General features: G+C 41.5%; 116 protein-coding genes (1 of these 116 running past the window's edge). 55 read left to right on the top strand and 61 right to left on the bottom strand.

Annotated features, from left to right (window positions below; all coding sequences use genetic code 11):
* Both CQ839_RS06750 and CQ839_RS06745 read right to left on the bottom strand, forming a co-directional pair.
* Window positions 1-1,247 carry the 5' portion of a TldD/PmbA family protein gene (locus CQ839_RS06750; RefSeq protein WP_103667512.1) on the bottom strand. It extends 121 nt beyond the left edge of the window, so the window shows 1,247 of its 1,368 coding nt (coding positions 1-1,247); it begins with the start codon at window positions 1,245-1,247; its stop codon lies off the left edge, out of view.
* Window positions 1,248-1,292: 45 nt separating this feature from the next.
* Window positions 1,293-2,087: a DevA family ABC transporter ATP-binding protein gene (locus tag CQ839_RS06745; RefSeq protein WP_103667511.1), complete on the bottom strand. Its 795-nt coding sequence runs from the start codon at window positions 2,085-2,087 to the stop codon at window positions 1,293-1,295.
* Between the two features lie 149 nt (window positions 2,088-2,236).
* On the opposite strand from CQ839_RS06745, the gene CQ839_RS06740 reads away from it, so the two are divergent.
* The 7 genes from CQ839_RS06740 (at window position 2,237) to CQ839_RS06710 (ending at window position 8,853) form a co-directional block, all read left to right on the top strand.
* Window positions 2,237-2,782, top strand: a complete 546-nt coding sequence (locus CQ839_RS06740) for a hypothetical protein (RefSeq protein ID WP_103667510.1) — start codon at window positions 2,237-2,239, stop codon at window positions 2,780-2,782.
* A 57-nt stretch (window positions 2,783-2,839) separates the two neighbouring features.
* Window positions 2,840-4,147 carry an ABC transporter ATP-binding protein gene (locus CQ839_RS06735; protein WP_103667509.1) on the top strand — a complete coding sequence of 436 codons (1,308 nt, stop codon included), beginning with the start codon at window positions 2,840-2,842 and terminating at the stop codon, window positions 4,145-4,147.
* A gap of 254 nt (window positions 4,148-4,401) precedes the next feature.
* Entirely contained in the window at window positions 4,402-4,995 is a 594-nt protein-coding gene (locus tag CQ839_RS06730; RefSeq protein WP_103667508.1) for a hypothetical protein, read from the top strand.
* Between the two features lie 19 nt (window positions 4,996-5,014).
* Complete coding sequence (locus CQ839_RS06725) at window positions 5,015-5,983, top strand: hemolytic protein HlpA-like protein (RefSeq protein WP_103667507.1); 969 nt, start codon at window positions 5,015-5,017, stop codon at window positions 5,981-5,983.
* 2 nt (window positions 5,984-5,985) lie between these two features.
* On the top strand, window positions 5,986-6,759 hold the full coding sequence (locus CQ839_RS06720; protein ID WP_258040645.1) for a TylF/MycF family methyltransferase: 774 nt from the start codon (window positions 5,986-5,988) through the stop codon (window positions 6,757-6,759).
* 31 nt (window positions 6,760-6,790) lie between these two features.
* Window positions 6,791-7,639: a methyltransferase domain-containing protein gene (locus CQ839_RS06715; protein WP_103667505.1), complete on the top strand. Its 849-nt coding sequence runs from the start codon at window positions 6,791-6,793 to the stop codon at window positions 7,637-7,639.
* Window positions 7,636-8,853, top strand: coding sequence for a glycosyltransferase family 4 protein (locus CQ839_RS06710; RefSeq protein ID WP_103667504.1), 1,218 nt, complete (start codon window positions 7,636-7,638; stop codon window positions 8,851-8,853). Before CQ839_RS06715 ends, CQ839_RS06710 begins: the two co-directional genes overlap by 4 nt.
* Window positions 8,854-8,897: 44 nt before the next feature.
* Here CQ839_RS06710 and CQ839_RS06705 read toward each other — a convergent pair whose 3' ends face one another.
* The 8 genes from CQ839_RS06705 to CQ839_RS06670 form a co-directional block, all read right to left on the bottom strand.
* Window positions 8,898-10,412, bottom strand: coding sequence for an NADH-quinone oxidoreductase subunit M (locus CQ839_RS06705; RefSeq protein WP_103667503.1), 1,515 nt, complete (start codon window positions 10,410-10,412; stop codon window positions 8,898-8,900).
* 170 nt (window positions 10,413-10,582) lie between these two features.
* The gene (locus tag CQ839_RS06700; RefSeq protein ID WP_103667502.1) at window positions 10,583-12,454 is read right to left on the bottom strand and encodes an NAD(P)H-quinone oxidoreductase subunit F; all 1,872 of its coding nucleotides are present in this window, start codon (window positions 12,452-12,454) and stop codon (window positions 10,583-10,585) included.
* A 148-nt stretch (window positions 12,455-12,602) separates the two neighbouring features.
* Window positions 12,603-12,950, bottom strand: a complete 348-nt coding sequence (patD, locus tag CQ839_RS06695; RefSeq protein ID WP_103667501.1) for a heterocyst frequency control protein PatD — start codon at window positions 12,948-12,950, stop codon at window positions 12,603-12,605.
* A 96-nt stretch (window positions 12,951-13,046) separates the two neighbouring features.
* A complete protein-coding gene (locus CQ839_RS24765; RefSeq protein ID WP_146048705.1) occupies window positions 13,047-13,442 on the bottom strand; it encodes a hypothetical protein in 396 nt (131 codons plus the stop codon).
* Window positions 13,443-13,885: 443 nt separating this feature from the next.
* Window positions 13,886-14,602 carry an actin-binding WH2 domain-containing protein gene (locus CQ839_RS06685; protein ID WP_103667611.1) on the bottom strand — a complete coding sequence of 239 codons (717 nt, stop codon included), beginning with the start codon at window positions 14,600-14,602 and terminating at the stop codon, window positions 13,886-13,888.
* A 119-nt stretch (window positions 14,603-14,721) separates the two neighbouring features.
* Window positions 14,722-17,760 (bottom strand): alpha-mannosidase, encoded by a 3,039-nt coding sequence (locus tag CQ839_RS06680; protein ID WP_103667499.1) that lies wholly within the window; start codon window positions 17,758-17,760, stop codon window positions 14,722-14,724.
* A 178-nt stretch (window positions 17,761-17,938) separates the two neighbouring features.
* Window positions 17,939-18,364 carry a putative toxin-antitoxin system toxin component, PIN family gene (locus tag CQ839_RS06675; RefSeq protein WP_181016129.1) on the bottom strand — a complete coding sequence of 142 codons (426 nt, stop codon included), beginning with the start codon at window positions 18,362-18,364 and terminating at the stop codon, window positions 17,939-17,941.
* Window positions 18,354-18,605 carry a type II toxin-antitoxin system Phd/YefM family antitoxin gene (locus CQ839_RS06670; RefSeq protein ID WP_103667498.1) on the bottom strand — a complete coding sequence of 84 codons (252 nt, stop codon included), beginning with the start codon at window positions 18,603-18,605 and terminating at the stop codon, window positions 18,354-18,356. Before CQ839_RS06670 ends, CQ839_RS06675 begins: the two co-directional genes overlap by 11 nt.
* Window positions 18,606-18,761: 156 nt before the next feature.
* Here CQ839_RS06670 and CQ839_RS06665 point away from each other — a divergent pair, with 156 nt between their 5' ends.
* The 10 genes from CQ839_RS06665 (at window position 18,762) to CQ839_RS25070 (ending at window position 24,114) form a co-directional block, all read left to right on the top strand.
* Entirely contained in the window at window positions 18,762-19,028 is a 267-nt protein-coding gene (locus CQ839_RS06665; protein ID WP_103667497.1) for a type II toxin-antitoxin system ParD family antitoxin, read from the top strand.
* Complete coding sequence (locus CQ839_RS06660) at window positions 19,025-19,333, top strand: type II toxin-antitoxin system RelE/ParE family toxin (RefSeq protein ID WP_103667496.1); 309 nt, start codon at window positions 19,025-19,027, stop codon at window positions 19,331-19,333. The genes CQ839_RS06665 and CQ839_RS06660 overlap by 4 nt, the downstream gene beginning before the upstream one ends.
* Window positions 19,334-19,541: 208 nt before the next feature.
* Window positions 19,542-20,456, top strand: a complete 915-nt coding sequence (locus CQ839_RS06655; protein WP_103667495.1) for an ABC-three component system protein — start codon at window positions 19,542-19,544, stop codon at window positions 20,454-20,456.
* Complete coding sequence (locus CQ839_RS25970; protein ID WP_103667494.1) at window positions 20,453-20,677, top strand: ABC-three component system middle component 6; 225 nt, start codon at window positions 20,453-20,455, stop codon at window positions 20,675-20,677. Before CQ839_RS06655 ends, CQ839_RS25970 begins: the two co-directional genes overlap by 4 nt.
* 65 nt (window positions 20,678-20,742) lie before the next feature.
* A complete protein-coding gene (locus tag CQ839_RS06645) occupies window positions 20,743-22,425 on the top strand; it encodes a DUF2326 domain-containing protein (RefSeq protein WP_181016128.1) in 1,683 nt (560 codons plus the stop codon).
* Between the two features lie 222 nt (window positions 22,426-22,647).
* Window positions 22,648-22,833, top strand: coding sequence for a hypothetical protein (locus CQ839_RS06640; protein WP_103667492.1), 186 nt, complete (start codon window positions 22,648-22,650; stop codon window positions 22,831-22,833).
* Window positions 22,834-22,974: 141 nt separating this feature from the next.
* Complete coding sequence (locus tag CQ839_RS06635; RefSeq protein ID WP_103667491.1) at window positions 22,975-23,202, top strand: DUF433 domain-containing protein; 228 nt, start codon at window positions 22,975-22,977, stop codon at window positions 23,200-23,202.
* Window positions 23,199-23,552 carry a DUF5615 family PIN-like protein gene (locus CQ839_RS06630; protein ID WP_103667490.1) on the top strand — a complete coding sequence of 118 codons (354 nt, stop codon included), beginning with the start codon at window positions 23,199-23,201 and terminating at the stop codon, window positions 23,550-23,552. The genes CQ839_RS06635 and CQ839_RS06630 overlap by 4 nt, the downstream gene beginning before the upstream one ends.
* A 37-nt stretch (window positions 23,553-23,589) precedes the next feature.
* Window positions 23,590-23,811 (top strand): hypothetical protein, encoded by a 222-nt coding sequence (locus CQ839_RS06625; RefSeq protein ID WP_103667489.1) that lies wholly within the window; start codon window positions 23,590-23,592, stop codon window positions 23,809-23,811.
* Between the two features lie 108 nt (window positions 23,812-23,919).
* A complete protein-coding gene (locus CQ839_RS25070; protein WP_181016127.1) occupies window positions 23,920-24,114 on the top strand; it encodes a hypothetical protein in 195 nt (64 codons plus the stop codon).
* A 197-nt stretch (window positions 24,115-24,311) separates the two neighbouring features.
* Here the strand turns inward: CQ839_RS25070 and CQ839_RS06620 are convergent, their stop codons facing one another.
* Both CQ839_RS06620 and CQ839_RS06615 read right to left on the bottom strand, forming a co-directional pair.
* The gene (locus CQ839_RS06620; RefSeq protein WP_103667488.1) at window positions 24,312-25,580 is read right to left on the bottom strand and encodes an NAD(P)/FAD-dependent oxidoreductase; all 1,269 of its coding nucleotides are present in this window, start codon (window positions 25,578-25,580) and stop codon (window positions 24,312-24,314) included.
* 101 nt (window positions 25,581-25,681) lie between these two features.
* Window positions 25,682-25,990, bottom strand: a complete 309-nt coding sequence (locus tag CQ839_RS06615) for a hypothetical protein (RefSeq protein WP_103667487.1) — start codon at window positions 25,988-25,990, stop codon at window positions 25,682-25,684.
* Window positions 25,991-26,523: 533 nt separating this feature from the next.
* Between CQ839_RS06615 and CQ839_RS06610 the strand changes: the two genes are divergently transcribed.
* Together CQ839_RS06610 and CQ839_RS06605 are read left to right on the top strand one after the other, a co-directional pair.
* Complete coding sequence (locus CQ839_RS06610) at window positions 26,524-27,606, top strand: cell wall metabolism sensor histidine kinase WalK (protein ID WP_103667486.1); 1,083 nt, start codon at window positions 26,524-26,526, stop codon at window positions 27,604-27,606.
* Entirely contained in the window at window positions 27,603-28,166 is a 564-nt protein-coding gene (locus tag CQ839_RS06605) for a hypothetical protein (protein WP_103667485.1), read from the top strand. Before CQ839_RS06610 ends, CQ839_RS06605 begins: the two co-directional genes overlap by 4 nt.
* 145 nt (window positions 28,167-28,311) lie before the next feature.
* Here the strand turns inward: CQ839_RS06605 and CQ839_RS06600 are convergent, their stop codons facing one another.
* Together CQ839_RS06600 and CQ839_RS06595 are read right to left on the bottom strand one after the other, a co-directional pair.
* Window positions 28,312-29,397, bottom strand: coding sequence for a PotD/PotF family extracellular solute-binding protein (locus tag CQ839_RS06600; RefSeq protein ID WP_103667484.1), 1,086 nt, complete (start codon window positions 29,395-29,397; stop codon window positions 28,312-28,314).
* 114 nt (window positions 29,398-29,511) lie between these two features.
* Entirely contained in the window at window positions 29,512-30,282 is a 771-nt protein-coding gene (locus tag CQ839_RS06595) for a hypothetical protein (protein ID WP_103667483.1), read from the bottom strand.
* Between the two features lie 85 nt (window positions 30,283-30,367).
* Between CQ839_RS06595 and CQ839_RS06590 the strand changes: the two genes are divergently transcribed.
* From CQ839_RS06590 to CQ839_RS06540, 12 genes are all read left to right on the top strand, one after another.
* Window positions 30,368-31,048, top strand: a complete 681-nt coding sequence (locus CQ839_RS06590; protein ID WP_103667482.1) for a glutathione S-transferase family protein — start codon at window positions 30,368-30,370, stop codon at window positions 31,046-31,048.
* Complete coding sequence (locus CQ839_RS24760) at window positions 31,008-31,220, top strand: hypothetical protein (RefSeq protein WP_146048704.1); 213 nt, start codon at window positions 31,008-31,010, stop codon at window positions 31,218-31,220. The genes CQ839_RS06590 and CQ839_RS24760 overlap by 41 nt, the downstream gene beginning before the upstream one ends.
* 33 nt (window positions 31,221-31,253) lie before the next feature.
* Entirely contained in the window at window positions 31,254-31,547 is a 294-nt protein-coding gene (locus tag CQ839_RS06585) for a nucleotidyltransferase family protein (RefSeq protein ID WP_103667481.1), read from the top strand.
* Complete coding sequence (locus tag CQ839_RS06580; protein ID WP_103667480.1) at window positions 31,547-31,903, top strand: DUF86 domain-containing protein; 357 nt, start codon at window positions 31,547-31,549, stop codon at window positions 31,901-31,903. Before CQ839_RS06585 ends, CQ839_RS06580 begins: the two co-directional genes overlap by 1 nt.
* A 68-nt stretch (window positions 31,904-31,971) precedes the next feature.
* Window positions 31,972-32,289 (top strand): nucleotidyltransferase family protein, encoded by a 318-nt coding sequence (locus CQ839_RS06575; protein ID WP_103667479.1) that lies wholly within the window; start codon window positions 31,972-31,974, stop codon window positions 32,287-32,289.
* A gap of 102 nt (window positions 32,290-32,391) precedes the next feature.
* Window positions 32,392-33,771: a restriction endonuclease subunit S gene (locus CQ839_RS06570; RefSeq protein WP_103667478.1), complete on the top strand. Its 1,380-nt coding sequence runs from the start codon at window positions 32,392-32,394 to the stop codon at window positions 33,769-33,771.
* Between the two features lie 295 nt (window positions 33,772-34,066).
* Window positions 34,067-34,306 carry a hypothetical protein gene (locus CQ839_RS06565; protein ID WP_103667477.1) on the top strand — a complete coding sequence of 80 codons (240 nt, stop codon included), beginning with the start codon at window positions 34,067-34,069 and terminating at the stop codon, window positions 34,304-34,306.
* Complete coding sequence (locus tag CQ839_RS06560; protein WP_103667476.1) at window positions 34,293-34,754, top strand: HNH endonuclease signature motif containing protein; 462 nt, start codon at window positions 34,293-34,295, stop codon at window positions 34,752-34,754. Before CQ839_RS06565 ends, CQ839_RS06560 begins: the two co-directional genes overlap by 14 nt.
* A gap of 30 nt (window positions 34,755-34,784) precedes the next feature.
* On the top strand, window positions 34,785-35,435 hold the full coding sequence (locus CQ839_RS06555; RefSeq protein ID WP_103667475.1) for a Uma2 family endonuclease: 651 nt from the start codon (window positions 34,785-34,787) through the stop codon (window positions 35,433-35,435).
* 89 nt (window positions 35,436-35,524) lie between these two features.
* A complete protein-coding gene (locus CQ839_RS06550) occupies window positions 35,525-35,725 on the top strand; it encodes a DUF433 domain-containing protein (protein WP_103667609.1) in 201 nt (66 codons plus the stop codon).
* A 22-nt stretch (window positions 35,726-35,747) separates the two neighbouring features.
* Window positions 35,748-38,930 (top strand): type I restriction-modification system endonuclease, encoded by a 3,183-nt coding sequence (gene hsdR, locus CQ839_RS06545; RefSeq protein WP_103667474.1) that lies wholly within the window; start codon window positions 35,748-35,750, stop codon window positions 38,928-38,930.
* A complete protein-coding gene (locus tag CQ839_RS06540; RefSeq protein ID WP_103667473.1) occupies window positions 38,912-40,441 on the top strand; it encodes an N-6 DNA methylase in 1,530 nt (509 codons plus the stop codon). Before hsdR ends, CQ839_RS06540 begins: the two co-directional genes overlap by 19 nt.
* Before the next feature lie 77 nt (window positions 40,442-40,518).
* Here CQ839_RS06540 and CQ839_RS06535 read toward each other — a convergent pair whose 3' ends face one another.
* Together CQ839_RS06535 and CQ839_RS25965 are read right to left on the bottom strand one after the other, a co-directional pair.
* Window positions 40,519-41,520: a tetratricopeptide repeat protein gene (locus tag CQ839_RS06535; RefSeq protein ID WP_103667472.1), complete on the bottom strand. Its 1,002-nt coding sequence runs from the start codon at window positions 41,518-41,520 to the stop codon at window positions 40,519-40,521.
* A gap of 113 nt (window positions 41,521-41,633) precedes the next feature.
* A complete protein-coding gene (locus CQ839_RS25965; RefSeq protein ID WP_374937737.1) occupies window positions 41,634-41,714 on the bottom strand; it encodes a hypothetical protein in 81 nt (26 codons plus the stop codon).
* 106 nt (window positions 41,715-41,820) lie between these two features.
* Between CQ839_RS25965 and CQ839_RS06530 the strand changes: the two genes are divergently transcribed.
* Complete coding sequence (locus CQ839_RS06530) at window positions 41,821-42,390, top strand: Uma2 family endonuclease (RefSeq protein ID WP_103667471.1); 570 nt, start codon at window positions 41,821-41,823, stop codon at window positions 42,388-42,390.
* A gap of 48 nt (window positions 42,391-42,438) precedes the next feature.
* On the opposite strand, the gene mnmG is transcribed toward CQ839_RS06530, so the two are convergent.
* The gene (mnmG, locus tag CQ839_RS06525) at window positions 42,439-44,385 is read right to left on the bottom strand and encodes a tRNA uridine-5-carboxymethylaminomethyl(34) synthesis enzyme MnmG (protein WP_103667470.1); all 1,947 of its coding nucleotides are present in this window, start codon (window positions 44,383-44,385) and stop codon (window positions 42,439-42,441) included.
* Between the two features lie 445 nt (window positions 44,386-44,830).
* The gene (locus tag CQ839_RS06520) at window positions 44,831-46,450 is read right to left on the bottom strand and encodes a peptide chain release factor 3 (protein ID WP_103667469.1); all 1,620 of its coding nucleotides are present in this window, start codon (window positions 46,448-46,450) and stop codon (window positions 44,831-44,833) included.
* A gap of 361 nt (window positions 46,451-46,811) precedes the next feature.
* On the opposite strand from CQ839_RS06520, the gene CQ839_RS06515 reads away from it, so the two are divergent.
* The 5 genes from CQ839_RS06515 to CQ839_RS06495 all read left to right on the top strand — a co-directional run bounded on the left by CQ839_RS06515 (window position 46,812) and on the right by CQ839_RS06495 (window position 53,641).
* Complete coding sequence (locus tag CQ839_RS06515; protein ID WP_181016132.1) at window positions 46,812-47,039, top strand: RNA-binding S4 domain-containing protein; 228 nt, start codon at window positions 46,812-46,814, stop codon at window positions 47,037-47,039.
* Window positions 47,040-47,318: 279 nt separating this feature from the next.
* Window positions 47,319-48,866 carry an adenylate/guanylate cyclase domain-containing protein gene (locus CQ839_RS06510; RefSeq protein WP_219817734.1) on the top strand — a complete coding sequence of 516 codons (1,548 nt, stop codon included), beginning with the start codon at window positions 47,319-47,321 and terminating at the stop codon, window positions 48,864-48,866.
* Between the two features lie 209 nt (window positions 48,867-49,075).
* The gene (gene purT / locus CQ839_RS06505) at window positions 49,076-50,257 is read left to right on the top strand and encodes a formate-dependent phosphoribosylglycinamide formyltransferase (protein ID WP_103667467.1); all 1,182 of its coding nucleotides are present in this window, start codon (window positions 49,076-49,078) and stop codon (window positions 50,255-50,257) included.
* A gap of 370 nt (window positions 50,258-50,627) precedes the next feature.
* Entirely contained in the window at window positions 50,628-50,840 is a 213-nt protein-coding gene (locus CQ839_RS25960; protein WP_374937736.1) for an adenylate/guanylate cyclase domain-containing protein, read from the top strand.
* A gap of 140 nt (window positions 50,841-50,980) precedes the next feature.
* On the top strand, window positions 50,981-53,641 hold the full coding sequence (locus CQ839_RS06495) for an adenylate/guanylate cyclase domain-containing protein (RefSeq protein WP_103667466.1): 2,661 nt from the start codon (window positions 50,981-50,983) through the stop codon (window positions 53,639-53,641).
* Window positions 53,642-53,676: 35 nt separating this feature from the next.
* Here CQ839_RS06495 and CQ839_RS06490 read toward each other — a convergent pair whose 3' ends face one another.
* The 6 genes from CQ839_RS06490 to CQ839_RS06465 all read right to left on the bottom strand — a co-directional run bounded on the left by CQ839_RS06490 (window position 53,677) and on the right by CQ839_RS06465 (window position 59,523).
* Window positions 53,677-54,234, bottom strand: coding sequence for an NUDIX hydrolase (locus tag CQ839_RS06490; RefSeq protein ID WP_103667465.1), 558 nt, complete (start codon window positions 54,232-54,234; stop codon window positions 53,677-53,679).
* A gap of 308 nt (window positions 54,235-54,542) precedes the next feature.
* On the bottom strand, window positions 54,543-55,625 hold the full coding sequence (psbA, locus tag CQ839_RS06485) for a photosystem II q(b) protein (protein WP_103667464.1): 1,083 nt from the start codon (window positions 55,623-55,625) through the stop codon (window positions 54,543-54,545).
* Between the two features lie 171 nt (window positions 55,626-55,796).
* On the bottom strand, window positions 55,797-56,246 hold the full coding sequence (gene ndk, locus CQ839_RS06480; RefSeq protein WP_103667463.1) for a nucleoside-diphosphate kinase: 450 nt from the start codon (window positions 56,244-56,246) through the stop codon (window positions 55,797-55,799).
* A gap of 298 nt (window positions 56,247-56,544) precedes the next feature.
* Entirely contained in the window at window positions 56,545-57,807 is a 1,263-nt protein-coding gene (locus CQ839_RS06475) for an acyltransferase (protein WP_181016126.1), read from the bottom strand.
* 216 nt (window positions 57,808-58,023) lie between these two features.
* Window positions 58,024-58,671 (bottom strand): riboflavin synthase, encoded by a 648-nt coding sequence (gene ribE, locus CQ839_RS06470; protein ID WP_103667461.1) that lies wholly within the window; start codon window positions 58,669-58,671, stop codon window positions 58,024-58,026.
* A gap of 114 nt (window positions 58,672-58,785) precedes the next feature.
* Entirely contained in the window at window positions 58,786-59,523 is a 738-nt protein-coding gene (locus tag CQ839_RS06465; RefSeq protein WP_103667460.1) for an HAD family hydrolase, read from the bottom strand.
* A 159-nt stretch (window positions 59,524-59,682) separates the two neighbouring features.
* Here CQ839_RS06465 and CQ839_RS06460 point away from each other — a divergent pair, with 159 nt between their 5' ends.
* The 4 genes from CQ839_RS06460 (at window position 59,683) to ppk2 (ending at window position 64,713) form a co-directional block, all read left to right on the top strand.
* Complete coding sequence (locus tag CQ839_RS06460) at window positions 59,683-61,185, top strand: polysaccharide biosynthesis/export family protein (RefSeq protein ID WP_103667459.1); 1,503 nt, start codon at window positions 59,683-59,685, stop codon at window positions 61,183-61,185.
* Between the two features lie 2 nt (window positions 61,186-61,187).
* Window positions 61,188-62,129, top strand: coding sequence for a UDP-glucuronic acid decarboxylase family protein (locus tag CQ839_RS06455; RefSeq protein ID WP_103667458.1), 942 nt, complete (start codon window positions 61,188-61,190; stop codon window positions 62,127-62,129).
* 81 nt (window positions 62,130-62,210) lie between these two features.
* A complete protein-coding gene (locus tag CQ839_RS06450; RefSeq protein ID WP_103667457.1) occupies window positions 62,211-63,557 on the top strand; it encodes a UDP-glucose/GDP-mannose dehydrogenase family protein in 1,347 nt (448 codons plus the stop codon).
* Window positions 63,558-63,708: 151 nt separating this feature from the next.
* Window positions 63,709-64,713, top strand: a complete 1,005-nt coding sequence (ppk2, locus tag CQ839_RS06445) for a polyphosphate kinase 2 (RefSeq protein WP_103667607.1) — start codon at window positions 63,709-63,711, stop codon at window positions 64,711-64,713.
* A 68-nt stretch (window positions 64,714-64,781) separates the two neighbouring features.
* Here ppk2 and CQ839_RS06440 read toward each other — a convergent pair whose 3' ends face one another.
* Window positions 64,782-65,021 carry a hypothetical protein gene (locus CQ839_RS06440; RefSeq protein WP_103667456.1) on the bottom strand — a complete coding sequence of 80 codons (240 nt, stop codon included), beginning with the start codon at window positions 65,019-65,021 and terminating at the stop codon, window positions 64,782-64,784.
* 386 nt (window positions 65,022-65,407) lie between these two features.
* Between CQ839_RS06440 and CQ839_RS06435 the strand changes: the two genes are divergently transcribed.
* Window positions 65,408-66,643, top strand: coding sequence for a murein hydrolase activator EnvC (locus CQ839_RS06435; protein ID WP_103667455.1), 1,236 nt, complete (start codon window positions 65,408-65,410; stop codon window positions 66,641-66,643).
* Window positions 66,644-66,788: 145 nt separating this feature from the next.
* Here the strand turns inward: CQ839_RS06435 and CQ839_RS06430 are convergent, their stop codons facing one another.
* From CQ839_RS06430 to yidD, 3 genes are all read right to left on the bottom strand, one after another.
* Window positions 66,789-67,649, bottom strand: coding sequence for a pentapeptide repeat-containing protein (locus CQ839_RS06430; RefSeq protein ID WP_103667454.1), 861 nt, complete (start codon window positions 67,647-67,649; stop codon window positions 66,789-66,791).
* Between the two features lie 112 nt (window positions 67,650-67,761).
* On the bottom strand, window positions 67,762-69,513 hold the full coding sequence (locus CQ839_RS06425) for a succinate dehydrogenase/fumarate reductase flavoprotein subunit (RefSeq protein WP_103667453.1): 1,752 nt from the start codon (window positions 69,511-69,513) through the stop codon (window positions 67,762-67,764).
* Between the two features lie 35 nt (window positions 69,514-69,548).
* The gene (gene yidD / locus CQ839_RS06420) at window positions 69,549-70,280 is read right to left on the bottom strand and encodes a membrane protein insertion efficiency factor YidD (protein WP_103667452.1); all 732 of its coding nucleotides are present in this window, start codon (window positions 70,278-70,280) and stop codon (window positions 69,549-69,551) included.
* Window positions 70,281-70,586: 306 nt separating this feature from the next.
* On the opposite strand from yidD, the gene CQ839_RS06415 reads away from it, so the two are divergent.
* Both CQ839_RS06415 and CQ839_RS06410 read left to right on the top strand, forming a co-directional pair.
* Window positions 70,587-72,869 carry a DUF533 domain-containing protein gene (locus CQ839_RS06415; protein WP_103667451.1) on the top strand — a complete coding sequence of 761 codons (2,283 nt, stop codon included), beginning with the start codon at window positions 70,587-70,589 and terminating at the stop codon, window positions 72,867-72,869.
* A gap of 213 nt (window positions 72,870-73,082) precedes the next feature.
* Window positions 73,083-73,715 (top strand): DUF3318 domain-containing protein, encoded by a 633-nt coding sequence (locus CQ839_RS06410; protein ID WP_103667450.1) that lies wholly within the window; start codon window positions 73,083-73,085, stop codon window positions 73,713-73,715.
* Window positions 73,716-73,796: 81 nt separating this feature from the next.
* On the opposite strand, the gene CQ839_RS06405 is transcribed toward CQ839_RS06410, so the two are convergent.
* The 4 genes from CQ839_RS06405 to CQ839_RS06390 form a co-directional block, all read right to left on the bottom strand.
* Window positions 73,797-74,321 carry a heme-binding protein gene (locus CQ839_RS06405; RefSeq protein ID WP_103667449.1) on the bottom strand — a complete coding sequence of 175 codons (525 nt, stop codon included), beginning with the start codon at window positions 74,319-74,321 and terminating at the stop codon, window positions 73,797-73,799.
* Window positions 74,322-74,588: 267 nt separating this feature from the next.
* Window positions 74,589-76,814 carry a DNA helicase RecQ gene (gene recQ, locus CQ839_RS06400; protein WP_103667448.1) on the bottom strand — a complete coding sequence of 742 codons (2,226 nt, stop codon included), beginning with the start codon at window positions 76,812-76,814 and terminating at the stop codon, window positions 74,589-74,591.
* A 152-nt stretch (window positions 76,815-76,966) separates the two neighbouring features.
* Complete coding sequence (locus CQ839_RS06395; protein WP_181016125.1) at window positions 76,967-78,031, bottom strand: hypothetical protein; 1,065 nt, start codon at window positions 78,029-78,031, stop codon at window positions 76,967-76,969.
* A gap of 163 nt (window positions 78,032-78,194) precedes the next feature.
* On the bottom strand, window positions 78,195-79,184 hold the full coding sequence (locus CQ839_RS06390; RefSeq protein ID WP_103667447.1) for a permease: 990 nt from the start codon (window positions 79,182-79,184) through the stop codon (window positions 78,195-78,197).
* 372 nt (window positions 79,185-79,556) lie between these two features.
* Here CQ839_RS06390 and CQ839_RS06385 point away from each other — a divergent pair, with 372 nt between their 5' ends.
* Window positions 79,557-80,738: a HEAT repeat domain-containing protein gene (locus CQ839_RS06385; RefSeq protein ID WP_103667446.1), complete on the top strand. Its 1,182-nt coding sequence runs from the start codon at window positions 79,557-79,559 to the stop codon at window positions 80,736-80,738.
* 315 nt (window positions 80,739-81,053) lie between these two features.
* Here CQ839_RS06385 and CQ839_RS06380 read toward each other — a convergent pair whose 3' ends face one another.
* The gene (locus CQ839_RS06380; RefSeq protein WP_103667445.1) at window positions 81,054-82,700 is read right to left on the bottom strand and encodes a GspE/PulE family protein; all 1,647 of its coding nucleotides are present in this window, start codon (window positions 82,698-82,700) and stop codon (window positions 81,054-81,056) included.
* A 142-nt stretch (window positions 82,701-82,842) separates the two neighbouring features.
* On the opposite strand from CQ839_RS06380, the gene CQ839_RS06375 reads away from it, so the two are divergent.
* The 8 genes from CQ839_RS06375 to CQ839_RS06340 all read left to right on the top strand — a co-directional run bounded on the left by CQ839_RS06375 (window position 82,843) and on the right by CQ839_RS06340 (window position 91,762).
* Window positions 82,843-83,577: a pentapeptide repeat-containing protein gene (locus CQ839_RS06375; protein ID WP_103667444.1), complete on the top strand. Its 735-nt coding sequence runs from the start codon at window positions 82,843-82,845 to the stop codon at window positions 83,575-83,577.
* A 1,013-nt stretch (window positions 83,578-84,590) separates the two neighbouring features.
* Window positions 84,591-85,169 (top strand): hypothetical protein, encoded by a 579-nt coding sequence (locus CQ839_RS06370; RefSeq protein ID WP_103667443.1) that lies wholly within the window; start codon window positions 84,591-84,593, stop codon window positions 85,167-85,169.
* 308 nt (window positions 85,170-85,477) lie between these two features.
* A complete protein-coding gene (locus tag CQ839_RS06365; RefSeq protein ID WP_103667442.1) occupies window positions 85,478-86,266 on the top strand; it encodes a YoaK family protein in 789 nt (262 codons plus the stop codon).
* Window positions 86,267-86,328: 62 nt separating this feature from the next.
* Entirely contained in the window at window positions 86,329-86,997 is a 669-nt protein-coding gene (locus CQ839_RS06360) for a hypothetical protein (RefSeq protein ID WP_103667441.1), read from the top strand.
* A gap of 2 nt (window positions 86,998-86,999) precedes the next feature.
* Window positions 87,000-87,233, top strand: coding sequence for a hypothetical protein (locus CQ839_RS06355; RefSeq protein ID WP_103667440.1), 234 nt, complete (start codon window positions 87,000-87,002; stop codon window positions 87,231-87,233).
* A gap of 127 nt (window positions 87,234-87,360) precedes the next feature.
* Window positions 87,361-88,800 (top strand): uracil-xanthine permease family protein, encoded by a 1,440-nt coding sequence (locus CQ839_RS06350; RefSeq protein ID WP_103667439.1) that lies wholly within the window; start codon window positions 87,361-87,363, stop codon window positions 88,798-88,800.
* Between the two features lie 380 nt (window positions 88,801-89,180).
* A complete protein-coding gene (gene dnaG, locus CQ839_RS06345; protein ID WP_103667438.1) occupies window positions 89,181-91,139 on the top strand; it encodes a DNA primase in 1,959 nt (652 codons plus the stop codon).
* Window positions 91,140-91,177: 38 nt separating this feature from the next.
* A complete protein-coding gene (locus CQ839_RS06340; RefSeq protein ID WP_103667437.1) occupies window positions 91,178-91,762 on the top strand; it encodes a Uma2 family endonuclease in 585 nt (194 codons plus the stop codon).
* On the opposite strand, the gene CQ839_RS06335 is transcribed toward CQ839_RS06340, so the two are convergent.
* Window positions 91,763-92,467 (bottom strand): Uma2 family endonuclease, encoded by a 705-nt coding sequence (locus tag CQ839_RS06335; protein WP_103667436.1) that lies wholly within the window; start codon window positions 92,465-92,467, stop codon window positions 91,763-91,765.
* 145 nt (window positions 92,468-92,612) lie between these two features.
* The gene (locus CQ839_RS06330; protein ID WP_103667435.1) at window positions 92,613-93,857 is read right to left on the bottom strand and encodes a chromate transporter; all 1,245 of its coding nucleotides are present in this window, start codon (window positions 93,855-93,857) and stop codon (window positions 92,613-92,615) included.
* Between the two features lie 162 nt (window positions 93,858-94,019).
* On the opposite strand from CQ839_RS06330, the gene CQ839_RS06325 reads away from it, so the two are divergent.
* Window positions 94,020-94,595, top strand: a complete 576-nt coding sequence (locus tag CQ839_RS06325) for a gamma-glutamylcyclotransferase (RefSeq protein WP_103667434.1) — start codon at window positions 94,020-94,022, stop codon at window positions 94,593-94,595.
* A 124-nt stretch (window positions 94,596-94,719) separates the two neighbouring features.
* Here CQ839_RS06325 and infA read toward each other — a convergent pair whose 3' ends face one another.
* The 21 genes from infA to rplC form a co-directional block, all read right to left on the bottom strand.
* The gene (infA, locus tag CQ839_RS06320; RefSeq protein WP_094530993.1) at window positions 94,720-94,959 is read right to left on the bottom strand and encodes a translation initiation factor IF-1; all 240 of its coding nucleotides are present in this window, start codon (window positions 94,957-94,959) and stop codon (window positions 94,720-94,722) included.
* A gap of 114 nt (window positions 94,960-95,073) precedes the next feature.
* Window positions 95,074-95,631: an adenylate kinase gene (locus tag CQ839_RS06315; protein WP_103667433.1), complete on the bottom strand. Its 558-nt coding sequence runs from the start codon at window positions 95,629-95,631 to the stop codon at window positions 95,074-95,076.
* Window positions 95,631-96,971 (bottom strand): preprotein translocase subunit SecY, encoded by a 1,341-nt coding sequence (gene secY / locus CQ839_RS06310; protein WP_103667432.1) that lies wholly within the window; start codon window positions 96,969-96,971, stop codon window positions 95,631-95,633. The genes CQ839_RS06315 and secY overlap by 1 nt, the downstream gene beginning before the upstream one ends.
* Window positions 96,972-97,145: 174 nt before the next feature.
* Entirely contained in the window at window positions 97,146-97,589 is a 444-nt protein-coding gene (gene rplO / locus CQ839_RS06305) for a 50S ribosomal protein L15 (RefSeq protein ID WP_103667431.1), read from the bottom strand.
* A gap of 57 nt (window positions 97,590-97,646) precedes the next feature.
* Window positions 97,647-98,264, bottom strand: a complete 618-nt coding sequence (rpsE, locus tag CQ839_RS06300; protein ID WP_103667430.1) for a 30S ribosomal protein S5 — start codon at window positions 98,262-98,264, stop codon at window positions 97,647-97,649.
* 43 nt (window positions 98,265-98,307) lie between these two features.
* Complete coding sequence (rplR, locus tag CQ839_RS06295; protein WP_103667429.1) at window positions 98,308-98,673, bottom strand: 50S ribosomal protein L18; 366 nt, start codon at window positions 98,671-98,673, stop codon at window positions 98,308-98,310.
* A 65-nt stretch (window positions 98,674-98,738) separates the two neighbouring features.
* Window positions 98,739-99,302 carry a 50S ribosomal protein L6 gene (rplF, locus tag CQ839_RS06290; RefSeq protein ID WP_103667428.1) on the bottom strand — a complete coding sequence of 188 codons (564 nt, stop codon included), beginning with the start codon at window positions 99,300-99,302 and terminating at the stop codon, window positions 98,739-98,741.
* 85 nt (window positions 99,303-99,387) lie between these two features.
* A complete protein-coding gene (rpsH, locus tag CQ839_RS06285; protein WP_103667427.1) occupies window positions 99,388-99,789 on the bottom strand; it encodes a 30S ribosomal protein S8 in 402 nt (133 codons plus the stop codon).
* Window positions 99,790-99,812: 23 nt separating this feature from the next.
* Window positions 99,813-100,358 (bottom strand): 50S ribosomal protein L5, encoded by a 546-nt coding sequence (rplE, locus tag CQ839_RS06280; protein WP_103667426.1) that lies wholly within the window; start codon window positions 100,356-100,358, stop codon window positions 99,813-99,815.
* Window positions 100,359-100,406: 48 nt separating this feature from the next.
* Entirely contained in the window at window positions 100,407-100,790 is a 384-nt protein-coding gene (gene rplX, locus CQ839_RS06275; protein ID WP_103667425.1) for a 50S ribosomal protein L24, read from the bottom strand.
* Window positions 100,790-101,158, bottom strand: a complete 369-nt coding sequence (gene rplN, locus CQ839_RS06270) for a 50S ribosomal protein L14 (RefSeq protein ID WP_094530971.1) — start codon at window positions 101,156-101,158, stop codon at window positions 100,790-100,792. The genes rplX and rplN overlap by 1 nt, the downstream gene beginning before the upstream one ends.
* Window positions 101,159-101,161: 3 nt before the next feature.
* On the bottom strand, window positions 101,162-101,413 hold the full coding sequence (gene rpsQ, locus CQ839_RS06265; protein WP_094530969.1) for a 30S ribosomal protein S17: 252 nt from the start codon (window positions 101,411-101,413) through the stop codon (window positions 101,162-101,164).
* A gap of 33 nt (window positions 101,414-101,446) precedes the next feature.
* A complete protein-coding gene (gene rpmC / locus CQ839_RS06260; protein WP_103667424.1) occupies window positions 101,447-101,650 on the bottom strand; it encodes a 50S ribosomal protein L29 in 204 nt (67 codons plus the stop codon).
* Between the two features lie 5 nt (window positions 101,651-101,655).
* Window positions 101,656-102,069 carry a 50S ribosomal protein L16 gene (rplP, locus tag CQ839_RS06255; protein ID WP_103667423.1) on the bottom strand — a complete coding sequence of 138 codons (414 nt, stop codon included), beginning with the start codon at window positions 102,067-102,069 and terminating at the stop codon, window positions 101,656-101,658.
* A 26-nt stretch (window positions 102,070-102,095) separates the two neighbouring features.
* Window positions 102,096-102,842 carry a 30S ribosomal protein S3 gene (gene rpsC, locus CQ839_RS06250; protein WP_103667422.1) on the bottom strand — a complete coding sequence of 249 codons (747 nt, stop codon included), beginning with the start codon at window positions 102,840-102,842 and terminating at the stop codon, window positions 102,096-102,098.
* Window positions 102,843-102,844: 2 nt separating this feature from the next.
* Entirely contained in the window at window positions 102,845-103,201 is a 357-nt protein-coding gene (gene rplV, locus CQ839_RS06245) for a 50S ribosomal protein L22 (protein ID WP_009625485.1), read from the bottom strand.
* 18 nt (window positions 103,202-103,219) lie between these two features.
* Window positions 103,220-103,498 carry a 30S ribosomal protein S19 gene (gene rpsS / locus CQ839_RS06240; protein WP_094530961.1) on the bottom strand — a complete coding sequence of 93 codons (279 nt, stop codon included), beginning with the start codon at window positions 103,496-103,498 and terminating at the stop codon, window positions 103,220-103,222.
* Between the two features lie 62 nt (window positions 103,499-103,560).
* On the bottom strand, window positions 103,561-104,427 hold the full coding sequence (gene rplB / locus CQ839_RS06235; protein WP_103667421.1) for a 50S ribosomal protein L2: 867 nt from the start codon (window positions 104,425-104,427) through the stop codon (window positions 103,561-103,563).
* A gap of 62 nt (window positions 104,428-104,489) precedes the next feature.
* Entirely contained in the window at window positions 104,490-104,804 is a 315-nt protein-coding gene (locus CQ839_RS06230) for a 50S ribosomal protein L23 (RefSeq protein WP_094530955.1), read from the bottom strand.
* 28 nt (window positions 104,805-104,832) lie between these two features.
* Window positions 104,833-105,507 carry a 50S ribosomal protein L4 gene (gene rplD / locus CQ839_RS06225; protein ID WP_103667420.1) on the bottom strand — a complete coding sequence of 225 codons (675 nt, stop codon included), beginning with the start codon at window positions 105,505-105,507 and terminating at the stop codon, window positions 104,833-104,835.
* A 41-nt stretch (window positions 105,508-105,548) separates the two neighbouring features.
* Window positions 105,549-106,190: a 50S ribosomal protein L3 gene (gene rplC, locus CQ839_RS06220; RefSeq protein WP_103667419.1), complete on the bottom strand. Its 642-nt coding sequence runs from the start codon at window positions 106,188-106,190 to the stop codon at window positions 105,549-105,551.
* Between the two features lie 643 nt (window positions 106,191-106,833).
* Here rplC and CQ839_RS06215 point away from each other — a divergent pair.
* The gene (locus CQ839_RS06215; RefSeq protein WP_103667418.1) at window positions 106,834-109,602 is read left to right on the top strand and encodes an ATP-binding protein; all 2,769 of its coding nucleotides are present in this window, start codon (window positions 106,834-106,836) and stop codon (window positions 109,600-109,602) included.
* Here CQ839_RS06215 and CQ839_RS06210 read toward each other — a convergent pair.
* The 5 genes from CQ839_RS06210 to CQ839_RS06190 all read right to left on the bottom strand — a co-directional run bounded on the left by CQ839_RS06210 (window position 109,576) and on the right by CQ839_RS06190 (window position 115,083).
* Window positions 109,576-110,637, bottom strand: a complete 1,062-nt coding sequence (locus tag CQ839_RS06210) for an acyltransferase (protein ID WP_103667417.1) — start codon at window positions 110,635-110,637, stop codon at window positions 109,576-109,578. The two genes, CQ839_RS06215 and CQ839_RS06210, sit on opposite strands and share 27 nt — an antisense overlap.
* 26 nt (window positions 110,638-110,663) lie before the next feature.
* Window positions 110,664-111,059, bottom strand: a complete 396-nt coding sequence (locus CQ839_RS06205) for a DUF309 domain-containing protein (RefSeq protein ID WP_103667416.1) — start codon at window positions 111,057-111,059, stop codon at window positions 110,664-110,666.
* A complete protein-coding gene (locus CQ839_RS06200) occupies window positions 111,052-111,540 on the bottom strand; it encodes a hypothetical protein (RefSeq protein WP_103667415.1) in 489 nt (162 codons plus the stop codon). Before CQ839_RS06200 ends, CQ839_RS06205 begins: the two co-directional genes overlap by 8 nt.
* Window positions 111,541-111,633: 93 nt before the next feature.
* Window positions 111,634-112,290, bottom strand: a complete 657-nt coding sequence (locus CQ839_RS06195; RefSeq protein WP_103667414.1) for a hypothetical protein — start codon at window positions 112,288-112,290, stop codon at window positions 111,634-111,636.
* A 636-nt stretch (window positions 112,291-112,926) separates the two neighbouring features.
* Complete coding sequence (locus CQ839_RS06190) at window positions 112,927-115,083, bottom strand: Tex family protein (RefSeq protein WP_103667413.1); 2,157 nt, start codon at window positions 115,081-115,083, stop codon at window positions 112,927-112,929.
* Window positions 115,084-115,343: the final 260 nt, after the last annotated feature.

Genomic DNA, 115,343 nt, shown 5'->3' with positions numbered 1-115,343 from the left:
TTTTCGCCAAGAAAGTCATAGATACTATCATCAAAACGTAGATTCTCAATGGGAGCGATAAACTCACCATTCTCAACCCAGAAGCAAGCATAGCGAGTCATCCCAGTAATTCTACCGCCACTGCGATCGCTCCAATTGAGATAATGCAAATTTGATAGATAGAGTCCCGTATCTAACTGTTTGAGAATGTCGGACTCGGCTAAATTTCCAGCGGTAACTTCAGGCGATCGCATCGACTCACCTTCATCAGCACCATTGGCGACCTTGCCATATTCCTTCGCACTGCGTGAACTCACCAATGTGTTAACCAGCTTCCCTTCAGCAATAATAGATAAATATTCTGGAGCAACTTCTCCTAAATCGTTAAAACGAGGCACATTTCCATAGGTGAAGTTTTCACTAATGGACAGCAATGGTGATAGAGTTCTTTCTTGATTTTTCAATTTTAAAAGAGCACTACTACTTTGCTGCAAACCTGACTCCCCCGCACTCCAAGTCAAAAAGCCCAATAGCTCCGATGAAGCCGCAGGTGCAAAGTAAGTACGGTACTGACCACGCTCTAACGTTTTACTTGGCTTTTGCAAGGCTACTAATTGTTGCTGAGAGCGATTAATCTGTAAGTTATAAGCCTCTGCTTCCCAATCTTTGCCAGCATAAATACCCTTAACCGCTTTTTCGCCAGAATCCGTCTGGACAAACATCGAATAATCAACAAAAAAAGAATCCGTCGCAAACCAATGTCTTTGACCTGCGGAGTTAGCATTAGCCCGAATTATCGAACCTGAAGCATAGAAGCCTGTAAAGTCAACATTATTCACTGGCGCGAGAATTGTAGCGATCGCATCTTCTGGATTTAACAAATTACCTTGATAAACCTCACGACTTGAGCCTTGGTTCTCAGGAAGGACTAGATAAGGATTTTCGGGGATCTGAGCAACTTCTTGCCTGAGATATTCAAGATTAGCGATCGCATAAGCCATATCAATTTCGCGATCGCCTGTAAACGGAAACTTAGCAAAAGCTTCACGCTGATTATAAATTAGCAAAATAGTCACATTCCCATCGGCGACCACTCCTGACTGTCGGACTTTAGCATGGTTAAATCTAGTGAATTGACTACGCTCACTCTCTAAGTTAATCGTTAAATGTTCACCATGATGCAGACTATCAATCAAGCGATCGGCAAGTTGATAAAATGACGCTTCTAGTACATGTTCTACAGCTTGTTCTTCTAGATGTCTGCCCATCAAAAATTAACTCCTAATAAATACATCGACATAATTAAACCCTAGCTACAACATAAATGTACGCGAATCAACACCTGAAGCATCGCGATTCGCCAGAAAATCATTCATCACATTGTCAGATTCTAAATTGCCGTCCACCAAGTTAATAATGCGATCGGCAACATCAAGGATACGGTTATCATGGGTCACCATCAAAATAGTGATGTTTTCCTCCTTTGCCATTTTTTGCATCAGCGTCACCACATCACGCCCAGATTTTTTATCTAGCGCCGCCGTTGGCTCATCGGCAAGGATTAAATTCGGACGATTGACCAAAGCCCTTGCGATCGCGACCCGTTGTTTTTGCCCACCCGACAAAGCATGGGGCTTATAGTCAATCCTCTCACCCAATCCAAGCTGAGTCAAAATTTCAGCAGCCTGATTAGCCGCCATTGCATTGCCACCCTCATGGGCAAATAGATCCGTAGACATCATGACATTTTGTCTTGCTGACAAGGAATAAAAAAGATTATGCGCTTGAAAGATAAACCCAATATTTTTGCGAACTTGTACCAGCTTTTTAGGATTTAGCCCTTTCAGCTCCTGACCCAAAACTTGGAGACTGCCATCTTGGATCGTTCGTAAAGCACCGATTAAAGTAAGAAGTGTAGTCTTGCCTGAGCCAGATGGGCCAGTGAGGATCACAATCTGACCAGGGTAGATCTCTAGATTGATATCAAATAAAACCTGCTTAAATAGATCCCCTTCGCCGTAGTGGAAATTTAAATTACGGATTTGTACCGATGGCTCGACGCTTGGAGGCAGGGACTGTGTTGTAGGATCGGAAAAAGTGCCGAGCATATTCTAAAGACCTATGATCAAAATAAATGACAAATTATAAGATTTATTCAGACTATCAATGAAGCTCTCAGACTATATTAATTATGGCAGGTGCATTTATGCTCTGTGTAATCAAATCTTTTTAATCATTCATCAAAGGTTCTAAACTCATGGCATCCCGAACCTTAGTCAAAAACTATGTCGCACAATGGATGCAGATGGGCAAAACCGTCAGCCTATCAGCCCAAGGTAAGCAAGTTCACATTTACAAGATTTTACAAGGGGAAAAATATTCATCTTCATTCAATAAGCTCTGGGATGAAATTAGTACCTCTAAAGCCCAAGAAGCATATTTAAGCGGGACTGATCAAACTATTAGCGACTTGCTAGACAACAAATGGGAAATTATTGCTTGCGCCCGTTGTAATTTGCTTGTGCCGTCCGTCGATATAGGCCCAAGGACACCAGTTTGCTGCCCATGTGATGACTTACCAAACCACCCTAACCTTGACTTGGTTGCCCCCCATGTACCAGTCATTTTAGCATCGCAACTTGATGACCTATGCGATCGCCTCGCGTTGAAGTCAGAAGATCAAGCCCAAGAATCTCTCGAAGAATCTGACGATACCTATACATCTGACGAAGAGGATACCCAAGCTGTCCACAATCTCAGAACCTCAATCTTAAAACTTGTCAAATCTGGGCAATCAGAATAATTTTCAGATCGATGCTATTATTAGCACCTCTTACCGATACCATTTAAGAACTTAAAAATGTCTGATGTCGTAATTCGGGTCGAAAATTTAAGTAAAAAGTACATTATTGGTCACCAAAAGCAAGAAAGTTATACGTCTTTCCGCGATGTGCTCTCTAATGGGGCAAAGTCTCTTTGGCATGGATTGACAAGCGTTTGCACAGCAAACCTTGACGATCGCAGTGAAGAGTTCTGGGCACTCAAAGATGTGTCCTTTGAAATTAAGCAAGGCGATCGCGTTGGCATCATCGGACGTAACGGCGCAGGCAAATCCACCCTCCTCAAAATCCTCAGTCGCATCACCGAACCCACCTCTGGCAAAATCTCCATCAAAGGTAGAGTTGCCAGTCTTTTAGAGGTTGGTACAGGTTTCCATCCAGAATTAACTGGTCGCGAAAATATTTATCTTAACGGCGCAATTTTGGGAATGGATAGATCAGAGATCAAGAAAAAATTTGACGAAATAGTTGCCTTTGCGGAAGTGGAAAAATTTTTAGATACACCAGTAAAGCGTTATTCCTCAGGAATGTATGTACGCTTGGCTTTTGCAGTAGCAGCACATCTAGAGCCAGAGATTTTAATTGTTGATGAAGTATTAGCAGTAGGAGATGCTCAGTTTCAAAAGAAGTGTTTAGGAAAGATGGAAGATGTCGCCGAAAAAGAAGGACGAACTGTTTTATTTGTGAGTCATCAAATGGCATCAATTCAAAAGCTTTGCCAAAGGTCTATTTGGCTAGATCAAGGACAGGTAGTCAGTGATGATACAACGCAACTAGTTATTAACAATTACCTCAACAACTCTTCAGGTTTATCAAAAATCTCTCTAAGAGATAGAAAAGATAGAAAAGGAGATGGTAAAATTAGATTTACATCAGTGCATTTTCAAAATCAAATGGGAGAAAATACAACCTGTTTTTATAGTGGTCAAAATGTAAGGATATTACTTTTTTTCACAAACAACACTCAAAAAAGGTTAAATAATTTAAATATTGCATTAGCTATTGACAACCAAACTGGAGAAAGAATCACTCATCTTAGTACAGATGTAATATGCTCAGATTTGTCTAATTTTGGCGGTGATACAGATTGTATTGCTGTAGAAATAAATAAACTGCCTTTGACATCTGGAAGCTACGGATTTACTCTCTTCAGCACAGTCAACGGGGTAATTGCTGATTGGATTTTAAATGCTGGTTTGTTTGAGGTAGAACAAGGGGATTTCTATGGGACAGGGAAATTGCCTCCGCTAATGCAGGGAAATTTTTTAGTTGATTATCAATTCAAAACTTTGCTGGTAAATTTAAGTCAAATTAATGTCTCAGCTTAAAATTGAATTGACGATTTGTTGACTTCTTTAGATGTTGCACTTTACTTTTTTTTTTTGCAAGATATTAATTTAATATATTAGAACTAAGTACAGGGCAAAAAATCAAAAAAGGAACGACAAAATTGCCTAAAACTATTGCCCAGTATAAATTCAAACATTTCAGTTAAAAGGCTTACTAGGAAAGCATTTCAAGATTTTCGTCCTGTACTAAGATATTAGAGATAACTTCATAATCCACATAAAAAGCAAAAAATATGATCCTAGACTTTTTAACAAGCTTAATTCGAAAAGCTAAAAGACGCTACATTTTATCAGTTTCCAAGAAAATTGTTATTGGCTCTGCCTATATTCCCGTGTCGGGATGGTTGCTAACTGATAAGGACACTCTTGACATAACTAAAAGAGATAGTTTTGCTAAATACTGGAGACCGAACACGCGGTCAATATTTCTAGCAGAACATGTCTGGGAGCATCTTACAATAGAAGAATCAGCACAAGCGATGAGAAATTGCTTTGAGTTTCTTCGTAGGGGGGGGAGATTAAGAATTGCAGTTCCTGATGGATTTCATCCAAATCCAGATTATATAGAATATGTTCGCCCCGGTGGGACAGGTGTTGGTTCAGATGACCACAGAATATTGTACAATTATTTGTCAATTTCGTTAGAGTTAGAAAAAGCTGGATTCCAAATCAAATTGCTTGAATATTGGAATGAAAAGGGAGAATTTAATTTTCAAGACTGGTCGTCTGAAGATGGTCATATTGTTCGATCTAAACGCTATGATAAGCGAAATCAAGGAGGGAAATTAGCCTATACTTCTTTAATCGTAGATGGGATCAAGCGGTAGTTGATGGATCTAAGTTCTTATGGCAAATCTAAATACTCCAGTAGTTTTTATAATCTTCAATCGCCCAGATTTGTCTCAAATAGTATTCGAATCTATTCGACTAGCACAACCTAAACAACTATTTGTAATTGCTGATGGTGCTAGGTTTCCAGAAGAATTTGAAAAATGTAAACAAACTAGAGAAATTATTAAACAAGTAGATTGGGATTGTCAGGTTCTAACCAATTATTCTGACATCAATTTAGGATGCCGCCAAAGAGTATCAAGTGGAATCAACTGGGTATTTGAACATGTCGAAGAAGCAATTATTTTAGAAGATGATTGCTTGCCACATCCTTCTTTTTTTAGATATTGTCAAGAGTTACTAGAGCATTATCGCGAAGATGAACGGATCTGGTGCATTAGTGGCGATAATTTTCAAGATGGACAATGGCGTGGCAATGGGAGCTATTATTTCTCTAACTATAACCACTGCTGGGGCTGGGCAAGTTGGCGACGAGCTTGGCAACACTACGACCATGATTTATCGAACTGGCAAACAGTTAGAGATAGTCATTATCTAAGAAGTATTTTAGATAGTGAATTAGAGATAAAATATTGGTGTGATATCTTTGATAAATTAGATAAGTTTGGTCAGCCTAACTCTTGGGCTTATCCTTGGACTTTTACTTGCTGGCAAAATAGTGGGCTAACGATATTGCCAAATGTTAACTTAGTTTCAAATATTGGCTTTCGTAGTGATGGGACTCATATTACAGGAGATTCAAAGCTTGCTAATTTACCAGTTAAAGATATTGGTAAAATTTATCATCCATCTTTTTTAGTACGCGATCGCACTGCTGATGAATATACTTTTGATCATGTTTTTGGCGGTATAACTATGAAAGAATTGGCTCTGAAAAATAATACTTTTAAAGGCAAATTGATAAATAAATTACGGGCTTTAAAAAGCAACCTAAAATCATTAAAAAAACATATAAAGCAATGAAGATGCTAAAATCTATTGTCAAAAAAATATTAAACTTTAGTGGATATGATTTAGTTAAAAAAAGTAGAAACAACCAAGATTTTTTGCTTCCAAATCAATTTCCTGATTTTAGCCAATCAGATCTAGAAATTATTAAACTCATTAAACCTTTTACGATGACTAGTCCTGAGCGACTTTATGCTTTAATAAAGGCAATTGAATATATTAGCAATAATAATATCAGAGGAGATATTGTTGAATGTGGTGTCTGGAAAGGAGGCAGTATGATGGCTATCGCTCATACACTTCTCAGAATGAACGATATAAATCGCAATCTTTATCTATTTGATACTTTTGAGGGGATGACACCTCCGAGTCAAGAAGATCTGTCATTTACAAATGATAATGCTCTACAACTTCTACAAGATAGTAATAAAGAAGATCAAACATCTATTTGGTGTTATGCGTCTTTAGAAGAAGTTATGACCAATTTACATTCAACTGGGTATGCTTCAGACAAGATTTATTTTATTAAAGGAGAAGTCGAAAAGACAATTCCTGAAAAAGCACCCGATCAAATTGCGGTACTTCGGCTAGACACAGATTGGTATGAATCAACTCGTCATGAGCTGGAAAATTTATTTCCCCGTTTAGTTCCAGGAGGAGTAATCATAATTGATGACTATGGATATTGGAAAGGATGTCGGAAAGCTACTGATGAATATATTTCAAATAATAAAGTACAGATTCTATTAAATCGGATAGACTTTACTGGAAGAATTGGGATAAAACTTTGAAATAATTATTGCAGTTAATAAGAAAGATTTAATGAAGTATCTTAACCTTGGTTGCGGTCATCGTTTTCATCCATCTTGGACAAATATTAATTTTATATCCACAGATCAGAGTGTTATTGCTCACGATTTAAAAAAGGGAATTCCCTTTCCAGAACAATCATTTGATATAGTCTATCACTCTCATATGTTGGAGCATCTTTCTAAAGCGGATGCAAAAATATTTATGGAAGAGTGCTATCGAGTGCTACGTCCTCAAGGAATCTTAAGAGTAGTAGTTCCAGATCTTGAGCAAATAGCCAGAATGTATCTGCATTGCCTAGAAAACGCTTGTATTGGTTCTGAAGAATGGGAACAAAACTATCAGTGGATACTATTAGAAATGTATGACCAAACAGTGAGACGTAAATTTGGCGGAGAAATGGTCGATTTTCTGTCCCAACAAGATATTGCTAATCGAGAATTTGTGATCAAACGCTGCGGGGTTGAAATTGAGAAAATTATAAATAATTCTCAAAAACAATCTTTTCTTAAAACTACGCCTGAGAATAATTTCAAAAAGTTTCTTAAGCATATTTATCGACTATTGCGATATTCTAATTACCGCCGTCAGGCAGTTCTCAAGCTTATCCTTAGTCCAACAGAGCTAGATGCGCTAGAAATAGGGCAGTTTAGACAAAGTGGAGAGGTTCATCAGTGGATGTACGATCATTACTCTTTATCTAGTTTGTTAAAAAAGTGTGGATTACAAGAAATCACAAAACGAACTGCTCATGAAAGCTATATCCCTGAATGGACTAGCTTTAATTTAGATACAGAGCCTGATGGTTCTGTTTATAAGCCAGATTCTCTGTATATGGAATCTATAAAACCTGTCTTATGAAAATTTTACATGTCAATCAATCTGATACCTCGGGTGGTGCTGCGATCGCAGGATATCGTCTTCATCAAGGATTATTAGAACAAGGGATTGATTCTAAGATGTTGGTGGGAAATGTTAAGACTGACAGCGATCGCATAGTGGCTGTTCCTCGTAAACCCCGTACTGAAAATCTACTCAATCGTTTTACGAGGTATTCTGGGCTTAACTACATCAATCTTCTTAGCAGTTTTGATATTCCTAATCACAAATTTTATCAAGATGCAGATATTCTAAACTTTCATAATTTACATGCAGGCTACTTTAACTATTTAGCTGTTTCAAAATTAACTAAAACAAAACCTGCAATCTTTACTCTCCACGATATGTGGAGCTTTACTGGACATTGTGCTTATAGCTATGACTGCGATCGCTGGAAAATTGGCTGTGGGAAATGTCCTTATCCTGACACCTATCCTGCCATTTGTCACGATAGTACTCTCATTGAGTGGAAACTCAAAAATTGGATTTACGGTAAATCAAATCTAACTATCGTCACTCTCAGCCATTGGCTAACTGAACAAGCTAAAGCAAGTATGCTCAATCGCTTTCCTATCTACCACATTCCTAATGGTATTGATACAGATACTTATCAACCATTAGATCGGCATTTATGTAAGGCTGTTTTAGGTATTCCTCAAGATAAAAGAGTACTTCTATTCGGTGCAGAAAGTCTTAAAGATAAACGCAAAGGTGGGGATTTATTATTAAATGCTTTGCGGCAATTACCGATATCTCTTAAAGCAGAGATACTACTCCTGACCTTTGGGAATGGAAGTGAGGCGATTACTGCTGAATTGGGAATACCAACTATTGGCTTGGGATATATTAGTAGCGATCGCTTAAAGTCTATTGCTTATTCGGCGGCTGACCTGTTTATTTTCCCTACCCGTGCTGATAATTTACCTTTAGTATTACAAGAAAGCATGGCTTGTGGAACGCCAATGGTTTCCTTTGATATTGGCGGTGTTCCAGACCTAGTAAGACCGATGGTCACGGGTTATTTAGCAAAACCTGAAGATGCCAAGGATTTTTGTAATGGTATTGTGACGTTACTAGAAGATGATCAATTGCGACAAAATATGAGTGTCAATTGTCGTGCGATCGCCATTGCGGAATATTCTTTAGAATTGCAAGCAGAGCGCTATATCAAACTTTACAAAGAGATTTTGCTTTAAATCACAAAAGTAAGAGGCGGTGTTTTGCACCGCCTCTTACTGAACTATTCTACCAAAGCAATATGACTTGGCTTAGTGTGATTTGGCGCAATCGCATCGGCGGAACTCTCGATCATTTTGGTGGCAAAGTTGGGGATTAGTCCAAAGAAAACGATGATCAGAGCGAGAACGATCGCGGGAGATTTTTCTTGCCATTTTGCAAAGGGAAAATTGCTAATCGGTGGCTGATTGGCAATTTTTTCGACGGCAAGACGGCCAAAAAATACGCGATCGATCATGATGAGGAAATAGACCGCAGTTAATCCAGTTCCAATCATACAGAGAAGAGTTTGGATTGGGAAAACTGCAAAACTGCTACGAAAAATCACAAATTCAGCAATAAACCCAATCATTCCTGGTGTACCTGCGCTTGCCATTGCTGCCAAAATCATCAGCGAACCTGTAATTGGTAAACCACGTTCAGGATTGAGCAAACCATTGAGGGAGTTGATATCTCTGGTTCCCGTTTTCTTATAAACAATACCCACCAAAATAAATAGCAGCGCCGAGATAAGACCATGACTAACCATCTGAAAAGTAGCCCCTACTAGTGACAATGGGCTAGCAGCGGCTAAGGCTAGAAGGATATACCCCATATGTCCTACAGAACTATAGGCAACCATTTTTTTCATGTCAGTTTGGGTGATTGCGGTAAGACATCCATAAATGACGCTGACCACAGCCCAACCTGCCAAAAATGGAGCGATCGCTTGCCATGCTTCGGGCAGTAAACCCAGTCCAAACCTTAATAGACCGTATGTTCCAAGTTTTAGTAGAACCCCTGCGAGCAATGTGGAAACTGGGGTTGAGGCTTCAACGTGGGCATCAGGTAACCATGTATGCAACGGCACGATTGGAATTTTAATGCCAAAGCCAAGGAGTAGCAGAATTAGCAAAATTCCTTTGGTCGTTGTCGATACGCCTTCAAGATTTAAGTCTTGATAGTTAAAGGTAAAGGCAGTATCGCTACTACCAAAAAATGCCATGCCGAAAAAGGCCGCTAAGATCAGCACGCCTGAAATGGCGGTATAAATTAAAAACTTGGTTGCAGCGTAGCCGCGTTTTTCTCCGCCCCAAATCGCGATTAGTAAATAGAGGGGAACTAATTCAACTTCAAAGAAAAGAAAGAAAAGGAGTAAGTTTTGAGCAAGAAATGCTCCATTGACACCACCCCCAAGCACTAATAGCAAGGGGAAATAGAGGCGAGGACGTTGAATATCATTGCTTATGTAGATAGCGATAATCAGCAATAATCCATTCATTAGAACTAGTGGGAAGGATAGACCATCAACACCTAGCCGATAGGTAAGTCCGATGGGATCTAGCCAAGCCAAGGATTCACTTAATTGGATGGAGGATAGACTAATATCGAATTTGGTGATTAAGAAGATCGCCCATCCAAATGTAGCGATCGCAATGCCTAATGATATTCGGCGTAACTGTTGGGTGTCGAGGGCTGCGCCCACTAAAACGATAAGAAGTGCACCTGCGATCGGTGCCCAAACTAATGTGCTAAGCATATTTGATTAAAAAATAATAATTAAAACAATTAAGGTGATTTCTCATTTAAAATTTACCCCACCCTAACCCTCCCCTTGCAAATGGGAGGGAACAAGATTTCTAGTTTTCCCCCTTTGCAAGGGGGAATTAAAGGGGGTAAAGCCACGACTGATATCTAGTAGCTGAACTTTTAATGAAGACCATAAAAAGCGGCAAATCCGATCAGAATTAAACCGATCATGATCGTCAGCACGTACTGCTGTAACCTTCCTGTCACCGTATATTTCAAGCTTTCGCCACTGAAGATTGAGGCAAAGCCAACAAAGTTAACTGAACCATCGACTAAATAGCGATCAATCCAAGCTAAAAATTTGGAGCCCCCGCCCACAATCAAGACCACGGTGTATTTATAGATGGCTTGTACATAGAGGTCATAGGCTAGTAAATCCTGTACAGCTTTCCATACCTGACGAGTAGCCTTTGGCAACATCGGCACTGAGCTACCAGTTTCGTAGGGTTTGATGTAGATATATGCACCTAAGCCAAAGCCAAGAAGCCCTGAAGCGGAAAGTACGACAGTACCCCAGATATCCACTGTATCTAAGTCAATATCAACAAATTCCCATGATGGTAACAAGATGGGCACAAGTAAAGTAATGATTGTCAGAGAGACTAATGGAAGTGCCACTGGCCAAGCAACTTCGGGCGCACGGCGGGTTTTGGGCTGGGTTGGGCCAAGAAATACGAGTGCAAACAATCGCATTAGTCCGAAGGCAGTAATGCTATTGACCAATAAGGCGATCGCAATTAACCAAGGTTCGCTATTCCAAAAGGTTTCTTCCCATCGTAGAAGAGTCCAAAATCCGCCAAATGGAACCAGCGCCACTAATCCCAGTGAGCCGACAATGAAGGCGATGAGACTGGCAGGCATTCGTGTTTTGATGCCGCCCATTTCCGTGAGATCTTGCGTCATCGTGGTCATCATTACTGCGCCAGAACTGAGGAATAACAATGATTTGCTAATGCCATGACTAAAGAGTAAGCCCAAAGCTAGGTCTGGCTGTTGCATACCCACGGCGATAAAAACTAGACCAAGATAGGCACTTGTTGAGTGGGATAGAGCGCGTTTCATGTCGATTTGGGCGATCGCCACTAATGATGCGCCGATCGCTGTAATTGAACCAATCACCACCGAAACTTCAGCCGCCACGGGAAACAGAGATAAAATAGGCTGAAACTTAATCAGCACATAGGCTCCAGCACCTACAACTACGGAATTTCGCAAAATCGAAGCAGGGTTTGGCCCCTCCATCGCTTCATCGAGCCATAGGTGCAGTGGGAATTGAGCGCATTTACCCAATGGGCCTGCAATTAGAGCTAGCCCTAATAACGTGCCAAATTGTTGATGTTCGGCAAAATAGGCGATCGTTTGCGGCGCATCAGCCCATGTTTTGAGATCGGAAAAATTCAAACTATCCGTAAGATTGGACAATGTAACTACAGCCATTAACAAAAATAAGTCGCCGACTCTCTTTGTCCAAAATGCGTCTCTAGCGGCAGTTACTACTAGGGGCTGTGCATACCAAAACCCGACTAGTAAATAAGTTGATAGGGTGAGCATCTCCAGCAGGGCATAGCTGAAAAATAGTGAGTCACTAAAGGCAATCCCTGTGATCGCTGCTTCAAAGAAGCCAATTAGGGCGCAAAATCTGGCGATCGCCCAATCAGTTTCGAGAGAGCCTAGCCCATAGACTTGTGAGATCAAACTCATCACGGCAATCATCACTGATGCGCCGACACTAATCGTGGAGATATCAAATGAGCAAGCAAGATTTAGATCAAAAGCTTGAAACCAAATAAATTCAAATTGTTGAGCAGGTTGTCCCCAAATTGATGTCAGCAGCCAACAGCTATGAACTAGTGCTAGTACAGTCATCAATATATTTAGGTAAGCCGCAGGACGCGGGCCTGATCGACGAACTATCCTTAATGACCATGGGAGTGTCAGCACTGCGCCCAGCAAACCATAGCAAGGCAATAACCAAGCTGTTTCTAGGATCATTGATTTTACTATAGAGTTTTTACTATGTTTATCTTAAAATCTATCGATTATTTTATAAGCTTACAATAAAATGTTTCGCGTCAAAATTTTATGGATATCGCCATAATGCATTAAAAAAGGATGCAAAGTATCCCTTCTTTTAATACGTTTAATAATGCATTCGTAAATACCGATCTAATAGAACAAAGCGATCGCAGGCTTGTTGATGCCTTTTTTGCCATGTGGCGGGACTACGCGCAGTTTGCAACATTGTTAAATCTACGCCAAGCATTTTTAATTGTTTATCAATTTCCACTTGCAAAGATAAATTTTGCGGTGTTATCTCTAGATCTGTGTTTATAAGATTTGACTGAAAAAATGTTTGAATTTCGCGATGCGATCGCAGCCAGTCTTTGGCGATCGTGGGTGCAGGTTCTTTTTGGGAGGCGATCGCTGTTTGCAATATTTCTAACTGATTTTGCAAATCATGAACTAAAGCTAAATAATCTTGTGCCAAGGTTTTGATAATGAAATTTGCACGATACTACAACAATAAAGACCCAATTTTTTGTGAGCAGCTTCGCCGCCCATAAAAAATTGGGTTGCAGAACCTTTAGATGATTTTATATGTTTGCAAGTTCAGCATTTCTCTTTGGACATTGATGCCAATGACTAATGCATCACTCAGCATAGAACTATACTGATCGGCTTGATTCTTGACTTCTAAAGACTCTAACGCAATTAGATTTTGCTCAATATTGTCGAAAAGCTGGCGATGACTACTTAAAAAATTCCGATGCTCTCGGAGTATTTTTTCAGTCGTTAAACCACAAATTAGACTATCTCTAGTTAGCTCAAGAGCTTTCAGTATATCTTCGCGATGATCGATATTTGCTGATTGATTGCCAACTTGATTGCCAATAGACTTGAGGCGATCGCAAATATCGACAGCAAATATCACTTGATTATATTTATCAACTTCATCGAGAAGATGTGATAAACAAGCCATTTTCTTAGCTCTCGTCCAAGCAAAAAGGTTCCACCCAGCGAACAAAATTATGGCAAATGAGAATACAAAAATAGCGAATCCAACTTGATCTTGACGGTTATCTATGGGTCTACCGAGAAATTGAAAGATCAAAATGCTAATTGGCAAACTGAAAATTGAAATTAAGAATAGAGTGACAACCTCACTCAGCAAAAAAGGAACCAAGCATTTTTTCTTTTTGAGTATAGAAATCCTATAAGCACTTCCAATAAACAAAGGGCTAATCTCTTTTCCTGTTACTCTCTCTAGATCTTGTTCAGTGATCTGTAAATGCCTAATATCAGTTTGCATGGTTGTTAGGTAAGAGTTCTACGATTTAATAGAGAACTAATTTTTGGTGGCGCGGCAAAGCCGCGCCACCAAAAATTAGTTCTCTATTTTACTGTTAATTCCTAAACTCAGGTTTATGAGATAAAGAATTGCTTAAGAGCATTCCAGACTGCCATATAAAAATTCCCTTCGCGAGGACGAAAAAGGTCGAACTTAGAGCCAAAGGAGCCAAAAAATGGTCTGAGCGTCCAAGCCATCTGACTACCAACAAAAGCATAAAGCCCTAACCAAAACTTCAAAATTGATATCCGAACTTTGCGGTTTTTGTCAATCGCTGTATCTTCTATCATTAAGCCTTGATCTGAGACAATAGTTTCTACTTTTGGCAGTAAAACTTGATAGAGAAAGTAAACTCCAATAATTCCTGTTAACGTAAATATGGCAACGTTTAACAGCAGAAAAAAGGAATAGCTATCTGTCGTAATCAAGAAGAATAAGGTGACTGGCGCAAAGCCAAATAATAAAGTACTCGTAATAGTCACAGCACAAAGTAAAATCGCCGTATATTGACTCAGGCGAGTTTTTGCACCGAAGTAAACATTAAAGAAATAGAGCGCAGGCAAGCAAATCGCTAGGGTAATAAGAAACAAAAATGGCAACTTGGCTGCCGAGGATAAAACCTGCATCCAAGAACTAACCGCACCGATCAATCCGCCATAAATCGCTAAAAATATGGAGCTACAAACTAACAAGCCAAATATTTTGGTATTGATTTTGATGCCGTCATAGATTTCTTGAATGAACCGATCGCGATCGCTAAGTAAGTCAATAAGAACTGAAAAAAATGGCATAAATTTTTGAAGGCAGAAGTTAAACTTGATAACTCTGGACATTTTTTGAACAGTAAATGTTCCTTAAGTTATAGCCCCAAGAAATGAATAGCGGCTTCGCGCCGCTATTCATTTCTTTTTTATTTGTGTAGCCAGAAAAAAGTTTTAATTTCATAGGGCTTAAATATAACTTGTAAGTGATTGGAAGCACCTTTAACTATGGTTAGTAGAATATTCTTGTTTTCCATCAAATCGCATTCCCAAATATTCTCTGCTTGTAATAAATCGAGTGAAATTTCAATTTCTGTCTCAGTTGTTTGCCCATGCGCCTCATAAAAACGCATAATCCAGCCTGATTGATCCTGCGATCGCTTAAAAGCTGAGAGAATAATATTGGGGGCAGAAACTTGTAAAAAACTTTGTTGCTTGTTTGGAATTGATAAATTTGGAATTGGAGAATGTTGTAAAACAAGAGGATTGTTTAACTCTTGAGCAAGTTGGACAATGTTTGCTTCTCGCCAATCACCTTGATGGGGAACTAAGCGATAGGTAAATTCATGATGACCGCGATCGCTATTTGGGCTGGGCCAGTTAGGACTACGCAGCAAAGTTAAACGTAAACAGTCAGGCTTTGCGTCATAGCCATACTTACTATCATTGAGAACACTCAAACCAACCCCAGTGTTTGCTCCCGCCTGCGGCGGGAGCAAACTCTCTGGGATTGGAGAAACCGCAATATCTGCCCAATATTGAGCAGGGACTTCCCATTTGGCTTTTGATTCGGGTGTTTCGTCAAGTGTACTACGCTGAATCGTTCCCATTGGGATTTCGTAAGTAGCATAGGGCGATCGCCAGTTTACAGGAAAGGCTACCTTGACTAAGGTGTATTCCTCTTGCCAATCAACCCAATTCTTAACAGTAATAAATGGCTCAAAGGCTGATAGTTGAACCTCTTGGATGACGGTTGAATCACGAAACTTTTGGACAGTGCGGACTGATACTTGGAGGCTGCTATTGCTAGAAATCTCAATTGATTCGAGCGTTGTCGATTCTAATTTTTTACTTTCATAATTTGGATCAATATTCCATGCATCCCAATATTGTCCCTTGTCTTCAAAGAACTGGAGGGTACTAGGTGATTGCAAGATCGCTTTTTGCGATCGCTTGTCAAATATTTGCGCGATCGCACCCGTTTTAAGCTCAACCTCGACTTTAAGATATCTATTCTCTAGATAGAACTTTTCACTATCCGAAATAATACTTAAAGGCTCATTTGTCTCGAAAACTTCTACAGATTCCATCTCTGCAAATCCAAAGCTAGGAATATTCGCTAGCCAACAAAATGAACCGTCTGGCTTTTTGATTAATTGCGATCGCTGCCAGTTGAGAAAATTCCATGCTTGCAAATTAGTATTTTCTTGGATGTCAATAGGAAGAAGGCGATCGCAAATTTCTCTTACCTCAGTCCAAGTGCGATCGGCATCGTCAAAAACATCACTTATCGATGTCCCAGGCAAAATATCATGAAATTGATTGAGTAATAATCCTTGCCAAGCATTCTCTAATTGAGTTTGAGGATAGGCAATATTTGTAATTAAAGCTGCGATCGCGCTATATTTCTCAGCATTACCGATTAGGACTTCAACCTGTCGATTTTGGCGTTTTTGTTCGGCTTTGGAGGTAAATGTGCCGCGATGAAATTCTAAATAGAGTTCATCTTGCCAAACTGGTAAATCTGTGGGTAATTTCTCTTTGAGATTTAATAGAAAATCCTCTAATGTGCTGGGCTGTATCTCAAAGAATAAAGGTGAATCTGCCCACTTGCGTCCCATGTCGAGCATATCCGCAGTTGGGCCACCACCATGATCGCCAACACCATAAAGCCATGCCGTCTCAGGGATATCGTGTTTTTCTTCTTGAGTAGCAAGATATTTTGCGATCGCGACTGGCTCTAGTCCCAGCCCAATCTCATTACTAAAATAAGTAAAGATACGACTTCCATCCACACCTTCCCACCAAAAAATTTGATGCGGGAATTTGTTAGTGTCATTCCACATTAGTTTTTGCGTGACAAATGCTTCAAAGCCACTTTTTAAAAGGATCTGCGGCATTTGCCAATGAAACCCAAAGGTGTCTGGCAACCATGCGATTTTGACCTCTTTATTAAATTTCTCCCGAAAATATTCTTGACCATAGAGAATTTGTCTAATCAAAGACTCTCCGCTCGGCAAGTTCCCATCTGGCTCCACCCACATGCCGCCGATCAGTTCCCATTTACCCTCTGCCACGGCAGATTGAATACGGGCAAATAATTCAGGATATTCGCGTTCCATCCATTGGTAAGAGACAGCCGTACTTTGATTAAAGATTAATTCTGGGTAACGCTCTTGAAGGTTTAAAGCCGATGTGAATGTGCGTTGCATTGCATTTTTGGTTTCTGCGATCGCCCATAACCAAGCCACATCAATATGCGAATTTCCCAACATATAAATCTGACGCTGTTTGAGAAATCCACTATATTGCAGAAGCGGTTTGCGGATTTCTGCTAGTTGCTCGAAAAAGCTTTCACTTGTAATCGATGCAGACATTGCAAATAGATTAAGTAATCTATTCGCGGCAGTTTCAAGAGGTTGTAAATCAACTTGATGCCTAGTAAAAATTGGAATATAAGTCTGGAGAATTTCTAATTCGATCGCTAACTGATCAGGATCGCATGGTTGACACAAATATTCAAAGATTAATTCTGAAAGTTGTAATGCACCTATATCGTGTTTAGGACTATTCAGCTTGATTTCTAGAATAAATTCATCGAGAGGTTCCGCATGATTAGTTAATAAAATCCGACATTTCTGATCAAATAAATCCCCTTCTTGGGCTTTATTGCCATTAATCCACACCTCACAAATATCCACCCACCATATTAAATTTAGCCGAATGGTGGAGCCGATGATCGATAATCCTGCGTAGCTCTCTGGTACTTGCCAAACTTGCTTTAGATGAATGTTTTGCTCGAATTGCAAGAAGGCTACCATCGGCTTATTTTGCTTAGAGCTTACCGTTGGCAGAGTCTCCCAAGTACCTTGTTCATTTTCTCTTTGCCAATTGCTGAGTATAGATAAACGCGATCGCATTTTTAATTGATCGATAACCTCAGTCAGATTTTTTACTAAATCAACCATTCAGTCTATGTCTCCAAATTCGAGTTAGATGTTACTTAAACCAGTTTACTCATTTAGATACCACCAATTAAGCCCCTTGAGATCTATTTCATTGTCATGAGTTTTGATGCGATCGCCTATTCCTTATCGACTAAAACAGCGATCGCGATATCAGGTGATCGTTCGAGAGATTATACTTTTAAAGTTTGAGGATCTCATCCAAGAAAGTACGTGGATCGATGACTGAAGTATTTTCAATTGGGTTCAATACAAGTAAATCACTGTCTCCAGTAATCAGATGAGAAGCATCGCCATTTAGCGCTAAGTCGATAAATTTATCGTCTTTTGGATCTCGACATAATTGGACTTGATTTAAAATCTCGACAAATAACCATGTAGTTTTAATGCGGATAGATAATCCATCAATATCGGCGGGATCAATATATTTAGAAAATTTTGAGCGTCCTAAAACAGATAAAACTTCGGTGAGAGTGGCAGTGGAGTATAAAATAACGCCATTGTCTTCTCCCCAATTTAGAATTTTAGCTGAAATAGATACTGGGGATAAAATGGCGCTGACTAAGACATTTGTATCGAGAACTAAACGCATAGAACTATTGATCATCACTTAATAGTTCATTTAACTTGTCTTCTGTTAAGCCACGTTTTTGCGCCTTTTTTCCAATGCTATCTCTAAATTTTTGAAATTCTTGAATGTTGGTACGAGTAATGCGTTGATAGTCTTCAATAGACATAATCACTGCGACATCACGATTCTGTTTACGGATCATCACAGGTTCGCGTTGGGCTTTATCGATGACTGCGCCAAAAGATTGTTTGGCTTCTGTTGCTGAAACAATTTGCATAGCTTTAGCTCTTTTTCTTATATATTATATAGACAAAATAGACAATTTGTCCATAATTGTGATAGCGATCGCGCTTATCAGGTGATTGGTTAAGTATTTCCATCTTTAAAGTTTTTGGTATAATTACTGATAATTAGATGGCTTAGGATGTAAATCATGAGTATTGCCTTAAAAGCTGAGCAAGAGCAGTTTATTCAAAAGAAGCTCAATAGTGGTAAGTATGGATCTGCTGATGAGGTGATTTTTGAAGCATTTCGGTTGCTTGAGGAGAGAGACAAGCATTACGAGCAATGGCTGCAAGATACTCGGAATAAGGTGGCTGATGGGTTAGCTCAACTAGATCGGGGTGAAGGATTGGACAGTGAAAGTGTGATGGCGAGATTGAAAGAACGGATTCGTAATGCTCGCGAGAATCATCAATGACAAGCTACATTATTTCTCCATTAGCAAGTCGAGATTTGGATGATATCTTTGACTATTTTGCTGAGTTTAGTGTTGATGCTGGCGAAAGATTTGTTGATGACTTCAATAAGAAATGTCGTAATTTAGCAGTTTTTCCTCATATTGGTCGCGCCTACACTGAGATAGAGTCTTCTTTGCGTGGTATTCCTTTGAGTGGTTATGTCATCTTCTATCGAGTTAATGAGAATTCCATAGAGATTGTCAGAGTGGTAAGTGGGTATAGAGATTTAGATTCTTTATTTAGTGAAAATAATGATACAAATTAGCGATCGCCACATCAGAAGCTCGCTTAACTACATCTGCTTTTAAAGCCTTATGCTTAAAATATAAGTTTTTAAGTTTTAAAGGCTACTTATATGATAAAAAAAATTATAGAAGGCAAGAAATATGCGAAAATTCAGTACTACTAAAATATTTCTTTCTATAGATACACATAAAATCACATTAAAATTTCAATACTTGGGAATCTAAATAATGAGTTGTGAAGACAAAAATCTAAGAGTTCATGAAATGATTTTTCGATTAAAATGCCTTGAGAAAAAAGGTTCTGAATTTCAGTCGTTTTTTGAAAAAATCATGTTCAAACTCGATACCAGTTTTATATCAATTAAACCTTCAGGGAAAGAAGGGGATTGGAAATGTGACGGTTTTTCTAAAAAAACAGGCACAGTTTATCAATGCTATGCCCCAGAGAATTTACAAAAAAGCACTACAGTAGCAAAGGCAGTTTTAAAAGTAAAAGAAGATTTTCAGGGAGCGAAAGAACATTGGGCAGAAGAAATGAAATGCTGGATATTCGTTTGGAGTGCTCATAGTCAACTCCCTCCTCAAGTTCTTAAAACTCTATCTAAAATAAAAAATGAGAATACAGAAATTATTATTGATGATTGGAGTCAAGAATCACTTTGGGTTAGAATATCAAAACTCTCTACGATTGAGAGAGAAAGTATTTTAGATTTTTCTTTGGAGGTAAAATCTGCATCAGAAACAACAGCAGCAGAAGTGGAATCTCTCCTCTCCTATTTAACACGACAAAAAGTAGAACCTATTGGAGCAGACTTAGAGCTAACAGAGCTTCAAGAAAAGCTAGACAAAAATAATTTAAGTGGAAGTATACAAGTACTAGTTAAAAATGCAATACCTATAACAAAGATTGTGGAAGATTATACTAAAAATCATTATGATATCGAATATTCTGGAATAGTCGCAAAAGTATTGTCAGATAAGTATTGTACACTTACAAAGGAAGATATAAAAGAAGCTGACGCGATATTCTTTTCGTTAATTGAGTTTGTGTCTTCTAAAAAGATGAATGAACCTAAGCTCTTTTGGGCTTCTATTGGCATTGTTTCACATTATTTTCAATTGTGCGATATATTTGAAAGATGATCCTACCTACAAAGCATATAGAAACAAAAAGATCTCTCATTTGGTTAGGCGGCTTAGTTTTACAGCAATTAAACAAGCCGAGGACTGTTACATTTTTATGGGAAAAAATACGAAGCTATCCAGAGGTAGGGACGTTTGAAAGGTTTTCTCTTGCTCTTGACTTTCTCTACACTGTTGGAGCGATTGAATTTCAGGATAATCTCTTGAAGAGGTGTGGATAATGTTGTACTCTGTGCGTTCCGATCTCATTACATTTAAGCATGTTACGTTTCATAGTGGATTTAATGTGATTGTTGCTGAGAGATCCGAAAGCTCTACACATAAGCAATCTCGGAATGGTAGCGGGAAAAGTTCATTAATTGAAATTATTCACTTTTGTCTAGGAGCTAAAGCTGTTAAGAAAAAAGGTCTCATGGTAGATGCTCTACAAGATCATACTTTTTCAATTGATATTGATCTTGGAGGTAAGCGATTTACTATAAGCCGTAAAACTAAAGAACCAAGCTATGTAGTTATAGATGGTGATTGGTCAGATTGGGTTATCAAACCAATAGTAGACAAAAAGACAAAAGAGCCAAGGATATCCATACCTCAATGGTGTTTAGTTCTTAATTGGCTTATGTTTGGCTTATCTCCAGAAATTAGCGAACAGAAACATTCACCAAGCTTTCGCAGCTTAATTTCGTACTTTGTGAGAAGAGGAAGAGATGCTTTTAGTAATCCTTTTACACACTTTCCTAAACAAACCGAATGGCAAAAGCAAGTAGATCATACGTTTTTGATTGGGTTATGTTGGGAACATGCCCAAAAATGGCACGATCTAAAGGAAAGAATGGAAAGCTTAGCACAATATAAGAAGGCTGCAAATTCTGGGCTGATCAGTGGATTTTCAGGAAGTGTAGGTGAACTTGAGGTAACTAAAGTTCAACTTGAAGAACAGGTGATTAGAGAACAAGAACAGTTAAGTAATTTTAGAATTCATGAACAATATAGGGATATAGAAGTACGTGTAAACTCATTACATGAGAGGATTCGTCATTTTCAAAACCAAAATGTTAGTTCACGAAAGATGCTTGAATACTACGAAAGTGTCTATCAAGAGGAACAACCTGCGGGTGAAAACGCAATCGCAAAAATGTATGAAGAAGCTGGCATATTATTGCCCGAAAGTGTAACTAGAAAAATCCATGAGGTTCAGGAGTTTCACCAGAAAGTCACAATAAATCGCAAGAATTTTTTGAAGTCAGAAATCGAGAGATTAAGAAATGAAGTGCGACAAGTGGAAGCAGAAATTATTAAGTTTAGACAGGAGTATGCTTCTCTAATGTCTATTTTACAGACTCACGGCGCTTTAGACGAGTACAGCAAACTCCAACAACATAATATGTTAGTAGTTACAAAGCTTGAGGAAATTAAGACTCGGATTGATAATCTTAAAAAATTTGAGCAGGGAACCATATCTTTACGAATAGAACAAGATAGACTAGCCCTTGATGCACATGCTGATTACCAAGAAAGAAGTTCTGTTCGACAAAAAGCTGTATCTCTCTTTAATTCTAATTCTGAAGCTATTCATGAAGCTCCTGGCAGTCTAATTATGAATGTTGATAAAAATGGCTTTAGATTTCATGTTGAAATTGATAAATCTCAGAGCCAAGGAGTTAATCAAATGGGGATATTTTGCTACGACCTAACTCTTGCTCAAATTTGGGCTTCAAAAGAACATAGTCCGAGTATGCTTATCCATGACAGCACTATTTTTGATGGGGTAGATGAGCGTCAAATTGCTCAAGCTCTTCAGTTAGCTGCTAGAGAATCACAAAAACTTAATTTTCAATATATTTGTTGTCTCAATTCTGACTCTATACCTTCACAAGAATTTGGAGATAATTTTGATATTCAACCTTATAAGGTACTTGAATTGTCTGATAGTGGAGAAGATGGAGGATTGTTTGGAATTAGATTTTAGCTCAATCATGAAAGTGTTTAAAATTAAGTCTGACAAATAATTTCACTTTAAGCTTATCGATTAGAACTTGAGGAGAGGAAAGAACAGCAAGAAGGCGATCGGCTACTTTCTCTGATCTCTGCCCAAAAACAAGAATTTGAAAAATCTCTCACAGTCTAGCTTTAACCCATCATCTCTAAGATTACATATAATTGACACACCCCCAATAATTAGGAGTTACCAATGCAAACAATTAGCGAACAATACATTGTTGATGCTCAAGGTCAACGCCTGAGCGTGGTTGTAGAATTTGACTATTATCAAAAACTACTTGCACGGCTAGAAGAACTAGAAGAAATTTATGCCTTTGACCTAGCCGAAGAATCTCAAGACGAAGCTATCCCATTTGCCCAAGCGATCATCGGTTAGAACTTGAGGAGAGGAAATAACGGTCAGAAGGCGATCGCCTGCGTTCTCTAAATCTCTAGCAAAAAACAAGAATTTGAAAAATCTCTTTCAATTTAATCAGAGTAAAATCGTCTTAATCCATTCAACAAGGAATATCTAAATATGCTGTTACAACGTATCACAATAGACTGGAATATCTGTCATGGTAAACCCTGCATCAGAGGTTTGCGCTATCCAGTCGAGATGATCTTAGAACTTCTCAGTTCAGGCATGACCACCGAAGAAATCCTCGAAGACTATGACGATCTAGAGCGAGATGATATTTTTGCAGTCCTAGCCTATGCCACAAAACTGAGCCAAATAAAAAGCATCCACAAGGTTCTTGTATGAAATTTCTTGTTGATGCTCAATTACCCGTGCGTTTATCCCATCTTTTAAAATCAATGGGACATGATGCAATCCATACCAAAGAATTAGCCCTCAAAAATGCAACACCAGACACGGAAATTAATACACTCTCAATTCGCGAACAGAGAATTGTAATTACCAAAGATTCTGATTTTTGGGACTCCTTTTATATCAGCCAAGAGCCTTACAAGCTTTTGCTAGTAACAACAGGCAACATCAGCAACAAAGAACTGGAATCATTATTCGTTAAAAATCTAGGTCAGGTAGTGCATTTGCTAGAGCAACATTCTTTGATTGAAATGTCACGAGATTCAGTCATAGTCCATCAATAAACAGAAAATAAGCATAAATTTAAGGTAATAAACAACCATGCTGAAAAGCTATGAAGCAACCTATGAAAACGGACAAATCAAATGGATTTCCGAACAACCAGAAATTACCTCAGCAAGAATTATTGTGACCGTCCTAGAAGAAACCAAACCACAAATAAAACGGCATTTTCCTATACCTGACATGGCTGGCAAAGTGAAAATATTAGGTGATATCGTAAGCCCCATTGTTGATGAAGAGGACTGGGAATGTCTGAAATAATTTATTTTCTAAATATCCTGAGCTAGAAAATTATTTGATGTAAATTAGGAAAACAACGGGAAAATTGCGATCGCTTAAGATTATCAATATCTAGCAAAAAACAAGAATTTGAAAATACTCTCAAATCCTAACAAGACCATGATCAAACAAATTACCCTAGAAGTCGAATCCCCTATTGCTGACGCTTATCAAAATGCAACCCCAGAACATCGTCAAGCATTACAGGCGATCGTTAGCTTATATCTGAAATCTATATCTATTCCACTTCAAAAAAGCCCCTATACCCGATCAAGAAATCCATAACAAAAAGCCCAAACGCACAACACCTGCCCACCTGATTGGCAAAGGTAAAACATTAGGCGATATTGTTAGCCCAATCGTAGACGAAGAGGACTGGGAATGTCTGAAATGATAATTCTCGATGCTCACATTTGGTTTTGGCTTATAAAGGAAACAACATGAATAAGGCAATCCGCTGAAAAAATTAAGCTTGAAAAAATTTAAGCTTGTAAAATGCCCTGCGCAGCAATCCAAGACGTAGTCCATGCACTCTGGAAATTAAAACCACCTGTTACACCATCTATATCCAAAACCTCACCCGCAAAAAATAAACCTTGGCAAATCTTACTTTCCATCGTCTGAAAATTCACATCTTGTAAACGAATTCCGCCACAAGTTACAAACTCTTCTTTAAACACACCCTTACCCGCGATCGCATATTCACTCGCGCTTAATACATTCACAATTTGCTGAATTGCCTTATTAGAAATATCTGCCCAGCGTTTCTCTAGTTCCACTTCAGCTTTATCGAGCAGATATTCCCATAGACGCAACGAGATATCGACAGGACAATAGTTTGATATAAATTTCTTGGGTTGCTCAGTCTTCGCACTTAGCAAAATCTGCTTAATTGCTTCTACCTTAAGTGAAGGAATCCAATTAACCGCTAATTTAGCTTGATAGTTGCAATCATGCAATTCTCGTGCCGCCCATGCTGACAACTTTAAAACGGCGGGGCCACTCAATCCCCAATGGGTAATTAATAGAGCGCCCGATTGTTCTAATTGATTACGAGTAGATTTTTTCTTTTCAGGATTAGAATTTGATATTAACAGCTTAACTGTGGCAGGGTTAACGCTGACTCCAGCCAGTTCATGTAGCTTAGAATCTTTAATATTAAATGTAAAAAGTGAAGGGACGGGAGGTTCCAGCTCATGTCCTAGCGATCGCGCGATCGCATAACCAGATGGGCTGCTACCTGTGGCAAGTAATAGGCGATCGCAAATTATATTCTCGTCATTTTTGAGAATCACATCAAATTTGCTATCCCCTTTGTCATCCTCTAAACGCTCAATCTTTTGAACTAAAACATTATTGCGAAGAACCACACCAGCTTTTTTCGCCGCAAACATCAGTGCTTCCACAATCGTTTCCGAATCATCGGTGATAGGAAACATTCTGCCATCCGCTTCCGTTTTTAGCTTCACTCCCTCTGCATTAAACCAGCGCACTACATCTAAAGCCTGAAACCGAGAGAAAGCACCTCGTAAAGCTTTGCCGCCTCTAGGATAGTTCAGAACTAATTGCGAAGGTTCAAAACAGTGATGGGTAACATTACAGCGTCCACCGCCCGAAATTCGCACCTTGGCAAGTGGCTGTCTTCCTGCCTCTAATAAAGTTACTCGCGTATGAGGTGCTTGCGCCGCATGAATTGCGCCAAAAAATCCTGCTGCCCCGCCACCAATTACTACAACCTCTGTGCTTGCCATGTTTAATTCCTAATAAGGTAGGCGGCGCTTCGCGCTGCCTACCTTAGATTTTACCATTGCTTAATTCCTAATAAATTCCGCAAAGCGCCGCGCCACCTATTTTATATTTTGCCATTTCGGCAAGATTGAAAAATATTGATTACATCTTGAGGTACTTGCTTTGTTTCTCTGGCGGCTGTGTCGATCTTTAAGAACTCCGCAAAGGTGTATTGCGATCGCAATTTATCTAAACTACAAACACAAAATTCTTTACTATTAGTAAAACCACATCCTTTCAGAAAGGTCTTGGTTACTTCTTGTGGATATTCGTTCTTCTCTTGATTCGCAGGTTTGTTCTCTTCTGCCCATGCCGTAGAGATTCCAGTGATAGCTAAAACAAATGCGGTGACCGCGATTAGATAATGGCGCATATTACTTTGTTGATAAGTAGGAAGGCTTAGTCGCTAAATGGATGTGTTAGTGCAACGTAACGCATCCATTTGGCAAAAAATATAGGTTGCGAGACGCTAATTTATCCTACATTTAATTCCACCAAGTTATACCAATTCACAAAAGTGTCGGCACACTTCTGTGAATTAAAAACCAAACCCAGCAAGGGTTTTCAAAACAAAAAATGGCGTAGCCATTTTTTGTTTTGGTATTATACCAATTCACAAAAGTGTGACAACACTTCTGTGAATTAAAAGCCAAACCCAGCAAGGGTTTTCAAAACAAAAAATGGCTACGCCATTTTTTGTTTTGGTATTACTTAATTTTTCTGGATGCGGGATGATTATTAGCAAATAGAAGCAGCACTTTGTAATGCTCATAGACCAAAATATATCGTGTCGCGAAGCGAAGTAATACCTTTTGGTTTGTGCAATTTCTATCATCGGGATGACTGCATAGATTACGGTTTCATGACAACATCTATATAGTCAACCAGTATTGATTGAGCGTTTGAATGAAATCTCCTGACCGTTTATTAGTTGTTGATGATGTACCAGATAATCTTTTCTTAGTGCGCGCCATACTCGAAGAAGAAGGGTATGAAATCGTAACATCATCAAATGGTCATGATGCTCTCAAAATTGTTGAGTCGGAGCCGCCCGACTTAGTTTTGCTGGATGTAATGATGCCGAAAATGGATGGCTACGAGGTAACTCGCCGCATGAGGGCGATGAAAGACTTGCCATTTATTCCGATTTTATTAATTACGGCTTACGATCGCGCCAATGCAGTTAAAGGCTTAGACCTCGGCGCAGATGAATTTATTCGTAAGCCGATCGAGGCTGATGAGTTATTAGCAAGAGTGCGATCACTGTTGCGTTTGAAACATAGTATTGCAGAGCGCGATCGCATTGATCGTCAAAGACAGGATTTTGTCTCACGGTTAACTCATGACTTGCGGACACCATTAGTTGCCGCAGATCGGATGTTGGGATTGCTCCAAGATGGCGTATTAGGCGAAATATCACCACAAATTTGTGAAGCCCTTACAATCATGGGACGCAGCAATCATAATTTGCTGGAAATGGTGAATAAGCTCTTAGATGTTTATCGCTATGAATCTGGAAGTAAAACTATTAATTTGCAGCCATTGGATTTGAAAGAACTGATCGATCAAGTTGTGCAGGAACTTAAGCCGATCGCTATTTCTAAAAATCTTGAACTAATCGCCGATCTTGAAGATATTTGCCCCGTTAAAGTTGATCGCCTAGAAATATTGCGTGTATTTAATAATCTGATCGGTAATGCGCTCAAATTCACCGAATCAGGCAGCGTTCATGTTAGCCTAAAATCAAATCAATCCGAGGCAATTATTGCGATCGCAGACACAGGTGCAGGGGTTCCTTTAGAAGAGCAGCCGTTCTTGTTCGAAAGATTTAGTCAAGGCAATCACCAAAAACAAGGTAGTGGCTTAGGGCTATACCTATCACACTATATTGTCAATGCCCATAATGGCAAAATCTTCGTAAAGTCACCCAACCTAGACTCCGAAACAGGTTCTACATTCTTCGTGCATTTGCCCATTATTACGCCATGAGTAATCTTCAACTTCAGTACGACTCGCTCCTCAGTCATTACAGCAATCCTCTCGAAGCGATCGCCCTTTTGCGCGAATATCGCCCATATTTTGAGCTGATTCCCAGTCTGCGTCGCCCCATTGACAGCTTAATTTCTATTCCATTGCCAGTAGTCCAGTTTACTAGTCCTAACTTGACTCAAAGCCACGTTCAAATGCAATGCGATCTTGCCTTGATCATGTGCGATCCTGACTGGAAAGTAAAAACTGGTCAAGAAATTTTTGTGTTTATCCATCGTCCAAACGAGGACTATTCCGCATTATTGCAACGCTGGCGACAAGTAGAAGTAGCCCTTGGCGAAGAATACTATTGGCTCTTACCTTGGAAACATCGCAGCATTATTAGCGATCGCGGTGAATATCACTATCCTCTGTTTGTCACCTTAGACTATTCCCCAGCAAGAATTACTAAAGGTTTAGAGGGTGCATCATTGCCTCATGTCAAGGTTGCTAGTCCTGAGATCGAATCACCAGACATCGAAGAAAATCAAGAAGATCCTGTTTGTGATTCGACTCAATAGATAAACCAAGAACTCAAGTTCTTGGCTAAAAGCTCAAGTCCACTTTAGTGGACTAAAGAATACTGCCAAAATAAACCCGTTTCAACGGATTTGAGCTTTTAGCCCGCACTTGAGTGCAGGGCTTACTCCTGACAGTTGGGATTACTCAAAGTGTTCCCGATCGCAGCTTAGTCCAGAGATCCTTATACTGCGTAAGCGTCGATGGTGACAAAGGTGCAATTAATTCACTCTTTGCAAAAATATCTTGTGAGAAAAACTTGACTGGATCAGCTTTAACACTGGCAGGAACTTGCTCTAACTCACTTGATGTACTAACGGCATCAGTTAACGATGTTATCTGAGCAGCAATCTCTGGTGTTAGATAAAAATTCATCCATTCCATCGCCGCGCTCACAACTTCGCCCTTAGGCATTACCCAAATATCGCTCCAAAGTGCTGTGCCATCTTGAGGAATTACCACTTTGAGATTAGGGTTTGTCCTTTGGGCTTTGAACATATCATTAGTCCATCCCACTGCCGCCAGCGTATCGTCAGCCAATAGAGACTGCATATAATTATCGGAAGAGTAGGTTAAGACCTGAGAGTTAATGCTCTTAAGCTCTTGGGTAAGTTTTGCAAAAACGTCAGGACGAGCAACTAAGTCCTCTGTTTGATAGGATTGCCCCATCTTTTTTAAGACCAGACCGATCACTTCACGGGCATCGTCTGGCAGGGTTAGTTTTAGTTTTAATTCTGGTCGCCAGAGGTCAGCCCATTGAGTAATCTCAAATTTCAGCTTGTCACTGCGATACGCGATCGCGGTTGCTCCCCATCGATAAGGAATGCCCCATACTTGATTATTGCGTGTAACGCTTTGTTGCCAAAAAGGCGAAAGTTTTTGCCATTTTGGAATTTTTTCTAATAGATTGGGCGTGATTGGTTGGATTAAAGATTGGGCGATCGCCTGATCCAACCAACTATCACTGATGCTCATTAATTGAGGCGCTTTATCTGTAGAGATGCTGGGATAATTTTGCAGTTCTTGCCAAAGTTTTGAGGGTAGATTCTCTGCTTTAAATTCGATCTTTTTTTTAGAAGCTGATTCAAACTGACTAATGACTTTACTGGGTGTGGCTCCTAGTAAACCCACAATGCGGATGCGCTCACGTTGATCAAAAGGATTTGACCATTGACATCCCCCAATTGATGCGATCACCGCACCGCTTAAAACTAGAAACTTACGTCTATCCATGACTTAATTTTATGCACATCGCCCATTAAAAAGTAAAGGCGGCGCAAAACGCCGCTTTTACTAAATATTAAAGACGACGCAAAGCGTCGTCTTTAATATTTGAATATTTGAATTTTATTTTACAAATGGACGCATCAGCAAATAGCCTGCACCGAATGAAGTCAGCACGATCGCGACAATTGTGGCAGTCAGTACCCAACCACTTAAACCAGATGTTTCGCGGGAGTCTTCTATAGACTCAGTGCGGAGAGGACGAGAAGATATTTCTTCACGAATTTCTAGCTTAGGCAATACTTTTGTTTTTGGAGTCGGCGTAGGATCAGTGGCTTCAAATGCCGCAAAAGAACTATCGTAATATAAGGCTTCACTCACCATTGGTTCATTATCATTATGAGTTGCCGAATCACTGGCGAGTTGTCTTGCTCTAGAAATTGCTTCTTGGATCGCATTGTTTTTCTGCTGTGCAGCCACTTTACGCGGACTAACCTGTGTTGCAGGTTTATCAGCAGGACGAGGCCTAGCCGCAGGAGGGCGACCTTGGGGCTGCGGATTGCTTCTTGATGGCGCAGGATTAACTTGCGAAGATGCACGAATACCTGCTAAAACGTCAGTTAGCTTTGAATCAGGTAAATTAGACTGGCTGAGAATTGTTTGTACTCGATCTGTCGATTGGGCGATCGCTTCAAACTCTTGCAATAGCATTTGATTTTGCTTAGTTAGTTGCTCATTTTGCAACTGAAAAAAAGATAACTTTGCTTGAGTAGATTGCAGCTCCGCAGCCAGTTCTCGATAGACAGTCACAGGTACTGAAGCCTGATAACCAGATTGAGAGGTCTGATAACCAGAATGAGAGGTTGTAGGTTTAAAGACTGGATTGGCTTGCATAGGCGACAGCACCGTGGACTGTGAAAAATTTAGTCGAGACTATACCATATGATTTGCTGCTTTTAGCTAATTTAAAATAGGATTTATGCTTTTATTACAGTTCAGTACTTCTCACTATTGCCGAAAAGCTAGGCTAGCTCTTGGTTATAAGCAAATTCCCTATCAAGTCGAAAATCTCACTCCAGGACTACATATTTTACGAGTTAAACCCCTTTCAGGTGCATATACTGTGCCAGTGCTATTACCGCAGCAAAAAAATTGTCCCGCCGTAGTCGGTGATTCCACAGAAATTATTCGGTTTCTTGAAGCCTATCAACCTGATCCACCACTTTATTTAGAAGATGCTATCCAACAAAAAGAAGCATTACGACTAGAAGATCATTTTGATGAATTTGTAGGGACAGCGGCAAGATTTGTTTACTATCAGTTTCGGGCTAACGAGGGCAAAAAAATTGATCCTTCATTAATGAGTCAAGCAGTGATTACAATCGTCCGATTGCAATATGGTATTAATGCCGAGTCGGCAAAGAGCGCTGCCCAGAAAATAGCGGATGCGATCGCGATGCTCAGCGAATTTTGGCAAGACGGTCATTGGGTGGGCGATCGCTTTAGTGTTGCCGACTTGACTGCGGCAGCCTTGCTGTCACCACTGGAGTTAATTCCCACCTATCGTCGTAATTATCCTTGGCTATTTGATCGTATTACGGAAATTCATCAGATTTGTAATGAGCCACTGCCCAAAAATTGGCAAGCTGGACTTGATTGATATGTACCTCTGCATAACTTCTCCCTCTCCACCCAGCCTCCTCACCCTCTGGGAGAGGAGGAGTAAAATCTGCTTCCCCTTGCCCTCTGGAAGAGGGGCTAGGGGAGAGGGTTATTATCTCAACGCGATCGCATCTTCTGCTGATTATCTAATTTCGGGCGATCGCTTATGATGTTTAAATGTAAGGCGCGGAGGTTGAAATTAAATGAAAACTAAGGACGAGGTTGTAAAGGTTTTACGCGATCGCAAGGCGTTGTTATTACAGAATTATCAAATTTCTGGCTTAGGTTTGTTTGGTTCCTATGCAAGAGGTTCGCAAACTGAGTCTAGTGATGTGGATGTGTTGGTGGATTATGAGAAAGCGCCTAGTTTGTTTAAGTTATTGGAGTTGCGTGATTATTTGAGCGATCTGTTGGGGATGAAGGTGGATATTGTGACTCGTAATGGATTGAAGCCTAGGATTAGGGAGAGGGTTTTGGCTGAGGTGATTTATTTGTAATGAAACGTAGTCTTTTAGATTTTTTGCAAGATATTTTAGATGCAACTGCCGAGATTGAAGGTTTTATTGCAGGAATTGACTTTGAGGCTTTTGATGCGAATCGCGAGAAAACTTTGGCTGTGGTGAAACTATTTGAAGTTATTGGTGAGGCTGTGAAGCAAATTCCCCAAGATCGAAGAAGTCTTTATTCGGAAATCCCTTGGAAGTCTATTGCAGGTATGAAGGATGTTTTTGTGCATGAGTATTGGGGAATTGATACTGCGGTGGTTTGGTCTACGGTGCAGGAGTCTTTGCCTTTGCTGAAAGTGGTAATCTTGGATATGTTGTCTAGTTTGAGTGATGAGGTTGGGTTATAAGTGATGATTTTCCTTTATTAAGGGGCGATCGCTTATGATGTTTAAATGTAGGGCGCGGAGGCAGCAATATGAGTAATGAATTACTAATAGATAAAGAATCTGTAATCAATTGTTTGCGGCAAAATTTGGAATATTTACGTCAGAATTTTTATATTAAGAGATTGGCGCTGTTTGGATCGTTTGCGCGTGGGGATGCGGATTTGGCTAGTGATGTGGACTTGGTGGTTGAGTTTGACCGCCCGATTGGTTTGCGGTTTATGGAGTTGTGTAATTATCTTGAGGAGTGTTTGGGGCGTAGGGTGGATGTGCTGACTTTGACTGGTGTACAGCATATTCGTAATCCTAATGTGTCGCGTAGTATCCTTGAGAGCTTGGTCTATGTCTAAGCGCCCAGATCGTGAACTTCTATCTGATATGTTGAAGTCTATTGATAGTTTGCCTGATGTGTTTTTACAGATTGAATATATTTTGAATAATGAGCTTGGGTTATGAGTGATGATTTGCCGATGGGGTGGGTATGCACAAATTTTGTAGAAATAGCAGAAAATACGCCTAATGCACTTAAAGCTGGTCCTTTTGGTTCAGCTTTAAAAAAAAGCTTTTATGTTCCATCTGGATATAAGATTTATGGACAGGAACAGGTAATTAAAGAAGATCCATTTTATGGAGATTACTATATTGATGAAGAGAAATATAATAGCCTTAGATCCTGTTCTGTAAAGCCAAAAGATATTCTAATAAGCCTTGTAGGTACTATTGGTAAGGTTTTAATTCTTCCAGAAGGAATTAGTGAAGGTATTATTAATCCACGTCTTGTCAAACTTAGTTTACATAAAAGTTTGACTTTAGCTGAATTTATAAAAGCTTATCTGGAATCTCCTAGCGTACGGGACTATTTTTCAAAATTGTCTCATGGTGGGACTATGGATATTCTGAACTTAACTACACTAAAATCACTTCCAATTCTTCTTCCGCCACTTAATGAACAACGGCGGATTGTGGATAAGTTGGATCGGATAGGCGATCGCAACCGCACAGCGCGTAATGAGCTAAGCCACATCCCAAAACTAATTGTGCGTTACAAACAAGCTGTTTTAGTTGCTGCTTTTAGCGGCGATTTAACAGCAGATTGGAGAGAGACTAATCAACTTCAACATTTACAAATCAAAAACTGGAAAACTACTGATCTAGGTGATTTAATCATTGATAGCCCTAAAAATGGCTTGTATAAACCTCGATCTTCATATGGAAGTGGAACACGTATATTAAGGATTGATGGTTTCTATAATGGTGAAGTTACGTCATGGGAATCATTGAAGAGATTAGAAATTAACGAACAAGAGAGAACTGATTATGCGTTAGAAGTTAATGATTTGGTAATCAATAGGGTCAACAGTCCAGAATATGTTGGTAAGTCGGCAATAGTTCGATATTTACCTGAACCTTGTGTTTTTGAAAGTAATATTATGAGATTTAAAGTCAATACAGCTCAAATATTGCCAGAATACTGCGTACATTTTCTTTGCTCTCCGATAGGTTTACAACAACTCCGTAAAAATGTTAAGCACGCAGTTAATCAATCTAGTATCAATCAGACTGATGTTAAAGCCGTGAGAGTTAATGTTCCGCCACTTGAAGAACAAAAAGAAATTGTTCGGCGGGTTGAGAAGATGTTTGAGAAGATCGACATGGTGGAGCAGGAATATCAAAAAGCGGCGAAACTTTGCGATAGATTGGAACAGGCGACATTAGCAAAAGCATTTCGGGGTGAACTTGTGCCGCAAGACCCTGACGGTGAGCCAGCATCAGTTCTGTTAGAACAAGTAAAAAGTCAAAGGTCAAAAGGAAAAATTAAAACTAAGAAATAGGTTTGCACGGTAGGGGTTTAGCATTTGCGTCACAATTTCCAAACACACCACAGAAAAACTAAATTCGCAAATGCTGAACCCTCTTTGCTTATAACCGACAAATTATTCCAGCGGTTTGGGATTTTGGGTAAAATTGCGAAGCTTGGGCATAGCATTCCCAAATGGAGAGGATCGAAGGAATTAAAGATTGTCGCGGGAATGCCATGCCCCTACAACGATATCGTGTATTGCAACCCTAATTTTCGAGCTATAATCATAAAATCTTTGGTTAAAGTTCAAGTTTTAAACTACTACCATGAACACATTACTCAAACCATCAACCCTAATCCCCAAAGGGTTACAATATCGCAAAATCGGCAACCTTACCCTATTCAAATTTACCGACGAATTAGGCGATCGCCTACAGACATTACTAGATCGCAAAAAAGCAGACACCCTAACTAACCAAGAAAACCTTGAGTTAGAAGCGATCGGCGAACTTGATGAAATTTTTAGTTACATTAATGCAGCGATCGCCGCCAATGTCCATTCCTAAACCCATCTATGAATTTATACGACAACGAGCAAAATTTCGATGTGAATATTGCCATTACCCAGAACTGCTTAGTTCTGCCCCTCTTTCCGTAGATCATATTCAGCCTAAATCCCTTGGTGGCGATGACGAACCAAACAACCTTGCGCTAGCGTGCCGTCGTTGCAATGAGAGACGTTATAACTTTATTACTGGAATCGATCCCAAAACAGAAACTGAAGCGAGATTGTTTAATCCGCGCCAAGAACAGTGGGCAAATCATTTTGTCTGGTCAACCGATAGCTTAAAAATATTGGGTACAACTCCCACAGGTCGAGCAACCTGTAATCGTCTTGATTTGAACGATGAGCGTCGAGAAGAACCATTCATTCAAAATTCCAGAGAGCTATGGAGAACAGCCAAACTTCATCCTCCTGATGACGACCCACAACAGTTCGGTACAATCAATTAATTTAGTTGGTTTTCCTATAAAACTATTCCCATGAACACATTACTCAAACCATCAACAACCCAACTCGACATATGGATCAGCGCCCCTTGGACAGAATTTGTAGCGATCGCTGATGCACCAGATAGCGCCAAACGCAAAAGCTACTACTACAACCGCCAGATGAGATTTGAGGATATGTCCACAGGTTCCGATCACGCCAACGATCACGCATTAATTCTATTTGCTCTCTCCTTCTATGCCGCCACAAAGCAAATACCCATGACTGCTAAAGATGGCTGCTCATACCGCCAAATCGGAAAAACTGAGTTTCAGCCCGATGCCTCCTATTACATTGGTGACAATGCCGATGCGATCGCATGGGGAACCCGCATCATCGACCTCGATCAATATCCCTTACCCGATCTTGTTATCGAAATATCTGACACCACCTTTAACGATGACCTCGGTACAAAACGCCTCCAATACGAAGAACTAGGCATCAAAGAATATTGGATCGTCAATGTCCAAACCATGAGAATCTATGCCTTTGCGATCGCCCCAGATGGCAGCAGCCATCATATTCGGCAATCCATAGTTCTATCTGGACTAAAGCTCGAAATATTAGAACAATCACTCCAACGCAGCCGCCAAGAAAATCAATCCACCGTCACGGCATGGCTCATGCAACAGTTCCAAAACTAAGCAACGTAAAAAGCGCTATAATTCAGATTTAATACTGTAAAAATTGTGAGTATATTCATAGTTTAGGCAATAATAAATATATGCAAAATATGCCAAGAACATTTGATAGAATCACCTTCAATCCACAGATTATGGGAGGTAGAGCTTGTCTTAGGGGAATGAGAATTACAGTTTCCCTTGTACTAAGCCTGATTGCTAATGGCTTAACAACAATGGAAATTCTTGACGAATATCCTGATCTTGAACCTGAAGATATTAAGGCAAGCCTTTTATATAGCGCTACAGATTGAGAAGTTTACCAATTTAAAAAGAATGGAAATACAATCAGCTAACTTTGAATTTTTGCGCCAGCATGACCCCCAAATCATCCAACTCGCCGCCCTAGCTGAGCAGTTTTTTCATATCGATAGTAACACCTGCATCTTCAAACTGCGCCAATATGCTGAACGCCTCGCTAAACTGATTGCCGCCAACACGGGGCTGTACCAATCCTCAGAAGAAGCCCAAGTTGAACTATTACGCAGATTAAAATTAGAAAACGTCATCTCTAACGAAGTTGCCGACCTCTTCCATTTGATTAGAAAAGCAGGCAATAAAGCCGCCCACAACAGAGGCGATACCAACAGCACCGACGCTCTAACCCTCTTACAAACATCCCACCAATTAGGAATATGGTTTCATCGCACCTTTAGCGATCGCAACTTCAAGAGCAAAGCATTTATCCCACCCACCGACACCACAGCCCAGCAAAACGCCGAACTAAAGGCAAAAATAGAAGCATTAGAAAAAATAATCACCGATACCCAAATTGCCAATCAACACCCCACCACCAAACAAACTGCGGCAATCATTGAACGTGGTGAAGCTGCATCCAAAACTATAGATCTCAATGAAGCCCAAACCAGAGCGCTAATCGATCAACAATTACGCGATCGCGGTTGGGAAGTGGACAGCCAAAACCTACGCTACAGCCAAGGCTTTCGCCCCACCAAAGGCAAAAACATGGCAATTTCTGAATATCCCACTAACGATGGTATTGCCGACTATGCCCTATTTATCGGGTTGCAATGTGTCGCCATGATCGAAGCCAAACGGCGGCGTAAAAATGTAATGGATGCGATCGGGCAAGCAGAACGGTATGCGAAGGGGTATAGCACAGAAGTTCCCTTTGTCTTCTCCACCAACGGACGCGGCTATCTCAAACAATTGGAAACCGAAAGCGGAATCTGGTTCCGTGATACTCGCAAATCCACCAATCACAGTCGAGCGCTGATCGACTTCTACACTCCCGATGGTTTAGAAGCATTGTTAACAATGGATCGGGAAGTTGCCCATGAGAAGTTAAAAAATACTGGTTTTAACTTTGGATTCGATCTCTATCCGCATCAACGCGCCGCCATTGAGAAGATCGAAGAATATCTCGAAAAAGATCAGCGATCGATGCTGGTGGCAATGGCAACAGGCACAGGCAAAACAAAACTAGCGATCGCTTTGTTATACCGTTTACTATCCACCAAACGCTTTCGCCGTGTCTGTTTTGTCGTCGATCGCAGCGCCCTCGGCAACCAAACCGCCGATGAATTCACATCCACCAAAGTCGTCACTACCAAAACCTTCACCGATATTTTTGGCTTGAAGGGCTTAAAAGACATCGATCCTGAATCAGAAACTAAAGTCCATATCTGCACGATTCAAGGACTCGTTAAGCGCATCCTCTGTGCCAAAGAAAATGGCGATATTCCACCGATTGACCAATACGATTTGATTCTCATTGATGAATGTCATCGAGGCTATCTGCTCGATCGCGAAATGTCTGATAGTGAATTAAGCTTCCGCAATCAAGAAGATTACATCTCCAAATATCGCCGCGTCTTAGAACATTTCGATGCCGTCAAGATCGGCTTAACCGCCACACCTGCACTGCATACAAAACAAATCTTCGGTGAACCAATTTACACCTATGGCTACCGCGAAGCCGTCATCGATGGCAGGTTAATCGACCACGAACCACCAATCCAAATCGGCACAATACGGAATAAGTCAGGTATTAAATTTAAAGAAAACGAACAGTTGAGCAGATACAACACTCTTACAGGTGAAATTAAACTTAGCAATACTCCTGACGAGCTTAATTTTGATGTCGAGAAGTTTAATAAACAGGTGCTCACTGAGCCGTTTAATCGGGCGATCGCCCAAGAATTAGCCGTCCGTATCGATCCACTACTAGATGAAAAAACGCTGATTTTTGCTGCCAACGATAGCCATGCTGATCTTATCGTCAAAGAACTCAAAAGTGCTATGCAGCAACGCTATGAAGAACTAGAAAACGATGCAATTCAAAAAATTACAGGCGCTCCCGAATTAGCCGAGCGCATCAGCACTTTAATCCGCTCTTTCCGCAACGATTCCTTCCCAAAAATCGCTGTCACTGTTGACTTACTCACCACAGGTATTGATGTTCCCAAAATTTGTAACCTTGTATTTGTGAGGCGTGTAAATAGCCGCATTCTCTATGAGCAGATGCTCGGCAGAGCCACGAGGCGCTGTGATGAGATTGGCAAAGTGACATTTAAAATTTTTGACGCTGTTGGTATATATGAAAAAATGCAAGAAGTCAGCGACATGAAACCTGTAGTTGTAGATCCAAAAATATCTTTAACGCAGTTATTTGATGAATTAACTCAAGTTGCAGATCCTCAACATCAACAAGTAATCCGCGATCAACTGATTGTAAAATTGCGTCAAAGACTTTCAAAAATGAGCGATCGATCAAAAGAACACTATGAAGCAAACATAGGCGAAACTCCAGAAACCAGTTTTTACAAGCTTCGCACCAGTTCTTTAGAGGCAATGGTGGCATGGGCAAAAGAAAAACCGCAACTTGGCAAACAATGGGACTGGAATCCTGAATACGAAGGAACTTGGATTCCCATCTCAGAGCATCATGACGAAGTGATCTCCGTAACGAGAGGCTATGGCAAGGGCAAAAAGCCCGAAGACTATTTAGATGGTTTTATGAGCTATATTCGCAACAACTCCAATCAAATTGCCGCGCTAACCGTAGTTTTACAGCGTCCCCGTGAGCTAACCTGCACGCAATTGCGAGAATTGCGCCTAGAAATTGATAAGATGGGCTACTCCGAAACATATTTGCAACAAGCATGGCGAGATACTAAAAATGAAGACATAGCTGCTTCAATCATCGGCTTTATCCGTCAGGCAGCTCTAGGCGATCCTCTCATTCCGTATGAAGATCGCGTTAAAAGTGCGCTCAGGCGGATCTTAGCAAAGAAAGCTTGGACTGAGCCACAGCGTAAATGGTTGCAACGCATTGGTGAACAAATAACAAAAGAGATTGTGGTTGATCGTGAAACCTGCGATCTTGAACCATTTCAATCTAGTGGTGGATTTAAGCGACTAAATCACATTTTTGATGGACAATTAGAAACTATTTTGGGAGATCTAAACGAAGAGATATGGCAAAAACCAGCTTGACAAGCAACAAGAACAATCAAAAAGTTACCGACAATATTGTTGCTAAGCTTTGGAATCTCTGTAACATTCTGCGAGATGATGGGGTCACCTACAACGAATACGTTACAGAATTAACATTTTTATTGTTTTTAAAAATGTTAGCAGAGACAGGTCAAGAGCATCGGCTACCTAAAGAATATCGTTGGAATGAGTTAGATCAGCGCGACGGGTTGGAGCAATTAAAGTTTTATCGTCAGCTTTTTTTGGATCTTGGCAATGAAGAGATAGTATCAGATCCAGTAGTTTTATCAATTTTTAGCGATATTCAGACTAAACTTAGAAAACCTACCAACCTCAAGGCTCTCACCGATGCGATCGACAAATTAGACTGGTTTACGGTAAGAGAAGAGATAGATGAAGGGAATAAAGATAATCAAAAAGATGAATCTCATCAAGAAGATGCTGATAAATTTGGCGATCTCTATGAAGGTTTGTTAGAAAAAAATGCTGCTGACAAAAAATCTGGAGCAGGACAATACTTTACACCGCGTTCTTTGATTCATTGCATCGTTAGAATCGTTAAACCCCAAGCAGGTGAAGTCATTCAAGATCCCGCCGCAGGTACAGGCGGATTCTTAGTTGCAGCCGATCATTACATCAAGAAACATACAGATAATTTATTCACATTAACTCCAACAAAAGCATTTTTCCAACGCCATGAAGCTTACCGAGGTTTAGAACTAGTACCAGATACACACCGACTCTGTTTGATGAATTTGCTATTGCATGGCATCGAAAGCGGCGTTAATAATGGCGATAGTCTCTCCCCCGATGGTGAAGCATTGGGCAAAGCCGATGTCATCCTTACCAATCCTCCTTTCGGAACAAAAAAAGGTGGCGGTCGCCCCACCCGAGCAGACTTTTCCATTACCGCCGAAACATCCAATAAACAACTCGCCTTTGTTGAACATATCTATCGCGCCCTCAAAACCAATGGCAGAGCCGCCATAGTTCTTCCCGACAACGTTCTGTTTGAAGACAACACAGGCAGAAGGTTAAGACAGGAATTAATGAACATCTGCGATCTCCATACAATTTTGCGCCTACCCACAGGCATTTTTTATGCCCAAGGCGTGAAAACCAACGTGCTATTTTTTACACGCGGCAAAAGCGATCGCGGCAACACCAAAGCAGTCTGGGTATACGATATGCGAGCCAATACCAACACCTTCGGCAAAACCCGACAACTAACCCTCGCTGATTTTGCCGAATTTGAAGCCGCCTTTGGTGACGACCCTTATGGCAAATCCCCACGCATTGACCAAGGTGAAGAAGGAAGATTCCGTTGCTTTACCCGTGAACAAATCAGCGATCGCAATGACAACCTTGATATTGCATGGTTACGCGACACCAGCGACGATCCTGAAGATGAAATGACCGAACCCGAAGAGATTGCCTTAGCGATCGCTACTCATTTAAAAAATGCTTTAAATGCGATCGGGGGCTTGATGGAAGAACTAGAAAATAGCTGATTTCAGACCAAAAAATATTTCGCTAGCTTTCGCGTATTGGTTTACACTTCCATTACGAGCGGAATGTGGGCAATCTATCAATTGGTATAACCTAAGCGCTCTTTAACTCTGAGGGGAATACTACTTTGCATCTGTGCTTTGATCATTAATTGCTGATAACTTCGGTAGATTTGTTTTGCCTGTTCTATTTCGCTCTGTGCCCATAGAGAATCGCCAAGATTGAGATAAGCAACATTGCGATCGCGATCGGCAGAGATCACATTCCGAAATATAGGAATTGCCTCTTGATGATTTCCCAGTTCTTGCAAGAAAAACCCATAATCATTCAATGCTGGAACATAAATACTTGGATCGACAGCCATATCTTTCCAAGTCTCAACCCACTTTTGTGGCAAAGGACTTTGGCTACTCTTACCAATGATTTCCGTCAAACTCATGGTGAGATCAAACATTTTTTTGAGTCGCTGAGAGGCTGCTTGCGGATTTCCCTGCTGATAGAGTTGCAAAGTGACTTTATGTCCTAGCGCGATCGCCTCTGCTAACTTTGCAGCATTGATATAATTATGCGGATAGAAGATACCAAAAGCTTCGTCTTCAAAAGCATCATTTTTGCCTTGAGCAACTTGCTCAATCAGCCGATCTACAGCTTCAGCAGAAGGATCTTCTGAGGTTGATGAGATATAGGAAAGTTGCTGGTTTTGCCAGCGAAAGATTTGGACATAGGTGAAAGCTGAGAAAGGTATTTGCGAATATAGGCGAATCGCTCCATCCTGACAATCAGAATTAGCTTTAGCAGGATTTAGAAAACCTTTACCTTGCTCCCAAGGAAACTGGCGTTCCCAAATTAATCGATCGCCTTTCGTACCGCGCAAAAAAGCTTGAGCAGGCTTCATCGAATCGCTATCCCACTTAAAATGCACGCTCAGAGTATCTGCTCCAAACTTAGGTAGTTGATGACAATTTCTGCCCATGTCATAGGTTGTTTCTTGCAATTGAGCATAGGATGGCAAAACTGCGATCGCAAGATACGCAATTGCACTAGCACTGAATAATTTCCAACCTTGAGATAACCTTCTCATAGTTCTTATAGCACTTTGATTTATCTGATTGTAGCCGCAATCCGATGTTGAATTTCCCGATAAACTAGCAACGCATTCACCTCCGTAGGATTAACCCCACCAATACGAATAGCCTATCCAATCGTCATCGGACGAATCTTACACAACATCTCTCTTGATTCCTTAGAAAGAGTCTTGATCTCATTGTAATTGATATCTGTGGGGAGCTATCTGCGTCAGGTGAGTTTCTAAAACCGTAAATGTCGGAGCAAAGCATTAACCTTGTATATAATTAAATCAAAGTTAAGAGGCTAATAACTTATGGTACTTGCAGCAACTAAGCGCTACACCGTAGATGAATATCTCGAACTAGAAGAAAAAGCCGAGTTTAAAAGTGAATTTGTCAGCGGAGATATCATACCTATGGCAGGAGCAACAGCAAATCATAATATTTTGACTGCTAAGTTTCTGGCTCGAATTTTGTTGGCACTAGAGGATTTAGATTACGCTGTCTTTATGAGTGATATGCGTCTATGGATGCCAGATCAGGAGCGTTACACTTATCCTGACGTGATTGTGGTTAAAGGACAGCCAATTTTTACTGATGAAAAACAGACAGGGATTACTAATCCCTGCTTAATTGTAGAAGTTCTCTCTAATTCAACTGGCGAATATGATCGTGAAAATAAATTTAAGCTTTATCGCTCTATTCCTAGTTTTCAAGAATATATTCTAGTCGAGCAAACTAGCTATGGAGTGGAACAATATGCAAAACAGACTAACGGTAAATGGCTCTTAGCTGACTATGTAGGTGAAGATGCAGTTCTAAAACTAGAGTCAGTAGATTTTGAAATTAGTCTGATGGATCTGTACAAGCGAGTTGCCTTTTAGGTAGCAAGCTAGAAGTAATGATGAACGGCGCAAAGCGCCGCCCACCAATTATTTTCTACTTGCCGAGAGGCGATGCTGAATTTCCAGATAAACTAACAACGCATTCACATCCGCAGGATTCACGCCACCAATACGGCTAGCCTGTCCAATCGTCATCGGACGAATCTTGCTAAGCTTCTCTCTCGACTCTTTAGAGAGAGTCTCGATCGCATTGTAGTCAATGTCTGCTGGTAACTTGCGATCGCTATGTTTAGCAACCTCCTCAATTTGATGTGTTTGGCGCTGGATATAGCCCACATACTTGACTTCGATTTCCGCAGCAAGCCGCTCAAATCGATTTAAGTCAGGATCGGCTAACCCGTAATGAATTAATTCAGCATAGTTAAACTTAGGACGACGCAACAGATCAGATAGAGTAATTGCACCACGGATTGCTTCACCTGTTTCGGCGGTAATCCTTTGCCCAAGCTCATCCTTTTCCTTCACACGAGTTTCATTGAGGCGTTTTACTTCTGCATAAACGCGCTCCTGCTTATCACAAAAAAGTTGCCAACGACGATCATCGACTAATCCAATTTCGCGTCCAATTGGCGTGAGTCTGCGATCGGCATTATCCGATCGCAAAATCAAGCGATATTCCGAACGGCTAGTTAGCATCCGATAGGGTTCGCGCAATTCCTTCGTACAGAGATCATCAATCAAAGTCCCGATATAGCTGCTAGCCCTTGGTAACACGATCATCTCTCTACCCTTAGCAAAGAGCGCCGCATTCATACCCGCGACTAGCCCTTGTGCTGCTGCCTCTTCATAGCCCGTAGTTCCATTAATTTGACCCGCACAAAATAGACCTTCGATTAATTTGGTCATCAAAGTCGGATAGCACTGAGTCGCAGGAATGTAGTCATATTCCACAGCATAGGCAGCGCGGAGCATATGGCAATTCTCCAGACCAGGGAGAGTTCGCAACATTTGCAATTGAATATTCTCAGGCATTCCTGTAGAGAAGCCCTGAATATAAAGCTCAGGAATGTCCCGTCCCTCTGGCTCAATGAAAATTTGATGGCTCTCTTTGTCAGCAAAGCGAACAATTTTATCTTCAATGCTAGGACAATAGCGCGGTCCCTTTGCATCAATGAAGCCACCATAAACGGGCGTGAGATGCAGATTTTCGCGAATGATGCGATGGGTTTCGGCAGTGGTGCGAGTTAAATAACAATTCATTTGTTCGCGCTCTACCCACGCACTCGGATCGAAGCTGAACCAGTTATGCTCCGTATCTGATGGTTGGACTTCCATTTGGCTATAGTCCACACTGCGGCGATCTACTCTCGCTGGCGTTCCCGTTTTGAGGCGATCGGTAACAAAGCCCAAAGCATTCAGAGTTTCCGTGAGTCCTGCCACCGCAAATTCCCCAGCTCGACCAGCGGACATAGATCGGTTGCCCACCCAGATCTTGCCATTGAGAAATGTGCCAGTTGTTAAAATTACAGCTTTGCAACCATAACCCACGCCAAACTGGGTTTCGACCCCAATAATTCCTTGGTTAGCATCTAGCAAAGTATTAATCACCGTGCCCTCGCGCACGGAGAGATTCGGTTCATTCTCGACTACCGTTTTCATTTCGGCAGCATATTCGCGCTTGTCAGTTTGCGCTCGCAACGCCCAAACTGCGGGGCCACGAGAACTATTAAGAATCCGCTTTTGTAAATAGGTGCGATCAGTGATCTTGCCAATTTCGCCGCCGAGCGCATCGACTTCATGAACGAGTTGTGATTTGGCGGGGCCACCAACGGCAGGGTTACAGGGTTGCCATGCAATGCGATCGAGGTTGAGGGTGAGGAGTAAAGTTTTGCAGCCCATTCTTGCCGAAGCGAGGGCGGCTTCACAGCCTGCATGTCCAGCGCCAACAACAACTACTTCAAATTCATCAAGGAATTGCACTTGATTGGGTACTTGATTGGCTGAATTAATCAAATTACTCTTTATCTCGCTCATTGTCTGACAGACCTGACCAACAAAGCCTTATTCTACCCCAAAATCATTAGTATCATAATTTATTCGCGCCCCATGATGATCCGTCCGTAGGGGCATAGCATTCCCACAGAAATCTACAAGTTTTTAGATGATTTTAATTTGGGAATGCTTTGCCCTAAACTCACAACGCAGGGATAATTTATCGGTGAAAGCGCAAAGGGTTGAGCATTTGCGTTTCAAGATTATGGTGGGAGTATAAAAATATTGGCGCAAATGCTCAACTACAATTTTTGTTAAGGAACTGGCGATCGCAACTCAAGAGAATAGAATTGCGATTATGATTTAGGACAACTCAACCATTGTCTCAAGCCATGCAGCCTGTTATGGAAGCACCACAATCGCTACCTAGACAAACGATAGCAAAAGCCATTGTCTGGATTATATTTTTGTTGTGGACGCTCTTAACTTAGCTGACCTTCGTTATCTCCGCAATTGGCGCGATCGCCTTTAGCTTTAACTTAGGATGGTCAGCCTCAACTTGATTTAAATTCCATTGGTTCTTAAATAGCAGAACAGGGCGATTCCAGCTATCTTTGACCACCATTGTGTTAAACAATCTGCCAACAGATTCCAGAGCATCCCAACCATCCTCAACCCATCGCGCCACCGAATAGGGCATAGACTCCAGAATCGTTTCCACACTATATTCACTTTGGAGGCGATATTGGGCGACTTCAAATTGCAATTGTCCGACTGCCGCCAGAATCGGATCACGCTTAGCCTCATCAACAGAATACATAATTTGAATTGCACCTTCTTCCTGTAGTTCAGAAATCCCCTTACGGAACTGTTTGAACTTTGAAGGATTAGGATTACGGAGAGTACAAAACAGCTCAGGTGAGAAGCAGGGAATCCCCGCATATTGACGTTTTTTACCGAGATAAATCGTGTCCCCGATCGCAAACATGCCTGGATTATTCAACCCAATCACATCGCCAGCATAAGCCACATCGATCGCCTCGCGATCTTGCCCAAATAACTTTTGAGCATGGGACAAACGAATATTTTTACCACTGCGCAAATGGGTAACACTCATATCTTTCTCGAACTTGCCAGAGCAAACACGCACAAAGGCAATGCGATCGCGGTGTCGAGGATCCATATTCGCTTGCAGCTTGAATACAAACGCCGAGAAATCCTCATCAGTAGGAGACACTTCACCGCTAGAACTATCATGAACCGTAGGAGTCAAGCCGCATTCAAGGAAAGATTTTAAGAATAGCTCGACACCAAAATTGGTCATCGCACTACCAAAGAAAATCGGTGTGAGCTTACCACGATGCAAATCCTGAGTATTCCATTCAGCCCCAGCAGAATCAAGAACCTCCAAATCTTCTAAAAGCTGATTATAGAGATTCTGACCAATGAATTTAATTGCTTGTGGATCATCAAAAGGATAAATATTTACCTCAGCTTCTCGCTGACCATGAGCACTACGTTTAAATAGATGCACCGTTTTGCTAGCGCGATCGTACACCCCTTTAAATTGATCACCCGTACCGATCGCCCAATTCATCACATAGGGAGTGATCCCCAATTCTTTTTCGATTTCATCTAATAGTTCTAGTGGTTCGCGGGTAGGTCGATCCATTTTGTTAATGAACGTAAAAATTGGCAGCGATCGCAACCGACAAACTTCAAACAATTTGCGGGTTTGTGGCTCTAACCCCTTTGCACCATCAACCAACATCACCGCATTATCAGCAGCAGCAAGAGTGCGATAGGTATCTTCACTAAAATCTTTGTGACCTGGGGTATCCAGCAAATTAATGCAGTAGCCCATATAGTCAAATTGCAACACTGTCGAAGTAATCGAAATTCCGCGTTGTTTTTCTAATTCCATCCAATCAGAGGTGGCATGACGTTGGGCGGCTCTAGCTTTGACTGCCCCCGCAAGATGAATCGCACCTCCATATAGCAATAATTTTTCGGTTAATGTCGTTTTCCCCGCATCGGGGTGGGAAATGATTGCAAAGGTGCGTCGCCGTTCGACTTCGCGCTCTAACTCTTGCCACAGTTGACTCATGGAAATTTTAACTAACTTTCTGCGATTTATTGGTAATACATCTATTATGCCAGCAATTCTAATTACGAAACCGATTTTGGATTTTCAGCCCGACGATGCTAGAAATTCAAAATCGATTCAAAATCGATTTTGAGGAAGCCCAGAACCAGAATTTTTGTGTTTTTAAAACCCTTATTAGGTTTGAGTTTGTAATTCAAAACCCAAAAGATGAGTGGCAGCGCTTCGCGCTGCCACTCATCTTTTGGGTTTTATGTCCTAAGCAAACCTTACATTGCTATAGTTACACCTTTGAGAATTGGTATAAATGTTAGGATGGACGGCGCAAAGCCCTACACATCACAAACATCTTTGGCAAGAAATAATGCAAGAAATAATTCATGAAAAATTTGAACTGACGGGTGAATACATAACTTTGTGTAACTTATTAAAAGTTTGTGGTGTGGCAGATACTGGTGGTGCAGCAAAGTTGATGATTATTGATGGAGATGTTGAGGTTGATGGTCAGATGGAATTACGCAAAGGTTGCAAAATTCGCGCTGGTCAAACAGTAAGTGGCTATGGTTTTGTGATCGATGTAATAAATAGCTAGTCAAAAAGCACTTAGAATTCAGTAAAAGGCAGTCCGAAATATTTTGTTTCTATCGCAAATTGTGGATAAACGAAGCAAACCCATATTCATGAAAAAGTGCCACTTTTTCATGAATATGGGTTTGCTTCGATCTCAAAGCGACACATTAAGTCAGCAATTGTGCGAATTGACCGCTATCAGAGATCGGGCTAGCATAAACGATAAATCAGCTTTATATTTCATTGCCCCAAACCTCTGACTACTAGCCTTCTTGCTAATGTATTCAACAATATGCCGCTAATGGCTACTTTAGCGGCAAAACTTGGCTTGAAAATTATGGCGATCGCATTTTGGCTCGGAAATCTACTCAATATTAGCTTTGATAGTCAATCAGATCCCAAATCACAATATTTAGGGATATTAAATATTGACAATATTCATAACCCAATATTGCTTGTGACTCTGGGCAGCGTGATCAGCATCATAGCTATTGCGATTATCTTGGTGCGATCAAGCATTGTGTCTTTACAACGCTTAAAAAAATCAAATCAGGAATTAGAGTCTCTTGTTCAAGAAACAAGCTACGAGTTAGATGCATCAAAAGCATCGTTGCAAAGATCAAATTTCATTTTGTCTCGGCGTGAACAGCAGCTACGCAAACAGCAAAATGTTTTGTTTGATTTGACCAAAGATAAAGCAATCAACCAAGGCGACTTTATTGTCGCGGTGCAAAATGTTACCAGAACTGGCAGCTATGCGTTAAATGTCGAACGGGCGAGTATTTGGCTCTTCGATAAAAATAAAACTTTATTGCACTGTCTCGATCTCTATCAAAAAAGCTTACATTTACATACCGAAGCTGAGTTTCTAACAGCAGCAGCATATCCTAGTTTTTTTAAGGCTTTATTAGAGAATCGCATTATCGCAGTCGAAGATGTTCAAGATGATGCGATTTTTCAGGAATTAGTTCACCCATATTGTCTCCCCCTTAATATTGTTTCAGTTCTAATATCTAGATTTGAAGTAGGCGGCGAAATCATTGGTATACTTTTGCTTGAGCATACAGACATTGAGCATCTATGGATAGAAGAAGAAATCAGTTTTGCTAGTTCTCTAGCTGATTTACTAGCTTTAGGAATGGAAGCCCAAGAACGTCGCCGCGCAGAAGAAAGTTTACGAGTTGAACAGAAGAAGTCAGAACGCCTCTTACTCAATGTTTTACCGCAGGAGATTGCTGAGCGATTGAAAAATGTGCAATCAAAAACAAAGCTCCATTTAAAAACCAGTGGTACAATTGTTGCTGATTCCTTTGAAGAAGTTACAGTCCTGTTTGCCGACATTGTGAACTTTACTGAATATGCAGCTTCCATTTCTGCTAGCGAATTAGTCAATGTGCTGAATGATATTTTTTCAGAGTTCGATCATCTTGTTGAGCAGTATGACTTAGAAAAGATTAAAACCATTGGTGATTCTTATATGGTTGTGGGCGGACTGCCAGTGCCCAGCAAAGATCATGCTGTCGCGATCGCAGAAATGGCTTTACACATGCAAACAGCGATTCAAAAATTTAAGCGGACTGATGGCACTAATTTTTCGTTAAGAATTGGTATTCATACTGGACAAGCGATCGCAGGCGTAATTGGCACAAAGAAATTTATTTACGATCTATGGGGAGATACGGTTAATGTTGCCAGTCGAATGGAATCTTACGGTCTTGCAGGCTGTACGCAAGTGACTGAAGCAACCTATCAGCTTTTAAAAGAAAAATATTACCTTGAGCAGAGAAGCGCGATTAATATCAAAGGTAAAGGAGAAATGATCACATATTTACTTAAAGGGCGAATATAAATAAATGCCAACCCCCGAAAACATGTAATGCCAAATCACAAAATGGCTACGCCATTTTGTGATTTGGCATTAACGAAGAATAGACTTAATATTTTCAAAAGACTGAAAGCGCAAAGCGTTGTAAATACACATTACCTAGCATTACATGACAGAATGTACAGCTAAAAACGTTATGATATGGCTGTTTTTGCAATAACGAGGTGAATTCAATGGCGATCGCATTACCAAAAAAAATCATGCTTCTTGGTTCTGGTGAACTAGGTAAGGAGGTTGCAATTGCCGCCCAAAGACTCGGTAATACGGTGATTGCAGTCGATCGCTATGACCATGCACCTGCGATGCAAGTAGCAGATTATCGAGAAGTCATTTCGATGTTGGATGGTGATGCCTTGGAATCCGTAGTCAAAAAATACCAGCCTGATCTGATCGTGCCAGAAGTGGAAGCAATCCGTACCGAGAAACTGCTCGAACTGGAGGCTCAAGGATACACCGTCATTCCCACTGCCGCCGCTACCAACTTCACTATGAACCGCGATCGCATTCGGGATTTAGCAAGTAATGAACTGGGCTTACGTACTGCCAAATATGCCTACGCCACCAGCCTTGATGAACTGAAAACCGTTGCCGCCGAAATTGGGTTTCCCAACGTGATTAAACCCGTCATGTCCTCCTCTGGTAAGGGGCAATCCGTTGTGCAAAATGCCGATGAACTAGAAAAAGCTTGGGATTATGCGATCGCTGGCGCAAGGGGTGATACTGCCAAAATCATCATCGAAGAGTTTATCAATTTTGAAGTCGAAATTACCCTGTTGACGATCCGTCAATGGCAGGGAGAGACTCTATTTTGCGAAGCGATCGGACACCGTCAGGAACGAGGAGACTACCAAGAATCATGGCAGCCCGTCGGTTTAACTGCTGCCCAAGTAAAAGATGCAGAGGATATTGCTCGCAAAGTCACCGATAAACTCGGCGGCGCAGGGCTTTTCGGCGTAGAATTTTTCATCACCAAAGATGAAGTAATTTTCTCTGAACTTTCCCCCCGTCCTCATGATACGGGAATGGTTACCCTCATCTCCCAAAACCTAAACGAATTTGAACTCCATTTACGCGCAATTTTAGGCTTGCCGATTCCCACAATTGAATTGCTAAGTCCGTCTGCCAGTGCTGTCATTCTTGCTAGCGAAACCAGCGACAGTATTTATTTTACAGGTGTAGAAGAAGCCCTTGCGATTCCTAACACCGAAATCCGTTTATTTGGCAAGCCAGATTCTCGTCCCTACCGACGTATGGGTGTCGCTTTGGCAAAAGGGAAAGATGCTATAGAATCCCGTCGAAAGGCGACAGAAGCTGCGTCCAAAGTCACAATTACTCCCTTCCCAGCGAAGAATTAGCGTTGCGGCGCGAAGCGCCGCAACGCTAATTCTTGGTTTTTGATGTCTATTTCTTTGGTGGGAAGGGAGTATCTAAAAAATTGTCATATTCCCTTATCCACGAATCACAATAATACCAATTCACAGAAGTGTTGTCACGCTTTTGTGAATTGAAAACCAAACCCTGTAAGGGTTTTAAAAGCACAAAATGGCTATGCCACTTTGTGCTTTGGTATAATTTCAAGACCTGCGAGATACTTGAATCTTTCCTAATGTTGCAAATGGAGTAATTGTTGCTGCTGCCTTTGACAAAGTTACAGTTTTATTTACGGACATAGGTAATTTTACTGAATATGTAACAGCCATTTATGCAAGTGATTTGGTAAACTAACTGAACGATATTTTTTCGGAATTTGATCGGCTTGTCGAATTATCTGACCTAGAAAAAATTAAAACTATTGGTGATTCTTATATGGCATTTGGTGGTCTGCCTTTACCTAAAGCGCTTTTCTCCCAATCCCGAACCAAGAAATTGTGTAAAAGTATTGCTTTGCCATACTTTTACACAATTTCTTGTAGTTCGTTTGAGCGAAAATTGCTTTAGTTAAAGATCATGCCGAAGCGATCGCAAAAATGGCTCTAGAAATACAAACTTCAATTCCAAAATTTAAACAAAGAGAAAAGATCGCTTATCTGAATCCAAGGTCAAATTGAGATTTAAAAAACTAGCAGAACTAATTACACATGATGTTAAGAATCTCACATACACCCAAGTTATTTAAAAATATTCCGTTAATGGCTATTTTAGTCGTACCTTTTGTATTGCAGATTTGTTTAACGGTTGGTGTAGTTGGGATATTTTCTTTTCGTAATGGACAACAAGCACTCGGTGAATTAGCAACCCGATTCAGTGGAGAAGTTAGCGATCGCATTAGTGCAAAACTTGATAATTACTTTCGAGTGCCGCCTCAAATTAATCAGACGAATATCGATGCCGTAAAATTAGGATTGCTAAATTTAAAAGATTTTGATAGAACAGGACATCTCTTTTGGACACAAATAAATTTGCATGAAGTTGGTTACATTAATTTTGCCTTTGACAACCAAGAATTTATCGGTGTTGAGCGTAGAGACAATGGGCAAATCGTAATTAATGAGACAACTTTAGCGCGAGGAATTACCAAGACAGCAAGTTTCTCAACCGATAGCGAAGGTAATCGCCAACAATTGCTAGAAGTTATCGAGACTGAGGAAGATGTTCGGCAAGAAGCTTGGTATGCTGATGCAATAAAAGCAGGTAAGCCAACTTGGACGCGAATTTATCAATGGGTTGATCGCCCTGAAGTTTTGTCCATTTCTCATAGTTATCCACTTTTCGATCGCGATCGAAAAGTAATTGGTGTATTGGGTGTTGACTTCATTCTCACACAATTGAATTCCTTCCTGCGTGAGCTAAAATCAGAACCATCAGGGCGTGTTTTTATCATTGAGCGATCAGGATTAATCGTTGGAACTTCTAGTAGTGAGCGTACTTTTGCAATTGTGAATGGAAGACCCCAACGTCTCAATATTCTTAATAGTAGTGACCAACTGTCACGAGCTACTGGACGCTATCTAATTAATGAATTTGGTAATTTTAATTCACTCCAAGGAAAAGAACACTTAGAGTCTAATTTTGAGGGTAGCAAGCAATTTATTCAAGTACGGACTTGGCGCGATCGTGATGGACTAGATTTGCTAATTGTGGTGGTGTTGCCTGAATCTAGCTTTATGGAACAAATTAATAGTCGCAACCAATTTACGATTTTATTTAGTCTGGGGGCGCTAGTTTTTGCGATCTTACTGGGAGTGGTAACTGCGCGTTATATCACGGCTCCATTGATCAAATTAAGTGGTGCATCTCAAGCGATCGCTAATGGAGATCTGGACTCTAGGGTATTGGTAAAAGGCACAAGCGAAGTCAAAGTTTTATCTGAGTCATTTAATCGTATGGCGGAAATGCTTACGGAATCATTTAATCGCCTCGAAAAAGCGAATATGGAGTTAGAGTCACGAGTACAACAAAGAACTAGCGAACTAGCAGAGAGTCAGCTATCACTTCAACGAAATAATTTTATGCTGCAACGTCGTGAACAGCAACTTCGCAGACAACAAAAAATCTTGATTGATCTCACTAAAAATAAAGCTCTCAACTTGGGCGACTTTATTACAGCAGTGCAGAATATTACCGAAACAGCTAGCCAAACGCTGGATGTCGAACGTGTGAGTGTCTGGCTATTTGACAATACTAAAACAAACTTGCATTGCCTCGATCTCTATATACAAAGTAGCAATATTCATACCGAGGCTGATTTTCTAGGGGCAGACAGATTTCCCAGCTTTTTTAAGGCGCTGCAAGAAAATCAGAGCTTACATATAGAAGATGTACAGGATGAAGAAATATTAATAGAGCTTCGGACAGACTATCTCAATCCTCTTGGTGTTGTATCTCTATTGACATCATCATTTGATATCGGTGGTGAACTCACAGGTTTTTTGATGTTTGAACAAGTTGACATAGAGCGCTTGTGGTTGCTAGAGGAAATTAGCTTTGCTAGCTCTTTATCAGAATTACTGTCTTTAGGGATGGAAGCCCAAGAACGCCGACGTACTGAGGACGATTTGCGAGTTGAGAAAATGAGATCGGAACGTCTACTGCTCAATGTTTTACCAAAGGCGATCGCCGAACGATTAAAGTCTTCTCCAATCTATACTCCTATCAATATTCCTCCTAATATTCCTAACAACAGAACTTCTACGATATTGCCAAAATCAATATCCAGACTTAATGCCGAAAATGGCAAGATTGTTGCAGATACGTTTGAGGAAGTAACAGTTCTGTTTGGCGATATCGTCAGCTTTACAGAATTCGCATCTTCGGTATCAGCTAATGAACTAGTAAATATGCTCAATGAGATATTTTCAGAATTCGATCGCTTAGTTGATCGCTATGGCTTAGAAAAAATCAAAACGATAGGTGACTCTTATATGGCAGTGGGTGGATTGCCTGTGCCACGGCAAGATCACGCTGAAGCGATCGCGTCAATGGCTCTAGATATGCAACAGTCAATTTGCAAATTTATCCGCCCTGATGGCAATCCCTTCCAGTTGAGAATTGGGATACATACTGGTCAAGCCGTTGCAGGTGTAATTGGCACGAAAAAGTTTATATATGATCTTTGGGGAGATACGGTAAATATTGCTAGCCGTATGGAGTCTCATGGTATCGCAGGTTGCATCCAAGTCTCGGATGTAACCTATCAGATTTTAAAAAATAAGTTCCAATTCGATCCACAAAGAATAATTGAGATCAAAGGTAAAGGCGAAATGACTACTTATTTATTAACAGAACGCAACGCACTTTAATCTTTAGTGATGCGGCATTGCCGCACCACTAAAGATTAAATCTGTAAGGTTTGCAGAGCCAAGTAGAATGCAGTGATAGATTTAGCATCAAGACTGGCATCTGCACTCTGCGATCGCAACAGCATTTCAATCTCTTCACGACTGAGTAACACAACTTCTATCTCCTCATCTTCATCCTGAGCAGGAGGATGTTCTAGTTTTTCAAGCCCTTGCGCAAGATATGCGTGAATAATTTCATCAGAATAGCCTGGACAAAGATAGAAACCTCCCAAATACTGCCATTGACTAGCTCGATAGCCTGTTTCTTCTTCGATTTCGCGCTTAATCGTCACATCATGATCTTCACCAACTTCCAATGTTCCTGCTGGAAATTCTAGTAAATAGCGCTGAATCGCAAATCTATATTGCTTAACTAAAACAAATTTGCCATCTGCTGTTACAGGAACCGCCATCCCTGCCCCTGGATGCTTAATATATGCATATTCACCGATAACACCGTGGGGTAATTTAATGTGATCGACATGAAAGGAAAATTTACTACCTTGATAGCTAAGACGATTTTGTAAGATTTCTGAGGCTATGAGATCTGACATGGCTATTTGTATTAACTAACTCCAGCACATTTTGTCATATAGCTGTCACTAAAACCCAAAAGAGATTTGCGTCGCTTCGCGACGCAAATCTCTTTTGGGTTTTAGGTTTTAATACCAATTCACAAAAGTGTGACAACACTTCTGTGAATTAAAAACCAAACCCTGTAAGGGTTTTAAAAACACAAAGTGGCGAAGCCATTTTGTGTTTTGGTAAAAGCTACAGATGCCGATCGCCTGATCGCATTCTTGCAATAAAAAAGCTCCCCTTTCGGGGAGCTTTTTTATTGTTTTAGACTATCGATTAAGGATTAACCGTTGATAGCAGGAGCAGCCATAGCTACAGGAGCAACATCAACAGCAGCCAAATCGAGAGGGAAGTTGTGAGCATTGCGCTCGTGCATTACTTCCATACCCAAGTTTGCGCGGTTGATTACGTCTGCCCAAGATGGTACTACACGACCTTGACTATCAGAAATCGATTGGTTGAAGTTGAAACCGTTCAAGTTAAACGCCATTGTGCTTACGCCCAATGCGGTGAACCAAATGCCAACTACTGGCCATAGGGCTAGGAAGAAGTGCAATTGACGGCTGTTGTTGAAAGATGCATATTGGAAGATCAAACGTCCGAAGTAGCCGTGAGCTGCAACGATGTTGTAGGTTTCTTCTTCTTGTCCGAATTTGTAGCCTGAGTTTTGGCTTTCGTTTTCGGTGGTTTCACGGATCAAGCTGGAGGTTACGAGTGAACCGTGCATTGCACTGAACAATGAACCGCCGAACACGCCTGCTACTCCCAACATGTGGAAAGGATGCATCAAGATGTTGTGTTCTGCTTGGAATACGATCATGAAGTTGAAAGTACCAGAGATTCCCAAAGGCATACCGTCAGAGAATGATCCTTGTCCGATTGGGTAGATCAAGAATACTGCGGTTGCTGCTGCTACTGGTGCAGAATATGCTACTGCGATCCAAGGACGCATACCGAGGCGATAGGAAAGTTCCCATTCACGTCCCATGTAGCAGAAAATGCCGATGAGGAAGTGGAATACTACCAATTGGTAAGGACCACCGTTGTATAGCCATTCGTCAAGGCTATCTGCTTCCCAAATGGGGTAAAAGTGCAAGCCAATCGCATTTGAAGATGGTACGACTGCGCCAGAAATCATGTTGTTGCCGAATAGCAAGCTGCCAGCTACTGGCTCACGGATACCGTCGATATCGACAGGTGGTGCGCCTACGAAGGCGATTACGAAGCATGTGGTTGCTGCAAGTAAGCAAGGAATCATGATTACGCCGAACCAACCTACATAGAGGCGGTTGTCGGTGCTGGTGATCCAATTGCAAAACTGATCCCACAGGGAGGCGCTTTCGCGTCTTTGTACTGCTGTTGTCATTTTTGTATTTTGATTTATTGTTTGTTTTTAAAGCGTTTACCGCTTATGTAAACAACTATATCAAATTGTAAAGTTTTGTCAATAAACCTTTGGGTAGAGTCGAGGTAACCGCCCACAACCCATCATTGACAAAAAAAGAGCGCCAAGCGCTCTTTTTTGCTCATATTCTGACTATTCGTAAATCCAAGAAGTCATACTTGGAGTCCATTCAACTAGTTCTTCTGAGTTAAACCACAGTGCAATCTCGGTTTGAGCAGTCTCGATCGCATCAGAGCCATGAATAATGTTGCGTCCGATATTTGCACCATAGTCACCGCGAATTGTACCTGGCTCAGCAGTAAGAGGATTGGTTGCGCCAATGATTTTACGGGCTGAGGCAACTACACCATCGCCTTCCCAAACCATTGCAACAACAGGACCAGAAGTAATAAAGTCAACTAGTCCAGCAAAGAAGGGTCTTTCTTTATGCACTGCATAATGCTTTTCGGCTAGTTCGCGGGTTGGGTGGATCAATTTGAGTCCCACGAGCTTAAAGCCTTTGGTTTCATAACGACGAATAATTTCTCCGACTAGGTGACGTTGTACGCCATCGGGCTTAACTGCCAAAAAAGTACGTTCCATGATCTCTGTAAAAGTATTAAGCAATTGTAAAGAAGTTTACAGAAAGCATTATTTCATTTTAGGGAACGCAAATAAAATAAAGTTATAGCAATACTTGAGTTATAGCTACAGTCCACTTGTCTTTGGACAAATCAAAAAACCAAGAATTTAGTGGCGGTGCGCTGCACCGCCACTAAATTCTTGGTTTTTTCCTAGTACTGATGATAGCCAAAAAAGAAGAGTGGCGGCACTCCACGCCGCCACTCTTCTTTTTTGGTTGCATTGCTATACCTTAGAAATTACCTTACCTAAAATAACCCTAGATGTGATTAAGGACATTTTTCTGAAACCATTGCTTGATCTTAGGTTGCAACTTGAGTTCCAATATATAAGCAATACCAAGGGTTAGAGCAGTCCATATAAATAGGCGAATTATAAAACTGATGGGGGAACCGCTCAAGATAGAAATTCTATGCACAAAATTCAGCATGGGCATATGTAAAACATAAATACCGTAGGAGATACTGCCAAAAAACGTCAGCTTGGAAAATATATCGGGACTTACTGCCCAGCCCCAAAGCCCAAAACCTAAAAACATTTGCACTGCGGCAATTACCCAACCATCGACATTAAAGAGCTGTTTAGTTGCGAAGAGATAGCTGGTTTGAAAGAGGGGCAATGCGATCGCGATCATAACAAGCAAACGTAAATAAGGAATTTGTCGTTTGGTAAAAGCTGAAAACAGCACAGCGCATAGAGGAAAGTAAACAAAATCGGTAATACTAATTTCTGGTAGGGCAATCCCTGCAAAACCAAAGTTACTCAATAAGGTTTTACCGATGGTTAGTTTGTCTGTAGCAATAAAGAGCAAGATATAAGAGACAACTGGCAATTTAGCAAAAGATCCAGAGATTGGCTGTTTCCAAGCAAGCCATAATCCAAATAACCAGAATACCCAGCCTGCGGCGTAACCCGAAATAATGGGCGGGAACAAAGGAATCCAAGGAGATAGACTGGCAACCGTTAGTGAACCAAGCATTAATGGCATAACTTTGGGGCGAAAATACCAAATAGCCAGAAAAACTATGTAGTAAACAATTTCATAATGCAAAGTCCAAAGCACTCCATTGCCAGATAACAATGCCGATACGCCACCTTGCAAGAAAAACAAATTGCCAACGATCGTTTTCCATGAGTCTGTTGGAGAAGCCAGTACGCCTAAAATAATTGCAATTAGGTAGATTGGATATAAACGAATAAATCTTCTTAATAAATAACGAATGGCATTGGATTTGGAAAATGGCAATTGATTGGTGAGTCCAATTACATAACCAGATAAAGCAAAGAAAATTAAAATTCCGCCATGAGCCGCATTAAAAAAGGAGCCAAAGGAAAATGTGGGATGGTAAGCAGGATCGAGCTTAAATTCATAGAAAAATATGTGCGAATAGGCAACCCAGAGCGCCGCCAGTCCTCGCAAGCCGTCTAAAGCGTAATCATATTTGCGACCTTCTGTTTGAATGTCAAGTGCTGGGACAAAACGATCTCGTAGATCGTTATCATCTGAAACTTGATTTTCCATTGGCATAAGTAATTGCTACAGGATTATTCAATGGCTAAGAATATCACGACCATCATATTAACTCAGCAATATTAAGCCCAAAAAGTGAGATGAAGCTATAGCAATGTGAGCTTTGCTTAGGACTTAAAACCCAAATTAATAAAGGCGGAGCGAAGCTCCGCCTTTATTAATTTGGGTTTTAAGTCCTAGCTATCTCTTACATGGCTATACAAAGAACTACCAACCATTTTCAACGAGAAATTCTGGAGTGATTAAAGAAATATTGTGATTAAAATTAGGATTATTACCAACCTTGAGAAATTTCTCTACATATTTACCAAGCAAATCACCTTCTAGATGAACTGAACTACCAATATCAAGATCTTTTAAAGTAGTTTTGTCGTATGTATGTGGAATTACAGCAACTCGAAAATTTGTACCTGAGTCGTTGCAATAGGAAATGGTGAGGCTAATGCCGTTAATTGCAATACTACCTTTAAATACTATGTAACGTGCAACTTCAGGAATAGCTTCAAAGCTTAGCTCCCACGAGTTACCAATGAGAGCGCGATCGCTTAATTTGCCCATGCCATCAATATGTCCTGAGACAAAATGACCACCGATTTTATCACCAACGGCTAGAGCAGTTTCGAGATTGACATACTTTAATTTGCGATCGCCAAAATTAGTACGTCCAAGGGTTTCAGGCGAAACATCAGCCACAAAATTAGTATCAGAGATATAAGTTGCGGTAAGACATACCCCATTCACAGCGACACTATCGCCGATCGCAATATTGGCAACGAGATCTGGACAATGAATCACAAGGCGATCGCGATCGCGTTGCTCAATAATTCCGATAGTTTGAACAAGTCCTGTAAACATACTCCCTTCCCAGTGAATAATTAGTGTTGCGAGAATTTGCCTCGCAACACTAATTATTCACTTTACAACACTTCAAATACGTTAAGGATAGGAGGCGCGAAGCGCCTCCTATCCTTAACGTATAAATATTTCGTCTACTGCAAGAAAAGTCAACTTATCAATGGTACGTGCTGACTGCTTAGCTATATTTGTGGTTGGTTGACGATCTCGATTTAGCCAAAATGATTTAATTCCAATCGCAGAAGCCCCTACGTAATCTTCGCTAAAACTATCACCAATATGCCATGCCAAATCAGGCGAGCCCTCAATTTGATGTTTTGCAAGTGCTGCTGCAAAAATCAAGGGATCTGGCTTAGCTGCGCCAATTTCCGTGGAGATTGTAATTGAACTAAAGTAATCCTCTAGGTCTAAATTCGCCATGACCGAGTAGATCCGACTGTCAAAATTTGATAGCACGCCCAAAGTAATGCCTTGTTGCTGCCATGCATCCAGCGCTAATCGAGTATCTTCATAAATAAACCAAGGTTCAGCTGTTGCAAAATAAGCATAAAGACTCTTAAAGAAGCCTTCAAAGTCTAGGAATTTTGCTAAATCACCTGTTTGACTAAAAGTTTTTTCAGCAAGCGATCGCCACCATTGATATTCAGCGGTCAGGATATCAGACTGGGGCAAATTAGGAAAAGCAATCCTTGGTGCAGTTTGAAAAACTTCGTAAAAAGCGCGATTAATTAACTGAGGGTCAAGGCTAACATCAAAATCTGTCGCAATTTTGGCATATTGTTCACCCACACTACCTCTAACCCCAAACAAAGTACCAACTGCATCTACATAAATAACCTGTGGCGATCGCATTATATTTAGGGAAAATTACTGAGATAAACTATTAGTCATACTGATACAATGGCTGCCAAATCTTGTAAAAACTGCCTCTAATATTGTATTAAAACTACATTCCATTATGACAGATGTTCAGTTTCTAATGATGAGATGGTTAGAGTAAGGAGCACTTTTATGCATATATCTCAGTTTAACAAATTAATTCTATTGATATTAATTGCCTGTACTCCATTACCTGCTTGGGCACAGACCACCACAATTGAAAAACCTTCAGCCCCAGCATCAAATTCTAACCTCAAGCCATTAGGCAATCTTAATGGTGGTACACAGACTTTAAATGTAAGTGAATCTCAAGATACATTTCGCTACACTCTTGGTGCAGGAGACAATATCAAGATCGAAGTTTTTAACGTACCAGAACTTTCAGGAACTCAAACGATCGCACCTGATGGAACGATCAATATTTCCTTAATCGGTGCAGTCAAGCTAGAAGGGTTAGGATTAGATGAAGCAAATGCTCTACTGCGAGAAAAACTTAACCCATTTCTTGTGAGGAATATTGTCAATATATCTTTAATTTCTCCTCGTCCGTTAAATATTGCGATCGTCGGCGAAGTGAATCGCCCAGGCCCACGTTTTTTGACTTATGCAGGAACAACAGGGTTGGGTAGCAATGCGGCAACATTAACAAGAGCATTGGAATCAGCTTCTGGGATCACTTCACGAGCCGATATCAGTAATATTCAAATTTCACGTCGTGATGGCACTCTCGGTCGCCGCATCATTAAGGTTAACCTCCAAAACCTGTTAGAAAAGGGCGATATTAGTCAGGATGTTCGCATTCTTGATGGAGATTCAATTCTTGTACCACCATTATCTCAAGCAAGTGCATCTCAACCTCGCACCGTCAGCAACTCAACTTTTTCCCCTGACACCTTTACTATTCAGGTAGCGATCGTTGGTGAGGTTAATCGGGTGGGGCCTCAAACTTTGGTTTACTCTAGGAATGGTGTTGTTCCCACTGGGCTTACAGGTGCGACCACTGCGGCTGGAACAGCATCAGGTGGAGGGCCAGTTACTCTAAGCCGAGCCTTACAATCAGCAAATGGAGTAACTGAAATTGCCGATATTCGCAATGTGCAGATTTCACGATTGAATGATAAGGGGCAGCGCACAATTGTTAAAGCGAATTTGCTGGATCTGATTACCAAAGCCGATCTCAGTCAAGATATCACTCTTACAGATGGCGACTTGATTACTGTACCCCGATTAGAGAAAACGAATCCAACAGAATATCTACAGGTCGCTAAAGCAACTTTTTCTCCTACAGTAATTACTGTGCAAGTAGTTGGCGAAGCTGTTCGTCCTGGACCGATACAAATGAGACCGAATAGTTCGTTTACCGAAGCAATTTCTTTTGCAGGTGGACTAACCAATGATGCAGATTGGCGAGCGGTTGAGCTTTATCGAGTCAATCCCGATGGCTCGATTATGCGACGCAATCTAATTGCTGATTTGAATCTTCCTTTAAATGAAGAATCTAACCCTGGCTTACGCGATCGCGATGTGATTGTAGTACGTCCATCCTTTGGTTCAAGCCTGCTTAATTCGGCTACGAGATTTCTTGGTAATATCGTTACGCCTTTCTCCTTAGTGAACAACCTTTTTAGAAGATAAACATGAAAACTATAGTTACTGGCGGTGCTGGCTTCATTGGATCGCATCTAGTTGATCGCTTGATGGAATCTGGGCATGAAGTTATTTGCATTGATAACCTTTACACGGGAAGGACATCTAATAACTCTCAATGGAGCAATCATCCTAACTTTCAATTTATTAAGCATGATATTGTCGATTCGATCATGATTAACAATGTCGATCAAATTTATCACCTTGCTTGTCCAGCCTCACCAGTACATTATCAATCTGATCCAATTCAAACTGCTAAAACCAATTTTTTAGGAACGCTAAATATGTTGGAATTGGCTAAACAGTCCAAAGCAAGAATTTTGTTAGCTTCGACTTCGGAAGTTTACGGGGATCCTCTAATTCATCCCCAAGTCGAAAGCTACTGGGGTAACGTCAATTGCACAGGCATTCGCAGTTGCTATGACGAAGGTAAACGCATTGCAGAGACGATAACTTTTGATTATCATCGTCAGTTTGACATTGAGATTCGTGTTGCACGGATTTTCAATACCCATGGTGCGCGAATGCTTGAAAACGATGGACGTGTCGTTAGTAATTTTGTGGTTCAAGCTCTTAAAGGAATTCCGCTCACTATTTATGGAGATGGCTCTCAGACTCGTAGCTTTTGCTATGTATCAGATCTTGTAGAAGGATTGATACGTTTGATGAATGGTAATTACATTGGTCCTGTGAACTTGGGAAATCCTGGAGAATATACAATTCTGCAATTGGCTCAAACCATTCAAAATATGATCGATCCCACAACAGAAATAATCTTTAAGCCTCTGCCTCAAGATGATCCCCAACGCCGCCAACCCGATATTTCGCAAGCTAAATTGCATTTAGGTTGGGAGCCAACCGTTCAGTTAACAGATGGTCTATCAAAGACGATCGCTTATTTCCGCGATCGCGTAAATAATAAGGAATTATAAAAACCAAGCTCAGTTCAACAGTTTCTGACTATTGAACTGAGATTTGATTCTGAACAGCAAAAAATTATTAGGTAATTGAACATGCGTGTTTGTGTAATTGGAACTGGTTATGTGGGTTTAGTCACAGGTGCTTGTCTCGCCTACATTGGTCATGATGTGATTTGCGTCGATAATAACGAGGAAAAAGTCAAGCTGATGAAGTCAGGACAATCGCCCATCCATGAGCCAGGATTGCCTGAAGTTATAGCTGAGTCAATTCGTCAAGGGAAAATCGAATTTACAACAGATATTGCGGCGGGTGTAAATCATGGTGAGATTCTATTCATTGCTGTGGGTACGCCATCTCTAGCTGATGGTCGCAGCGATATGCGCTATGTAGAGGCAGTTGCACGGAGTATTGGCGAAAGTCTTACCGATGGATATCGTGTGATCGTCAACAAGTCTACAGTGCCAATTGGGTCTGGCGACTGGGTACGCATGATTGTAATGGATGGAATGTTAGGCAAAAGTAATATCGATCAGATTCAGTTTGATGTGGTTAGTAACCCAGAGTTTCTACGCGAGGGTGTAGCCGTTTTTGATACGTTTAATCCCGATCGCATTGTGGTTGGCAGTGGCAGCGATCGTGCTCTTAAGCTCATGCAAGAGCTTTATGCACCAATTATTGATCGCTCTTTTGCTGAGGACAAGACTCTGCCACCAGTGCCTGTGGTAGTTACTGATTTAAACTCAGCCGAAATGATTAAGTATGCAGCAAATGCATTTCTGGCTACCAAGATTAGCTTTATTAATGAAGTTGCGAATATTTGCGATCGTGTTGGTGCAGATGTTAGAGAAGTTGCCAAGGGGATTGGTTTAGATTCGCGTATTGGCTCTAAGTTCTTGCAAGCTGGTATTGGCTGGGGCGGCTCCTGCTTTGGCAAAGATGTCTCGGCTCTAATCTACACCGCTGAGGACTATGGCTATTCCACAGAGATTTTGAAAGCTTGTGTACGGGTGAATGAATTACAGCGAACGCTAGTTGTTGAGAAGCTACAGCAAGCTCTAAAAATCCTCAAGGGTAAAACCATAGGTTTATTGGGAATGACCTTTAAGCCAGATACTGATGATATGCGTGACGCACCTGCGTTGACCTTAATCGATCAGCTCAATCGTTTGGGTGCAAGAGTTAAAGCCTATGATCCGCTAGTTTCTCAATCAGGATTGCGTCAAGGCTTCACGAATGTGATTGTGGAAACCGATCTAGAGCGATTAGCAGACGGTTGTGATGCAGTGGTATTGGTGACAGATTGGCAAGAGTTTCTCGCGATCGACTATTCTAAGATGCTGACTCTGATGGCACATCCTGTAATTATCGATGCTCGTAACTTCCTTGATGGCAAAGCCCTTAAGTCTCTGGGATATCAATATATTGGCATTGGGCGTTAACTTACAGGATTTGGTTTTAATTCACAGAAGTGTTGTCACACTTTTGTGAATTGGTATAAAAGCTTAATTCCTGTATATTTTGATGCTTAGCAGTTATGTTGATAGGAATATATATACTGTAGTAAGAACCATACAAAAATGGTGGATACGCATGGCAAAAAAAGATAATAGCAACAGCAAAGGCTCTCAAGATCATCTGGTGATGAAACCGATGCAAGCTAAAAAGACGAGTAAGAAGAAGTCTAAATCTGATGATTTCTCAATCAAATCATCAAAGCAAATTGAAATGGAATCGCCCGAAGGCAAAAAAGTTGACAAAGAGAAGGCTAAGTCTGGTGGGTCACTAGAGAAGCTATCGAAGGCAGTTTATGAGAAAGAGCTTAACCGACTACATATTGAGCTGGTAAAACTACAGGAGTGGGTAAAACATAAAAAGCTAAAGGTGGTCGTTCTATTTGAAGGACGGGATGCAGCAGGCAAAGGTGGCACGATTAAGCGAATTACATCATGCTTGAATCCTCGTGTTTGTAAAGTCATAGCCTTGGGAACACCTTCTGATCGCGAAAAAACCCAGTGGTACTTTCAACGGTATGCCGCCCATCTTCCTTCTGCTGGTGAGATTGTGCTATTTGACCGTAGTTGGTACAACCGTGCTGGAGTAGAGCGCGTCATGAATTTCTGCACCCACGAAGAGTATGTTGAATTCTTACGTTCTTGTCCTGAGTTTGAATGTATGCTACAACGGGCAGGAATTATTCTCATCAAGTATTGGTTCTCTGTCAGTGACGAAGAACAAGAAAAGAGATTTCAAGAACGGATTGAGAATCCGCTTAAGCGTTGGAAAATCAGTCCAATGGATTTGGAAGCAAGAGCCAAGTGGGTAGAATATTCTAAGGCGAAGGATGATATGTTCAATGCCACTGATATCAAGCAATCTCCTTGGAATGTGGTTAGTTCTGATGATAAACGGCGGGCGCACATCAACTGCATTTCCCATCTATTGAGTCAAGTTCCTTATGAGGACTTAACTCCTATAAAGATTGAGCTTCCTCCTCGCCAAAGTGAGATGGATTATGTAAGGCCACCGATGCGACTTCAGAATTTTGTTCCTAATATTCCTCTTTCTAAAAACACAGATAGTTCCAAAGAAAATTAAGAGCAAACGAGACATTAAATCTGCCATAAAAGCCATACAAAGCATGGCTTTTATGGCAGATTTTGGCTCTAAGACATCCGACAAAACTGACCTGAATGTAATTTGATTTCTCCAAAATCAGGAATCCATGCTGCCCAATAACCATCAGGATATTGACACATCAACAAGGCTTCATCGTAACAACTATAAATCGGTGGTTCTAACAAAGTTACCCACTTAGAGGGCAAGGGGATAAGGCAATGAGGAGAGGAGTTTTGCCGAATATTCTTAGTGGTTCTGGATGGTTGTTGACGTGTGGAAGTTTTCATAGCTTTATTTCTACAATTTATCAATGAACTTTATCAATCAACTTTATAAAGCAATTTTTTAAGTGCTAATTTTAGAGTTCAAGAACAAAGTATGTCATGAAATTATTATATATACAATCTTTGGTATTAAAAGATACAGAAATATTATTAAAAGTTAAAGATTTAATTTTTTTTTGCGGATTGCAATAATTTTCAGCAATTCTTTTGATCAAAATTTGGTTTCACTTAGTGACAAAATGCGGTTAAAATCTTGCCCTATAGCAGTTTTTAATTGAGTGTATGCTCGTTTGAAACTCAAAAAATCAAATCCAGTAAGGCTTTTGAGTTTAGAGTTTGACGTTGACAAACTCTAAATCGCTATAGTGTGTGGATATCTGGTGAACTGAATGCGCGATCGCCATTATTGGCAAAAAATAATTAGCAAGCCTTGGTTGATTAATTCCCCAAAAATACAAAAAATTGGGCAGATAATTGCGCGTCTATTTTGGGGTTTAGGAATAGCAATTGTGGCGATCGCGATATGCTGCATCTTAACGCTAGCGCAGATTGCTCCAACGCAAGCTCAGTCTGTGGATGAGCTAAAAAATTATCAAAACTTTGTCGATCAACAACGACAAATTATCCAGAAACAACAAGAACAAATTAACGCTCTCACTAAGCCTGCTCAATCTCGGCTTGATGCTTTAAAGCGAAATGTTAGGGTTACGGATACTCAGATTAAAGACAACGAGAAAAAAATTCGTCAAGCAAGAGAGCAACTCCAAAAACTCAGTACAAAACTACAAGATCTAGAGTACGACCTCAATAAAAGACGTGGCGCAACTACGGCGCGGTTGCAATATTTGCAAAGGCAACAATTACAACGTTGGTGGGTAACGCTCCTCAGCAGCCAAGATCTAAATCAATTTGCCGATCGCCGTCGTCAAATTGAGCGCATTTATGACCGCGATCGCAAGCTTCTTGAAGACTTGACTCAAAGATCTAATCAAGTCGAAAAACAGCGTAATCAGATAGTTGCTCAAAAAAATGAGATTGAGCTATTGACTCAAAAACTGAAATATCAAAAATCTAATATTGAAGCTGAAGCTGTTGCTCAGCAAAATACGATTGATCGGTTAAAGAGCGATCGCCAAGCATTATCTCAAGCTGAAGATCGCCTTGCGGAAGATTCGCGTCGTCTATCGCAAATTATTTTGGCAAAAGTACAGCCCTATGATGGACTAATTCTGCCTCCAGGGACTGGACAACTGATGTACCCGACGATTGGGCCAGTGACTAGCAACTTTGGTTGGCGTACACATCCAATTTTGGGAACCGAGCGCTTCCACTCAGGTATCGATTTTGGCGCTGATTACGGCAGTTTAATTTATGCGAGTGCAGAGGGGCGAGTAATTTATGCGGATTGGTATGGGGGCTATGGTAATGCTGTGATTGTTGATCATGGAAATGGGATGACCACGCTTTATGCCCATTGTAGTGATCTATATGTTAAGGATGGCGATGTTGTCGCTAAAGGTCAACCAATCGCAGCAGTTGGTTCTACAGGCTTTTCGACTGGTCCACATTTACACTTTGAGTTGCGAGCAAATGGAGAGCCTGTCGATCCCGCCGCATATCTCTAGAACGTAGTGACAATTCATAAATTGCCACTACCCTATACCAATTCACAAAAGTGTTGCCACACTTTCGTGAATTACAAACCAAACCCAGTAAGGGTAATACCAAAACATAAAATGGCTACGCCATTTTATGTTTTGGTATTACCCGTTACCAAACATCGGGCAAAATTGCATCTTGGAAATCAGTTGTTTCGGTATTTGCACCACTAAAATTGGCTTTGCTGAGGTTTGCACTGGTAAACTCGGCTCGATTAAGATCTGCACGACTTAAATCAGCGCCAATAAAATAGGCTTCACTACAATTTGCCCCGCGAAGATCTGCTCCAATCAGATCGCAGCCACAAAGGTTAGCACGATAAAGATTTGCACCGATTAAATTTGCCCGCGTCAAATTTGACTCGCTAAGATCAATATCTACCAAAGTCGCGCCAATCAAATCTGTACCCACCAGAGTAGAGACATTGAGATTACTGTGAGATAGATCAGCTTCACTCAAATTAGCCCGACTAAAATCAGTTCCCGCAAGATTAGCTTCCCTTAATTCGGCTCGGCTTAAATTTGCCCCAATGAGAATTGCGCCGATCATGCTCGATCCATTCAAGCTAGACATATTGAGCTTAGTTGTTGATAGATCAGCGAGATCGAGTTTAGCTAAACGCAGATTTGATCCCCGTAGATCTGCGCCACTTAGATTTGCTTGGCTAAGATCAGCTTCACTAAGACAAACCATACTAAGGTGAGATGCACTAAGGTTTGCCCCCTTAAGCACTATACCTCTTAGATTTGCCATACTTAAATCTGCACCGCGCAAGTTAGCAGAAGACATCTTCACGTTATGCAACTTTGCCCCACGCAAATTAACCATACTCAGGTCTATCCCCGTCAGATCTAGATCCTCTAGCTGAATTTCACTAAGATCAACGCCACGAATATCGGGATGGGATTCTCTCCATTTGTTCCAGATATTTACGCCTTGATTAAGCAGTTTTATAAATTCTTCTTTCGCCACAGTTACTTTTACTCATACTGCTAGTACAGTTTCAGATTTTAGAGAATTGATGGGGCAGCTTCGCCGCCCCATCAATTCTGGGTTTTATATTTGAAGTTTAGCTTTATAAATTTTAATATTTTCGTTCTTGGGGGGTAAAACGATCGCGATCAATCAATTGCAAGCTCATATCAACTGAACGATCGCTAGTCTTTACCTTACCACTTTCCAGATAGCCGAGAGTATGTTTGAGATAATTCGCATCATCCCTTTGAGGATAATCTTCACGGGAATGTGCGCCGCGACTTTCTTGGCGTGACAAGGCACTGGACATAATGATTTCGCCGACTGTAAGCAAACTTTTTAATTCGATCGCCTGCATCATCTCCATATTAAATACAGAACTGCGATCATCTACTAATAAATCATGGTCATAGCGATCGCGAATAGTTTGTAGCTTCGCTAAGCCGTCTTGCAACCGCTGAGCATCACGAAAAATTCCGCAATGCTCAGTCATCGTATCTTGCAGTTGTTGGCGAATATCGGCAATGCGCGAATTACCTTGTTTTGACAATACGCCTTTTAGCTTAGCTTCAGCGTCAGCAAGATATGGACGGGGATCGAGCTTGGGCATGGTGCGATCGCTGGCATATGCTCCCATTTTTTCGCCAGCGCGTTTACCAAAGACCACACATTCTAATAATGAATTTGCACCCAAACGATTTGCGCCATGTACCGACAAGCAAGCACATTCACCTGCTGCAAAAAAGCCTGCAATCGCATGGCTATCAACACCAATTACCTGACAATCGATATTTGTGGGAATACCGCCCATGGAGTAATGTGCAGTCGGACGCACGGGCAGGGGATGATCGATACAGTCCACCCCAGCTAGGCGCAAGCCCTCTTCGCGAGCAAAGGGAATCCGACTTAAGATTTTCTCTCGACCTAAATGGCGCACATCTAAATGCACATAGTTTTTGCCATTAATGCCGCGTCCCGCCATGATTTCGCAGGCAATATTGCGAGAGGTGATATCACGGGGTGATAGTTCCATCCGATTTTTGCTAATCGGATAATTTGCCATAAAGCGATCGCCTAAATCATTAATCAAATAAGCTCCTTCACCGCGCACTGCTTCGGAGATCAATACTCCAGCAGGATATAAACCTGTGGGATGGAATTGCACAAATTCCATATCTTGTAGCGGCAATCCAATATTTGCGGTCAGACATAAGCCATCCCCTGTTGAGGCAAAATCGTTGGAAGTAGTATTAAAAACTCTGCCATATCCGCCTGTAGCCATCAATACGACTCTCGCTCGAAATACTTCTATCTGCGAAGTTTCCAAACAATAAGCAACAAAGCCCTTTACTTCTGTTCCATTTGTGCCATCTTCATAGATCAACTGCATCACATACCATTCTTCATAAATCTTGCCGCCTAATCGCCGCAGATTCATCACCAATTCGTGCAAAATTGCATGACCAGTTTTGTCCGCCGCATAGCAAGCACGGCTATTTGTATGTCCTCCAAATGCTCGTTGCGAAATCTTACCATTTTCAGCCCGTGAGAAAAGAACTCCTAAATGTTCTAAATCAATAATTACTTCGGGAGCAGATTCTGTCAAAATTTGAACGGCATTCTGATCGGCAAGATAATCGGAACCTTTGATTGTATCAAAGGCATGGGTGAGCCAGTCATCATTATCAACATTCCTAAGTGAAGCCGCGATTCCTCCCTGTGCGGCGACGGAATGCGATCGGATTGGATGTACTTTAGAAATGAGTCCTACACTAAGATTAGGATAGTTTTGGGCGATCGCAAGTGCGGCTCTAGAGCCAGCTAGTCCACCACCAATAATTAACACATCATGCTCGATCATAGAATTTTTTTTGAAAAGTTTTTTTAAATATCAGCTTAGCCACAACTACCACAGTCACCAACACCTCCACAATCTAGCCCTCCACAGTCTAGCCCACTGCAATCCATTCCTGATAAACAGTCAGCATTGCCACAGCTTAAATCAGGACAGCTTAGATTAGGACAACTTAAATCGGGACAATCAACTGCCTCAAATGGATTTTTACAATCGCGATCGCTTCCACAATCATTAGGCAGTACATCAAGTGCATAACTACAGTCAGAACAATCAACATAATCACAGTTATTGTTTCCTCCACCATTATTGTTGTTATTGTTGACTTGTCTTTGTTGCTTACGTCCCCATTGTGCGCCCCCAAGTTTCTGTCTACTCGATTTACCTGTATCTTCAGAATCTTCAGGCACATCAGGATTTTCTGGATCGCCTGATTCAATGGCTATGATTGAGTTAGGTAAACGACTAGCGTAATACTGGCGACGAGCCTTAGTTCTTTCTCTGCGTTTTTTTAAAATCTCATTAGCTTCTCGGCATTCCTGAAATCGCCCCTTCGCATTTGCGATCGCCGTCAAGATCCCCTCTTTTGCAATCACCTGCTTAAAGTACTGTGAACAAGACTCACAGCCATACAATACGCGATGAGCGCAAGAAAAGCCTTTATGGGGAGAAATAAATCTTTGATAGCCACTAATGGCGGTAACTGCTAAGCCCCGCGTTGCCCCGTTGATGATATTGGCGATCGGAATTTTTACAGGGATTCTTGTCTGCATTTGTCGCCATCAGTGAGTAATTTAATAGCTTGGCTATGATACAAGAGCCTTTAAGCTAGCCTCCATAAATCTTAATAATTCTTTCAAAAATTTGATTTCCATAATCTCCAATACCATTCCATTTGTGATTTAGTAGCGATCGCCTATTTCATAAATCACATTAACAAAATGGAATGAGTATCGATTGCTAATCTCATAAACCACAACCCTCTACTTTTGAGAAAGTTGTCTCTACGGTAAAATTTGAATGGCAACAACCATGTGGTAATAAAGTATTATCTATTGCTGATTTTGACTGGGACTAACATGCCACAAAACTTTGCAGGCGAATATTTGCGCGGACGCTCTTTTAAAGGACAGGACTTGACAGGAGCTAACTTTAGTCGTGCGGACATTCGTAGCACCGACTTTACTGGAGCAAATCTCACGGATGCAAATTTTACTAACGCCAAAGCAGGGTTGACTGATGGTCGGAAAGCGATCGCCCTAACAGGATTGGTTGCTCTAGCAAGTGTGACAGGCATTTTGTCATTTTTTCTGAGTACGGCGATCGCTAGAGAGACAACGGCAAGAACGGGGATAGAGACAATTCCTGGCACGCTTTTACTGATTGTGCTGGCTTTTGGGGCTCAAGTTACCTTGCGGCAAGGCTTCAATATCCTAGATGGTTTCTTGTTTAATGGCATGGTAGCAGCAACAGTCATTGCCACTTCAATCATTGCTTCTCATCGTTTGTTAAGTGAAGCACTAGCGACAAGCGCCCTTGCCATACTTTTAGCATTCATAATCGCTAGAGGGGTGGCGGCGATCGTGGCAAGTGCGGAGATGATTAAGGGGAAGGCGATGGGGGCATTTGTCGGTGCGATCGCAATCGTGGCGGCATTCATCGGATGTCAGTTCGCCAATGCCCCTGCATGGAGTTCTTTGGGCGCAGTGGGTTTAGGTATCTATGTGGCGGTGAGGGCTGTAGCGGGTGATGTAGAACATACTGCCATTCATAATTTTGCAGTAGCCATTGCCGCTTTTTTAGGAACTAGCTTTCGTGAAGCAGATCTTACGAATACCAATTTTTCTCAAGCCCAATTAAATAATGCTGACTTTAGAAAAGCAATTTTGATGCGATCTCGCTTTTATGAAACCGAGCAGTTATTGTTAGCTAGAGTAGATCGTGGCTCAATTTTAAGTCAGCCAGCCTTATTGCATCTATTAGTCACTGGTAATGGTAGAAAGCAATCCTATGTAGGGATGGACTTTCAAGGTGCAAATCTAATTGGAGCCGACCTCAATGGAGCAAACTTAAGGGAAGTAGACTTACGTGGCTCTACTTTAAAAAGTGCAAATTTAGAAATGGCAAATCTCACCTTGAGCAATGCTGTCGGTGCAGATTTTAGCAATGCTCTATTTACAGGAATCTGTCTAGATCGATGGACAATTGATGCCACTACCAATCTCACCCAGATTGACTGTCGTTATATCTATTTACAGTCGGTTTTAACGCAAGATTTAACGCAAGATAGTCGCTTAGAACGCTTGCCAAGTCAAGGCGACTGGACATCAGGAGAATTTACCCGCCTATATACAGTCGCCGATCGCCAAGCGGAAAGTGTCTTTGATTCGACATCGTTAGAGGAGTCGTCGATAAATCGCGATGAGATCTTAGCTAGTCTGATGATTTTGATACAGGTGGCGATCGCCGACAATCATATCGATGAGCTAGAAAAAGCAATTCTCGAAGAGGCAATTGCTGCTCTAGATCTTGAAGAAGAGATTACGCTCGAACGCCTTTTAGAGGAACGTATTTCTATCAATGACCTGCTTAATAAAATCAATAGTCCTTTGATCAAAGAGCAGTTATATCAATCAGCCTATATCATGGCAAAAGCCGATAATGATGTCAGCAGACCAGAAACTGAACTCTTGCGGACGCTTCAAGACAAATTTGCATTGGCGGACGGTACGGTTGAGAAACTGACTGCGATCGTCGAAGCTGCTCAAAACATGTCGATTTCAGAGCAAATGGAAGCGATCGCTGATCCTGCGAAGCGCGAACTAGCGGTTAATACCAATGTGCGCCTATTTGCAATTATGCACGCTGTGGGTGGCGCAATGCCCACCCCTGGATTTGCCACCGTCAGTCATCTAATGATTTATAAAGATCAAGTAGAGCTTGTCCAAAAAATTGGCAAGATTTGGGGATATCCAGCAAACCATGCTTCTCCAGATTTTAATAAAGTTGTGTTTGGTAGCGTTGGTGCTACAGCGGCACGAATCGCACTCTCAAATATCGTGCTGCTGATCCCTGTAGCTGGGAGCATTATCAGTGGTTCCGCAGCCTTTAGTATGACTTGGGCAATTGGTAACCTCGCCAATCAATATTTTGCCGAAGGCTGCGAAATCGATGATGTGACACTAGCAGAACTATTTTCTAACGCCAAATCTGAAGGAAAACGCACTTTTCAAGATCTGCAAAATGCAATCACCGACAAGCATAAAGAACTCGCACCTGCGATCGCGGCTTTGCAAGAGAAATTTAAAGCAGGAAAGATTAGTGAAAATGACTATATTCGTCAGATCAAAGAGATCGCGTAAACGCGCAGCGCCATAAACCCAAAGACCAAAAAGACAAATCGCCAGCTACGCGGGCGATTTGTCTTTTTGGTCTTTGGTCTCATGCCTAGCGTATAATCTTAAGGTAACTTTTTAGCTGTATTAATCTAATCAAAAGTGCAAGTAGTTAAAACTTATACTAAAATCTAGATTTAGTGATAAGTCCACAAAAATTCTGAACTTTGACGAAGATTCATGCCATCTCCAACTTCTTCCTCCCTCCGAAACACCTTTGCCAGAACTGAAATCCGCCGTCTGCAAGACTTGCTGCCGCCAGAGTTACAGGCATGGGTAAAAGTGCTTAATGCTGATGGTGTCCGCCCACCCCTAATCGCCTGTGAAGAAGCTGGAGGCGATGAAGTGGTGATTTTAGTCGATATGGTGCGCTGGGAACGAATGGCTGAGGATCAGCGCAATTTGCTGTATTGGCATGAAGTAGCTCGTATCCAAAATGACGCAGTACCAAAAGATGGCTGGGAAGTCGCAGCACTAGCGATCGGTTTAGGTGGCGCAGTTGGTGAACTTTGGGTGCAAAACGGTTTACTATTTGTGCTAGCGCTGGGTATTTGCGGTGTAGCTGGTTTTCAGCTATGGCGCAAAGGAACCAGCAAAAAAGACATTCGCAACTTGATCGAGGCTGATCAAGGCGCAATTCGTCTAGCTGTTCGTAATGGCTATCCTTTGCCTGCCGCTTATAAAAGTTTAGGCAGCGGTCTGAAGATTATGCTCAGTGATACCTCAAAGGGGCGATCGCGTACATTAATTGAAAAGCGTCTGGATGCGCTACGCAATGAGGCAAATAAAGCCAGACGAAATTACGACAATTAAACTAAAACCACAAACATGTGCAGCAGGTGCAATTCATGAATTACATCTGCTGCACATGTTTGTGAGTGCAAAACGCTATAATTACCGCTTGCGAATAGGAATTTGCACTTCGCGGCGTTTTAATGGCGCAGGCGTATAGGGAGAATCGTAGAGAAATTCTCTTGGCTCCCCAACTATTTCATACTCTGGATGGTTCACTAACCATTGCTTTAACTTCGCAATATGTTCTGGATAGCTCCCATAGCCATAGGCTCCCTGTATGCCGAGACTGACGACTAGCATCGGTGGATGATCTTCTACTTGAATATCGGAAGATACCTGCTGCGGAGTGATATCGCTGTTGTTGTATAAAAATGAAACCTTTGCTTTGCCTTGTTGAATTGGCTGATCGATAGTAGTAATTGGGTAACGCGCTTCCACAGGAGCAGTCATAGAAATATTATTACTGCTGATATGGCGAAATAGCGGGTTGAAAGAATTGCTCGTTGCTTCGTTAAGATTTCCTTCATAGGTGTAAGTGCCTGAGCGATAGGCGGGATATTGCTTAACCTCGATAGTGTTGTGGGGCGTAGGCGTTGGAAATCCGATAGGTAGGGGAGCAGACATAGCTTTTATTAAGCCTTTCAAATGGGCAAATCTTTTCTATAGCAATGCAAGTGTCAAAATGGCAAAGCCATTTTGACACTTCAAAACCCCTGCTGGGCTTAATTTCTAATTTTCGGAAGTGTGACTGCACTTTCAAAAATTGGGATACAGTTGTCGCCAAGTTTAGTAGGACGTAACAACGAAGAATTGATTGGCGGCGCTCTGCGCCGCCAATCAATTCTTCGTTGTTGATTTGTCTTAAGACAAGGGACTTTAGCTATAACTTGATTATAATGGCTCTTTCTCATTTTGCCAGATAGCGCGAATTATCTTGATTTCATCGTAGCTATATTCCTCACGCAGATGATCAAAGAGATTGCGTAAAGAATCACCACCGATCGCATCTAGTGCTTCATAAATTACGGTTTGACGTTCTGGTGCAACAAGGCGATCGCAGTTAATCGCATAGCCAGCTTCAATTAGTTGGACTAGATGAGTCCAAACTGTCGCGGGTTTAAGTCCGCGATCGCGAGCTATATCGTCAATATCTAAGCCATTCTCATACATTGCAAGGGTTTCGCGTTGTGTACTTGCCTTCGATAATTTTGATTTTGGCGTGGCTTCCTGTTTGACTTTGGAGGGAGTTGATTCCGTGATTTCCGCAGGAGGATATTTGAGATGATGGTCGAGAATAATTGCGATAAAATCATCGGCATATTGTTCTAATTTCTTTGCCCCAACTCCTGACAACTTCGCGAAATCCCTCCGATCCGTCGGTTGCTGCTCAGCCATTTGATTGAGCGTAGCATTGCTGAAAATCACATAGGGCGGGACTTCCTGCTCATCAGCAAGATTTTTGCGTAACAGCCGTAATCTCTCAAAGAGAATATCCACATCAACAGGTCTTTCTCTCGCCTCTTCCCGATCAGTAGTTTTTGCAGGCTCAGCATCACGTTCTATTGGCAATAGCACATTGCGCTGATTTCGCATTACCTCCCAACTGCGATCGTTGAGCTTGAGAATACCGTAGCCATCAGTAGTTTGGGTTAGAAAACCTTGATGAGTTAGCGATCGCGCAAGTTGTCGCCATTCATCCAGACTGCGATCTTTACCAATGCCATAGGTCGATAGGTTTTCATGTCCATGCTGTAGAACCTTCTCTTTGCGCGAACCTCTCAACACATCAATTACATGCCCTGCTCCAAATCTCTCCTTTGTCCTAGCCACACAGGATAAGAATTTTTGAGACTCCACTGTCCAATCTTCCATTGGCTTCGGGGAAAGACAGTTATCACAGTTGCCGCAATCACCGTGAAAATGTTCACCGAAATAACGAAGCAGAATCGTGCGGCGACAGGCGACACCTTCAGCATAGTCCACAACCTGACGTAATTGCTGCTGCGCGATTCGCTGTTCTGCTTCCAATGGTTCATTGGTTTGAGGATCGACTTTTTGAGCAATGAGAAACTTGATCGTTTCTAAATCTCCATAGCCTAGAAATAAAGTGCAGTGAGAATCCTCCCCATCTCGTCCCGCTCGACCTGATTCTTGATAATATCCTTCAATATTTTTGGGTAAATCGTAATGAATCACAAACCGCACATCAGGTTTATTAATGCCCATCCCAAAGGCAACTGTCGCCACCATTACCTGCACATCGTCCCGAATCCAACGAGTTTGATTTTCTTCTCGTTCTTTATTTCCTAATCCTGCATGATAGGGAATTGCTTCGATACCATCTTCTCTCAGACGACTGGCTATTTCATCTACACGTTTACGGCTGAGGCAATAGACTATGCCTGAGCCTTGCAGTCTCTTAATTTGCTGTAATAGATTTACATAGGTTTGCTCATTCCCTTGCTTGGGAACAACTTCATAATAGAGATTAGACCGATTGAAGCTTGCCACATGAATGTATGGCTGCTTCAGTTGCAATTGTTGACTAATATCTTCGCGCACTCGCTCTGTCGCCGTAGCGGTCAAGCCAATCACGGGTACATCGGGATGAAGTTGGCGAATTCGACTTAGTTGGCGATATTCTGGACGAAAATCATGTCCCCATTCCGAAACACAGTGAGCCTCATCCACCGCAAACCCTGCGATACCCATTTTCCCTTTAATGATATTCAGGAATTCGAGAAACTGTTCGGCAAATAAGCGCTCTGGGGCGACATAAACTAACTTAATTGCCCCATTGAGAATCGCTTGCGATCGCTGAGTACTTTCTCGATTCGTTAGCGTACTGTTGAGAAATGTCGCGCCAATACCGTTTTCTTTGAGAGCCGTAACTTGATCTTGCATCAGTGCGATCAGAGGAGACACGACTATCGTCACCCCAGTCTTGAGCAATGCTGGCAACTGAAAACAAATCGACTTCCCGCCCCCAGTTGGCATGATTGCCAAGGTGTCACGACCAGCCATACTTGCTTCAATAATCTCGCGCTGACCTGCCCGAAAGGATTCATATCCAAAATATTGCTTCAGCGCCTGCTGCAAAGAATCACTGTTTGACATCGGTTTTCTTGTTGGTAAATTTCGGGCAAGGGGCTTAAGAGATCCCCCTCAATCCCCCTTAAAAAGGGGGAAGAATTTAAAGTTAATTCTCCCCCCTTTTTAAGGGGGGCTGGGGGGGATCTAGACAATCGCGTCTTAAACAGGTTCTTAGATTATTGATCTTCTTCCGTAATTTGCAAACGAATAGTCCTTCCAGATTGATCATTACCAATCTGGACAGTGACATTTTGACTAGCCAAGGAATCAAGAGAATTAAGCAGATCTAGTAAATTAGGGGTGCTTGCACCCGACTCCACATATAGCTGATCGGCGGATGTAGCAACGCGCTTCCAGATACCGTAGAGTTTAGCGATCGCTTGTTCGAGTTGTGAGGCTTGGCTGACCAGATCAGATGCGAGTTTGAGGCATCCAAGTCTTAGAGCTTCCTCAAGCGCAAGATCGATGTTAACAGAACGGTTTGCGATCGCTTGGACTTGACTCGTATTGGTTAGATATTTGGTCAACCTTTGAGCATCAGCAGTAACAAGTTTGATATTATCAAGATCAGAGGCATCAGCGATCGCCTGTTTCAATGGAGTTTGATAAGATTCAGGCAACTTGTCGATTTCGCGAACTAGGGGTGCGACATAACGGGTAGGAATTGTGTGAGCAGCAATCTTCTCTTTTAAATCATCGGGAAGATGATCAGAACTCATCGATGTCCATTCATCGGAGAGCTGCCGCACTTCACGTCTAGTAATCTTTTCTCCATTTCTAGCCGCATCGACAATCAACTGCTGCACTTCAGCGGAAGCTTGAGCTGTTTCTAAGAAAGCTCTCTTACTAAATTGACGAATATCATCAGCATCTAGCTGACCATCCGCCATTAAAGTATCAGCACTATTGGCAAGCTGAATCCATGAATAAGCTTGAGACTTACTAATTTCTCGCTCTTGCAGCCATTTCAAGAAACCTGTACCACGTCCCTCTCCATTTGCTTTCTCGCGATCGCGTACAGTTCGCAATATTCTACCCCGCCAAATATCTGTCTGCAAATCGAAGCGATCGCATACTTGCCAAGCTAGATCTACTTCAGCAAGAAATTGACCCTCAGCCAAACCTTCATCATTTGGATCAGGTAAGGAAAGCGAAAAATCTGTCAGATCGAGATTTGCTAAAGCTTCGTTGGGAATAGATTCGACGGAAATAGATTCGAGTAGAGTTTCACTCACGGACACAGACAACCTTTGATTTAATGACTTTGAAGCATGGGCAACATAAAAGTTGCCCATCTAATATACTAACGGATAGAAAATAAATAACTCGCGTAATTAAAACTCAAAACTGTTGGGGCGGGCAAAGCCCGCCCCAACAGTTTTGAGTTTTATTAAATTTTCATTCCTAACGAATCTGAAAATTGATAAATAGGCAGCTTAAAAATGTGAGCTGGGCGGTGAGTAAAAACATATAGATCACAGCGCGTTTTTTGAAAATAGTTAAGATCAAGCCGATCGCCTTGAGATCGATTATCGGACCAAAAATGAGAAAGGCAAGTAGTGATCCACCTGTAAAAGTAGAAGCAAATGACAAAGCAAAAAATGCGTCCACAGTCGAACAAATCGAAACGATCGCAGCCAAGATCATCATGGCGATAATCGAGCTAACTTGCCCCTGCCCCAAGGCGAGAATAATATCGCGGGGAACCCATACCTGAATTACCGCCGCGATCGCACTACCCATCACGAGGATTGCCCCTAGCTCACGCATTTCTGCTAGCGTATTGTCCAGCAACAGATTTAAGCGATCGGGCAAAGATTTAGTGACAATTTGATTACTTGACGATAAATAGCCCGCAAAATCTAAAGGCTGACTGCGATCTTCTCCCAAAAAAAATGTCCCTACAGGTACAGCACCCGCCTTGACCTTGGGTGCTGGTAAAGCAAGTGCAATATTCGGTTGCAAAATAGCCCGCAAATCCTTTTGAGAACTAAATATCATGGCAACAATTGTAGCGATCGTAAATGAAAGCACAATTCGTAATACCGCAATTTCAGGCTGATCGCGAAAGGCTGTCCAAGTTGCCCAAATTACCACAGGGTTAATCGTTGGAGCTGCCATTAAAAAGCTCACCGCCACCGAAATCGGTGCGCCTTGAGAAATAAGTCGTCGCGCCACAGGCACATTGCCACATTCGCATACAGGAAACATAAATCCGAGAAGACTTCCCGCTAATGCTCCTAAAAAAGGATTTTTGGGCAAAATAGCTATAAGCTTGCGCTCATCGACAAATATTAATAAAGCTCCTGACAGCAAAACCCCCATCAACAAAAACGGTATCGCTTCCACAAGGAGGCTCAAAAACAAAGTAAATGCGCTGAGAATTTGGTTCATAATTACGCTATTTGACATTCCCAGAGATCAGAAGGACGCAACCCGACCATTGATTTTCTAGGATTTAAGGCGTTTGATAGATTGCTAATTTTTAGCTTAACAATACAATTATAAGTATCTAGACGCAATTAAAATCCAAATCCAAACCCTGTAAAGAGAATTACTGCAAGCCATTGATTATCAGTAAAAAGCTTAGTAAAGCGTGAATTTCATAGATAATTTAGTCTCATGGTCATCATAAAGAGCAGTAAGGTTTAAAATTTTGTGGGTCTCTTCTCGTAAAATGTAATGTTAATATAGCAAACCTAAAATTTGCTGCAATAGGTAACGGGACTAAAAACATGCACCAATGCTTAATAGGAAACAGCCGCCATGACCGCACCAGATTCGCAAATACCCACAATCCCTAATACTTCTAAAATTACCCCACCTAAGCTAGAAGATTATCGGATTCCCGTATCTCCAGGATATGCAATGCCTGAAGATCGCTATGCGATGTCCGCGCCTGATCTTGGTGGCGAGTCAGCAATTTTAGCTGAGTTTGATGCGGCTATGCGCTCTGACCAATTTTCCTTAGCATTACAAAAAATAATTCGTTGCCGAGATAATGTCTTACCTGCTTTACTTGAGCGTCTCGAAAGCGATGAAGTTGCCGTATCCAAAAAAGCAGCAATCGCCTTAGGCTATTTGCGATCGCCTATGGCGATCGCCCCCTTACTCGCTGCCGCCAAAAATCCTCCTCGTCAAATTCATTGGCAAGCAGCAGCAGCACTAAGCTGGATTGGCAGTGCTGAAGCAATCAGTGCCTTAATAAAGTTATTGCGACATCCATCTATTCAAGTTCAAGCCGCAAGTGCTAAGGCTCTGGGACGAGCTAGTTTGCCTGCGGTATCACCTTTAGTTGAGGCTCTAAAGCACAATGATGACATGGTAAAAGTTCATGCTGCCCACTCCCTTGGTCAAATTAGCTCTCCGTTAGCAGTCACTACGCTTATCGACGCTCTTGAGAATGGGAGTAAATCAGTTCGTTTTGAAGCCGCTTGGGCGCTGGGTCAGATCAAATCTCCCCTATCAGCTAATTCGCTAGCAAGTTTACTTACTGACAATGATATTAGTGTGCAGTCTCAAGCCGTACAAGCTTTAAAGAATATTGGATCTCCCGCTATTGCTCCTGTTTCAAAAATGCTTTACAACCCCTCTAGTCATACCCGCAGTGTTGCCGCGCGTACTCTAGGGCAGATTGGAATGGAGGAAGTTGTACCAATGCTTGCCCAAGTTTTGAGAGATGATGAATATGCCTATGTACGTTGTGATGCAGCATTAGCATTGGGGGAAATTGGTTCGCATGATGCTGTGTTCTATCTTTCACAATCGATAAAAGACCGCGATCGCTCAGTCCGCAGTGCTATTTTGAGGGCTTTAGCACAAGTAAATTCGCCTGAAGCTCAGGAAATTTTAAATAATATTAAGCACACGGTTGCCATACCAAATTATTCTGTCTCTAATCTAAGAGATTTTGGCGATGAGTCAGACTTTACGACAATTCAGGGATAAGTAGAATAGGAACTATACGTGCACTCAGCTACCTATTCTCGCCCCCTAGCCCCCACAATTCTTGGGGCACAAGAAAATTACCATTCTCCAAATCCCCCTTCAAATTAACGATTGAGATCAGCTTTCCAGTCTTTAGCTTTAGTCAATTCTTTGAGGATGCCTCCTTCTGCCATCAGGTCTTCAGACTTTTATATAGCTATAGCCATCCAATTCACAGAAGTGTTGTCACACTTCTGTGAATTAAAAACCAAACCCTATGAGGGTTTTAAAAACACAAAATGGCTACGCCATCTTGTGTTTTGCTATTACTAGCGACTAGCAACCAATATCAGTAAACATTTGTCGTGGCAACACGCGCAACGCTTCTTCTAAGGTAGTAATTCCTGTTGAAATTTTGTCACGCACACTATGAACAAAAGATTCATAACCATGTTCCATTAAATACTCAAGTATTTTTGATTGATTTCCTTCAGCCATAATTTTTCGTACTGGAGGAGTGACATTTAATAACTCAAATATGGCTTCACGCCCTAAATAACCTGAACCAAAACAATGTTCACAGCCTTTACCCTTGTGCCAATCTTGGTATTTCATATCCTGTGCTGGAATATTCAAAAATTCAACTTCTTCTCTTGTTGGTACATAAACTTCAGAGCAAAAAGAGCAGACTTTTCTTACCAATCGCTGTGCGACTATCCCCAACAGAGCTTCAGAAATTATGCTGGGATGCAGTCCTAAATCTTTTAGTCGCGCCACTGTACTAATTGCATCATTGGTATGCATTGTGGATAGAACTAAATGGCCTGTCATGGCAGCGCGGATAGTGATTTCAGCAGTTTCCAAATCGCGTACCTCACCCACCATAATAATATCGGGATCTTGACGCAAAATTGATTTCAGACCTGTGGCAAAGGTAAGCCCGCCCTTTTCCTGTACTTGTCCTTGGGTGATATTTGACAAATTATATTCAATCGGATCTTCCATCGTAATGATATTCACTTGATCCGTTGCTAATACTTGTAAAGTGGCATAGAGCGTACTGGTTTTACCTGAACCCGTTGGACCAGTAACAATAATTAAGCCTTGGGGTTGTGATACCCAACTACGATAAATTTCTAGTGATCGCGGCATGAAGCCGATATCTTCAATCGTGGTTGTCAGCATTTTATTGCGTGGCAATAGCCGAATTACAGCCTTTTCACCACCGACACAGGGAAAAGTACTAACCCGCATATCTAAATCTAAATCCAGATGATCGGCGGTAACATAATGCTGACTAATTCGACCATCTTGAGGCTGGCGACTTTCGCCAATATTCATGTTACTCATCACCTTGAGGGCAACGATGGTCTTACGACTGACTTCAGGCGGTAAAATTCGTGTAGTTCTTAAAATGCCATCTATGCGATAGCGGACGCGCAGCCCTAACTCTGTTGGCTCTAAATGAATATCACTGGCGCGATGTTGCAGCGCCACCGAAATTAAAGCATTAATTCGATGAGTTTGATCAAGGGCTTGAGATAAATAGATATCAGAAATTTCATCTAAGTGTGCTTCTTCATTTGCACCTGTGAGTGGGTTCACAATTGGTGAAGCAATATTACTTGGCTCAGGTAAATTTTGCCTAAGAAACCATAATAAATAACTTTCGGAAGAGATAGTTATATTTTTGATGCCCGTTAACGTAACATTGCTCATTTGCTTGATTTCGTCACTGGTTAATGAATGTGGCGAAGCTAAATAAAAGTAACCATGCCATAGCAATAGAGGAATTATCGGTGGTAAGGATTTGCGATCATCAAAATAATGAAAAAATCGATAATTAAGCTCTTCATCTAGTAAATCAATCCTCAATCCGCCACGTTTATCAACCAATAGATCAAGGGCTAGATCGCAATCAATTTCTTGATTGCGAAGACGCTTCCAAACTGAATTAGAAGAAATAAGAGATGTTTGACTCATAATATAAAATATAGATCAACCAAATCTAGAAATATTTCTCTTGATATAGTATTTTACCGCAAGAAAAATTAAAGCCCTATAGCGATCGCATTAGGTTTATTGAAATATAAATACTTCTAATAAATACTTCTAAAATAAGACCATGACTGATATACAACAATTACAACTACTACTAAATGGAGTAAATGGCTGGAATCAATGGAGAAATGAGTATCAAGATACATTAATCTTATTGCAGAATGCGGTACTTAATAATGCCGATTTGCGGTATGTCAATTTAAGTTATGCCAATCTGGAAGGTGCAGATTTGTATCATGCTAATTTAATTGAGGCGAGATTAGAATATGCAAATTTAACTAAAGCAAGTTTAAATGGTGCGATCGCCACAGGTTCTCTAATTAAAATAAATTTTAGCGAGGCAAATCTTTATAGTGCTATTTTTAGCTTCGCCGATCTCAGTTATGCCAACTTAGAAAGAGCTAATGCGATCTCTGCAAATTTCAATAGTGCTAATCTCCAAGGTGCAAATTTCCAAAATATTAATGCTAGTCATGCCATATTTTGGAAAGCAAACTTAAAAGGGGCTAATTTGAATAATGCGACTTTTTGGGGTGCAAAGCTATATTCTACAAATTTAGAGCGATCGCAGTTGCAGAATACTGATTTTAGTGGTGCTGACCTCAGTGGCGCAAATCTCCAGAATGCCGATCTTAGTGGCGCAGATTTACGCGATGCCAATATGAGTAACGTAAATCTCGAAGGCGCAAATCTCGAAGGGATTCTTTGGGGTAAAAATATAAGTCGTTATGCGACGAATTGGAGTAATGCGATCGGTTTAATGTCTGCCCAAAATGTACCCGCATCTCTTTTACTGTGAAGATGAGGAAGTTACAGCTAGGATAATGCCCTCGCGCCAGCCATTGATTTTCAGGATTTCAGGCATTCCTTCCACGTAACATCAGTTATTTAAAACAAAAGCTATGCTCAGCATCAACTTTGTTTTTGGGATAAATATTATCGCGTCAATATTTTGTGTATACTGTATACATAGTTTTGGTAAGTAGCATCAAAGCACAAAATGGCATAGCCATTTTGCGCTTTTAAAAACCTTGCTGGGTCTAAACTAGGTCTAATTTTCAATTCACAAGAATGTGCCAACACCTTCGTGAATTGTTGTAAGTCATACCAACTCAATGAAGATCAAGGAATTATCGTTGCAATTGCAAAAGGCGAAGCCCAAATCCAGCTCACTTATCAATATCCAAGGATATCAACAAAATTTTGACAAGGATGCTAGCGCAATTAAACATAAATCCTAAAAAATTGCTAGCAAAACCCACAAAAAGCATAGGTTTTGACCCGTAATTTTAATTACTCCAAGTCAGCTATAACTTTGTTGTCAACCTTTAAATTTATGAATTTGTAATTGCTTCTATTTTTCCAAATTTACAGGTGCACAGTTTTAGGAATATTCCATATTTAAAGATTAAATATATTTAGTATGGGAGATATAAATATTCAAATATCAATCGAATACATTGCAATAAATATTAACAAGAAAACCTAGAGGCTTACTAATAGTAATAATCTCTAAAAATGTTGTATCTAGAAGGACTAAAGAAATCAAAATAAATAATAGCCCTATATCAATTTAACAAAAAAAGTAATTTAGAATACCATTATTCTGCGAATATCCTGTTGTAATGTATCTTGAAGATCAAACTAAATCATTACCACTAAATTTGCTTTAGCCATAAAATTACTTGCTCAATCAATTATTTGCTGACACCTTTTAAAGAAATTTATAGTGATAAGCAAGTAGCGCGATCGCTAATTTTAGATTGAGTTTATTAGTTGATTTTGGCAGTTAAAAATTAGTGGAATAAAAGTATGCTTAAGAACAAATTCATCACCATGATTAAATTGCCTAGTCCCGAATTAATTACTAGATTGAGTAGTCTGTGTTTATCGCTAGCACTGATGTTGAGTGTGTTTTTGGGAAATCCCGTTCATGCACAAGCAGAGGTAACAGCCAATTTTGATAGCGCGATCTTTTCTGTAAAAGCGACTGAAAATGGTGCAATTTTTTCTAGCCTAATCGCAGATGCGGCTGTAGAGCCTGAAGCAGCCGTCGAAACCCCTGAAGCCAAAGCCGCTGCAAAGGCAGAAGCAAAAAAAGCCAAAGCCGCCGCTAAACTTGAAGCCAAAAAGCTAAAGGAAGCGGAAGAAGCTAAGGCAGAAGAAGCTAAAGCTGCGGAAAAGGCGGCTAAAAAAGCAGCCAAACTAGAAGCCAAAAAAGCTAAAGAGGCAGCTAAGCTAGAAGCCAAAAAAGCTAAAGAAGCGGAAAAAGCGGCAGCCGAGGAAGCAGCCGAAGAGAAAGAAAAAGCAGCGCCTGAATCCGATGCTGCCAAAACGCCAACTGAGCCAGCAGTAGAAAGTGTACCTACTGGCGAAGTTGTTAGTCCTTAATGTTTAGATTCTCTCAAGTAAGTTTAGGTATTGAAGCAATTCGTAAGCCTGTCCTAATGTGATTTCCACTAAAAAGTTTTCCCAACTTAGACATTAGGAAAGTAGGCAACGCCCACCCTACCTATCTCCTACTTGGGAAGTTGTTTTGTGGAAATCACCTAACACTTGACAACAATCTATTAATACCAATTCTCTAAAGTGTAGTTAAACTTATGAGAATTGCAAATTTAACCCATCAAGGTTTTTGAATTCTCAAAGTGGCAATGCCATTTTGAGAATTGGGATCAGATCTAATTCAAGACAAGAAAATGACTTCAGCAATTCCCCGATCGCAATTCAAGTTTAATCTCAGTGCTTACTTAATCAGTGATGGGCCAGCAGGATTTCTATTAAGTTGGGTAGCTGGGTTTGTTGATACTTCTGCATTCATTATTTTGTTTGGACTATTTACAGCCCATGTGACTGGCAACATTGCCTTAGCGGGGTCTTCATTTGTGAGTGCTGACACTGAGACAACGATTACTCGCTTGTTGATGTTGCCCACATTTGTGCTAACTGTCGCTTTGACTTCTCTGCTAGCTCGTTTTTCTCGTCGCCAGCAATGGTGCGTTTTTGGAGTCTTGCTCACTGCGGAAGCGATCGCTTTAGCCGTTTTCCTAGCCATGGGAATGACTCTTTCGCCCGATCTTCTATTTGATGTACAAGAAGATTTGATCCTACCCATTGGTATATCTGGCGTAATCGCAATGGCGATTCAAAATGCATTGATGAAGGAAGCAAAAGGAGTATTCAAAAGCTACATTCCGACAACAGTAATGACTGGAAATACTACACAACTCACAATTGATGTTGTGCAGTTTTTCATCGCTAAGTTTGCAAGTGTCCAAACAGAATTAACCCAGATAGAAGCAAGTGAGTCTTTAGAACGGATCGGTCGATTTGTACCGACGATTGCAGGTTTTGCCCTTGGTGGATTGCTGGCTGCTTGCTTTGTCTTAGTATCTGAGTCTTGGTGGAGCTTGTCTCTACCTTTGATCATTATCTCGATTTTGGCGATCGCTGCCTATGTCGAACATGGTCGTACACCGATCACTTAAATAACAAATAAGCATTACCAAGTAATGCTTATTTGCTCCTCTAAAATCTTTCAGGAAAAGCAATGAAACAACGTTTACTCTCATTTTTTGTCAGCGCCATAATTTTTGTGGGATTACTCACTGGCAATGCTTCTCAAGTTCAGTCAAGCTCATTGTCTGGAGCTTTGTTAGCTGCGTCAGACATTAATGTTGCGGAACCTGTTGCTGCCCCCGAAGTAACTGCACCTGAAATTGTCGCACCTGAACCTACTGCAACCGTAACAGAAGCCGCTACGCCTGAAACTGCTGCGCCAGTAGCAGAAGTTGCTGCACCAAAACCTACTGATGAAGCAACAAATTTGCTAACTAAACTAGAAACGGAAATAATACCTCAAATTGAGAGCGTTTTAACTCCAGAGCAGCAAGCAGAATTTGCAACTAAGGTTGCCGCAGGAACTAGTTTTCGCAAGGCTTTTAAGGCTGTAACTCTAACTCCAGCCCAAAAGACTAAGTTGAGTGCAGTATTCAAAGCTATTCCTAAAAAAGATATTTTTGCAACGCTCACTCCTGCTCAGAAGAAACAATTATTCTTAAAAAATAAGCAACTGTTTATTCCTACGGCTGAAGAAATCGGCGATAAAATTACTGCTGGCATGAAAATGGGAAAGGATAAGTCTCCTTTAGCACCATCGGCAGAATCAATCGTCGAAAAAATTAAAGCTAAGATGAAAGCTACTGAGGCAAAGGAGTAGTCATGGATGGACTGCTGTCTGGTCGGTTAAATGATTGGCTGTTATTAGTGGCGGCGATCGTTGCTTCGATGATCATATTTGCCTCTTTACAGAAAGTTGCAAAATCGCTTTTAGTCCCATTTTTGATTGTTGCGATCGCGCTTATTTTGGCGAAAGTTGCTTTTGGAGTTACCCCAGAACATCTCTGGTACGAGTCTGTTCATGTAATTCGGAGATTAGGTGCAAGATTTATGTAAACCCAAAAAGCGGCTCGAAGCGCCGCTTTTTTTTGATTTCTGATTTTGTAGTGATTCTAGCGGAAATTTTTTGAATAACTGTATACAGTATACAAACTGATATTTTAAACAACCCAAGCAAGACATCATGGCAGATAAAGAACTGAACCTAGTCAAAGAGCTAGGCGAAGATATTGCTAAGGCTCCAGTGGTCACTAAGTCTGGATTAATTTATGGACTAAATGATAAACCTCCTGTTGTCGAAGCTATTTTCGTAGCTTTTCAGCATGTTCTTGCTGCTTTTGTTGGGATCATTACTCCTCCAATTATTATCTGTACCAGTCTAGGATTGGATGCGGCAAATACTAGTTATTTGATTAGTATGTCGCTCTTTACTTCGGGAATTTGCACTTATATTCAATGTAAAAAGATTGGTCCAATCGGTTCGGGTTTGCTAAGTCTACAAGGTACTAGCTTTGCTTTTCTTGCCCCAATTTTAGGCGTAGGTACAGCTTCTTTGCAGAGAGGTGATTCCCCAGAACAAGCTCTAGCATTGATTTTTGGAGTTTGTTTGTTTGGCTCATTCGTGATAATTGTTTTGAGTCAGTTTATCCATCTTCTCGACAAAATCATTACCCCAGTTGTGTCTGGTACGGTCGTAATGATTATTGGTTTAGGCTTGATTAAAACTGGAATGATCAGTCTTGCGGGCGGTGCTGTGGCTCTAGCAAAAAACGATGGTTCCTTTGGTAGTTTTCAGAATCTTGCTCTGGGTGGTGGAGTTCTATTTATTGTCATTGTATTAACGCTTTCGCGAAATCGCTATTTGAGAATGGGTGCGATCGCGATCGGTTTAGCAGTTGGATTTATTTCCTCGCTATTCCTTGGCATAGTCAACTTCAGTGCCCTCAGCCAAATGTCATTCTTTAGGCTTCCAGTCCCTTTCCGTTACGGAATTAGTTTCGATTTCGGTGCTTTTTTGCCATTTGTTTTGATATATATATTGACGGCAATTGAAACTGTCGGTGATTTGACAGCAACTTCGGCTGTATCAGGAGAACCAGTCAGTGGTGGCGTGTATGTTCGCCGCATCAAGGGTGGTGTCTTAGGCGATGGGATAAACTCCTTGATTGCTGCCGTCCTAAACACTTTCCCAAACACGACCTTTAGTCAGAACAATGGTGTTATCCAAATGACAGGCGTGGGTAGCCGTTACGTTGGCTTCTATGTAGCTGGGATCTTTGTGATATTGGGTTTGTTACCCTTTGTTGGCGGCATATTCCAATCGATTCCACAGCCAGTTTTGGGTGGTGCAACCCTAGTTCTATTTGGCTCGATCGCAGTGGCGGGATTGAACATCGTTGTATCAGCGGGACTGGATCGCCGATCAATGATTATTGTTGCAGTTTCTCTAGGCTTAGGCTTAGGTGTGGTATTTGCACCTGAGATTTTTGTTGGGAAACCACCAATTTTTAGTAATCTGTTTGGTTCTGCTATATCTACAGGTGGTTTGACAGCCATTTTGCTAAGTTGGCTATTGCCTAAGTTGGAGGAAACGGCTCTTGTGGAGCAAGAAAATCCCGTTTAGTTTCCTTCTCAACAATAACTGTAGAACGTACTCATTCTAAATGTAGGGGCAATTCATTAATTGCCCCTACATTTAGAATGAGGGTTGCAGGGTATTTTTGCGTAAGTCCTAAACTGATATAGCAATCCAAAATAATTTGTAATTGGATTCAGAACTTATAGCATTTTGCAAATGAGTGCGTACTCATTTACGAAATAAACAACAATCATAGTATTGGTTCCCTGTTTTCATTTTCATAGGGAAAATGAAAACTGCAATATTAGATAGAAACGAAAATTATTGAAATCACTTATCGTACAAAATATTTAGTCTGCTTTTTGATGGTGATTGATATAAAATGATATGAGCATAATGCGGTTTACAAATAGGCGATCGCGATCATGTCTGCACAGTTCCAAATCCACAAAGACACCATTGACCAAGTAAGTCAAAGGGCAGACATCGTAGATATCGTCTCCGAGCATGTTGTACTACGCAAAAGTGGGGCAAATTTTCGGGGCGCTTGCCCTTTTCACAATGGAACAAATGCTACAGCGCTGACGGTGAATCCATCTCGGCAAATGTATCACTGCTTTAACTGTGGTGCCGCTGGTGGTGCAGTCAAATTTTTGATGGAGATCGATAAGCGATCGTTCTCTGACGTAGTTTTAGATTTGGCGAAACGATATAACGTTCCCATTGCCACAGTCGAACCTGAAAAAGCCAAAGAAATCCAGCGCCAAATTTCCCATCGCGATCGCCTTTATGAAGTGATGGCTTTGACCACCAGTTTTTATCAACATGCCCTTTATGCACATCAGGGCAAAGCAGCGCTTGCCTATCTCAGCGAAAAGCGGCAAATGAGCAAAGATACAATCCAGAAATTTCAACTGGGTTATGCGCCTGCTGGCTGGGAAACTTTAATGGGTTATCTGGTGCAGCAAAAGCAGATCCCTGTGAGTTTAGTTGAAGAAGCAGGCTTGATCGTTCCGCGCAAAACAGGTAATGGATTTTACGATCGCTTCCGCGATCGCCTAATGGTTCCTATTCACGATACGAGAGGTCGTGTAATTGCATTTGGTGGGAGATCATTAGGAGACGAAGAGCCAAAATATCTTAACTCTCCTGAAACAGAACTATTCAGTAAGGGATCAATTCTATTCGCAATGGATAAGGCTCGCGATGCGATCGCTAAGTCTGACCAAGCAATTGTAGTAGAAGGATATTTCGATGCGATCGCCTTGCATCAAGCAGGAATTGAGCAGGTGATCGCAACGATGGGTGTAGCTCTTAATGCTGACCAAATGAAGCAGTTATTGCGATATACCGAAACCAAGAATGTAATTCTAAACTTCGATGCCGATAAGGCAGGAATTACGGCAGCGGAAAAGGCGATCGCAGGATTTAAAGAATTAGTATTTAATGGAACCGTGCAGTTGCGAGTTTTGACGATGCCCGATGGCAAAGATGCCGATGAGTATCTCAAACAACATAGTGCAGAGGCATATCGCGATTTACTTAAAAATGCACCATTATTCCTCGATTGGCAGATCGATCAAATCCTTTTAGGTCAAGATCTTAACCAAGCCGATCGCTTCCAAAAAAGCAGCCAAGCGATCGCACAATTATTAAATAATCTGCCCGTTGATTCTTTCTTTCGCACCCATTACATCCATACTTCCGCGCAACGCTTATCGCAAGGCAATTCTTATCTTGCATTGCGTCTAGAGCAAGATCTGCGTCGTCAGTTACGCAACACGCGCTGGAACAGCAATAAGCCTGCACCGTCACTAACCACGACCACAAATTCGCTACATATTGCCGAAACGCAACTTTTACAAATTTATCTGCATTTTCCCCAACATCGTGCTTATTTATATCAAGAGATTGCGGACGAAGAGAATATTGAATTTACGCAATCCAATCATCGCTATCTTTGGCAAATTATTCTCAATCTAATTCAAGAGAAAAAAACTTCCCTTGCTGCGGAAGAGCCTTACCCCGATCATTTAGTGCAACAATTACAGATTCTCTGTGCAGAAACAACAGAGGTGGCTGAGCAACTCCAGCATCTGCTCTGGCTTGACGAAAACTCACGCATAGGTTTATTACGTCCCCAGATCGTGGTGAGAACTGCGATCGCTAAAATTCAATATATCATGTGCGAGAAGCATGAGAAAGACTGGTTAAGCAAATATCAAAGTATCGATGTGATTGCCAATCCTGCTTTCGGTTATGAATGTCAAGCCAAAGTAAAAGAAGCAAGACAACGTAAAGCCGAAATCCGTAAACAGATTGAAGTTAATTATCTCGATCTGTCAGGTACTAGCACGAGTGAGACGAATATTATTGAGTTTTGAAATGATATATTTTAGTTTAATCTGTGGACTTAAATCTAATGACCCAAGCGATCGCCAATCTAGAATTAGCTAACCCTAAAGCTTTGACAGATCAAGAGTTTATGTCATTACCTGAAAATGGCAACCTTTATGAATATGTGGATGGAGAGCTAATTGTTGTGGCAAATTCAGGTGTAGAGCATGGCTATTTAGCACTTACTCTCGGATATTTTTTGACAGGATTTGTACGTACTCATAAGCTTGGTGTAACTTGTGACTCTAGTACAGCTTTCAAGATGAAAACAGGCAATAAGCGATCGCCTGATCTTGCATTTATTGCTAAAGAACGTTTGCAAGGATTAAAACGACTACCAAAAGGATTTTTTGATGGGGCTCCAGATTTAGCTGTAGAGATTATTTCTCCCAATAACACTTTTGAGGAAATCCATAACAAGCTCGTAGAGTATTTTGAGAATGGGACTCGGTTGGTATGGGTAATCTTACCTGATGAAGAATGTGTATTGGTTTACCATAAACCTAAACCATCAAAGCTTTTGCAACTGGAAGATAGCCTTGATGGAGAAGATGTTATTCCTGATTTTAGTCTTTCCTTATCAGAACTATTTCAAGAGCTATCTTTTTAATCAAGTCAAAGCATCAGGATCAACGCCAAGTTCGCGTAATTTTGCCGCTAATACTTCTGCTTTTTCGGCACTCCATAATAGCAACTTGCCAGATCGATCATACCAACGCAACCAATTCATCGACTGTCCTAGCCTCGTTCCTGACCAAATACCTAGAAACAGTTCTAGTTCTGGGATCCATGTCTGTCCTTGAGCATTAGCTTCTTGAAGTATATAACGACCATTCTGTAAGCAGCGCACTTCTAGGCTTGGGACAGCAGGATCGTAAATAACATAGGTCGGCACTTGGAGAATTCGTTCGTAGAAATAAAGCTTGCCATAGGGAGGCGTGACCCTGATTGAAAGCTCACCACCTTCTGTTTCCGAGAGAAATTCCATCACGATCGCTACAGGCTCACCTTCTAAATTAGGGGTATAACTACGCCGAGTAAATTCTTCACTAATGGGATAGACCTTAGGCACATAAAACCAATCAGGAGCTTTGACAATAGTACGAGAATTGACTGAGGCAACTAAACCAAAGTTGGAACCAATGAGCATCTCTGGCTGAATTAGTCCTGCTGCTCCTAAGGCATCGGTCAGAGCAGCAGCCAAAATCGGTTGTTGAATATTTTCCACAGGATCGTCAGGTAATACGAAGTCAGCAGGTAAAGCTTCCCAAGTAATTTTTGGCTCGATTTTGATGGGTGAGACTTGGAGAACCATAAAATTGACCTCAACCGCAAAATTTGGTAGTCATAGACTTAGAAGGTAAGAGTGGGCGGCGCGAAGCGCCGCCCACTCTTACCTTTTTTATGATTTTAAGTAATTTGCTGTGTTTAGTATAGCGTTTCCTTACTTGCAGCACTTTTTATTGGTTGAATTTAATCAGCCAGCCGATCGCAGCACCAGCAATCACCAACCAAGCAGAATTAACTTTTGGGAATTTAAGTAGAACGAAGAGACTAGCGATCGCTACAATAATTGTCCAAATATCAATCAAAGTGCCGCGCCCTAATTCCAAGGCAACAGCCGCCATTAACCCCATAGAAGCCGCATTTACACCATCAAGAAAACCTGCTGTCCAAGGCGATTTGCGTAATTTTGCCACAAATGGATTGATCAATGGAACGAGAATAAACGCTGGTAAAAATATACCAATCGTCCCTGCGATCGCACCCAAATTTCCAGCAACAAGATAACCAATAAAAGTCGCGGTCGTAAATACAGGCCCTGGAGTAAACTGCCCGATCGCTACAGCATCTAATAATTGCTGTGAAGTTAGCCAATGAGTGCGATCGACAAATTCTTGTTGCACAAAAGCTAATAGTACATAGCCACTGCCATAGAGAACAGAACCAATTTTGAGAAAGCTTAGAAATACTGCTGTCCAAGTCTTGGGATAAGCTGCAGTAGTAGCTATAACTACTAAAGGAAAAGGGAAAAAGGAAAAAGGAAAAAGGAAGATTGATAGGGATTTGTTTTTCTTGAAGGATGTTAAGTTATGAACGAGGCTAACGGTGATTCCTGCGCCGAGCATTAGTGCGATTTCATTGATTTTCAGAAAATATAGAGCTAGGACTAAAATCCCTGCGCACCAAGTTGGGATATTTTTTAAGGCCGATCGCCCTAATTTCCATACAGCTTGAGCAATAATTGCGATAATTACTGGCTTGACTCCGTACAATAGCCAACCAACGGCAGGAATAGTTTGGTATTCCACATAAACGATCGCTAATCCCCACACTAATAACATCGCAGGGGTTATAAAACAAACTCCCGCCACGATTGCCCCTCGCCATCCAGCTCGCTCCAGCCCGATATGAATTGTCAATTCGGTAGAATTAGGACCTGGGATTAGACTGGTAACACCTAACAAATCTAATAACTTTTCGCGACTGAGCCATTGACGACGCTGCACTATTTCTAACTCGATCTGAGCAATATGCGCGGCTGGCCCCCCGAAGGCGATCGCACCGAGCTTAGCAAAAACTATTGCTAATTCCCACAATCCTGTTTTTGGCGATAACTGAGTTTCTGGAACTCGATCACCCACTTGAGCATCTAATAGGGAATTAGATTCTAGCTCTGGATCTTTTTTTGTATACTCAGGCATATTTTTTTAAAATTAGGCGCGACATACTTGATTCCATCAATCATCAATAAAGCCTTTAGCACTTGAATTATCTAAATAGTTAATTCAAATGAGCATACACAAAGCTTTATACTTTTTGCAGGTATCCCAGAATACTAGATAGCTTTTGCCTAACTTACAGATATGGTAGATTCGCTCAAATCAGACTCAGTACAGTACTTACAGACTTTAGAAAGTTCTCATCTAGAGTCATGTCATCAATCCGAGCCGATGTTTTACTATTTCGCTTACGGCTCTTGTATGTGTCCTGTAGATTTGAAGCGATCGCTTGGTGAGGCAGCCCATCATTATGTTGTTGGGGTAGCGAGGTTAAGTGGGTACAAGCTTGGATTTTATTATCGATCTCCTCACCGTGATTGTGGTTGCTTAGATATTGTCAAAGATGCAAATTCTTATGTTGAGGGTGTTTTATACAGCTTGCCCATGCGTTTAAGCGATCAGCTTGATATGCGCGAGGATGTGTCGAGAGGTGGCTATCAGCATGAATTGATCACAGTTAGCATTGATCAAAAGGTTTACGCAAATGTAAGAACTTACAGTGTTGTAAATAAGTTGTCTCGTGAACTTGCCCCAAATGATTGGTATTCAAATGTAGTGCTGCGAGGGGCTTCTACTTGTGGGTTGACCGAAAAATATTTTTGGCAATTGTTTTATCATATCTACCAATTGCAGTCACTTCACAAACGACAATACAGCTAGAGAGTTTCGGCGCTTCGTGCCGAAACTCTCTAGCTGTATTGATTAGCTATAGCTAGCTTTGCACAGCAAATTATTTTTTGGATATTAACAAAAAGCAACGACTGTACAGTCGTTGCTTTTTGTTTTATTTCTTGCCGCCGCCTTGATTTTTAAGGCGGTAGGTAATGCGTCCTTTGGTAAGGTCATAGGGCGTTAGTTCCACCTTCACACGATCGCCAGGCAAAATCTTGATGTAATTTCGACGGATCTTGCCCGAAATGTGAGCAAGTACATTAAAGCCATTATCGAGTGCAACCCGAAACATAGCATTAGGAAGTGACTCAGTTACCGTCCCTTCCATTTCAATAGAATCTTCTTTTGACAAACAAACTCTCCCAAATTTAGTATTAGTTCTTTATGTATTATGTTGCGATCGCAAAGCGCTTACAACATGAGATAGATATTTGATAAAGAGTTACTTAATCAAATATCAACGCATTTATGCAAAGAATTTTTTGATTGTCTCAGTTACTTCTGGCATCGACGGTGTGCCATCAATCTGCGTAACCTTATTTCCATAAAATTCTAGCAAAGGTCTAGTTTTGGAATTGTACTCTTGCAACCGATTACTGATCACTTCCTCAGTGTCATCAGCACGCCCTTGATCGCTCGCCCTTGCTAACAAGCGATCAATCAAAAACTGATCTGGCACATCAAGATTAATCACCGAGTCATAGGGCTGATTTATCTCCGCTAATAAAGTATCTAAAGCCTCAGCTTGAGCTACTGTACGCGGAAAGCCATCAAGAATCCAACCAACCTGAGTATCAGGCTGTCTCAATCTTGCCTCAATTACCTCAATCACAACAGCATCAGGAACCAATGTACCCGAATCACTAAAAGACTTAACTTTTAGACCTAATTCAGAGCCTTGTTTAATCTCGGCCCGAAAAATATCTCCAGGAGCAATTCTCGGCACTTGCCAAGATTCAGCCAAAATCTCGCCCTGTGTACCTTTACCTGCTCCAGGTGGCCCCATCAAAATCACTCTAGGCATTACTGTTTCACCATGCCTTCATAACGTTGAGAGATCACATAGGTTTGGATTTGCTTCGAGGTTTCGATCGCGACACCAACCAAAATCAGTAACGAAGTAGCACCAATACCGCTAAAGGTGGATACGCCAGTGGCTTTTTCGAGGGCACTAGGAATAATCGCAATGCCACACAAAAAGACTGATCCGAGTAAAGTCAATCGGTTCAAAATACGGCTGATATAGTCTGAAGTTGCTGTACCAGGTCGTACCGTAGGAATGCTGCTACCCATCTTCTTCAGGTTCTGCGATAGTTCTACAGGATTGAGAACTAGAGTCGAATAAAAGAAGCTAAATCCTAAAATCAGCAACATATACACGGGAATATGACCAGGGCCACTAGGAGAAATCCAAGTAGCGATCGCCACAAATACCTCGTTATTAATACTTTGACTCAAGTAAGCAGGCAGAATCATCACCGATGAGGCGAAAATGATTGGCATAACGCCGCCTTGGTTTAAGCGCAAAGGCAAATAAGAAGCTTGCTCACGGTATAGTTTGCGGCCAACCTGACGACGTGCAGAGATAATTGGAATTCGCCTTGTTCCTTCCTGCACGAACACAATCCCCACAATCATAATCAAGAATATCACTAACAATAAGATGACCCCACCAACTCGTGAGCTATCTTTTTGAGCTAGCGCGATCGTATCACCCAGAGAAGTTGGTAAGTTGGCGACAATACTAATAAAAATCAGTAAAGAAGCACCGTTTCCAACACCTTTCTCCGTAATTAGTTCGCCAGCCCACATCACAAACATCGAGCCAGCCGCCAAAGCTACTGTCGTCTGAAAAATAAAGCTAGACAAAATAACTCGACCATCGCCAACCGTAATCCAGTTAGAGACTGGATCTGACAGCACTCCAGAGTTCTGCACCCAAACGCCAAGCCCCCAGCTTTGGATTACACCCCAAACAAAGGCAACATAGCGGGTGTATTGAGAAATTTTTCTTCTCCCAGCTTCACCTTCATTCTTTTGAAGATTTTCTAAACTTGGGAGAGCAGATGTCATCAATTGCATGATGATCGAGGCATTAATGAATGGCAAAATACCAAGGGCAAAAATACCTAGTAGTGATAAACCTCCACCAGAGAAAATATCTAAGAAATTAACTACGGCATTATTTTTAACAATTTCCGTAAATCTCAGGCGATCAACCCCCGGCAATGGCAAGTAAATGCCAAGTCTAACCAATATCAAAACACCAACAGTAACTAGCAAACGGCCTCTTAGCCCTGCGGCTTGAGCCATTTGCATAAAAGTTTCTTGTGCTGTTGGGTTCTTTCCCTTACTAACAACCATAACTAAACTTACCTCAAGCTAGTGATTGGGTTAGGAGGCGCAAAACTCCTCCTAACTTAAGATATTTAAATATTGTAGTTGCATAGAGAAAAGCGTAACGCGAGGTTCTTCTAAAACAACAAAAGAGAATATGTGGCGAAACGCTTAGCGCTCCGCCACATATTCTCTTTATAACTAGGCAACTTCTACAGTGCCGCCAGCAGCTTCGATTTTGCTCTTAGCAGATGCTGTAAACGAGTGAGCACGAACTGTAAGCGCTACAGTGACTTCACCTCTTCCTAATACACGTAATACACCGTCGTTTTGAGTAATAATTCCTGCTTCCATTAAAGAATCAAGATTTACTACTGTACCCTTAGGTAATCCGCTTAATTGGTCAAGATTAACAATTGTGAAATGCTTAGGATTGACAATTGTAAAATGCTTAAGTTTGGGTACTCGTCTGTAAAGGGGAATTTGACCACCTTCAAAACCAGGTCTGGTGGGACGACCTGAACGAGATTTTTGACCACGCATACCGAAACCACCGCTAGCACCTTGCCCTGCGGCAATACCACGTCCTAGACGACGCTTGCGATGCTGAGAGCCCTCTTGAGGCTGAAGATCGTCAATTCTCATAGTTTTTCCTTAGTGACTATTTTTTTAAATTCTTGCTCCGCAAGAATTTAAAAATATTTAGTTAAATAGCTGTTCCAGCGTAATACCACGCGCTCTGGCAACTTCACCAAAAGTACGCAAGGTTGCAAGGGCATTAATTGCCGCACGAGCATTGTTCAGAGGACTGCTAGAACCAAGTTGCTTTGCCAAAATATTTTTGACACCAGCTAGTTCTAGTACGGTTCTGACAGCACCACCAGCAATTACCCCAGTACCTGGAGAAGCAGGACGGATCATCACTTTAGCGCCACCGCCGATCCCGTTGGTAGGATGTGGGATGGAATTACTCTTTGTCAAAGGCACGTCGATCGCATGTTTTCTAGCATCGGCGACACCTTTCTTGACAGCGTTAATAACATCGGCAGCTTTACCAACGCCAACTCCGACCTGTCCTTTCTCATTACCGACAACGACGATCGCACGGAAGCTGAGTTTTTTACCACCCTTGACAACCTTAGTTACGCGGCGGATTTGGACAACACGTTCTTGCCATTCAGATTCTTTTTCAGTACGAGCGCGATCGCTTTTTTTACTATCGCGCTTGCCTTTGCGTTTTTCATCGCGGTTGCTATCGCCACTGTCGCCGCTGCCACTGTCGCGACCAGCACCTGGTCTTGATTCTCTATTCTTAGCCATATTTGTTTCTATCTACTGATTCACTGCTGGATGATTCGATGCGTTAGAAATCTAGACCTGCTTCGCGGGCAGCTTCAGCGAGAGCTTGGACTCTTCCATGATAGAGGTTTCCACCACGGTCGAACACAACTTTGGTAATTCCCTGTGCGATCGCTCTTTCAGCAATCAAAGCACCAACCTTAGCCGAAGCTTCAGAGTTGGCAGTAGTGCTGAGACCTTCACGAACATCGGATTCGCGGGTCGATGCAGCGACTAGCGTATGCTGCGCTACATCATCAATCACTTGCGCCACGATGTGATTGTTAGAGCGATAAATTGCCAAGCGGGGACGTTCGGGCGTGCCCGACATACCTTTACGAATTCGCTTGTGGCGGCTTATGGTTGCTTGTCTACGACTATTAGCACTCATGTTTTTTATATATGAAGATTACGAAAATTAAGAAGATTAAATAAAGAAGCCAGAAAATCTTATCCTTACTTCTTACCAGTCTTACCAGCCTTACGTCTGACAAATTCGCCGAGGTAGCGGATGCCCTTACCTTTGTAAACTTCAGGTGGACGTACAGCGCGAATTTTTGCTGCTAAGTTACCGACGATTTCTTTGTCAATTCCTTCGACGACAATAAATGTTCCTTGAGGGACTTTTTTGCCCGTAGCATCTTCAACGCCAAGTGAAACTCCAACGGGAGGAATGATGTCAACTGTATGGCTATAGCCAACAGTAAGAACAATATTGCTGCCGTTTAGGTTGGCACGATAACCAACACCTTGAATTTCCAACTTGCGCTGAAAGCCAGTTGACACACCTTCGACCATGTTGGCAACGAGGGTGCGGAAAAGACCGTGCTGTTGCTTTGCAGGACGAGATTCATTAGCGCGGTTGACAATCAAGTTGCTTTCTTCTTGCAGAATTTCTACAGTGTTGGGCAACACACGCTTAAGTTCGCCTTTAGGTCCTTTGACAGTAACCTCTTGCCCTACGATAGAGACCGCAACTTTAGGGGGAAGAGGAATGGGACGTTTTCCAATACGAGACATGTCTGTTTTCCGTTGCTTGTGATGTTATTTGCTGAGTTAACAGCCTGAATTACAGATCTAGATTAAGCAATCTAAAAGATCTGAATTACCAGATATAGCAAAGGACTTCACCGCCGACTCCCTGTTTACGGGCTTCGCGATCGGTCATGATCCCTTTAGAGGTGGAGATGATCGCAATGCCGATCCCACCCAATACACGGGGTAATTCTTTAGAGTTTGAGTAAACCCGTAAACCAGGTTTGCTGACGCGCTTGAGGCGCTTGATAATCGATTGACGATTCTTGCCTTCATACTTGAGGGCGACGACCAAGGCGCGGTCGATGTTTTCGCCTGTTTCTTCAAAATCTGCGATAAAACCTTCTTGTTTCATCACTCGGGCAATGCTCAACGTCATCCTTGTGGCAGGGATAGAGGTTGTCTGGTGCTTTGCAAGTGTTGCATTGCGAATGCGGGTAAGCATGTCCGAGATGGTGTCGTTGGTAGCCATCCTTATCTCCTAATTCGATCTACTTATGATTCTCTAAAGGGCATACCAACTGCTTTCAGGAGCGCACGTCCTTCTTCGTCCGTGTTGGCAGTGGTGATGATGGAAATATCAAGCCCCCGAATTTGCTCAATACTGTCGTAGCTGATTTCGGGGAAGATAAGTTGCTCGCGAACACCGAGGGTATAGTTACCGCGTCCATCAAAGCTCTTAGGGCTAACACCGCGAAAATCACGGATGCGAGGCAATGAGAAATTGATCAGACGATCCAAAAAGTTATTCATCTTGTCGCGGCGGAGTGTGACCATCATGCCGACGGGCATTCCTTGACGCAATTTGAAACCTGCGATCGCTTTCTTGGCTCTGGTTACTACGGGCTTTTGACCAGCGATCGTTGCAATTTCGATCAAAGAAGCTTCTAGGGACTTAGCATTCTGAGCAGCTTCACCGAGACCACGGTTGATCACTACTTTTTCAAATGTAGGAACTTGATGGATGTTGGTGTACTTGAACTGCTCCATTAACTTGGGAACAGCTTGATTTTTATAGACTTCGGTAAATCTTGTTAGCATTTTATCTTCCTCGATGAGTTTTCCTGGGCTTGGTCAGGTTATATAGAATTACTTCTTTTCAGTCTGGACGGAATCGACGATTTCACCAGTCTTTTTCAACATTCTTACTTTCTTGCCATCATCCGTAAAGGTGAAGCAAGAGCGGCTAGCGGTCTTTTCCTTTTCGGAATACAACAACACTTTAGAACTGTGAATCGGAAACTCGCGGGTAATAGTTTGTCCAGACTCACCATCAGCCTGAGGCTTAATGTGCTTAGTCTTGACATTAACACCTTCAACAATGATGGTGCTGTCCTTGGGAAATACTTGTAGTACCTTAGCCACAGTTCCCTTAGAGCTTCCTGAAATTACTTGAACCACATCATCTTTTTTGACATGAATCTTGAAAGAATTGCGGTTGCCGCGATAGGCAGGCTTTGACTTGAATGACATTACAGTACCTCTGGCGCTAGGGAGATAATTTTGGTGAAGTTTTTATCCCTCAACTCACGCGCAACTGGACCAAATACGCGGGTTCCTTTGGGGTTGCCGTCTTGGTTGATGATTACGGCGGCATTGTCGTCAAAGCGAATTCTCATGCCGCTTTCACGGTTGATAGATGCTCTGGTACGAACAATGACAGCGCGAACTACATCCGATTTTTTAACTGGCATGTTGGGCGCTGCGTCCTTAACGGTGGCGATAATCACATCACCAACTCCGCCAAAGGCACGGTTACCACCAGCCAGCACGCGGATACATAGTAGTTTTTTAGCTCCACTATTATCCGCCACATTTAAATAAGACTCTTGTTGAATCATGGCTTATGCTTCCGAGCTAGATGAGAGAATCTCTACAACTTCCCATCGCTTTGTACGGCTGAGGGGACGGGTTTCCCGAATTTTGACGCGATCGCCTTCACGGGTTTTATCTTCTTCATCGTGGGCTTTAAACTTAGTCGTTTTGACCACGATTTTTCCATATTTGGGGTGGGAAGTACGGTTTTCGACCGCGACAACCACCGTTTTTTGCATTTTGTCGCTGACGACAACGCCAACTTTTTCTTTAACTGCCATTGCTAAAATTCCTATGTTTTGTAAATAGCTTTCTTAAGCTCTGGACTGACGTTCGCGTTCGACGGTCATCAGTTGAGACAAACGATGCTTAGCATGTTGGAACTGATGTGGCTGGACGGGTTGTCTAGTTGCCTGCTTGAAACGCAGATCAAATAGCTCTTTCTTGACAGACAAGACTTGAGCTTGCAACTCTTCATCAGATAGCTCTCTAGTTTCTTGGACTTTTGGGAGTGCCATATCTTTTACTCCTTTTCACGGATAACGAATCTGGTTTTGATTGGCATCTTGGCAGCCGCCAAGCGAATTGCCTCTCTTGCGGTTTCTTCAGTCACGCCAGCTACTTCAAACATGATGCGACCTGGCTTAACCACTGACACCCAAAACTCAGGAGCACCTTTACCAGAACCCATACGGGTTTCAGCAGGACGCATGGTTACGGGTTTGTCTGGGAAAATACGAATCCAAATCTTGCCACCGCGACGGATATAACGGTTCATGGCACGTCGAGCAGCCTCGATTTGACGAGCGGTAATCCAAGAAGGCTCTAAAGCCTGCATGGCGTAATCACCAAAGTTGATCTCGGTTCCTCTGGTAGCAGGGCCCGCCATCCGACCGCGTTGCTGCTTACGAAATTTTGTACGTTTAGGACTTAACATGTTTCAAAACTCTAGATGACAGAAGTTTATCCTTCAGCGCTAGAACGATCCTCAAATTGGGGACGACGTTGCTGGCGGCGACGGGGTTGTGCGGCAGGAGCAGGAGCTTCTTCGCCTTGAATAATTTCGCCTTTAAAGATCCAGACTTTGATGCCAATAACACCATAAATAGTTCTGGAAGTTTTGTAGCTATAGTCGATGTCAGCACGCAATGTATGCAGAGGAACACGACCTTCACGCACCCACTCAGTTCTGGCGATTTCAGCACCGTTAAGGCGACCACTGATTTGCACCTTGATTCCTTCGATACCTGCACGCTGAGCTCTTTGAATAGCTTGGCGAACAACACGACGGAAGGAAACACGACGTTCGATTTGCTGAGCGATGTATTCAGCGATGAGAGGCGCTTCCGCATCAACTCTGGTTACTTCAGTGACGTTAATCCGAACTTGGCTAGTACCTGTCTTCTTCAGAGAACCATCTTGTTCAAGGTGTTTCACTAGTCCGACACGTAATTGTTCGATACCAGCGCCACCACGACCAACGACAACACCTGGTCTAGCAGTACGGATTTCGAGATCTACTTGATCAGCCTTGCGATCGATCAAGATTTCGGCGATACCAGCATTACTCAGAGTCTTTTCGATAAACTTACGAATTTTGCTATCTTCTTCAGCGAGAATGCCGTAGCGATTGACATCAGCGTACCAACGAGAAAGATGGGACTTGGTGATGCCGAGGCGTAACCCTGTTGGGTGAATCTTCTGACCCATACCTATTCTTCCTCCGATGGTTTGACGGTGATCGTAATGTGGCACGTTGGCTTACGGATTTGGTAAGCGCGACCTTGAGCGCGGGGACGGAAGCGCTTGAGGCTAGGTCCCATATCGGCAAAGGCTTGGTTAACTACTAGGGATGCGGGATCAAGTCCTGCATTATGTTCAGCATTAGCAACGGCAGAACGCAATACTTTCGTAATTGGTTCGCAGGAGCGATAGGGCATGAACTCAAGAATCATCAATGCTTCGCGGTAGCTACGACCACGGATTTGGTCGAGTACTCGACGCACCTTGTGAGGTGACATCCGAATATATTTGGCTACGGCAGGGATTTCGTTTTGGGCGAGGATCATTTTTAACTACCTGTCTACCTATCTCTTGGCCTTTTTGTCGCTCTTAGCATGACCGCGGAAGGTACGAGTAGGGGCAAACTCACCGAGTTTGTGTCCTACCATTTGCTCCGTGACATATACAGGAACGTGCTGTTTTCCGTTGTGACAAGCAATTGTATGCCCGATCATTTGAGGAAGAATGGTGGAAGCGCGAGACCATGTTTTGATAACTTGCTTTTCGCCTTTGGCGTTCAGCTTCTCAATTTTGGTCATTAAGTGATCGGCAACAAAAGGACCTTTTTTTAGCGATCGCGTCATAATTTGTACTCTCTGTAAAAACTTTGAATATATATTTGCCAGCGTAGCGGGGAAATATATGATTAGGCGTTACGTCCGCCCTTACCGCGCTTCGAGGACTTGCGACGGCGACGAACAATCAAGGCATCACTGAGTTTACCTTTCTTGCGAGTCTTATAGCCCAAGGTTGGCTTACCCCAAGGCGTAACAGGGCCACTACGTCCAACTGGAGCGCAACCTTCACCACCACCATGGGGGTGATCGATGGGGTTCATCGCCATACCACGGACTTTCGGACGACGGTTCAACCAACGGCTACGACCCGCCTTACCAAGACTGGTGTTGCTATGATCGAGGTTACCAACTTGTCCAATGGTGGCAAAACAATCTTTACGAATCAAGCGAACTTCGCTAGAAGGAAGCTTAAGGGTAACGAAATCACCTTCTTTTGCTGCAATTTGAGCACCAGCTCCAGCCGATCGCACAATTTGTCCACCCTTACCAGGAACTAGTTCCACGTTGTGAACAATCGTACCAAGGGGGATGTTTACCAATGGCATCGCGTTACCGATTTCAAAGGGAACGTTGCTTGAGCCAGCTAGGATTTTGTTGCCGACAGAAATACCTTTCGGTGCGAGGATATATCTCTTTTCGCCATCTTCGTACTGGAGAAGAGCAATCCGAGAGGTGCGGTTAGGATCGTACTCGATCGCAATTACTTCAGCGATGATGTCACGCTTGTTGCGTTTGAAATCGATGATCCGATATAAACGCTTGTGACCACCGCCACGTCTGCGGCTAGTGATGACACCACGATTATTGCGTCCTCTTTTACGATGGACGTGGCTAGTTAAAGACTTTTCGGGTTCAGATTTGGTGATTTCCGAGAAGTCCGAGACAACAGTTTGTCTTGTACTAGCGGTATACGGTTTATATGCACGAACGCCCATAATTGTCTGATTTTGTTAAAGAACAGTTCTCTGATTTTGCCTTTTTTGTAAAAAGCTATTGCTTACACATCGGGGAACAAATCGATTTTGCTGCCTTCTGCGAGGGTGACGATCGCTCTTTTGATTTGAGCGCGTTTGCCTGCGAACTTACCAATACGACGCGCTTGTGCGGGTGGATTATGGGTGTTCACTTTTTTGACCGTAACTGAGAAAAGGCTTTCGATAGCTGCCTTGATCTCAGGTTTAGTAGCATCATGAAAAACATCAAATGTGTATTTGTTGCTTTCAAGTTGTCGGGTTGCCTTTTCATTGAGCAAAGGGCGACGAATGATGTCGGGCAAGCGACGGGGATCGAACTCGGTGGGGATCTTAGCCATGTTGTTTCTTTCTTCTACTTAGATTCCGTTATTCTGCGTCTTCGACCGTGGTTACGATCTCAGTTACCAACTTTGCGTCGCCACCATATACTTCATGAATCTTGGCGATCGCTGAGCGGGTTGCCACAATCTTTTCAGAATTGAGAATGTCGAACATATTGAGCTGATCGGCAGCGATCAGCTGCAAGTTTTGAATGTTACGCGCAGACAAAACAATGTTTTCTTCTTTACGATCAGTGATGATCAGGGTCTTTTTGCCAACGGTGACACCCCAACGCTCAAGAGCTTGACATAATTCCTTAGTCTTAGGCTGAGCAAGATTTACGGCAAAATCTTCAACAATAATCAAATCTGATGAACGACTGATAAATGCGGTACGAAGTGCAAGACGACGCTCCTTGCGGTTCATCTTGGTTTCGTAGTCTCTAGGCTTAGGTCCAAAAATTGCACCACCACCACGAGTGAGTGGGGATCTAGTCGAACCAGCACGGGCGCGACCAGTACCCTTTTGTCTAAAAGGCTTACGACCACCACCACGGACTTCAGCGCGAGTCTTACTGCTGGCTGTGCCTTGACGGGCATTGGCTAACTGTCTGACAAGGGCGCGATGAACTAAACCTTTTGCACTTGCTTCTTTGGCAACACGCAATTCAAGGCTTACTTCACCAACTTCATTCCCTGTCCAATCTATTACTGTAGGCATAACTTATATTCTCTCGATCTCACGAACAAACTACTTAGTCCTTATTTCGCCTTGCCGATAATTACGGTAGGAATGACGTTAAGCAATGCGCCAGGTTTACCAGGGACTGCTCCTTTAATTAGCAACACATTGTTCGCTGCATCGACTTTGACTATAGTTAGCTTCTTCACGGTGATTTGCTTACCGCCAAGACGACCAGCCATGCGCTTACCTGGATATACACGACCAGGGGTTGTACCTGCTCCAGTCGAGCCAGGTTGTCTGTGGTTTTTAGAACCGTGAGCCATTGGACCGCGAGCAAAGTTGTGGCGCTTTTGGTAACCAGCAAAACCTTTGCCGATGCTAGTTCCAATCACGTCAACGATGTCGCCATCCTTGAACTGACTTACATCTAGAGTCTGACCAATAGTGAAATCACTAACATTATCAAGACGATACTCACGAAGATGCTTAACAGGTTCAGCACCTGAGACTTTCAAATGTCCCAGTTCTGGCTTGCTAAGAAGCTTTTCGCGGGTCTTACCGTAGCCAATTTGAATGGCTTTATAGCCTTCTTTGGTTTCGGTCTTGACTTGTGTGATAGTGCAGGGACCTGCTAGGACAACGGTTACAGGAACAGCGTTGCCATCCGAATCGAATACTTGGGTCATCCCAAGTTTTGTGCCGAGAATTCCGACAGTCATTAAAATTAGCTCCGCTTGCTTGACTTTCAAATTTTCGCGCAGAATATTTCTGCCGATTTTTGACAGGCTCAAAAGAGATCGGTTTCGATCTTAGTAAGAAGTATTGGTTTTGAAGGCTGTTTAACGGACTTCGAGACGACTTACAGAAGATATCTAGTCAAACTACTAGATGTGAGAAACTCAATCTCTTGGGTTGGTTGTTATAGGTTTAAAAGACTTTTGACTTTCTTTATGTCGCTATACCAAAGCGTGACTCAGACTTAAGGAAGGAAACGCATTGGCTTATTTCACTTAGTTTCTGTTTTTAGTCACGATTAATAATCATAACTCTATGTGAGACGTTTTGTCTATAGTTTTCAGAAAAAAGTTAAAAATTTAGATGAGTCGGACTAATTACTCCAGCTTCACCATCTCCAGTTAAGTAGATAGGCATAATTAAATATAAAAGCCAAAGAAGCTGATTCGCCCGCAAAGCGGGCGAATCAGCTTCTTTGGCTTTTATTAACCTAGATCTAGTTACAATAGTTTTTATTAATAACTATATAAGCTTTTAGCGATAATAAATTTGAACTTATAATATTAAGACTACAAATAATTATGATTTTATAAACTGTGAAGCAAATATAGGTGGGAAGAGTAAGAAATGATAGAAGTACAATCTATATCGCCTAACGCTTCAAACCCATTTGGTTACGAAAACTGCGATCGCGAGCAGATTCATTTATTGGGGCATATTCAGCCACATGGCATTTTGGTAGCTTTCAACGAGCTAGATCTGACAATCGCTCAGATTAGTGCCAACACAATTGACTTTTTCAATACTCCAGCTAGCTCATTGATTGGGAAGCATTTAAGCACTCTATTTCCAAAGCCTCAAATTGATACCCTAGTGTCTTTTCTTGCTCAAAAAGATTTGGGGATATTTAATCCAACTAAAATAACTGTTCAAATAGAAAAGAAGACGTATTTATTTCAGGGAATAATGCATCGCTCTGATGGATTACTGGTTTTAGAATTAGAACCTTTATCTACAGATATTGATTCTAGTTTTAGTTTTTATCATTTGGCGAAATCTGCGGCAGCTAATGTCAGACAGGCAGAGAGCTTCACCGAAATGTCAGACTTGCTGGTTCAGGAAATTCGCAAAATAACTCAATACGATCGCGTAATGCTCTATCGATTTGAGACAGACAATAGCGGCGTTGTAATCGCTGAGTCTAAAGATGAACAGATAGAATCCTTTTTAGGATTACATTTTCCTGCTGCTGATATTCCTGAACTTGCGCGAAAGCTTTACTATAAAAACTGGCTTCGACAAATTGTCGATGTTAATTCACACCCTGTCCCAATTGTTCCATTAAACAATCCAATTACTCAGGGACCAATCGATCTAAGCTTCAGTACGTTGAGAAGTGTTTCCCCAATTCACATCAAGTATTTACAAAAGATGGGGGTTTCTGCTTCTTTCAGCATCTCTTTGATTAATGCAGGTAAATTATGGGGATTGATTGCCTGTCATCGCTTTTCTCCAAGGTATATTGACTATGAAGCCAGAAAAGCCTGTGAGTTTTTGGCGCAAGTCATGTCCATCGAAATCGTCAGCAGATATGAGCAAGAGTTAAAGAATGCTCAAGAAAGAATCAAGATCATTCAAGCTAAATTTAAACGGAATATCCTCGACCCGCATCAATCAATAAACGACATATTCTCCCAAAATGCAGAGAATTTGTTGGATCTGGTTAAGGCTCAAGGTGTAACCATCTGTCTTAGCGATCGCATTTCCGAAATTGGAACTTGCCCTTCTCAAAAATTTGTCAGCTCATTAATTTCATGGCTAGATACTAAATCTGAGGATGTTTTTCATACCAATTGCTTGAGTCACCTATATCCCGAAGCGCAAGCTGTTAAGGATATAGCCAGTGGAATATTAGCGATTTCTATCTCGCTCAATCATGCTTCCTATCATATTATTTGGTTTCGCAGTGAAGTTGTCCAAACTGTTAATTGGGCTGGCGATCCTAACAAATTAGCTCTTGATGATGAATGGGAGCTAACTCCACAACGATCATTTGAATTATGGAAAGAAACTGTCAGAACAAAGTCTTTGTCTTGGAATGAAGTGGAGATTGAGACTGCGACAGAATTGAGAAGTACGCTCATGCTTGCAGCGCTTGAATTGTCGCAACAAGCACTGAGGCTAGAAGCTGAACGCGCTCAAGTTGCAAACCTGGCTAAAAGTAGTTTTTTGGCACGAATGAGTCATGAATTGAGAACTCCTCTTAATGCAATTTTGGGATGCACTCAATTGATGAATCTTGATAATTCTCTAACTCAATCGGTCGGGGAATACGTTAACATTATTAATTACAGCAGCGAGCATTTACTATGCTTAATCGATGACATTTTAGAAATGTCGAAGATTGAAGCAGGTAAGATTATTCTTAATGAGACTCAGTTTGACTTTCATTTGTTTTTGCATAATTTGCGAGAGATGATGCAAATTAAGGCAAAGGATAAAAATTTACAGTTAATCTTTGCCGTACATCCCAATTCCCCTCAGTATATTAAAGCTGATGAGCGAAAACTCAGACAGATTTTATTGAATTTACTGGGAAATGCGATCAAGTTTACGGATAAAGGCTATGTACTTCTTCGTGTTTCCTTAATGGATAAAGAAGACGAATCTTCAAAAGCTATTATTCATTATGAATTAGAAGATTCTGGGATAGGAATTGCTCCAGAAGAAATCGATAATTTATTTGAAGCTTTTGTACAAACTTCTTCGGGGAAAGAATCACAAACTGGAACGGGATTAGGCTTAGCGATTAGTCAACAGTTTGCTCATTGCATGGGTGGTCATATTTCGGTAAGTAGTGCTTTAAATAAAGGTACAATTTTTCAGTTTGATCTTGAAGTTGAGCAATTAGTGGAGCAATTATCCGATGTAGATATTAAACAAAGTCAGATCCTAGTTTCTGTTCAACCCTCCATAGAAATTATAAAAGAGACTAATAAACAAGATGTATCTAATTCTTTGCGAATTCTATTGGTTGAAGATATTACCTATAATCAAATAATTGCTTTGAAGTTTTTGAAAAAACTTGGCTATCAAGCAGATCTTGCTGTGAATGGACTTGAGGTACTTAATGCACTAGAGCATAAATTTTATGATTTGATTTTGATGGACATCCAAATGCCTGAAATGGATGGATTGGGTGCAACTCGCATCATCCGACAAAAAGAGAAAGACACAATGGCAATTAAGAAGGTTAAAATCGTGGCGATGACCGCAAATACGATGGAGGAAGATCGTGAGATTTGTACTTTGGCTGGGATGGATGATTTTATTAGTAAACCAATAAAGATAGATGAACTAGATGCACTGTTAAAGAGATACAGCAAAGCGTTGTAAAAGTTGCCAGAGGATAATGCCAGTTAGCCAAGAAATACTTGTTGCTAATGGAATATATAGAATTCCTCCAACTATTTCTAAAGGAGCGATCGCACGCAACACCCAAACATGAACTAGATAAGTAGTAAAGCTTGCCTTGGCAAAAGTTTTGATTTGGGGTTGAATAGCTTGCCATAGTTTTTGGATGGAGCTTTTGTTTTTTTGCCAGTTTTGCCAAGACACAGACCATAGCAAGAAAGTCAATGTCAGCAAAACTACAGTTGGTCGAGCATAATGACCGACAGCTTCAGCAGAGTTCTTGAGTATCGCTGTCCAATAGAATTCGCTTAGTTCGACAATTGCTGCGATCGCAAATAAATATCCCCAAGATTGCGATCGCCATTTCGTCACCAAAGAACTAGTCCAACCGTGATCCTTAGCTAGCCAAATACCGATTTGGAAATAGGACAACCAATAAATTACGTGATTACCGTTGGGTAAGAAAGTTGTAATATTTACTAGTAAATCAAAAGTTGCCGATACCCATCTCAAGCTAAATAGAGCAAAGGTGACAAACATTAGAATATACAAATTCCATTTTGTAAATAAGATGCTCCGAAGGATTGGATATACTATGTAGCATTGAAAAATGATTCCTAAAAAGTAAAGGTGATAGTCACCCATACCTGTAGAAAGTAATTGAATAATTAGTTGTCCACGCTCCAGCCAATCTGCTTTCTGAAACTGGCTCTGCCCAATTATATTGAGTAAAGTGAATAGAACGTAGGGCGGCACGATACGCCACAGGCGGCGTTGAAAGAATATTTGCAAATCAAAAGGTCTTTTCTCTTCCGACTTCGCTAGGGCAAAGCCTGACAAGATTACAAATATTGGCACTGTAAAGCGCCCAACTTGGTTAATGATTGTGTCTATAAAAATCTCAAGATTGATCGTATTTGTATCATGCACTCCAAACCACCAATGATGCGAAGCATGAATACCAATAACGATAGTTGTAGCGATCGCACGCAGTAGATCAGAGAGTTCCCAAGTCATATTTTGTAAAATTTATTTTGATGGCACTAAGCATTTTCAAGATTGGATCTAGTGATCTTAGGAATCTTTAAATCACCCTGCACCATTTGTTTCCATATGTCCGCGATTCCTTCTTTCCCATTTGTCTGTACTTTACGCAAGATCAGTAAACTATCTACCAACAAAGTTTCAACATCAATAGATTGATAATCAGGAAGATATGCTGGTAAGCGGCTTGTGCCCTCACCTAAGAGAATCGCTGCACCATGCCAATTTTGACTTTTGAGGTGATATAGACCAACGGCAATTTGTAAAATCCCTTGATAAAAAGCCCGATCGCTTTGCCAAGAATCATTCCAAATTGCCTCTAAAGTATCGTGGCAGGCATAATAGTCACCACTGTTAAACTGGGTAATCGCCTCTTCAAATGCTGGATCAACCATTGGCTAGTACATTTGCGATCGCTTGTTTTTGTTCGGCATCATATCCCCATTTTTCCAGAAAAGATACATAGTTCCCATGATTTCCGATTGCCGAGTTACGCATTTGCGTAGCAATTTCATAAACTTCAGTAAGATCTACTTTCTCAATTAAAATTGCAGTCCTCCTAGCGACGAGATCGGAGTCTTGGGCTTGGTCTTCATTACCTACGCGACGATGGAAAATTGCCATGGCTGTGGACATAGCGAGATTTTTGACAAGCAGTTCTGCGATCGCATGAGGAGCAGATTGCAAAGCTCTAATAATATGAGTGCTAGGTGCATCTGCTAATTTCCATTCACCAGTCAAGAAACACACAAAAAATCCTCTTGCTCCATTTGAAGTTTGCACAAGTGCCGAAATTTCTGATTCTAGTTGTGATTCATCTAAGTCTTTGCGTGAAAGCAAAGCTTCTGTATAGGCGATCGCCTCTTCAAAGGTCATATTTTTCAAGACTTGTTATCCTATCAGTTAAAATTACAGTATAAAAGCCAAAAGAGAAAAGGGGCGCGATGCGCCCCTTTTCTCTTTTGGCTTTTATGTGATGTGATCTAAACAATGATTAGGTAAAAATGCTGTCCAACCATTGTCTAATTTGACACGACAGCTGACACTAATTACCTGCTCAACGACACCTTTATGATTGGCATATTGCTGGCGATTCTCATTTACCGCCACGCGATCGCCTACTTTAAAAGTCTTACCCAAGGATTTATGATCCGCACCTTGTTTTTTATCATTGATATTGGGAATTGCCGCTTTTTTGAGAGTTGGGGCAGAGTGAAAAGTCAAAGAAGCAGCTTGCTGTCCATTGACTTGATAGTTATAGCCACGTCCTTGGATAAGCTGCAAACTACCAATCTGCACATTTGCCAAATATTGCACAAAGATATCAACGGATATTTCCATTGTTTCGGCAAGGTCTTCAAACATGACAGGATAGCTCCAGTAGTTTTCACCCACTTGCAAGTCAGCTAGCTCTTTCCATGCGTCGAATAGTTTTTGTCCAAATTGTGTTGCTAGATCATCGACGCGATCGCTGCTTGACTGATGAACTGAAGCTGAGGTACTGCTAGATGTCAAACTTTTAAGTGTTTTGAGCAAATTTTCGGCAATGCGATCGCTTGCTTCAGTCCTTACTCGAAGATATTCGAGAATCTGCTCAAACAAAGATTCGCTAACATTAACAGTCATAAAACTACCCGCACTAATCGCCTTTAATAACCTATCTGAAAAATGCTGCTTGGCACTCTGAGTATTAGAAAAATCCAGCTTTTAGATTTTTTGAAATATTCTCTAACCTAACATCAATAAACTAACACCAAAAATGTTTACAACACTTTGCAATAAAATAAATAGTCATATTTCTGTTGAAAGTGTTACAAAAAGATACTTTTGCACTCTTGTCCCCACATGAATATAGCAATCCTAAGTAACATTAGGAACCATTTAAGAATTACTTTCTGCGGTCAAAAGCTCTAAGAGATCCCCCTCAATCCCCCTTAAAAAGGGGGAAGAATTTAATTCTCCCCCCTTTTTAAGGGGGGCTGGGGGGGATCTAGACAATTCTTAAATGGTTTCTTAAGTGCGCACCGAAAGAAATCTCCTAAAGTCTAGACTTATAGATGTCGCCAAGTGTACTAGGACAAAGTACACTTGGCGACATCTATAACTACCCACGTACAATTAAATATAAAACACCAAAGTCTGTACCGATCGCGTCACTGGCCAGCTAAGGGGTAAAGTGTAAAATATAGAGGCAGAGTCAAGGAGAAAGGCATGGAATGTAAGCAAAGCTTACATTGCTATAGCAGAAAGTCATTGCAGCCTTTACACCGATCGCATTGATAAACTAATTCGTTTCAGAGATTCATTCACCTCCAAAACGCGCACCTTTACCACCTGACCAACTTTGACGATTTGCTTCGGATCGCTTACAAAGCGATCGGCTAATTGCGAAATATGGATTAATCCATCTTGATGCACACCAATATCCACAAACGCGCCAAAATTAGCCACATTGGTGATAATCCCTTCTATCTCCATGCCGATTTGCAGATCAGAAATTTTCTGAATTGCATCGCTGAAAGTAGCATATTTGAACTCCGCACGCGGGTCACGACCTGGCTTTTCTAGCTCTCGTAAAATATCGCGTAGAGTTGGCTCACCGATCGCATCCGTTACATATTTCTTGAGATTTACCGTCTTCAGTTTATCCGCCGCTTGCGAGATTTTTGATAGATCCACATTCAGATCACGGGCGATCGCCTCCACAACACTATAGCTTTCGGGATGAACAGCAGTGTTGTCTAAGGGATTAACACCGCCGCGAATCCGCAAAAATCCCGCCGCTTGTTCAAAAGCTTTTGCGCCTAGCTTAGTAACTTTCAGCAAATGACGACGATCGCGAAAAGCTCCATTTTGATTGCGATAGGTGATGATGTTATTGGCAACGGTGGCGCTCAGTCCAGACACAAAAGTGAGCAGTTCTTTAGAAGCTGTGTTCAGGTCTACACCGACGAAGTTAACGCAACTTTCTACAGTTTCGTCAAGCTTCTTTTTTAATAATTTCTGATCGACATCATGCTGATATTGTCCAACACCGATTGATTTCGGATCGATTTTTACTAGCTCTGCCAGAGGATCTTGCAAGCGTCGCCCAATGCTGACAGCACCACGTACCGTTAAGTCTAGATCGGGAAACTCCGCGATCGCAACAGGACTAGCGGAATAAATCGAAGCCCCCGACTCGTTTACCATTACCTTGATCGGTGGATTTTTTAATCCTTGAATAACTTCTATCACAAAAGCATCAGTTTCTCGTCCCGCCGTACCATTACCGATCGCAATCAATTGAATTTGATACTTCTCAATCAAAGTTCTCAAAGTCCGCGCAGCCTGCTCTCTTTGCGCTAGCGCCTGATGCGGAAAGATCGTTTGATATTCCAGAAACTTACCAGTCTCACTAATTACGGCAGTCTTGCATCCTGTGCGAAATCCTGGATCAATCGCAAGGGTCGGTTTCATCCCTGCGGGAGCGGCTAATAGCAAATCTCGCAGATTAGTTTCAAAGGTTTTGATCGATTCTCCATCCGCCCAAGCTTTCTTCTCCATGATTACCGATGCGATCGCCGAAGCTTTGATCAAGCGGTTAAAGGCATCCTTGAGCATATCTTGATAAAACTGCTTTACGGCTGGAGTCTTCGCCCGAATTTGTTGCGCCTCTAAGTAACTCAGCACATGCTCTTCGTCAAAATCTAGATTGAGGGTCAGGATTTCTTCAGTTTCACCTCGCAACAAAGCAAGAAGATTATGGGGTGCGATCGCCTTGACTTTCGCTTGATAGTCGCGGTACATCTCAAATTTGGTTGTGCCGACTGCGTGAGTTGCCTTGATCTGCGAAACAAAGAAGCCTGACTGCATCAAGTATTCTCTGATGTAGGCTCGATATTCTGCACTGTCAGCGACTTCCTCCGCAAGAATGTCTGATGCACCTTTGAGGGCTTCTTCGACAGTTTTTACTTGTTCTGACAAATATTTAGTGGCTTCTTGCAATAATGAAGCAGTATTAATGTTCGGACGGTTGAAGGCTTTGATGGCTTCCGCAAGTGGTTCAAGTCCTTTTTCTCTTGCGATCGCAGCTCTAGTTCTACGCTTGGGACGATAGGGCAGATATAGATCTTCGAGTTCTGTCTTTTGGATGCTTGCCTCGATTTTGGCTTTCAGCGCATCTGTTAGCTTGCCTTGGTCAGCGATCGCTTGGAGAATTATGGTTTTGCGATCGCGTAACTCTGTGAGATATGCATAACGATCTTGGAGATCTCTTAATTGGATCTCATTCATTTCGCCAGTACGCTCTTTGCGATAACGGGCAACAAAAGGGATAGTTGCTCCTTCAGCAAATAGATCTAGAGCATTTTTGATTTGTTCGGTACGAAGAGAAAGTTCTTGGGCTATGAGTTGGATTATTAGTTGTTCATTCTGCATTTATCTAAGCAACTCCATAGGCTGGATATGTTTGTTTATAAGACGTTTGATATCGTAGCACAATGCTTTTTCCTTAGGACTTGCTCAAATGCGTTCCACGTAATACCAAAGCACAAAATGGCTACGCCATTTTGTGCTTTTATAGCAAAGAAAGGGATAGTTAGGACAATTGACAGAAGGCTTGCTGTACGGCATCCCATAAACTTTCACATTTTCCTATAATCTTACTGACATGATGTTTTAACCTTGCCCAAAATTTC

The organism is Pseudanabaena sp. BC1403 (assembly GCF_002914585.1).
In the GTDB taxonomy this organism is placed as follows: domain Bacteria; phylum Cyanobacteriota; class Cyanobacteriia; order Pseudanabaenales; family Pseudanabaenaceae; genus Pseudanabaena.
The sequence above is the reverse complement of the archived record's forward strand: the minus strand, read 5'-3'. Positions and strand labels throughout refer to the sequence as shown.

What these genes read in the sequence shown, in the direction of transcription:
- CQ839_RS06190 (WP_103667413.1), bottom strand. Translation starts at nt 115,083, where the DNA reads ATGCAGAATGAACAACTAATAATCCAACTCATAGCCCAAGAACTTTCT.
- CQ839_RS06720 (WP_258040645.1), top strand. Translation starts at nt 5,986, where the DNA reads ATGCTAAAATCTATTGTCAAAAAAATATTAAACTTTAGTGGATATGAT.
- CQ839_RS06200 (WP_103667415.1), bottom strand. Translation starts at nt 111,540, where the DNA reads ATGACCTTTGAAGAGGCGATCGCCTATACAGAAGCTTTGCTTTCACGC.
- rpsE (WP_103667430.1), bottom strand. Translation starts at nt 98,264, where the DNA reads ATGGCTAAGAATAGAGAATCAAGACCAGGTGCTGGTCGCGACAGTGGC.
- CQ839_RS06350 (WP_103667439.1), top strand. Translation starts at nt 87,361, where the DNA reads ATGGCAGATAAAGAACTGAACCTAGTCAAAGAGCTAGGCGAAGATATT.
- CQ839_RS06660 (WP_103667496.1), top strand. Translation starts at nt 19,025, where the DNA reads ATGACAAGCTACATTATTTCTCCATTAGCAAGTCGAGATTTGGATGAT.
- CQ839_RS06535 (WP_103667472.1), bottom strand. Translation starts at nt 41,520, where the DNA reads ATGAGAAGGTTATCTCAAGGTTGGAAATTATTCAGTGCTAGTGCAATT.
- CQ839_RS06315 (WP_103667433.1), bottom strand. Translation starts at nt 95,631, where the DNA reads ATGCCTAGAGTGATTTTGATGGGGCCACCTGGAGCAGGTAAAGGTACA.
- CQ839_RS06740 (WP_103667510.1), top strand. Translation starts at nt 2,237, where the DNA reads ATGGCATCCCGAACCTTAGTCAAAAACTATGTCGCACAATGGATGCAG.
- CQ839_RS06620 (WP_103667488.1), bottom strand. Translation starts at nt 25,580, where the DNA reads ATGGCAAGCACAGAGGTTGTAGTAATTGGTGGCGGGGCAGCAGGATTT.
- CQ839_RS06450 (WP_103667457.1), top strand. Translation starts at nt 62,211, where the DNA reads ATGCGTGTTTGTGTAATTGGAACTGGTTATGTGGGTTTAGTCACAGGT.
- CQ839_RS06385 (WP_103667446.1), top strand. Translation starts at nt 79,557, where the DNA reads ATGACCGCACCAGATTCGCAAATACCCACAATCCCTAATACTTCTAAA.
- CQ839_RS06460 (WP_103667459.1), top strand. Translation starts at nt 59,683, where the DNA reads ATGCATATATCTCAGTTTAACAAATTAATTCTATTGATATTAATTGCC.
- ndk (WP_103667463.1), bottom strand. Translation starts at nt 56,246, where the DNA reads ATGGAACGTACTTTTTTGGCAGTTAAGCCCGATGGCGTACAACGTCAC.
- CQ839_RS06380 (WP_103667445.1), bottom strand. Translation starts at nt 82,700, where the DNA reads ATGAGTCAAACATCTCTTATTTCTTCTAATTCAGTTTGGAAGCGTCTT.
- psbA (WP_103667464.1), bottom strand. Translation starts at nt 55,625, where the DNA reads ATGACAACAGCAGTACAAAGACGCGAAAGCGCCTCCCTGTGGGATCAG.
- CQ839_RS06665 (WP_103667497.1), top strand. Translation starts at nt 18,762, where the DNA reads ATGAGTATTGCCTTAAAAGCTGAGCAAGAGCAGTTTATTCAAAAGAAG.
- CQ839_RS06325 (WP_103667434.1), top strand. Translation starts at nt 94,020, where the DNA reads ATGGTAGATTCGCTCAAATCAGACTCAGTACAGTACTTACAGACTTTA.
- mnmG (WP_103667470.1), bottom strand. Translation starts at nt 44,385, where the DNA reads ATGAGCGAGATAAAGAGTAATTTGATTAATTCAGCCAATCAAGTACCC.
- CQ839_RS06580 (WP_103667480.1), top strand. Translation starts at nt 31,547, where the DNA reads ATGAAACGTAGTCTTTTAGATTTTTTGCAAGATATTTTAGATGCAACT.
- purT (WP_103667467.1), top strand. Translation starts at nt 49,076, where the DNA reads ATGGCGATCGCATTACCAAAAAAAATCATGCTTCTTGGTTCTGGTGAA.
- rplE (WP_103667426.1), bottom strand. Translation starts at nt 100,358, where the DNA reads ATGCTAACAAGATTTACCGAAGTCTATAAAAATCAAGCTGTTCCCAAG.
- rplV (WP_009625485.1), bottom strand. Translation starts at nt 103,201, where the DNA reads ATGATCCTCGCCCAAAACGAAATCCCTGCCGTAGCCAAATATATTCGG.
- rplR (WP_103667429.1), bottom strand. Translation starts at nt 98,673, where the DNA reads ATGAGTGCTAATAGTCGTAGACAAGCAACCATAAGCCGCCACAAGCGA.
- CQ839_RS06210 (WP_103667417.1), bottom strand. Translation starts at nt 110,637, where the DNA reads ATGACTTGGGAACTCTCTGATCTACTGCGTGCGATCGCTACAACTATC.
- rplD (WP_103667420.1), bottom strand. Translation starts at nt 105,507, where the DNA reads ATGCCTACAGTAATAGATTGGACAGGGAATGAAGTTGGTGAAGTAAGC.
- CQ839_RS06330 (WP_103667435.1), bottom strand. Translation starts at nt 93,857, where the DNA reads ATGCCTGAGTATACAAAAAAAGATCCAGAGCTAGAATCTAATTCCCTA.
- rplB (WP_103667421.1), bottom strand. Translation starts at nt 104,427, where the DNA reads ATGGGCGTTCGTGCATATAAACCGTATACCGCTAGTACAAGACAAACT.
- CQ839_RS06625 (WP_103667489.1), top strand. Translation starts at nt 23,590, where the DNA reads ATGCTGAAAAGCTATGAAGCAACCTATGAAAACGGACAAATCAAATGG.
- CQ839_RS06360 (WP_103667441.1), top strand. Translation starts at nt 86,329, where the DNA reads ATGAAACAACGTTTACTCTCATTTTTTGTCAGCGCCATAATTTTTGTG.
- CQ839_RS06700 (WP_103667502.1), bottom strand. Translation starts at nt 12,454, where the DNA reads ATGATCCTAGAAACAGCTTGGTTATTGCCTTGCTATGGTTTGCTGGGC.
- rplP (WP_103667423.1), bottom strand. Translation starts at nt 102,069, where the DNA reads ATGTTAAGTCCTAAACGTACAAAATTTCGTAAGCAGCAACGCGGTCGG.
- CQ839_RS06415 (WP_103667451.1), top strand. Translation starts at nt 70,587, where the DNA reads ATGCCACAAAACTTTGCAGGCGAATATTTGCGCGGACGCTCTTTTAAA.
- CQ839_RS06670 (WP_103667498.1), bottom strand. Translation starts at nt 18,605, where the DNA reads ATGCAAATTGTTTCAGCAACAGAAGCCAAACAATCTTTTGGCGCAGTC.
- dnaG (WP_103667438.1), top strand. Translation starts at nt 89,181, where the DNA reads ATGTCTGCACAGTTCCAAATCCACAAAGACACCATTGACCAAGTAAGT.
- CQ839_RS06540 (WP_103667473.1), top strand. Translation starts at nt 38,912, where the DNA reads ATGGCAAAAACCAGCTTGACAAGCAACAAGAACAATCAAAAAGTTACC.
- CQ839_RS06370 (WP_103667443.1), top strand. Translation starts at nt 84,591, where the DNA reads ATGCTTAAGAACAAATTCATCACCATGATTAAATTGCCTAGTCCCGAA.
- secY (WP_103667432.1), bottom strand. Translation starts at nt 96,971, where the DNA reads ATGGTTGTTAGTAAGGGAAAGAACCCAACAGCACAAGAAACTTTTATG.
- CQ839_RS06575 (WP_103667479.1), top strand. Translation starts at nt 31,972, where the DNA reads ATGAGTAATGAATTACTAATAGATAAAGAATCTGTAATCAATTGTTTG.
- CQ839_RS06710 (WP_103667504.1), top strand. Translation starts at nt 7,636, where the DNA reads ATGAAAATTTTACATGTCAATCAATCTGATACCTCGGGTGGTGCTGCG.
- CQ839_RS06555 (WP_103667475.1), top strand. Translation starts at nt 34,785, where the DNA reads ATGAACACATTACTCAAACCATCAACAACCCAACTCGACATATGGATC.
- CQ839_RS24765 (WP_146048705.1), bottom strand. Translation starts at nt 13,442, where the DNA reads ATGGCTTGTTTATCACATCTTCTCGATGAAGTTGATAAATATAATCAA.
- CQ839_RS06405 (WP_103667449.1), bottom strand. Translation starts at nt 74,321, where the DNA reads ATGTCTGCTCCCCTACCTATCGGATTTCCAACGCCTACGCCCCACAAC.
- rpsH (WP_103667427.1), bottom strand. Translation starts at nt 99,789, where the DNA reads ATGGCTACCAACGACACCATCTCGGACATGCTTACCCGCATTCGCAAT.
- CQ839_RS06530 (WP_103667471.1), top strand. Translation starts at nt 41,821, where the DNA reads ATGGTACTTGCAGCAACTAAGCGCTACACCGTAGATGAATATCTCGAA.
- rpsC (WP_103667422.1), bottom strand. Translation starts at nt 102,842, where the DNA reads ATGGGTCAGAAGATTCACCCAACAGGGTTACGCCTCGGCATCACCAAG.
- CQ839_RS06375 (WP_103667444.1), top strand. Translation starts at nt 82,843, where the DNA reads ATGACTGATATACAACAATTACAACTACTACTAAATGGAGTAAATGGC.
- CQ839_RS06600 (WP_103667484.1), bottom strand. Translation starts at nt 29,397, where the DNA reads ATGGATAGACGTAAGTTTCTAGTTTTAAGCGGTGCGGTGATCGCATCA.
- CQ839_RS06215 (WP_103667418.1), top strand. Translation starts at nt 106,834, where the DNA reads ATGATAGAAGTACAATCTATATCGCCTAACGCTTCAAACCCATTTGGT.
- CQ839_RS06735 (WP_103667509.1), top strand. Translation starts at nt 2,840, where the DNA reads ATGTCTGATGTCGTAATTCGGGTCGAAAATTTAAGTAAAAAGTACATT.
- CQ839_RS06730 (WP_103667508.1), top strand. Translation starts at nt 4,402, where the DNA reads ATGATCCTAGACTTTTTAACAAGCTTAATTCGAAAAGCTAAAAGACGC.
- yidD (WP_103667452.1), bottom strand. Translation starts at nt 70,280, where the DNA reads ATGCAGACAAGAATCCCTGTAAAAATTCCGATCGCCAATATCATCAAC.
- CQ839_RS06205 (WP_103667416.1), bottom strand. Translation starts at nt 111,059, where the DNA reads ATGGTTGATCCAGCATTTGAAGAGGCGATTACCCAGTTTAACAGTGGT.
- CQ839_RS06490 (WP_103667465.1), bottom strand. Translation starts at nt 54,234, where the DNA reads ATGTCAGATCTCATAGCCTCAGAAATCTTACAAAATCGTCTTAGCTAT.
- CQ839_RS06745 (WP_103667511.1), bottom strand. Translation starts at nt 2,087, where the DNA reads ATGCTCGGCACTTTTTCCGATCCTACAACACAGTCCCTGCCTCCAAGC.
- rpsS (WP_094530961.1), bottom strand. Translation starts at nt 103,498, where the DNA reads ATGACGCGATCGCTAAAAAAAGGTCCTTTTGTTGCCGATCACTTAATG.
- CQ839_RS06605 (WP_103667485.1), top strand. Translation starts at nt 27,603, where the DNA reads ATGAGTAATCTTCAACTTCAGTACGACTCGCTCCTCAGTCATTACAGC.
- CQ839_RS06590 (WP_103667482.1), top strand. Translation starts at nt 30,368, where the DNA reads ATGCTTTTATTACAGTTCAGTACTTCTCACTATTGCCGAAAAGCTAGG.
- rpsQ (WP_094530969.1), bottom strand. Translation starts at nt 101,413, where the DNA reads ATGGCAGTTAAAGAAAAAGTTGGCGTTGTCGTCAGCGACAAAATGCAA.
- CQ839_RS06520 (WP_103667469.1), bottom strand. Translation starts at nt 46,450, where the DNA reads ATGAGTCAACTGTGGCAAGAGTTAGAGCGCGAAGTCGAACGGCGACGC.
- CQ839_RS06725 (WP_103667507.1), top strand. Translation starts at nt 5,015, where the DNA reads ATGGCAAATCTAAATACTCCAGTAGTTTTTATAATCTTCAATCGCCCA.
- CQ839_RS06570 (WP_103667478.1), top strand. Translation starts at nt 32,392, where the DNA reads ATGAGTGATGATTTGCCGATGGGGTGGGTATGCACAAATTTTGTAGAA.
- CQ839_RS06560 (WP_103667476.1), top strand. Translation starts at nt 34,293, where the DNA reads ATGTCCATTCCTAAACCCATCTATGAATTTATACGACAACGAGCAAAA.
- CQ839_RS06550 (WP_103667609.1), top strand. Translation starts at nt 35,525, where the DNA reads ATGCCAAGAACATTTGATAGAATCACCTTCAATCCACAGATTATGGGA.
- rplX (WP_103667425.1), bottom strand. Translation starts at nt 100,790, where the DNA reads ATGTCATTCAAGTCAAAGCCTGCCTATCGCGGCAACCGCAATTCTTTC.
- ribE (WP_103667461.1), bottom strand. Translation starts at nt 58,671, where the DNA reads ATGTTTACAGGACTTGTTCAAACTATCGGAATTATTGAGCAACGCGAT.
- CQ839_RS06475 (WP_181016126.1), bottom strand. Translation starts at nt 57,807, where the DNA reads ATGGAAAATCAAGTTTCAGATGATAACGATCTACGAGATCGTTTTGTC.
- ppk2 (WP_103667607.1), top strand. Translation starts at nt 63,709, where the DNA reads ATGGCAAAAAAAGATAATAGCAACAGCAAAGGCTCTCAAGATCATCTG.
- CQ839_RS06595 (WP_103667483.1), bottom strand. Translation starts at nt 30,282, where the DNA reads ATGCAAGCCAATCCAGTCTTTAAACCTACAACCTCTCATTCTGGTTAT.
- CQ839_RS06680 (WP_103667499.1), bottom strand. Translation starts at nt 17,760, where the DNA reads ATGGTTGATTTAGTAAAAAATCTGACTGAGGTTATCGATCAATTAAAA.
- CQ839_RS06510 (WP_219817734.1), top strand. Translation starts at nt 47,319, where the DNA reads ATGGCTACTTTAGCGGCAAAACTTGGCTTGAAAATTATGGCGATCGCA.
- CQ839_RS06365 (WP_103667442.1), top strand. Translation starts at nt 85,478, where the DNA reads ATGACTTCAGCAATTCCCCGATCGCAATTCAAGTTTAATCTCAGTGCT.
- CQ839_RS06230 (WP_094530955.1), bottom strand. Translation starts at nt 104,804, where the DNA reads ATGGCTAAGATCCCCACCGAGTTCGATCCCCGTCGCTTGCCCGACATC.
- CQ839_RS06465 (WP_103667460.1), bottom strand. Translation starts at nt 59,523, where the DNA reads ATGCGATCGCCACAGGTTATTTATGTAGATGCAGTTGGTACTTTGTTT.
- CQ839_RS06340 (WP_103667437.1), top strand. Translation starts at nt 91,178, where the DNA reads ATGACCCAAGCGATCGCCAATCTAGAATTAGCTAACCCTAAAGCTTTG.
- CQ839_RS06435 (WP_103667455.1), top strand. Translation starts at nt 65,408, where the DNA reads ATGCGCGATCGCCATTATTGGCAAAAAATAATTAGCAAGCCTTGGTTG.
- CQ839_RS06195 (WP_103667414.1), bottom strand. Translation starts at nt 112,290, where the DNA reads ATGACTGTTAATGTTAGCGAATCTTTGTTTGAGCAGATTCTCGAATAT.
- CQ839_RS24760 (WP_146048704.1), top strand. Translation starts at nt 31,008, where the DNA reads ATGAGCCACTGCCCAAAAATTGGCAAGCTGGACTTGATTGATATGTAC.
- CQ839_RS06565 (WP_103667477.1), top strand. Translation starts at nt 34,067, where the DNA reads ATGAACACATTACTCAAACCATCAACCCTAATCCCCAAAGGGTTACAA.
- CQ839_RS06610 (WP_103667486.1), top strand. Translation starts at nt 26,524, where the DNA reads ATGAAATCTCCTGACCGTTTATTAGTTGTTGATGATGTACCAGATAAT.
- CQ839_RS06495 (WP_103667466.1), top strand. Translation starts at nt 50,981, where the DNA reads ATGATGTTAAGAATCTCACATACACCCAAGTTATTTAAAAATATTCCG.
- CQ839_RS06705 (WP_103667503.1), bottom strand. Translation starts at nt 10,412, where the DNA reads ATGCTTAGCACATTAGTTTGGGCACCGATCGCAGGTGCACTTCTTATC.
- CQ839_RS06455 (WP_103667458.1), top strand. Translation starts at nt 61,188, where the DNA reads ATGAAAACTATAGTTACTGGCGGTGCTGGCTTCATTGGATCGCATCTA.
- rplO (WP_103667431.1), bottom strand. Translation starts at nt 97,589, where the DNA reads ATGAGAATTGACGATCTTCAGCCTCAAGAGGGCTCTCAGCATCGCAAG.
- CQ839_RS06655 (WP_103667495.1), top strand. Translation starts at nt 19,542, where the DNA reads ATGAGTTGTGAAGACAAAAATCTAAGAGTTCATGAAATGATTTTTCGA.
- CQ839_RS06410 (WP_103667450.1), top strand. Translation starts at nt 73,083, where the DNA reads ATGCCATCTCCAACTTCTTCCTCCCTCCGAAACACCTTTGCCAGAACT.
- recQ (WP_103667448.1), bottom strand. Translation starts at nt 76,814, where the DNA reads ATGTCAAACAGTGATTCTTTGCAGCAGGCGCTGAAGCAATATTTTGGA.
- CQ839_RS06425 (WP_103667453.1), bottom strand. Translation starts at nt 69,513, where the DNA reads ATGATCGAGCATGATGTGTTAATTATTGGTGGTGGACTAGCTGGCTCT.
- CQ839_RS06630 (WP_103667490.1), top strand. Translation starts at nt 23,199, where the DNA reads ATGAAATTTCTTGTTGATGCTCAATTACCCGTGCGTTTATCCCATCTT.
- CQ839_RS06675 (WP_181016129.1), bottom strand. Translation starts at nt 18,364, where the DNA reads ATGATCAATAGTTCTATGCGTTTAGTTCTCGATACAAATGTCTTAGTC.
- CQ839_RS06685 (WP_103667611.1), bottom strand. Translation starts at nt 14,602, where the DNA reads ATGCCATTTTTTTCAGTTCTTATTGACTTACTTAGCGATCGCGATCGG.
- CQ839_RS06515 (WP_181016132.1), top strand. Translation starts at nt 46,812, where the DNA reads ATGCAAGAAATAATTCATGAAAAATTTGAACTGACGGGTGAATACATA.
- CQ839_RS06440 (WP_103667456.1), bottom strand. Translation starts at nt 65,021, where the DNA reads ATGAAAACTTCCACACGTCAACAACCATCCAGAACCACTAAGAATATT.
- CQ839_RS06715 (WP_103667505.1), top strand. Translation starts at nt 6,791, where the DNA reads ATGAAGTATCTTAACCTTGGTTGCGGTCATCGTTTTCATCCATCTTGG.
- CQ839_RS25970 (WP_103667494.1), top strand. Translation starts at nt 20,453, where the DNA reads ATGATCCTACCTACAAAGCATATAGAAACAAAAAGATCTCTCATTTGG.
- rplC (WP_103667419.1), bottom strand. Translation starts at nt 106,190, where the DNA reads ATGACTGTCGGAATTCTCGGCACAAAACTTGGGATGACCCAAGTATTC.
- CQ839_RS06355 (WP_103667440.1), top strand. Translation starts at nt 87,000, where the DNA reads ATGGATGGACTGCTGTCTGGTCGGTTAAATGATTGGCTGTTATTAGTG.
- CQ839_RS06390 (WP_103667447.1), bottom strand. Translation starts at nt 79,184, where the DNA reads ATGAACCAAATTCTCAGCGCATTTACTTTGTTTTTGAGCCTCCTTGTG.
- CQ839_RS06335 (WP_103667436.1), bottom strand. Translation starts at nt 92,467, where the DNA reads ATGGTTCTCCAAGTCTCACCCATCAAAATCGAGCCAAAAATTACTTGG.
- CQ839_RS06640 (WP_103667492.1), top strand. Translation starts at nt 22,648, where the DNA reads ATGCAAACAATTAGCGAACAATACATTGTTGATGCTCAAGGTCAACGC.
- rplF (WP_103667428.1), bottom strand. Translation starts at nt 99,302, where the DNA reads ATGTCTCGTATTGGAAAACGTCCCATTCCTCTTCCCCCTAAAGTTGCG.
- rpmC (WP_103667424.1), bottom strand. Translation starts at nt 101,650, where the DNA reads ATGGCACTCCCAAAAGTCCAAGAAACTAGAGAGCTATCTGATGAAGAG.
- CQ839_RS06615 (WP_103667487.1), bottom strand. Translation starts at nt 25,990, where the DNA reads ATGCGCCATTATCTAATCGCGGTCACCGCATTTGTTTTAGCTATCACT.
- hsdR (WP_103667474.1), top strand. Translation starts at nt 35,748, where the DNA reads ATGGAAATACAATCAGCTAACTTTGAATTTTTGCGCCAGCATGACCCC.
- CQ839_RS06635 (WP_103667491.1), top strand. Translation starts at nt 22,975, where the DNA reads ATGCTGTTACAACGTATCACAATAGACTGGAATATCTGTCATGGTAAA.
- rplN (WP_094530971.1), bottom strand. Translation starts at nt 101,158, where the DNA reads ATGATTCAACAAGAGTCTTATTTAAATGTGGCGGATAATAGTGGAGCT.
- CQ839_RS06585 (WP_103667481.1), top strand. Translation starts at nt 31,254, where the DNA reads ATGAAAACTAAGGACGAGGTTGTAAAGGTTTTACGCGATCGCAAGGCG.